This is a genomic window from Streptococcus sanguinis (genome assembly GCF_900475275.1).
In the GTDB taxonomy this organism is placed as follows: domain Bacteria; phylum Bacillota; class Bacilli; order Lactobacillales; family Streptococcaceae; genus Streptococcus; species Streptococcus sanguinis_N.
The window spans coordinates 288,358-403,700 of record NZ_LS483364.1 but is presented as its reverse complement, the minus strand read 5'-3'; the positions used below and the strand labels follow the sequence as shown (position 1 = coordinate 403,700).

The 115,343-nt window shown below is 41.5% G+C and carries 103 protein-coding genes, 1 tRNA gene and 4 pseudogenes (1 of these 108 running past the window's edge); 21 read left to right on the top strand and 87 right to left on the bottom strand.

Annotated elements, in window-relative coordinates; all coding sequences use genetic code 11:
* The 31 genes and pseudogenes from DQM55_RS02090 to DQM55_RS01945 all read right to left on the bottom strand — a co-directional run.
* Positions 1 to 1,000, bottom strand: partial view of a pneumococcal-type histidine triad protein gene (locus tag DQM55_RS02090; RefSeq protein WP_111675341.1) — the 5' portion only. 1,421 nt of this gene lie to the left of the window's left edge; only the first 1,000 of its 2,421 coding nucleotides appear in the window; it begins with the start codon at positions 998 to 1,000; its stop codon lies beyond the left edge, outside the window.
* A 319-nt stretch (positions 1,001 to 1,319) separates the two neighbouring features.
* Complete coding sequence (locus DQM55_RS02085) at positions 1,320 to 2,201, bottom strand: class II fructose-bisphosphate aldolase (RefSeq protein WP_002905307.1); 882 nt, start codon at positions 2,199 to 2,201, stop codon at positions 1,320 to 1,322.
* A 177-nt stretch (positions 2,202 to 2,378) separates the two neighbouring features.
* A tRNA-Leu gene (locus DQM55_RS02080) sits at positions 2,379 to 2,464 on the bottom strand.
* Positions 2,465 to 2,608: 144 nt separating this feature from the next.
* Positions 2,609 to 3,019, bottom strand: coding sequence for a GyrI-like domain-containing protein (locus DQM55_RS02075; RefSeq protein ID WP_111675340.1), 411 nt, complete (start codon positions 3,017 to 3,019; stop codon positions 2,609 to 2,611).
* 70 nt (positions 3,020 to 3,089) lie between these two features.
* Positions 3,090 to 4,703: a CTP synthase gene (locus DQM55_RS02070; protein WP_111675339.1), complete on the bottom strand. Its 1,614-nt coding sequence runs from the start codon at positions 4,701 to 4,703 to the stop codon at positions 3,090 to 3,092.
* A gap of 198 nt (positions 4,704 to 4,901) precedes the next feature.
* Positions 4,902 to 4,994 (bottom strand): annotated as a pseudogene (locus DQM55_RS11920) (B3/B4 domain-containing protein); the annotation flags it as partial.
* Between the two features lie 34 nt (positions 4,995 to 5,028).
* Positions 5,029 to 6,735 (bottom strand): FtsX-like permease family protein, encoded by a 1,707-nt coding sequence (locus DQM55_RS02065; protein WP_111675338.1) that lies wholly within the window; start codon positions 6,733 to 6,735, stop codon positions 5,029 to 5,031.
* 1 nt (position 6,736) lies between these two features.
* Positions 6,737 to 7,438: an ABC transporter ATP-binding protein gene (locus tag DQM55_RS02060; RefSeq protein WP_111675337.1), complete on the bottom strand. Its 702-nt coding sequence runs from the start codon at positions 7,436 to 7,438 to the stop codon at positions 6,737 to 6,739.
* 195 nt (positions 7,439 to 7,633) lie between these two features.
* On the bottom strand, positions 7,634 to 8,317 hold the full coding sequence (locus DQM55_RS02055) for a B3/B4 domain-containing protein (RefSeq protein WP_111675336.1): 684 nt from the start codon (positions 8,315 to 8,317) through the stop codon (positions 7,634 to 7,636).
* A gap of 120 nt (positions 8,318 to 8,437) precedes the next feature.
* Entirely contained in the window at positions 8,438 to 9,028 is a 591-nt protein-coding gene (gene rpoE / locus DQM55_RS02050) for a DNA-directed RNA polymerase subunit delta (RefSeq protein WP_111675335.1), read from the bottom strand.
* 184 nt (positions 9,029 to 9,212) lie between these two features.
* On the bottom strand, positions 9,213 to 10,496 hold the full coding sequence (tig, locus tag DQM55_RS02045) for a trigger factor (RefSeq protein WP_111675334.1): 1,284 nt from the start codon (positions 10,494 to 10,496) through the stop codon (positions 9,213 to 9,215).
* 79 nt (positions 10,497 to 10,575) lie between these two features.
* Entirely contained in the window at positions 10,576 to 11,139 is a 564-nt protein-coding gene (locus DQM55_RS02040; RefSeq protein WP_048774048.1) for a TIGR01440 family protein, read from the bottom strand.
* A 12-nt stretch (positions 11,140 to 11,151) separates the two neighbouring features.
* Positions 11,152 to 11,634, bottom strand: coding sequence for an ECF transporter S component (locus DQM55_RS02035; protein ID WP_111675333.1), 483 nt, complete (start codon positions 11,632 to 11,634; stop codon positions 11,152 to 11,154).
* Positions 11,615 to 12,385 carry a bifunctional hydroxymethylpyrimidine kinase/phosphomethylpyrimidine kinase gene (locus tag DQM55_RS02030; protein WP_111675332.1) on the bottom strand — a complete coding sequence of 257 codons (771 nt, stop codon included), beginning with the start codon at positions 12,383 to 12,385 and terminating at the stop codon, positions 11,615 to 11,617. The genes DQM55_RS02035 and DQM55_RS02030 overlap by 20 nt, the downstream gene beginning before the upstream one ends.
* Positions 12,375 to 13,124 carry a tRNA pseudouridine(38-40) synthase TruA gene (gene truA, locus DQM55_RS02025; protein WP_111675331.1) on the bottom strand — a complete coding sequence of 250 codons (750 nt, stop codon included), beginning with the start codon at positions 13,122 to 13,124 and terminating at the stop codon, positions 12,375 to 12,377. Before truA ends, DQM55_RS02030 begins: the two co-directional genes overlap by 11 nt.
* Before the next feature lie 257 nt (positions 13,125 to 13,381).
* Positions 13,382 to 19,114 (bottom strand): ZmpA/ZmpB/ZmpC family metallo-endopeptidase, encoded by a 5,733-nt coding sequence (locus DQM55_RS02020; RefSeq protein ID WP_111675330.1) that lies wholly within the window; start codon positions 19,112 to 19,114, stop codon positions 13,382 to 13,384.
* Between the two features lie 320 nt (positions 19,115 to 19,434).
* The gene (dnaJ, locus tag DQM55_RS02015; RefSeq protein ID WP_002905343.1) at positions 19,435 to 20,568 is read right to left on the bottom strand and encodes a molecular chaperone DnaJ; all 1,134 of its coding nucleotides are present in this window, start codon (positions 20,566 to 20,568) and stop codon (positions 19,435 to 19,437) included.
* A gap of 138 nt (positions 20,569 to 20,706) precedes the next feature.
* Positions 20,707 to 21,339 (bottom strand): DJ-1/PfpI family protein, encoded by a 633-nt coding sequence (locus DQM55_RS02010; RefSeq protein ID WP_111675329.1) that lies wholly within the window; start codon positions 21,337 to 21,339, stop codon positions 20,707 to 20,709.
* A gap of 227 nt (positions 21,340 to 21,566) precedes the next feature.
* Positions 21,567 to 23,396 carry a molecular chaperone DnaK gene (dnaK, locus tag DQM55_RS02005; protein ID WP_111675328.1) on the bottom strand — a complete coding sequence of 610 codons (1,830 nt, stop codon included), beginning with the start codon at positions 23,394 to 23,396 and terminating at the stop codon, positions 21,567 to 21,569.
* 253 nt (positions 23,397 to 23,649) lie between these two features.
* Positions 23,650 to 24,186 carry a nucleotide exchange factor GrpE gene (gene grpE / locus DQM55_RS02000; RefSeq protein ID WP_111675327.1) on the bottom strand — a complete coding sequence of 179 codons (537 nt, stop codon included), beginning with the start codon at positions 24,184 to 24,186 and terminating at the stop codon, positions 23,650 to 23,652.
* A 35-nt stretch (positions 24,187 to 24,221) separates the two neighbouring features.
* Positions 24,222 to 25,256 carry a heat-inducible transcriptional repressor HrcA gene (hrcA, locus tag DQM55_RS01995; RefSeq protein WP_011837494.1) on the bottom strand — a complete coding sequence of 345 codons (1,035 nt, stop codon included), beginning with the start codon at positions 25,254 to 25,256 and terminating at the stop codon, positions 24,222 to 24,224.
* Between the two features lie 163 nt (positions 25,257 to 25,419).
* On the bottom strand, positions 25,420 to 26,148 hold the full coding sequence (locus DQM55_RS01990; RefSeq protein ID WP_111675326.1) for an ABC transporter permease: 729 nt from the start codon (positions 26,146 to 26,148) through the stop codon (positions 25,420 to 25,422).
* Positions 26,141 to 26,980 carry an ABC transporter ATP-binding protein gene (locus DQM55_RS01985; protein ID WP_111675325.1) on the bottom strand — a complete coding sequence of 280 codons (840 nt, stop codon included), beginning with the start codon at positions 26,978 to 26,980 and terminating at the stop codon, positions 26,141 to 26,143. The genes DQM55_RS01990 and DQM55_RS01985 overlap by 8 nt, the downstream gene beginning before the upstream one ends.
* A 41-nt stretch (positions 26,981 to 27,021) precedes the next feature.
* Positions 27,022 to 27,594, bottom strand: a complete 573-nt coding sequence (locus DQM55_RS01980) for a DUF2812 domain-containing protein (protein ID WP_111675324.1) — start codon at positions 27,592 to 27,594, stop codon at positions 27,022 to 27,024.
* Positions 27,594 to 27,917, bottom strand: a complete 324-nt coding sequence (locus tag DQM55_RS01975) for a PadR family transcriptional regulator (protein WP_111675323.1) — start codon at positions 27,915 to 27,917, stop codon at positions 27,594 to 27,596. Before DQM55_RS01975 ends, DQM55_RS01980 begins: the two co-directional genes overlap by 1 nt.
* A 220-nt stretch (positions 27,918 to 28,137) precedes the next feature.
* Positions 28,138 to 28,926 carry a M15 family metallopeptidase gene (locus tag DQM55_RS01970; protein ID WP_111675322.1) on the bottom strand — a complete coding sequence of 263 codons (789 nt, stop codon included), beginning with the start codon at positions 28,924 to 28,926 and terminating at the stop codon, positions 28,138 to 28,140.
* Positions 28,913 to 29,611: a histidine phosphatase family protein gene (locus DQM55_RS01965; RefSeq protein WP_111675321.1), complete on the bottom strand. Its 699-nt coding sequence runs from the start codon at positions 29,609 to 29,611 to the stop codon at positions 28,913 to 28,915. The genes DQM55_RS01970 and DQM55_RS01965 overlap by 14 nt, the downstream gene beginning before the upstream one ends.
* Before the next feature lie 99 nt (positions 29,612 to 29,710).
* Complete coding sequence (locus tag DQM55_RS01960) at positions 29,711 to 30,412, bottom strand: histidine phosphatase family protein (protein WP_111675320.1); 702 nt, start codon at positions 30,410 to 30,412, stop codon at positions 29,711 to 29,713.
* 130 nt (positions 30,413 to 30,542) lie between these two features.
* A complete protein-coding gene (locus tag DQM55_RS01955) occupies positions 30,543 to 31,439 on the bottom strand; it encodes a hypothetical protein (protein WP_111675319.1) in 897 nt (298 codons plus the stop codon).
* A gap of 132 nt (positions 31,440 to 31,571) precedes the next feature.
* The gene (locus DQM55_RS01950) at positions 31,572 to 32,909 is read right to left on the bottom strand and encodes a PFL family protein (protein ID WP_002922299.1); all 1,338 of its coding nucleotides are present in this window, start codon (positions 32,907 to 32,909) and stop codon (positions 31,572 to 31,574) included.
* A 10-nt stretch (positions 32,910 to 32,919) separates the two neighbouring features.
* Complete coding sequence (locus tag DQM55_RS01945; protein WP_002893729.1) at positions 32,920 to 33,186, bottom strand: ACT domain-containing protein; 267 nt, start codon at positions 33,184 to 33,186, stop codon at positions 32,920 to 32,922.
* Positions 33,187 to 33,439: 253 nt separating this feature from the next.
* On the opposite strand from DQM55_RS01945, the gene DQM55_RS01940 reads away from it, so the two are divergent.
* Positions 33,440 to 36,547 carry an LPXTG-anchored zinc carboxypeptidase gene (locus DQM55_RS01940; RefSeq protein ID WP_111675318.1) on the top strand — a complete coding sequence of 1,036 codons (3,108 nt, stop codon included), beginning with the start codon at positions 33,440 to 33,442 and terminating at the stop codon, positions 36,545 to 36,547.
* A 58-nt stretch (positions 36,548 to 36,605) separates the two neighbouring features.
* Here the strand turns inward: DQM55_RS01940 and DQM55_RS01935 are convergent, their stop codons facing one another.
* Entirely contained in the window at positions 36,606 to 37,640 is a 1,035-nt protein-coding gene (locus DQM55_RS01935) for an NAD(P)H-dependent amine dehydrogenase family protein (RefSeq protein WP_111675317.1), read from the bottom strand.
* Between the two features lie 86 nt (positions 37,641 to 37,726).
* Here DQM55_RS01935 and DQM55_RS01930 point away from each other — a divergent pair, with 86 nt between their 5' ends.
* The gene (locus DQM55_RS01930; protein ID WP_111675316.1) at positions 37,727 to 38,563 is read left to right on the top strand and encodes a MerR family transcriptional regulator; all 837 of its coding nucleotides are present in this window, start codon (positions 37,727 to 37,729) and stop codon (positions 38,561 to 38,563) included.
* A 147-nt stretch (positions 38,564 to 38,710) separates the two neighbouring features.
* Here the strand turns inward: DQM55_RS01930 and DQM55_RS01925 are convergent, their stop codons facing one another.
* Positions 38,711 to 42,937: a GH32 C-terminal domain-containing protein gene (locus tag DQM55_RS01925; RefSeq protein WP_111675315.1), complete on the bottom strand. Its 4,227-nt coding sequence runs from the start codon at positions 42,935 to 42,937 to the stop codon at positions 38,711 to 38,713.
* A gap of 272 nt (positions 42,938 to 43,209) precedes the next feature.
* Positions 43,210 to 43,530, bottom strand: a pseudogene (locus tag DQM55_RS11800) (ATP-grasp domain-containing protein); the annotation flags it as partial.
* Between the two features lie 200 nt (positions 43,531 to 43,730).
* Here DQM55_RS11800 and DQM55_RS01915 point away from each other — a divergent pair.
* Together DQM55_RS01915 and DQM55_RS01910 are read left to right on the top strand one after the other, a co-directional pair.
* Positions 43,731 to 43,958 carry a hypothetical protein gene (locus DQM55_RS01915; protein WP_111675314.1) on the top strand — a complete coding sequence of 76 codons (228 nt, stop codon included), beginning with the start codon at positions 43,731 to 43,733 and terminating at the stop codon, positions 43,956 to 43,958.
* Entirely contained in the window at positions 43,958 to 45,094 is a 1,137-nt protein-coding gene (locus tag DQM55_RS01910; RefSeq protein ID WP_111675313.1) for a YcjF family protein, read from the top strand. The genes DQM55_RS01915 and DQM55_RS01910 overlap by 1 nt, the downstream gene beginning before the upstream one ends.
* 163 nt (positions 45,095 to 45,257) lie before the next feature.
* Here DQM55_RS01910 and DQM55_RS01905 read toward each other — a convergent pair whose 3' ends face one another.
* Together DQM55_RS01905 and DQM55_RS01900 are read right to left on the bottom strand one after the other, a co-directional pair.
* Positions 45,258 to 47,183, bottom strand: coding sequence for an AAA family ATPase (locus DQM55_RS01905; RefSeq protein ID WP_111675312.1), 1,926 nt, complete (start codon positions 47,181 to 47,183; stop codon positions 45,258 to 45,260).
* A 101-nt stretch (positions 47,184 to 47,284) separates the two neighbouring features.
* The gene (locus DQM55_RS01900; protein WP_111675311.1) at positions 47,285 to 47,611 is read right to left on the bottom strand and encodes a helix-turn-helix domain-containing protein; all 327 of its coding nucleotides are present in this window, start codon (positions 47,609 to 47,611) and stop codon (positions 47,285 to 47,287) included.
* Positions 47,612 to 48,462: 851 nt separating this feature from the next.
* Here DQM55_RS01900 and DQM55_RS11725 point away from each other — a divergent pair.
* Positions 48,463 to 48,867, top strand: a pseudogene (locus DQM55_RS11725) (tyrosine-type recombinase/integrase); the annotation flags it as partial.
* 415 nt (positions 48,868 to 49,282) lie between these two features.
* Here the strand turns inward: DQM55_RS11725 and DQM55_RS11795 are convergent.
* Positions 49,283 to 49,468: a FanG protein gene (locus DQM55_RS11795; protein ID WP_111675308.1), complete on the bottom strand. Its 186-nt coding sequence runs from the start codon at positions 49,466 to 49,468 to the stop codon at positions 49,283 to 49,285.
* Positions 49,469 to 49,496: 28 nt separating this feature from the next.
* On the opposite strand from DQM55_RS11795, the gene DQM55_RS01880 reads away from it, so the two are divergent.
* Entirely contained in the window at positions 49,497 to 50,111 is a 615-nt protein-coding gene (locus DQM55_RS01880; RefSeq protein ID WP_084972499.1) for a CadD family cadmium resistance transporter, read from the top strand.
* A gap of 11 nt (positions 50,112 to 50,122) precedes the next feature.
* A complete protein-coding gene (gene cadX / locus DQM55_RS01875) occupies positions 50,123 to 50,461 on the top strand; it encodes a Cd(II)/Zn(II)-sensing metalloregulatory transcriptional regulator CadX (RefSeq protein WP_000711085.1) in 339 nt (112 codons plus the stop codon).
* Between the two features lie 385 nt (positions 50,462 to 50,846).
* Here cadX and DQM55_RS01870 read toward each other — a convergent pair whose 3' ends face one another.
* Positions 50,847 to 52,064 carry an MvaI/BcnI family restriction endonuclease gene (locus DQM55_RS01870; RefSeq protein WP_111675306.1) on the bottom strand — a complete coding sequence of 406 codons (1,218 nt, stop codon included), beginning with the start codon at positions 52,062 to 52,064 and terminating at the stop codon, positions 50,847 to 50,849.
* 8 nt (positions 52,065 to 52,072) lie between these two features.
* Positions 52,073 to 52,537: a helix-turn-helix transcriptional regulator gene (locus DQM55_RS01865; RefSeq protein WP_111675305.1), complete on the bottom strand. Its 465-nt coding sequence runs from the start codon at positions 52,535 to 52,537 to the stop codon at positions 52,073 to 52,075.
* Positions 52,538 to 52,838: 301 nt separating this feature from the next.
* On the opposite strand from DQM55_RS01865, the gene DQM55_RS01860 reads away from it, so the two are divergent.
* Positions 52,839 to 54,386, top strand: a complete 1,548-nt coding sequence (locus tag DQM55_RS01860; protein ID WP_111675304.1) for a DNA cytosine methyltransferase — start codon at positions 52,839 to 52,841, stop codon at positions 54,384 to 54,386.
* Positions 54,387 to 55,078: 692 nt separating this feature from the next.
* On the opposite strand, the gene DQM55_RS01855 is transcribed toward DQM55_RS01860, so the two are convergent.
* Entirely contained in the window at positions 55,079 to 56,440 is a 1,362-nt protein-coding gene (locus DQM55_RS01855; protein WP_111675303.1) for a hypothetical protein, read from the bottom strand.
* Positions 56,441 to 56,690: 250 nt separating this feature from the next.
* On the opposite strand from DQM55_RS01855, the gene DQM55_RS01850 reads away from it, so the two are divergent.
* The 6 genes from DQM55_RS01850 to DQM55_RS01825 all read left to right on the top strand — a co-directional run bounded on the left by DQM55_RS01850 (position 56,691) and on the right by DQM55_RS01825 (position 60,962).
* Positions 56,691 to 57,005, top strand: a complete 315-nt coding sequence (locus tag DQM55_RS01850) for a hypothetical protein (protein WP_111675302.1) — start codon at positions 56,691 to 56,693, stop codon at positions 57,003 to 57,005.
* Positions 57,005 to 58,093: an AAA family ATPase gene (locus DQM55_RS01845; protein ID WP_111675301.1), complete on the top strand. Its 1,089-nt coding sequence runs from the start codon at positions 57,005 to 57,007 to the stop codon at positions 58,091 to 58,093. Before DQM55_RS01850 ends, DQM55_RS01845 begins: the two co-directional genes overlap by 1 nt.
* On the top strand, positions 58,093 to 58,734 hold the full coding sequence (locus DQM55_RS01840; RefSeq protein WP_172454701.1) for a hypothetical protein: 642 nt from the start codon (positions 58,093 to 58,095) through the stop codon (positions 58,732 to 58,734). The genes DQM55_RS01845 and DQM55_RS01840 overlap by 1 nt, the downstream gene beginning before the upstream one ends.
* 91 nt (positions 58,735 to 58,825) lie before the next feature.
* Positions 58,826 to 59,425, top strand: a complete 600-nt coding sequence (locus tag DQM55_RS01835; RefSeq protein ID WP_111675300.1) for a replication protein — start codon at positions 58,826 to 58,828, stop codon at positions 59,423 to 59,425.
* Positions 59,416 to 59,679, top strand: a complete 264-nt coding sequence (locus DQM55_RS01830) for a helix-turn-helix domain-containing protein (RefSeq protein WP_111675299.1) — start codon at positions 59,416 to 59,418, stop codon at positions 59,677 to 59,679. The genes DQM55_RS01835 and DQM55_RS01830 overlap by 10 nt, the downstream gene beginning before the upstream one ends.
* 65 nt (positions 59,680 to 59,744) lie before the next feature.
* Entirely contained in the window at positions 59,745 to 60,962 is a 1,218-nt protein-coding gene (locus DQM55_RS01825; protein ID WP_111675298.1) for a site-specific integrase, read from the top strand.
* A gap of 106 nt (positions 60,963 to 61,068) precedes the next feature.
* On the opposite strand, the gene rpsI is transcribed toward DQM55_RS01825, so the two are convergent.
* From rpsI to rlmB, 5 genes are all read right to left on the bottom strand, one after another.
* On the bottom strand, positions 61,069 to 61,461 hold the full coding sequence (rpsI, locus tag DQM55_RS01820; protein ID WP_002902303.1) for a 30S ribosomal protein S9: 393 nt from the start codon (positions 61,459 to 61,461) through the stop codon (positions 61,069 to 61,071).
* A gap of 19 nt (positions 61,462 to 61,480) precedes the next feature.
* Positions 61,481 to 61,927 (bottom strand): 50S ribosomal protein L13, encoded by a 447-nt coding sequence (gene rplM / locus DQM55_RS01815; protein ID WP_002893769.1) that lies wholly within the window; start codon positions 61,925 to 61,927, stop codon positions 61,481 to 61,483.
* Between the two features lie 180 nt (positions 61,928 to 62,107).
* Entirely contained in the window at positions 62,108 to 62,971 is an 864-nt protein-coding gene (locus DQM55_RS01810) for a DegV family protein (protein ID WP_111675297.1), read from the bottom strand.
* Positions 62,961 to 63,482, bottom strand: a complete 522-nt coding sequence (locus DQM55_RS01805) for an NYN domain-containing protein (protein WP_002902298.1) — start codon at positions 63,480 to 63,482, stop codon at positions 62,961 to 62,963. Before DQM55_RS01805 ends, DQM55_RS01810 begins: the two co-directional genes overlap by 11 nt.
* Positions 63,479 to 64,207, bottom strand: a complete 729-nt coding sequence (gene rlmB, locus DQM55_RS01800) for a 23S rRNA (guanosine(2251)-2'-O)-methyltransferase RlmB (RefSeq protein ID WP_111676908.1) — start codon at positions 64,205 to 64,207, stop codon at positions 63,479 to 63,481. Before rlmB ends, DQM55_RS01805 begins: the two co-directional genes overlap by 4 nt.
* A 152-nt stretch (positions 64,208 to 64,359) precedes the next feature.
* On the opposite strand from rlmB, the gene DQM55_RS01795 reads away from it, so the two are divergent.
* Positions 64,360 to 65,316 carry an aromatic acid exporter family protein gene (locus DQM55_RS01795; protein ID WP_111675296.1) on the top strand — a complete coding sequence of 319 codons (957 nt, stop codon included), beginning with the start codon at positions 64,360 to 64,362 and terminating at the stop codon, positions 65,314 to 65,316.
* 25 nt (positions 65,317 to 65,341) lie between these two features.
* Here DQM55_RS01795 and DQM55_RS01790 read toward each other — a convergent pair whose 3' ends face one another.
* The 8 genes from DQM55_RS01790 to pnp all read right to left on the bottom strand — a co-directional run bounded on the left by DQM55_RS01790 (position 65,342) and on the right by pnp (position 72,744).
* A complete protein-coding gene (locus DQM55_RS01790; protein WP_111675295.1) occupies positions 65,342 to 66,394 on the bottom strand; it encodes a DUF6287 domain-containing protein in 1,053 nt (350 codons plus the stop codon).
* A 136-nt stretch (positions 66,395 to 66,530) separates the two neighbouring features.
* Positions 66,531 to 66,923 carry a Mini-ribonuclease 3 gene (locus tag DQM55_RS01785; RefSeq protein ID WP_111675294.1) on the bottom strand — a complete coding sequence of 131 codons (393 nt, stop codon included), beginning with the start codon at positions 66,921 to 66,923 and terminating at the stop codon, positions 66,531 to 66,533.
* Positions 66,916 to 68,259: a cysteine--tRNA ligase gene (gene cysS, locus DQM55_RS01780; RefSeq protein WP_111675293.1), complete on the bottom strand. Its 1,344-nt coding sequence runs from the start codon at positions 68,257 to 68,259 to the stop codon at positions 66,916 to 66,918. Before cysS ends, DQM55_RS01785 begins: the two co-directional genes overlap by 8 nt.
* Before the next feature lie 17 nt (positions 68,260 to 68,276).
* Positions 68,277 to 68,798 (bottom strand): dihydrofolate reductase family protein, encoded by a 522-nt coding sequence (locus tag DQM55_RS01775; protein WP_000301974.1) that lies wholly within the window; start codon positions 68,796 to 68,798, stop codon positions 68,277 to 68,279.
* Positions 68,799 to 68,806: 8 nt separating this feature from the next.
* Complete coding sequence (locus tag DQM55_RS01770) at positions 68,807 to 69,571, bottom strand: nucleoside phosphorylase (RefSeq protein ID WP_111675292.1); 765 nt, start codon at positions 69,569 to 69,571, stop codon at positions 68,807 to 68,809.
* Positions 69,572 to 69,584: 13 nt separating this feature from the next.
* A complete protein-coding gene (locus DQM55_RS01765) occupies positions 69,585 to 69,803 on the bottom strand; it encodes a YdeI/OmpD-associated family protein (RefSeq protein WP_111675291.1) in 219 nt (72 codons plus the stop codon).
* A 30-nt stretch (positions 69,804 to 69,833) separates the two neighbouring features.
* Complete coding sequence (gene cysE, locus DQM55_RS01760; protein ID WP_002899011.1) at positions 69,834 to 70,451, bottom strand: serine O-acetyltransferase; 618 nt, start codon at positions 70,449 to 70,451, stop codon at positions 69,834 to 69,836.
* A gap of 91 nt (positions 70,452 to 70,542) precedes the next feature.
* Entirely contained in the window at positions 70,543 to 72,744 is a 2,202-nt protein-coding gene (pnp, locus tag DQM55_RS01755) for a polyribonucleotide nucleotidyltransferase (RefSeq protein WP_111675290.1), read from the bottom strand.
* A 409-nt stretch (positions 72,745 to 73,153) separates the two neighbouring features.
* Between pnp and DQM55_RS01750 the strand changes: the two genes are divergently transcribed.
* The 3 genes from DQM55_RS01750 to DQM55_RS01740 all read left to right on the top strand — a co-directional run bounded on the left by DQM55_RS01750 (position 73,154) and on the right by DQM55_RS01740 (position 77,148).
* The gene (locus tag DQM55_RS01750) at positions 73,154 to 74,515 is read left to right on the top strand and encodes an MFS transporter (protein ID WP_111675289.1); all 1,362 of its coding nucleotides are present in this window, start codon (positions 73,154 to 73,156) and stop codon (positions 74,513 to 74,515) included.
* A gap of 114 nt (positions 74,516 to 74,629) precedes the next feature.
* On the top strand, positions 74,630 to 76,426 hold the full coding sequence (gene pepF / locus DQM55_RS01745; RefSeq protein ID WP_111675288.1) for an oligoendopeptidase F: 1,797 nt from the start codon (positions 74,630 to 74,632) through the stop codon (positions 76,424 to 76,426).
* A 74-nt stretch (positions 76,427 to 76,500) separates the two neighbouring features.
* Positions 76,501 to 77,148, top strand: coding sequence for a hypothetical protein (locus DQM55_RS01740; protein WP_111675287.1), 648 nt, complete (start codon positions 76,501 to 76,503; stop codon positions 77,146 to 77,148).
* A 173-nt stretch (positions 77,149 to 77,321) separates the two neighbouring features.
* Here the strand turns inward: DQM55_RS01740 and DQM55_RS01735 are convergent.
* From DQM55_RS01735 to DQM55_RS01715, 5 genes and pseudogenes are all read right to left on the bottom strand, one after another.
* Positions 77,322 to 78,293, bottom strand: a pseudogene (locus tag DQM55_RS01735) (hypothetical protein).
* Positions 78,294 to 78,485: 192 nt separating this feature from the next.
* Positions 78,486 to 78,845, bottom strand: a complete 360-nt coding sequence (locus DQM55_RS11785) for a hypothetical protein (protein ID WP_111675286.1) — start codon at positions 78,843 to 78,845, stop codon at positions 78,486 to 78,488.
* Between the two features lie 208 nt (positions 78,846 to 79,053).
* A complete protein-coding gene (gene trxA / locus DQM55_RS01725; RefSeq protein WP_111675285.1) occupies positions 79,054 to 79,368 on the bottom strand; it encodes a thioredoxin in 315 nt (104 codons plus the stop codon).
* A gap of 18 nt (positions 79,369 to 79,386) precedes the next feature.
* Positions 79,387 to 79,608, bottom strand: a complete 222-nt coding sequence (locus tag DQM55_RS01720) for a DUF4649 family protein (RefSeq protein WP_002899027.1) — start codon at positions 79,606 to 79,608, stop codon at positions 79,387 to 79,389.
* A gap of 187 nt (positions 79,609 to 79,795) precedes the next feature.
* Positions 79,796 to 80,209, bottom strand: a complete 414-nt coding sequence (locus DQM55_RS01715; RefSeq protein WP_111675284.1) for a YjdF family protein — start codon at positions 80,207 to 80,209, stop codon at positions 79,796 to 79,798.
* A 287-nt stretch (positions 80,210 to 80,496) separates the two neighbouring features.
* On the opposite strand from DQM55_RS01715, the gene DQM55_RS01710 reads away from it, so the two are divergent.
* Positions 80,497 to 81,423, top strand: a complete 927-nt coding sequence (locus tag DQM55_RS01710) for an alpha/beta hydrolase family protein (RefSeq protein WP_111675283.1) — start codon at positions 80,497 to 80,499, stop codon at positions 81,421 to 81,423.
* 500 nt (positions 81,424 to 81,923) lie between these two features.
* On the opposite strand, the gene rpsO is transcribed toward DQM55_RS01710, so the two are convergent.
* The 8 genes from rpsO to DQM55_RS01670 all read right to left on the bottom strand — a co-directional run bounded on the left by rpsO (position 81,924) and on the right by DQM55_RS01670 (position 90,336).
* Positions 81,924 to 82,193, bottom strand: a complete 270-nt coding sequence (gene rpsO / locus DQM55_RS01705) for a 30S ribosomal protein S15 (protein WP_004193424.1) — start codon at positions 82,191 to 82,193, stop codon at positions 81,924 to 81,926.
* A 275-nt stretch (positions 82,194 to 82,468) separates the two neighbouring features.
* Positions 82,469 to 83,464, bottom strand: coding sequence for a hypothetical protein (locus tag DQM55_RS01700; protein ID WP_111675282.1), 996 nt, complete (start codon positions 83,462 to 83,464; stop codon positions 82,469 to 82,471).
* 320 nt (positions 83,465 to 83,784) lie between these two features.
* Positions 83,785 to 84,507, bottom strand: coding sequence for a transaldolase (locus DQM55_RS01695; protein ID WP_111675281.1), 723 nt, complete (start codon positions 84,505 to 84,507; stop codon positions 83,785 to 83,787).
* Between the two features lie 8 nt (positions 84,508 to 84,515).
* Positions 84,516 to 85,898, bottom strand: a complete 1,383-nt coding sequence (locus tag DQM55_RS01690) for a PTS ascorbate transporter subunit IIC (RefSeq protein ID WP_002926060.1) — start codon at positions 85,896 to 85,898, stop codon at positions 84,516 to 84,518.
* Positions 85,899 to 85,921: 23 nt separating this feature from the next.
* Positions 85,922 to 86,203 (bottom strand): PTS sugar transporter subunit IIB, encoded by a 282-nt coding sequence (locus DQM55_RS01685; RefSeq protein ID WP_032908242.1) that lies wholly within the window; start codon positions 86,201 to 86,203, stop codon positions 85,922 to 85,924.
* A complete protein-coding gene (locus tag DQM55_RS01680; RefSeq protein WP_231909444.1) occupies positions 86,196 to 88,247 on the bottom strand; it encodes a BglG family transcription antiterminator in 2,052 nt (683 codons plus the stop codon). Before DQM55_RS01680 ends, DQM55_RS01685 begins: the two co-directional genes overlap by 8 nt.
* Positions 88,248 to 88,426: 179 nt before the next feature.
* A complete protein-coding gene (locus tag DQM55_RS01675) occupies positions 88,427 to 89,155 on the bottom strand; it encodes a pseudouridine synthase (RefSeq protein ID WP_111675279.1) in 729 nt (242 codons plus the stop codon).
* Positions 89,156 to 89,166: 11 nt separating this feature from the next.
* Entirely contained in the window at positions 89,167 to 90,336 is a 1,170-nt protein-coding gene (locus DQM55_RS01670; protein WP_111675278.1) for an MFS transporter, read from the bottom strand.
* Between the two features lie 193 nt (positions 90,337 to 90,529).
* Between DQM55_RS01670 and def the strand changes: the two genes are divergently transcribed.
* Positions 90,530 to 91,162 (top strand): peptide deformylase, encoded by a 633-nt coding sequence (gene def / locus DQM55_RS01660; RefSeq protein ID WP_111675277.1) that lies wholly within the window; start codon positions 90,530 to 90,532, stop codon positions 91,160 to 91,162.
* 61 nt (positions 91,163 to 91,223) lie between these two features.
* On the opposite strand, the gene DQM55_RS01655 is transcribed toward def, so the two are convergent.
* From DQM55_RS01655 to DQM55_RS01615, 11 genes are all read right to left on the bottom strand, one after another.
* A complete protein-coding gene (locus tag DQM55_RS01655; protein WP_111675276.1) occupies positions 91,224 to 91,454 on the bottom strand; it encodes a GlsB/YeaQ/YmgE family stress response membrane protein in 231 nt (76 codons plus the stop codon).
* A 94-nt stretch (positions 91,455 to 91,548) separates the two neighbouring features.
* Complete coding sequence (locus tag DQM55_RS01650) at positions 91,549 to 92,790, bottom strand: aminopeptidase (RefSeq protein ID WP_111675275.1); 1,242 nt, start codon at positions 92,788 to 92,790, stop codon at positions 91,549 to 91,551.
* Positions 92,791 to 92,811: 21 nt separating this feature from the next.
* Positions 92,812 to 92,964 (bottom strand): hypothetical protein, encoded by a 153-nt coding sequence (locus tag DQM55_RS11720; RefSeq protein WP_172454700.1) that lies wholly within the window; start codon positions 92,962 to 92,964, stop codon positions 92,812 to 92,814.
* 87 nt (positions 92,965 to 93,051) lie between these two features.
* Entirely contained in the window at positions 93,052 to 93,330 is a 279-nt protein-coding gene (locus tag DQM55_RS01645) for a type II toxin-antitoxin system YafQ family toxin (protein ID WP_101771932.1), read from the bottom strand.
* Complete coding sequence (locus DQM55_RS01640) at positions 93,323 to 93,586, bottom strand: type II toxin-antitoxin system RelB/DinJ family antitoxin (protein WP_111675274.1); 264 nt, start codon at positions 93,584 to 93,586, stop codon at positions 93,323 to 93,325. The genes DQM55_RS01645 and DQM55_RS01640 overlap by 8 nt, the downstream gene beginning before the upstream one ends.
* Positions 93,587 to 93,685: 99 nt before the next feature.
* Positions 93,686 to 95,548, bottom strand: coding sequence for a DUF262 domain-containing protein (locus DQM55_RS01635; protein WP_111675273.1), 1,863 nt, complete (start codon positions 95,546 to 95,548; stop codon positions 93,686 to 93,688).
* On the bottom strand, positions 95,542 to 96,870 hold the full coding sequence (locus tag DQM55_RS01630) for a DUF262 domain-containing protein (protein WP_111675272.1): 1,329 nt from the start codon (positions 96,868 to 96,870) through the stop codon (positions 95,542 to 95,544). The genes DQM55_RS01635 and DQM55_RS01630 overlap by 7 nt, the downstream gene beginning before the upstream one ends.
* 40 nt (positions 96,871 to 96,910) lie before the next feature.
* A complete protein-coding gene (locus tag DQM55_RS11860) occupies positions 96,911 to 97,033 on the bottom strand; it encodes a hypothetical protein (protein ID WP_002893824.1) in 123 nt (40 codons plus the stop codon).
* Positions 97,034 to 97,119: 86 nt separating this feature from the next.
* Entirely contained in the window at positions 97,120 to 98,067 is a 948-nt protein-coding gene (locus DQM55_RS01625) for a helix-turn-helix transcriptional regulator (RefSeq protein WP_111675271.1), read from the bottom strand.
* A 37-nt stretch (positions 98,068 to 98,104) separates the two neighbouring features.
* On the bottom strand, positions 98,105 to 99,997 hold the full coding sequence (locus DQM55_RS01620) for an AAA family ATPase (RefSeq protein WP_111675270.1): 1,893 nt from the start codon (positions 99,995 to 99,997) through the stop codon (positions 98,105 to 98,107).
* Between the two features lie 75 nt (positions 99,998 to 100,072).
* On the bottom strand, positions 100,073 to 104,461 hold the full coding sequence (locus DQM55_RS01615; protein WP_111675269.1) for a PolC-type DNA polymerase III: 4,389 nt from the start codon (positions 104,459 to 104,461) through the stop codon (positions 100,073 to 100,075).
* 166 nt (positions 104,462 to 104,627) lie between these two features.
* Here DQM55_RS01615 and DQM55_RS01610 point away from each other — a divergent pair, with 166 nt between their 5' ends.
* Positions 104,628 to 105,170: a DUF1307 domain-containing protein gene (locus DQM55_RS01610; RefSeq protein ID WP_111675268.1), complete on the top strand. Its 543-nt coding sequence runs from the start codon at positions 104,628 to 104,630 to the stop codon at positions 105,168 to 105,170.
* Positions 105,171 to 105,225: 55 nt separating this feature from the next.
* Here the strand turns inward: DQM55_RS01610 and DQM55_RS01605 are convergent, their stop codons facing one another.
* The 10 genes from DQM55_RS01605 to DQM55_RS11715 all read right to left on the bottom strand — a co-directional run bounded on the left by DQM55_RS01605 (position 105,226) and on the right by DQM55_RS11715 (position 115,188).
* Positions 105,226 to 105,606 (bottom strand): PH domain-containing protein, encoded by a 381-nt coding sequence (locus tag DQM55_RS01605; protein ID WP_111676906.1) that lies wholly within the window; start codon positions 105,604 to 105,606, stop codon positions 105,226 to 105,228.
* Positions 105,607 to 105,696: 90 nt separating this feature from the next.
* Complete coding sequence (locus DQM55_RS01600; protein WP_111675267.1) at positions 105,697 to 107,547, bottom strand: proline--tRNA ligase; 1,851 nt, start codon at positions 107,545 to 107,547, stop codon at positions 105,697 to 105,699.
* Positions 107,548 to 107,612: 65 nt separating this feature from the next.
* Positions 107,613 to 108,869 (bottom strand): RIP metalloprotease RseP, encoded by a 1,257-nt coding sequence (rseP, locus tag DQM55_RS01595; protein WP_111675266.1) that lies wholly within the window; start codon positions 108,867 to 108,869, stop codon positions 107,613 to 107,615.
* A 226-nt stretch (positions 108,870 to 109,095) separates the two neighbouring features.
* Positions 109,096 to 109,899, bottom strand: coding sequence for a phosphatidate cytidylyltransferase (locus DQM55_RS01590; protein ID WP_111675265.1), 804 nt, complete (start codon positions 109,897 to 109,899; stop codon positions 109,096 to 109,098).
* Positions 109,900 to 109,917: 18 nt separating this feature from the next.
* The gene (locus DQM55_RS01585; protein WP_111675264.1) at positions 109,918 to 110,667 is read right to left on the bottom strand and encodes an isoprenyl transferase; all 750 of its coding nucleotides are present in this window, start codon (positions 110,665 to 110,667) and stop codon (positions 109,918 to 109,920) included.
* A gap of 229 nt (positions 110,668 to 110,896) precedes the next feature.
* Positions 110,897 to 111,232 (bottom strand): preprotein translocase subunit YajC, encoded by a 336-nt coding sequence (gene yajC, locus DQM55_RS01580; RefSeq protein WP_004193487.1) that lies wholly within the window; start codon positions 111,230 to 111,232, stop codon positions 110,897 to 110,899.
* Between the two features lie 177 nt (positions 111,233 to 111,409).
* Positions 111,410 to 113,386: a transketolase gene (tkt, locus tag DQM55_RS01575; protein ID WP_111675263.1), complete on the bottom strand. Its 1,977-nt coding sequence runs from the start codon at positions 113,384 to 113,386 to the stop codon at positions 111,410 to 111,412.
* A 462-nt stretch (positions 113,387 to 113,848) separates the two neighbouring features.
* Complete coding sequence (locus DQM55_RS01570) at positions 113,849 to 114,106, bottom strand: hypothetical protein (protein ID WP_002893837.1); 258 nt, start codon at positions 114,104 to 114,106, stop codon at positions 113,849 to 113,851.
* A 203-nt stretch (positions 114,107 to 114,309) separates the two neighbouring features.
* Positions 114,310 to 114,642 carry a CAAX protease gene (locus DQM55_RS11875; RefSeq protein ID WP_331813026.1) on the bottom strand — a complete coding sequence of 111 codons (333 nt, stop codon included), beginning with the start codon at positions 114,640 to 114,642 and terminating at the stop codon, positions 114,310 to 114,312.
* 69 nt (positions 114,643 to 114,711) lie between these two features.
* Complete coding sequence (locus DQM55_RS11715) at positions 114,712 to 115,188, bottom strand: CAAX amino terminal protease (protein WP_172454699.1); 477 nt, start codon at positions 115,186 to 115,188, stop codon at positions 114,712 to 114,714.
* Positions 115,189 to 115,343: the final 155 nt, after the last annotated feature.

Below are 115,343 nucleotides of genomic sequence, written 5' to 3'. Positions count from 1 at the left end.
CAAGCTTTTCTTCCAATGCTGACATTTGTGTATAAGGAATAAAGTGATAATGATTACCATGCGGCACTGCTACTCCATTTTGGGTTCGACTAGTAATTTGTGCTGGATCAAAGATCAAGCCATCTGATTCAACATGACGCTGACTAAGTGGAAGATTATAAAGTTGCTGAAGGAGACTCTTAACATCTTCTCCTTGACTCGGTTGATAGTTGTTTGAAATTTGAGTAAAAGTAGGTTGTGTCTGTATCCAGCCACCGTTTCCATTATTATACGAAGGGCTGACTACAGTACTAGCTACTTTTCCTCTACCTGATAGGTAAGCTTGAGCTGCAGCTAGCTCACTAGGCGACAAATCACTTTTTGGGATATAGTGAAAATGATCACCATGAGGTACAATATACGCTTCTCCCGTATCCTCAATAATGTCTGAAGCATTAAAAACATAGCCATCATCTGTTGTGTAACGGCCTTGAGCTCTAGCTGTTGCTACTTCATTGCTTATTTTCGTAACATTATGACCATGTTCCTGTTTTTGACGATTAATCTCTTCCTTACTGCGAATATTATCCGCACGAGCTATATCTTTCAGATAAACATAATATTGTCCATTAACCTTGATAACATATCCACCCTTGACTTCATTGACAATATCCTCAGTCCTAAGTTGATAGTTGGGATCTTTCATCAAAAGATCTTCGCTGAAAATAGCATCATATGGAACTTTCCCATTATAATAATGATAGTGATCGCCATGAGAAGTGACATAACCCTGATCAGTAATTTTGATAACAATCTGCTCCGCGTTAATCCCCTCTTTTTTGCTTACTTCGTCAGGCGTTAACTCCTCAGACTTTTCAACACCTTGCTTACCATCAATATAGCTAACTCGATTGGATTTTTTAATCGAACTGTTTGCCTGATAATAACCTAACTGATGAGCAAAAAGACCCACAGTAGCAATGACAACAATTCCTGTTAAGTATTTCTTATTTTTTTCCATTGAATATCACTTTCTTTTTTGATTACATAGAATTCGCTAAAACCTATCACAATTTACAATTAACTCATAATATACCCCCAAAGAAATCATCTAAATATTTTTTCTATAAAATATAGAAGAAACCCAATTTTTAACAACTTACTAAACTAATTAACTAGTTAATTAACTGGTTAATATTTTACTCCTCATCATCTAGTCTGTCAAGATTTTTTTATTAGATTGTAAGAAAAATATTATTTGTTCTTTATTTGTCCAATTGTCATAATACAAAAAAAGCTTATCCTTTCGGATAAACTTTTTTAAAAATATATCAAGCTTCCTATGCTTTACCTTCTGAACCGAATACGTCGATACGTTCTTCAACTGATGCTTGGATAGCTTTTACACCGTCAGCCAAGAATTTACGTGGGTCGAAGAGTTTCTTCTTGTCGTATTCTGCTTCGTTTGCTTCGTAGTCGCGAGCGAATGCACGAGTTGCGTTAGCGAATGCGATTTGGCATTCAGTGTTAACGTTAACTTTCGCAACACCAAGTTTAATAGCTGCTTGGATTTGGTCATCAGGAATACCTGAACCACCGTGCAATACGATTGGGAAACCTGGAAGAGCTTCTGTCAATTTCTTCAAGTGGTCAAGGTCAAGACCTTCCCAGTTTGCTGGGTATGGGCCGTGGATGTTACCGATACCTGCTGCCAAGAAGTCGATTCCAGTTTCAACCATTGCTTTAGCGTCTTCGATTGGAGCCAATTCACCTTTACCGATGATACCGTCTTCTTCACCACCGATAGTACCAACTTCAGCTTCTACTGAGATACCTTTAGCGTGTGCTTTTTCAACAACATCTTTAGCCAATTTAAGGTTTTCTTCTACTGGAAGGTGTGAACCATCAAACATGATAGAAGTGTAACCAACTTCGATACACTCAAGTGCATCTTCGTAGTGACCATGGTCCAAGTGAATCGCAACTGGTACAGTGATGCCCATTGATTCTACAAGGTTAGCGATCAAGTTACGAGCAACTTTGTAGCCACCCATGTATTTAGCAGCACCCATTGAAGTTTGGATAAGCACTGGTGCTTTCTTAGCTTCTGCCGCACGCAGGATAGCTTGAGTCCACTCAAGGTTGTTTGTGTTGAATCCACCAACTGCGTAACCATTGTCACGAGCTGCTTGGACAAATTTTTCTGCTGAAACGATTGCCATTCTTATCAGGCCTCCTCTTATTTTTTGTGGTTAAACCACTTACATTGTTTATTTTATCACTTTTCCACTAAAATTGCTAGTTTTTCCTGAAATTTTAAAGAATTGCAGGGAGACGCTTAGCCTTTTTAAGCGTCTCTAGTGTAAAAAGAAAAAGCTGACCGAAGTCAGCTTACTTGATGCGGAGAGAGGGACTTGAACCCTCACGACCTAAAGCGGTCACAGGATCCTTAGTCCTGCGCGTCTGCCAATTCCGCCATCCCCGCGATTGAGTACCTTACTAGTATAACAGGACAGCTAAGGCTTGTCAAGAAAATTCTTTAGTTTATTTCAAAAAATCAACTTTCTACTCAATCAGCAAATCTAGGAAATCTAAGCGAAAATGAAGCTAAGGCAGGAACACAGAAAACTCAGTGCTGCTGAGTCGCAATAAAGACAGCCACCGTTTGGTCGGGATCGTATTTTTCAAAGTCAATAGTGTAGTCTCGATGAAGCTCACCTGTTTCTTCTGCCTGCCAAATCCTCTGCCAAGCATGAAGAATCGCTTGAGGATCCTCCTTATCCGCTTCAAATACTTGATAGGTCTGCTCGGATGTATCAAAATCATAGACTTCCCCATCTGTCAAACGGCAGATAGAGAGACTGTAGTCTCCTTTGTAATCACTGGCATAGTCATGATAGACAGCATAGACCGGTTCCCCTTGGGAAAAAGCTTCTTTCACCGCTTCCTCTTGTTCCTGCCAGAGAGCTTGAATTTTTTCTACACAATACTCATCTTGAAAATTATTAGTACGAATACTAGCTAAAATGTTTAGAAACATCTTCTTTCCTCCTTTTGTTTTTCATTATAACATTTCTCTAAAAAAGTCGCTTAGGTCAGACAAAGCAAGTCTATCTATCCAAGCTCTTTTCTACCGCTGCTGTGACAAAGGCTGTATAAAGACCTTCAGGTCGGTTCGGTCGGCTAGAAAGCTCTGGGTGATACTGACAGGCCACGAAGAATTTATTTTCTGGGATTTCCACTATTTCGACCAAGCGATTGTCCGGTGAAACTCCGGAAAATACAAATCCGGCTGCCTCAAACTGCTTGCGGAAAGCATTGTTAAACTCATAGCGATGACGGTGACGGCGCTGCACGACTTCTTGATGGTCGTAAGCTGCTGCTGCCTTAGAGCTAGGCTTAAGTTTAGAAGGATAGAGCCCCAGTCTCAGCGTCCCACCCAAGTCTTCGACATCAATCTGATCACGCATGAGGTCAATAATCGGATACGGTGTGTCTGGATTGAGCTCCGCTGAGTTGGCATCTGCCAATCCTAGGACATGACGGGCGAATTCGACACAGGTTAACTGCATGCCCAAGCAAATCCCCAACATAGGCACATCCTGCTCACGCGCATAGCGGATTGCCTGAATCTTACCCTCAGTTCCTCTCTGACCAAAGCCACCCGGAACGATAATCCCATCCGCACTTCCAAGAAGCTCTGCGGCGTTTTCGGCAGTTACCTGATTCGCATCAATCCAGTCAAACTTAACCTCCGCATCATTGGCATAACCTGCATGCTTGAGCGCTTCAACAACTGAAATATAGGCATCTGGTAACTCGACATACTTGCCGACCAGAGCAATACGTACATGCTTTTCCAGACTCATCACTTTCTCTACCATGGCTGACCACTCTGTCATATCTGCCGCCGGCACATCCAGCTTCAGATGGTCACAGACGATTTGGTCCATCTTTTGCGCCTGCAAATTGAGAGGAATTTGGTAAAGATGCTCCACATCTAGCGACTCAATGACCGCCTCCGGCGCCACATCACAGAATTGAGCCAGTTTGTTTTTGATATTTTGTCCAGCTGGCTTCTCTGTCCGAATAACCAGCATATTAGGCTGAATCCCCAAACCGCGCAACTCTTTGACAGAATGCTGAGTCGGCTTGGTCTTCATTTCACCGGCTGCCTTGAGATAGGGCAGGAGGGTCGTATGGATATACATGACATTATCTGCACCGACATCCGCCTTCATCTGGCGCAAAGCTTCTAAAAAAGGAAGAGACTCGATGTCGCCCACTGTGCCACCGACCTCTGTGATAATCACATCCGAGTCCGTCGTCCGTGCTGCCCGCTTGATCTTGTCCTTGAGAGCATCTGTAATATGTGGAATGACTTGGACCGTCGCCCCCAGATACTCGCCTTTTCGCTCCTTGCGCAGGACTTCGCTATAGATTTTACCAGTGGTGACATTGGAGTATTTATTGAGATTGATGTCAATAAAACGCTCATAATGCCCCAGATCCAGATCCGTCTCAGCTCCATCATCTGTCACAAACACTTCCCCATGCTGGTAAGGACTCATGGTTCCGGGATCAATATTGATATAAGGGTCAAATTTCTGAATCGTAACTTTGAGACCTCGATTCTTTAAAAGGCGGCCCAAGCTAGCTGCCACAATCCCTTTCCCGATAGAAGAAACTACACCACCGGTGACAAAAATATATTTAGTTGACATACGTGCTCCTTTTCATAAAACAATTCGTTCCAGCAAGCATCACAGTTGCTGGAAACTTAGCCATAGGAGGATTTTCCATAATCTGTCCGAAAAAGAAAAATAGCTCCCTGGAAACAGGAAGCTCTGACCTCTAAAAGAGGTGCCCGAACAGTATGATATCGCAAACCTAAAAAATTGTCAAATGATTTCATTCGGTTTTCATCCATTTTCACTAATACTGATGACATGTGTTTCGAATTCTACATCAGGCATGCACTCTGCTAAATCGTGACGGATTTCTTTCAAGACTTCCGACTCCTTACCTTAAAAATCTTCATACTACTTCTCACCATTCTGATAAGAATTCTGCCTGCCGATTATCATCTCTGATTTTTTTAACCTTTTGAATAAATAAAAATCTAATAATAAAGTACAGGGCATTCAAGATGACAAACATATAAACAAAGGTAATCCAGTTGAGCTGGAATGGCATATAATCCCCTGTCTGAAGAGAAGTCATAATCTGGATATTCCTTGCAGCATAGATGGCCACAGGCAGAGTGAGCAAGAAAAGTAGATTGCTGATCACAATGTAGGGGTTAAGCAGGATACGATAAACCTCTCTCTCCTCATATCCTAGTAAATCAAACATCAATAGAGTCTTCATATTACCATTCAAACCGATAAACACTGCTAGGTAAATCAATAAACATCCCGTTATGACACCGATACTTTGGTTGATAATAGCGCTTGCTTTGTTGGAGGTCTGACTTCTTTGTACAGCTGATAATTTTTCCTCTAGGGAGCGAACTTTTCCTTCACCTTTTTCTTGAGGCTTATTGGTCAATCTACCATTAAAAATATCATTAGTCTCATCTACCATGGCGGATGCTTGGTCTTTGGGAATATATATTGTCTTTAAATCAGCATTCTCCGCAAATCCAGCGATCTTTATCTGATGTCGCTTTCCCTTTACTATTAACTCTAGAGTATCCCCAACTTTAAGACCATAATTCTCTCGCAACTCAGGATTTACAAAGACACCTTGTGTGGGATCTAGGATTTCTCCCTTACTGCCAATCAGCTGAAATAATTCATTTTGGCTTGTAAACGAAAGGGCCTGATAGGCTATAGTTTCGCCTTTTATCATTAGCTCAACATCGTATCTCAGATAGGTTACAGAATCTGAAGCTGGCTTAGCCTCCTCCTTTTGGTAGTTATCATAGCTGATTTCATAAGAATAGTGCCGGCCTTCCTTCTGAGATTCAAGGATTTTAGAGGAGCTAAAAGTCAGAGACAAGCTTAAGACAAACATGATACTAAACGTAACAATCGCAACCAACAAGAGACCTAAGGTGCTGAAATGATTTAGAGTTAGTTTAAATTTGAATTTATGCTTCATCGGCAGCTTTTGAATCAGCTTCTCCATTAAGCCGGGGCGGATGCTTTTTCCATCTGTCTGTTTCATCATTAAAGCCAAATCTGTCTTTCTCACTGTCAGTCCCGCCAGATAAGTAAGAGCTCCTAGGAAAAGACTTAGGAAGAGGGTTCCCGTCATAACCGACTGCAGAGAAAGTCCTTTACTCAACCCTTGAACGAGATAGGTCTGGCTATTAGCAGAAAGGAGAATATCAGAGCCCCAGAAGCCCAAGACTAAGCCAAGCAAAGAACTGATTAAGGATAACCCACTAATTAATAGCGCATAGCTTGCCAGCATACTGGAGAAGGAAAAGCCAAGGGACATCAGCTGGGCCAGCTGTACTTGATTTCTTTGGAGCGTCCCTCTGATGAATAAGGATAAAATGAGGGAGAAAATGGCTACCATGGCGACAGTAATGTTTCTGATTAAGAGTTGATTACTTTTCAAAGCTGTGAAATAATTAGCCTCATTGCCTGATAATTGCTCTCCACCTAAACGAAGTATATTGGCATCAATCGCAAAATGAACGAAGAAGAACATAAAGGAAGTGAAGATTATAATCAGAGATAGAATAGACACTATGGTCTTCTTAGCAAAAAAGTCTTTGGATAGATATTTAAACAGCAAATCCATATTAAATCTCCCAACTCATTTGATTCGGCGACAACTTCTCCATATTCATGTCGTCCCTAACAATACGACCATCTTCTAAGAGCAGTATTCGGTCAGCTGTTCTGGCAATTTCTCGATTATGTGTCGTAAAAAGGATACTGGTTCCGTAGGTTTGCTTGATAGCATGCAATAAAACAATAATGTTCTTACTATTTTCGCTGTCCAGAGCGCCTGTCGCCTCGTCACAGAATAAAACAGCCGGTTTCTTGATCACGGCTCTGGCAATGCAGACTCTCTGCTGCTCACCACCCGACAGCTGATGAGGGTATTTGTTCAAAAGCTTCTCAATTCCCAATAGCGAAGCCAATTCTTCTAGGTCTGCTGCTTCTGCGGCATACTTGCTGCCCAGCTGAATATTCTCCTCCACTGTCAGATTAGGAATTAACATATAGTGCTGAAAGACCAAACCAATGTCTTCTCTCCTAAACTTAGCCACTGCTGATTTACTCAGCTGACCTATCTCCTTTCCTTTGTATAAGACCTGTCCAGAACTTGGTTTCAATAGAGAAGATAGGATATTCAGCATCGTTGACTTTCCTGAGCCACTGTGACCCAAGATTGCTACAAACTGCCCCTGATCAATTTTTAGATCCGTATTCTGCAGAACATACTCATCCTCATATTTTTTGCTGATTGATTTAGCTTCTAGTAGTGTTTCTGTCATCGCACGCTCCTTTTCTTTGTTTATTATACCATTTTTTATTGAGTAATGTCTCCTATTTTCAGAAAAGCAAACTGTGCTCATTTCTCATTATTTCAACCACGACTCTGACAAAAGAAATCAAAAGCATGCAAAAAAGCTCCCTAAAAACAGGAAGCTGCTAGTCAGTGAAAATCAAAATTGGAAAGCCTATTCCAGTTAATTTTCCTCAATACTGATGACATGTGTTTCAAATTCTACATCAGGCATGCACTCTGCTAAATCATGTCGGATTCGTTCCAAGGCTTCCAGACGCATTTCGACAGAGGTATTGGCATTCCCCTGAATGATGAAAATGGCATCCTTGGTCTCCTCATCAAACTTATAATACTCGCTGTCACGGACATCCAGCCAAGCCAAAATGCCTTTGGCATCCCGATAGACATAGTCCGTCTTGGCAACATGCTTCTCCTTGGACAAAATAGGCAGAAAAACATCTTCCTTTTGGCTTACGGTGAATTCTATCTGACCTTCAATCTTATCAAAATCATGCCCACCAATAGCCAGTAGAGAATGTAGGGCTTCGACATTATAAATATCAATAATGCTATTAATACGAGGGAGCGAGCCTCGGTGCTGGATATTGCGAATCAGAGCAGGAACCGTCGGAGGATTTTTCTTGACACTGCGACCTACGCGCTGCAGTATCTCTATATAACCTTGAACCACTGGCGACTCAAGCACCTCATCCAAGTCGCAAGCCAGAGCCCAGTCTTCCATTTCCTTTTTCTTTTTTAGAAATGAAGGAGACAGTTCTGCATGCGGATTAACATTCTTGGCAATCCCGATAGCAACACTTTTTATGCCTAGTTCACCCAGACTCTTATCAATGACAAATTTCATAACAGCATACCTCCATCTTTTCTTTGTTAAATTTTATTAGTATTCTACACCTTCCGAACTCATATTTCAAGGAATATTAAAAGAAACAAGGGACGAAATCCCTTGTTTCTTTTGGTTGATTTATTCTTCCTCTTCAGTCTCCGTATCTTCATCAGAGTAGTCGTCATCTTCTTCGTTGAGTTCGACTTCTTCACCTAGATCATCCGGAGCGATTTCGTTGATTTCAGCATCGTAAGCTTCCACTTCATTCTTCTCATCGTCTGGATTTTCCTCATCGTATGAGAGAGCTGGATCTGCTTCGTAGCCGTCCTCATCTTCTGGATCGTCATCGCTGTAGTCAATGGCATCCTCGTCGCCATCCATAAAGGCATTGACGCGTTTCTTCTTACGTTTCTTAGGTGCGTCGTCCTCATCAGTCTCTTCCAAGGCGATGATCTCTTCATCCACTTCGTCGATGGCATACCATGAACGCAGGCCCCATTTATTATCTCCCAGCGGAATAAAGCTGCCGTCTACATTGAGTTCTGTGTAGAATAAAGGCAGAGAATCACGAATCTCACTGTTTGATTTTCCCAGATAGTTTTGAATTTCATTGACCAGATCATTAAAATACATCTCATGGTCGCGGCCGCGGGCTTCCAAAATGGCACGCGCCACTTCAATCATAGAAAGCTCACTTTTTTCCTGTCCAGCAAATACTTCTAATTCCAAAGTTGATCTCCTTTAAGATTAAGTAAAGGCTTGTCGCCCTCTTGCAATTTTTCGCTACTTTCTATTGTACGATAAATTTCTATTTTCGTCAAAAGAAAATCCAGGAAAAATCACGGAACAAGTACAAAAGAAACTAGTGCATTTATACACTAGTTTCAAATGATATCGTTTTGAATGATGAAGCTTATTTCACTTTCGCAGTGCTAGTAATCACTTCGACAGCTTTCTTGATAGCGATGTCGTGTTTCAGCATATCTTCTGACAGCAATTGACGAACACGTTCTACTTCCATGTTGTAGTCTGTAGCCAATGAAGTTACTTCTGCTTCGATTTCTTCTGCGCTAGCTTCAAAACCTTCTGCCTTAGCAACAGCTTCTACGACAAGGTTTGTCTTAGTGCGTGACTCAGCATCTGCTTCGTATTGCTTGTGCAAGTCTTCCTGAGTAGTGCCAGTGATTTGGAAGTACATGTCAGGTGAGATTCCTTGGCGTTGCATATTGCCTAAGAATTCATTAACAGCGCGGTGCACTTCTTCGTGGACCATTTCTGCTGGCAAGTCAACGATTTCCGCGTTTGCTACTGCTTGATCAATAGCTGCTGCTTCTACCGCATCCTTATAAGCTGTTTCCTTAGCTTCTGACAATTCTTTGCGGTACTTTTCTTTCAGCTCATCAAGCGTTTCCACTTCTTCGTCGATATCTTTTGCAAGTTCGTCGTCCAATGCTGGAACTTCTTTTTCTTTAACTTCGTGAATAGTTGTCACAAACTTAGCTTCCTTGCCTGCCAAGTCTTCTGCTTGGTAGTCTTCTGGGAAGGTTACGACAACGTCCACTGTTTCACCTGCACTGTGACCAACCAACTGCTCTTCAAATCCTGGGATGAATTGACCGCTGCCCAGTCCAAGTGAGAAGTTGTCACCCTTGCCGCCGTCAAATTCAACTCCGTCAACAGATCCAACAAAGTCAATCACAACTGTATCACCGTCAGCTGCTGGACCTTCTTTGAGAACCAACTCAGCCAAGTTGTTGCGCTCACGCTCAATGCGCTCATCTACTTCAGCGTCAGTCACTTCTTTAGTAGCTTCAACAGTTACTTCCAAGTCTTTGTAAGCACCCAGCTTAACTTCTGGCTTAGTGACTACTTCAGCTTTGATAACCCAGTCTTGACCTTTTTCCATAGACTCGACATCAAACTGAGGCTGAGCAACTACTTCGATACCCGCTTCTTTGACAGCCGCTTCGTATGCTTCTGGAAGAAGAGCGTTCAACGCATCTTGGTAGAGGGCTTCTTCACCAAAACGTTGGTTGAAGATAGCACGTGGAAGGCGACCTTTACGGAAACCTGGTACAGCAATATCTTTTTTTACTGAGTTAAATACACGGTCCAAGGCAGGCTTGATTTTCTCTTGACTGATGCTAAAAGTCAAAAGGCCGCGATTTGTTTCTTTGTTTTCAAATGATACAGACATTCTGTCATTTCTCCTTAAAATTTATTGAATACAACCCATTATAGCATAATTAGAGTTTTTTTCAAAATTATTTTTCCTTTTATCCCTTCCTGATTTTATCCTCTGTATAGGCCGCTCTGGCGCCGCCGATTAGCTTGGGACGGCTGGCTAAAGCCGTGACATGGGCAGCTCCCAATTCCTTGAGAATCGGTCGGATAGGAATCTGCACGTGCTTGACATGCATGCCGATAGCAGTATCGCCAATATCCAGCCCCGCCTGAGCGACAATAAACTCTACCTCAACAGGATCCTTCATGTATTGAAAAGCCGCTAGCTGACCGCTGCCTCCAGCATGAAGAGTAGGCAGAACATTGACAATTTCTAAATCTTTCTTATCCGCCAAGGCTCTTTCGACTACGAGGGCGCGATTGAGATGCTCACATCCCTGAACTGCTAGGAAGATACCTTTCTCTTCTAAGACATCCAATATGGTTTTGACAATGACCTGTCCGACTTCCAGACTGGAATCCTGACCGATATGTCCTCCGACAACCTCGCTGGAGGATAGACCCAGAACAAAAATATCTCCCTCAACCAAGGCAGCCTTGTCCAAAACATCTAGAACAATCTGACGAGTTTCCGCTCCAATCTTAGCTAAGTCCATGTCTCACCTCGTTTATTTCACTGCGACTGTCTTTTTCAAACCCTCTGGGAAGGCTTTGTAGAGGGCAAAACCGACTGCTAAACCAAAAGCATTCTGCATAAAATTACTTAAGATTTCGGCTAGGGCAGCCCCGACACCATTCATAATACTACCAAAGAGGGCATAGCCACCGACCATAGCTACTGCAGCCAAGACCAGCCCAAGGTAGCGTTTCTTGCCCTCAAAGCCAGCAAAGAACCCCTGAAGTCCGTGGCAAATCAGACTGAAAATCATCCACTGAGGATAGCCAGCAATCATATCAATCAAAAAGCCTGAAAGACCTCCGACAATAGCCGCTTCCTTGCGGCCAAAGTAGAAGGCTGCAAAATAAATCCCTGCATCCAACAAGGTCAAAAAGCCTGTCGGAGTTGGGATTTTTAAAAAATTCCCCAAAACCACAGATAGAGCTGTGATAAAAGCTAAGATAACTAATTTTTTAACTTGATGATTTCTCATACTGAACTACCCCATATTGATCTGAGCGCTGAATCGCTCGGTAAACAAAATCTTTAGACAATTGAACTGCTGCAAGTGGAGACTTGCCTAGAAGCAGCTGACTGGCAATGCTGGAAGCAAATGTGCAGCCTGCTCCGGTATTGTTGCTGGCCAGCACTGGCGATTCCATGACCTCAAAATCTCGGCCGTCATAGTAAACATCCACCGCCCGCTCCTTGCTTAAGCGATTGCCGCCCTTAATCACCACATGCTTGGTCCCTAAATCATAGAATTCCTTGGCTGCAGCCTGCATATTCTCCAGACTTTTGATTTCTTTTTGGGTCAATAGCTGAGCTTCTGCTAGATTTGGCGTAATGATGCTGACATGAGGGAAAAACTTGATGATTTCTTCTCTCAGAGCACTGACTTCCAAGTCATGATTTTCCTTGCAGACCAGAACAGGATCCAGGACTACTGGTATATCCGCATGCTGCTTGACAAAAGCCAATGCCTGCTCTGCTATTTCCAGATTGGGTAAAAGCCCTATCTTAATAGCAGAAAAAGGAACATCCTTGAGACTAGATAACTGCTGGGCAAAAACCTCTTCCTCAACTGGGATGACCTCAAATCCCTTATCGGTCATAGCCGTCAGACAAGTCACAGCTACAAACCCATGCAGACCATTGACTGTATAGGTAGTCAAATCAGCGTGCAGTCCGCCACCGCTGAAAATATCATTGCCTGAAAGGGCTAAAATCAACTTATTCTTCATAACGAATCTCCTTTAGATAAAGGCCGTTTGGACCAGCTGTTGGTCCTGCCAGATGGCGATCTTTCTCCGCTAAAATCCTCTGAATCTGCTCTACCGGCATTCGCTTGTTTCCAATCTTGAGCAGGGTGCCGACCATATTGCGGATCTGCTTGTAAAGAAAGCCATTGCCCGAAAAAGTAAAGACCAGAAAATTCCGCTCTGCATCATAGCAAACCTTGGCCTCGGTAATGGTCCGAACCTTGTCTTCCACACTGGTCCCCGAAGCCGTAAATCCTGTAAAATCATGCGCCCCCTCTAACTGAGCAATCGCCTCTTCTATCAGACTCAGCTCCAAAGGATAAGGATAATGCGTAGCATAATGGCGCATCATAGGATTTTTAGGCCGGCCAATGTCCACCAAAAATTCATAGGTTTTGCTGTGCTTATTGTAGCGAGAGTGAAAATCATCCGATACCCGCTCCACACTAATAAAATCAATATCTTCCGGCGTCTGGGTATCCAAGGCAAAACGCAATTTCTCTTCATCCCGTTCCTTCGGTAAATCAAAATGCAGTACCTGTCCCAGAGCATGGACACCGCTGTCGGTCCGACCTGCTCCATGAATCACCACAGGCTGGCCTTTATTGATACGGGTCAGGGTCTTTTCAATCTCTTCCTGAACACTTCTGGCATGGGGCTGTCGCTGAAAGCCAGCAAATCCATAACCATCATAGGAAATAATCGCTTTATATCGTGTCATGTGTTTATTTTAGCAGGAAAAAAAGCACCCAGCAAGACCCAAAAGCAATAACTGTACGGGGACAGATTTTTCTGAAAAATATCGTTTAAGAATCGGGGATTCTTTCTGTTCCGACTTGCCATTATACAACAAAACAACCCATCTGAATCAGACTGTCAGTGACGACACAAACAGAGTAAATTCAAATGGGTTATTGATTACATATTGCTAAAGGTCATTATTTGCAGCTACTCATGTAGGCAATTAAACACTTTTTCTTAGGAACCCCAAATGGAGTTTTCATCCATAAAGCTGTTGGTGTTCTTGAGCAACTGCGTAAAGACAGCGTACTTGAAGTCCTTGGTTGCCCGTTCATCGACACGAGACTTCTTCAGATCCTTGTCAACAGCTTCTGCAAAGCCAGCTTTCAACTCTTCATAAGTCGTATAGACTTTTCCGTTGACAGTCACCGGCTTAATACCTGAGCTTTGTGCTTTATCCACAACTTTTCTGAAGTAAGCTTTCTTGAAGGCTTCCATGGTTTCAAATTCGCCTTCAGAAATTTGCTTGATGATAAAGTTATCGCTCAAACCAGTCACACCTTGCTCATTGGCTGTCTTACGGTGTTTATTGGAAGCATAGCTTACAAAGCCTTTTTCATAGCCATAGTAACCCCAGATTCTGAAGGTATTATGCTTGAACATCAAGGCGCCTGGCGCTCCAGTATTGTTTTGGCCGCCGCCATAGATACCCGTCATAAAGTCGATAGCAATGTAACTAGAGTCATAGTCAGCAGGATTATAGGTTCGATTGTCAACCGCACGGTTAGACAGCAAGCCTTGGTCAACCAAGTCATCTACAGATGAGACAGACATATTCGCTTTCTCCTCAGCCGTCAACTCTCTTACGACGTCGTATTGGGTTCGAGGATCCACAACTTTCGGTTCAACCTTCTTGAACCATTTGGCTGCTGCTTCATTTCCTTTATCTACAACCGCTTGGCCTTCAAGGTAATCCAGCAGCATGAGGGTATCATTATATCCCTTCATGTAATGGTCGATGTCTGCTCGGTTCTTGAAGAGACTTGGCGAGCTATTGAAAATGAGGCTGCCATTATTTGGACGATCAAAGGCCATATTGAGACCCAAAGCACCCCAGCCCGGCTGATCAGGAACAGGTGACTGGAGCATACCTTGGGCATACCCTTCTGGTCCGATACCTTGTCGTCTGCCGTGACCGCCCAGATAAATATCTCTGTCATTGACGTGGGTGAGTTCGTGAGTGAAGACGGACACACCATATTCCGTCAAGAGGTCAAAGGCCTCGAAGTTCACACGGATTGAACCAGCAGCATGGGCACCGTAGCCATTTGACTTGTACCAGCCACCAGCTCTGCCGCCAACTAGGTTAAAGAACTCGCGGGATGGTGCATAAGGATTGCCCTTATTATCATTTCCGTTGACATCAATCCAGCCACGCCCTTCTACATCGAAACCATCCCATACAGCCGTTACATTTTCCTTGACCATTCTTGGCTTGATATTATCTGAGAGCAGTTTGTACCAAGTGTCTACGTGATTTCGATGCTGGGTCGCTACTTCCTTGATGCGCGCATTAAATCGTTCATCAGACCATGACCGGCGCTTGTCTCTGTTGACAAAGGCCATGGTGCTATAGTTTGACAGAATGGCTAAGCGCGTATTCTTCAAGGTTAGCAGAGGAAGGATATAGTTGCTGAAGTACTCTGAGTTGAGGTTGTCAAAGACGCGATACTTAGCCGTCTTAATCTCCTCGACTTCTGACTGGCGTTCTTCAAACTGAATAAATCCTCGGGTTGCATCCTTGAACCAAGAATCCATATCCGCAAAGTCAGTCAGCAGGCGTCGGTTGTAATCCAAGTAAGCCACCAAATCACTAGATTTGGACTCAGCCTTCAACTGGCGCGCAAACATATTGACATTGTCTGCCCCTTTCAGTTGATTTTCTGTCGAACGACCAATCTTAATCAAGCGATCCAGCAATGGCACTTTTTCACCATAGAAGTCTGGTTTGAAGAGCACCAGCTCCTTGAGGTTGTAGTCGCCAAACTTGAGATCGTAATAACGGTTGAGATAGGTCAGACCGAGCATGATAGCGGTCTTGTTCTCTTCGATTTTAGCTTTCAGAGCTTCGTTGGCTGCTGGATTGTCAGCATGGAACCTTGTCCATTCATTGGCCAGGAGCTTACCAAGCATATCCTGCAAGTTGGCTTTCACCTCAGCCAGAGATTCATCCAAGAAGAGGCGCTTCACTTTATTGACCTTATCATTATCATTAGGCAGACCAACAGAACGATAGACTTCATCACTGTATAGTTCAAAGCTCTTCAAGCGCTCAGTCAGCTGAGTCAGCAAGTCTTCTTTGACCGCCGTTGAGTGATTTGGAGTATAGACTGTACCAAGCTCTGCAATCTGATATTCCGGCAGAGCCGTCTGTTCAAATCGCGCTTGATTTTGAAGATTGTAGATAGTCTTGCTTCCGTCTGCAAAATGGACTAAGATCTTATCTGCATCCGTTCCTCCAGCAACAAACTGATTGCCCTTCAGGGCTTGAACCGCTAGAACTTTCTTGGTCAACAGGTCGCCCGCCTTACCAGCATCCACCAGCTTATTGGCCTCATGAATCAAGAATTCTTGATTGTAGAAAGGCATAAAGCGTTCTAGGTTTTGATAAAGCTGTTCATTTTCTGCCTTGTAACCTGGCTTATCTTGATAAGTACTTGTTCTCAGGATAGCAGCATTTAGCTTCTCAGTTGTCACTTCATTTGCGCTGGCTTGCTCAAGAGCCGTGATCTGATAGCTCTTGACTTTTTGCTCAGCTTCTGCTTCTGTCAAGCGACGGAACTTGGCATCTTTACCTGTCTTGGTCCCAGAGCTGTGTCCCTGAACACCAAAGAGGTTTTGGAGTTTTTGTCCCATCCAAGCATCGGTAATCTCATTATCTGAGCTAAAGAGCTCTTTACCGTTCACTACCGTTGCATAGCTGACTGTGTCATTGATGGTTCCATACGGCCAAATGGAAGCAGCGATACCAGCCGCATTTCTTGAGCCCGCATCCTCTAACTTACCTTTGGCAACTGATTGCATCAATCTGCCCCAGTTACCCCAGCCTGAACCTGAATAGTCAGTGAAGTTTTGAGCGACCAGCATACCTGCATTTTGACCACTTTTGACCCAAATATCGGCTTCGACATAAGCGCGTTTCACCAAGGACATAGCATTAGTTCCCGCGATACCGGCTGTAACAGAGTTTCCACCCTTGGACTTAATACGACCCTTAAAGGAAACATTTTCAACGCGAGATTGGCCTTCTATATTGTTAACCAGACCAGCAATATGGTCTCTTCCTTCCAAGTATCCTTGGACATTGACGTTTTCGATTACTCCTTTATTCTTCAAGCGAGCAGCAATTGTGGCAATTGTATCGCCCGCTTGCGAATCTGGATAAACCATATTGACTCGCTTAAAGTCAATATCCTTGACCGTTCCGCCAGTAATCGTATCAAATAGAGGATGCGCCAAGTCTAAAATGGCATGGCGCTCACCATTTTGCCCACCAATCAGCTGGCCTTTGAACTCACCTTGCAGGTAAGACTTGCTGTTGGCTGGTTTGTCAATCAGCTTAGCACTGATACTGCGGCCCAGAATAAAGGTTCCAGAAGGATCTTCCTTGATGCCGTCCAAAAGGTCTTGGAAGTCATAGTAGACATTTCCTTCACGCTTCTTGGCCTTTTCCAGATAGAAATCAAAGCTGTTTTGAAGACCAGTTGCGCTTCTTTGCAGCAAGTCTGGCAGCTGAGCCTGGATCTTAAAGACAGGCTGGTTATTAACGACCACTTCCTCGATAGAGGTAACCGGCAGGACAGTATCCTTGAACTGGTCTGATGTAAAGTGCAGGTAATATTGGTCCAGATTTGCTGGTTTTTCAGCCAAAGTAGGCATCAATTTTGTCTGACCATTCTCAACCTTCATCAAGGAGACATTAGTGATGGACTTGAGCTCCACCTTCTTCAGGTCAAGCTGGACTGTCTCTTGAGCTAATTCCTGACTTTCAGAACCATTTCCTAAGTCATAGGACAGAGTCGTCTCAATCTTATACGGTGTATAGTAGTCCAAACTACTGAAGCTAGCAGTCAACTGGCCGGCCGTCAAATTCTGCTCTGCTATCAGCTGCCCATCTTTCTTCAGACGAACTTGAGCACTACTAAAGGATTGATCTCTGTCCGTCAGCTGGTATTGAATCTGAACCGATTTCTGCAATTCATCCTTCTTAACCGCTGAAACAGTCAGATTTGGTGCTGCTTTAAGGGCCAATAAGTCAGCTAAAGCCTGCTTGAGTTGGTTGACACCCGCATCTACTTCATCTTGACTAGACGAAGTTTGATAAACTGTCGCAGCCATATTCTTAATTGCTTGCAGCTGCTGATAGGATTGATTAGTGTAAACTGTAGGATCTACAGCCGCTGCTAAAGCTAGCTGCTTGCTCAATTCTTCTTTATTGATGCGAGCCTTGCTACCCCGAGTGACCACTGTATCAACTGCTTCATGCAAGATTCTTTCAGTTGTTTGTGGCTCTGATATGCGATTACCATCCAAGACTTCATAGCTGGTAACAATTTCTTTTTGACCTGGAGTTCCATCAACAGTGGTCTCCTCATCAAGATACTTGCTATCATCTGTCTTGTTGACAACTTGAGGTTCAATCGTTTCTAGCTTGATGTCAGTATGCAGACTAGGCTGTTCTGGCTGAACTGTCGATTCGCCGTTAACGCCGCCTGTGTATTCTGGGAGGGCGGGCTCAACCGGAGCCGTGTCATCAACTGTAGCCACTGGAGCATCATAGACTGGATTGTCTGCTTGAACTGCCGATTCGCCGTTAACGCCGCCTGTATATTCTGGGAGGGCGGGCTCAACCAGAGCCACGTCACTAACTGTAGCTACTGGAGCATCATAGACTGGATTGTCTGCTTGAACTAGCGATTCGCCATTAACTCCGCCTGTGTATTCTGGGAGGGCGGGCTCAACCGGAGCCGTGTCTCCAACTGTACCAACTGGGGCAGTATAGACTGGAGTTTCCGCTTGAACTAGCGACTCACCGTTCACAGCGCCGCTGTACTCTGGCAAGGCAGGTTCTTGTAAACTTTCCCCTTTTGCCGTTTCTATAGGTGGATTTGACGGCTGAGGAGCTGGACTAGGATTTGGAGTTGAAGCTGGAGTTGGAAGATTCCCTATCTGGCCAGAATCACTTTCATCAGGATTCAGCTGATACAACACCCCTGCTTGAGCAGCTCGATCAATAGAATCAGAATCCTCTTTTGTAGCTTCTGACACTTCTGCTTGCGCTTGAGCCTCTTGACCAGCCGGCAGAGAGGTTGTCTTGGTCTCTGTCAAAGTACGCAAATCAGAAGCGGTAAAGTAACCGATATAGTTATAGCCTGCAATAGTCACATCCGCTTCAGAAACTGCTGACGAAACCGCAACTTGACGGTTATAGGAAAGTAATTCCCGATTTTCTAGCGCAAACGCTTGAGGAGACTGTAACACAGTTTGTCCCAAGCTACCTAGCAAAAGCACTCCTAGTAACTTACCAGATTTCTTTCGTGAGAAAACCAGGACAGCCAAAATAGCCGTTCCCGCAAATAAGCCGAGAAGCGGCTGACCGTTATTTCCTGTACTCGGCAAGACAGTTTGCCCATCTTGCTTCCGATAAATCAGGTAATAATTTTCCCCTGTTTGCAGATTTTCAGGCAGACCTTTCTTAATCAGACCTTTTTCCTGCTCTGTTAGCTCTTGCTCTTCAACATAAGTATAGTGAGCAGTCGCACCGCCTCCTACTTCATCCGCAGCAACAGTCGAGCTGGACAAAGAGCTCCCAAAAATCAGAGCTGCAATGGCAACTGAGCCCACACCTACAGACAATTTGCGAATCGAATATTTCTGAATTCGCTCCTGCACTTTTTCAAAACATTTCACTTTATAATTCCCCTTTTTCCTAAAATGTATAAAACTAATCTCCCATTATCTCTCTAGCCAACTCCCCAGCAGGCTAAAAAGATACGTTTTATACATATAGTATTATCATATATCTTTTAGGAAATTTTTACAATAGATTTTACTTAAAAAAACAATTAATTTTTGTAAAAGTAAATAGAGAAAATCTCTTTACGCTTTTTATTGTGAATTTCTTTTGATTAAAAGGCTGGTCAGAGCGGCTCTCTTCCTTGACTACATTTGCCAAATGTCCTTCTAGAAAACATAAAAAGAACAGCATTAGGCTGCTCCTTTTTATCTGTTTACAAATCTTCCAAGGCATCTTTCATTTTGTCAAAGAAGCCTTTTTTCTTAGGATTGACCGAGATATTGCCAGCTTCCGCAAATTCTTTGAGGGCTGCTTTTTGACGGTCGTTGAGGCCAGTCGGCGTCACAACATTGACAGTAACATACTGGTCACCCATGCTTCCACCACGCAGACTCGGTGCTCCCTTACCACGCAGACGGAAACGCTTGCCAGTCTGTGTTCCTTCTGGGATATTCAGCTCAACATCCCCGTGAACAGTTGGGATATCCACACTGTCACCAAGAGCCGCTTGGACAAAGTTGAGATTGAGCTTGTAGTAAATGGTAGAGCCATCTCGCTCAAACTTGTCACTCGGCTCAACTTGGACCACGACATAAAGATCGCCATAAGGGCCGCCATTAAAGCCCGCCTCGCCTTGACCAGACAGACGGACCTGCTGACCAGTTTCCACACCAGCTGGGATTTTCACCTTAACGCTGTGAGCCTGTTTTTCATGACCCGTTCCGTGACAGGTTTCACAAGGACTTTTGATTTCTTTTCCTCGGCCATGACAGACATCACAGGTCACTTGCCGACGCATCATGCCAAGCGGTGTCTGGGTATCAACATTGATAACACCTGAGCCATGGCAGCGACCACAGGTAACAGGGCTAGTTCCTGGCTTAGCACCAGACCCGTCACAGGTACGACAAGTCGCTTCGCGGTTATACTTGATTTCCTTCTCAGCTCCGAAAATCGCTTCTTCAAAGCGGAGATTTACACGATACTGAAGATCATCCCCTTGGCGCGGAGCATTAGGATTACGCGAAGCGCCACCACCAAAGAAGCTGGAGAAGATATCTTCAAAGCCGCCAAAGCCAGAGCCATCAAAGCCACCGAAGCCGCCTGCACCACCGCCAAAGCCACCATTAGCTCCCGCTGCACCGTATTGATCATAGGCTGCCCGCTTTTGCTCGTCGCTCAGCGTTTCATAAGCCTCTTGGACTTCTTTATATTTGTCCTCCGCCCCAGCTTCCTTATTAATGTCAGGGTGGTACTTTTTAGATAATTTCCGATAGGCTCTCTTGATCTCATCCTGAGAAGCATTCTTAGAGACACCTAGACGGTCATAATATTCTGTATTGTTCATATAAGATACCAAGACCGTAAAATTCGACTGAAAAATAGGAAATCAGGCGACGGAGCGATGCTCCAAGGCTAATTTCTCTTTTTTTCTGAGAATTTAGGTCGGGTTCAGTTCCTTTCTTTAAATTTTAGAAAATATTGATCAGAGGGTATTTTCAAATTCATGCTTCATCTCAGCAAACTCTTCATCGGATAAAGTGAATATCAAGTCCTCTTCCGAATACTGATTCTGTTCTTTAAAATAGTTGTCAGCATTATCTACCAAACCTAGACTAAGAAGCACTTTTCTCGTAAACGCTTGATGTGCAAAGCCAACAGCTGTAATGATGTTTTTATCTTGCAGAACAGCTTGAGCTTTGAAATTTTCCCGTGGAAGAAACTCAAAATAGTCAAAGAAGTTTTGCCAAATCCCACCCGTAAATTTCGTATCCTTCAATAAGCCTGCTTTCGCCAATAAAATGGGCGCTGAGGAAATAGCTGCAATCAAAATCTCTTGCTGCTTCAAACTTTTTAGGAAAGAAATCAATTTTTCATCATGCAAAGCAGGAGCAATATTTATCATCCCTGGCAAAATAACACAAGAATAGTCTTCGATAACTACTTCATCCAGTATTCTAGTAGGTTGACAAGGAAGCCCATCTTCCGTTCTTATAACATTTCTATCTGTACTAGCATAATCAACCTCAACACCAAAAGATAGAGCTAAAGTACTGGTCAGACCAACTACTTCATAAAGTGAGAAATTAGGATAAATTAAACAGAGCACTTTCTTCATGAGCGTCACCCTCTAGTTTAGCGAAAAACAGAGGCTGGGTTGCAACCTCTGGATTTCTTCCTATCATTACGACGTGAAATTTTCAAAACAATATTTTTCGAAAAATTTTTGATGCGGTAGCTGATTGGATTTTAGGTTCGTCTTTCAGACTCCCAAAAATCCTAATCATCCTCGCGGGGGTTCGACTACGAACTAAAAACTTTCAATTTTTAGTTCTGTCTCACCGCCTATTTCTCAGTAAACTCTCCGTCTACGACATCGTCGTCTGCTTTAGTTGAGCCTGCATTTTCAGCTCCTTCCGCTCCTGCTTGGGCTTGTTGAGCCGCAGCAGCTTGCTCATAGAGTTTCACTGCCAACGCTTGAGCTTTTTCATTGAGAGCTTCCAATTTCGCTTTCATGTCGTCCAAGTTATTGTCTTCTTGTGCTTTCTTAAGTTCATCAAGAGCAGCTTGGGCAGCGTCACGCTCTGTGTCGAAACCTTTACCTTCTGTTTCCTTGATAGTCTTTTCAGTCGCAAAGATAGCTTGGTCAACTTCGTTACGAAGATCAACTTCTTCCTTACGTTTCTTATCTGCTTCAGCGTTCGCTTCTGCATCCTTCATCATGCGGTCGATTTCTTCGTCAGTCAAGCCGCTGTTAGATTGGATAACAATGTGTTGTTCTTTTTGAGTTCCAAGATCTTTAGCCTTAACAGATACGATACCGTTCTTGTCGATGTCAAATGTTACTTCGATTTGAGGAATTCCGCGAGGAGCAGCTGGGATATCTGTCAATTGGAAACGTCCTAGAGTCTTGTTGTCAGCTGCCATTGGACGTTCACCTTGAAGAACATGGATATCAACGGCTGGTTGGTTGTCTGCTGCTGTAGAGAAGACTTGTGATTTAGAAGTTGGAATTGTTGTGTTACGGTCGATTAGCTTAGTGAAGACGCCACCCATTGTTTCGATACCAAGTGACAATGGTGTTACGTCAAGAAGGACAACATCCTTAACATCACCAGTGATAACACCACCTTGGATAGCAGCACCCATGGCAACTACTTCGTCAGGGTTTACTGATTTGTTTGGCTCTTTACCAGTTTCAGCTTTAACAGCTTCTACAACAGCTGGAATACGAGTTGAACCACCAACCAAGATTACTTCGTCGATTTCTGACAAGCTCAAGCCTGCGTCAGAAAGAGCACGGCGAACTGGTTCTTTAGTGCGCTCTACCAAGTCACGAGTCAAATCGTCGAATTTAGCACGAGTCAAAGTCATTTCCAAGTGGAGAGGTCCAGCGTCGCCAGCTGTGATAAACGGCAAGCTGATTTGAGTAGAAGTTACACCTGAAAGGTCTTTCTTAGCCTTTTCAGCTGCATCTTTCAAACGTTGAAGCGCCATCTTGTCATTTGACAAGTCGATGCCGTTCTCTTTCTTGAACTCAGCCACCATGTGGTCGATAATCTTTTGGTCAAAGTCGTCACCACCAAGTTTGTTGTCTCCTGCAGTTGCCAATACATCAAAGACACCATCACCCAACTCAAGGATTGAAACGTCAAAGGTACCGCCACCTAAGTCAAAGACCAAAATCTTTTCTTCTTTATCTTGTTTGTCAAGACCGTAAGCAAGGGCTGCTGCAGTTGGTTCGTTGACGATACGTTCTACTTCAAGACCAGCGATTTTACCAGCATCTTTAGTCGCTTGACGTTGTGCATCGTTAAAGTAAGCTGGCACTGTGATAACCGCTTTGGTTACTTTTTCACCAAGATATTCTTCTGCATAACCTTTCAAGTACTGCAGAATCATAGCTGAGATTTCTTGCGGAGTGTATTCTTTGCCGTTAGCAGCTACTTTTTCAGATGTTCCCATTTTTGATTTGATGGAAATGATTGTATCTGGATTTGTGACTGCTTGACGTTTTGCTGCATCACCAACGATGATTTCACCATTTTTGAATGACACTACAGATGGTGTTGTGCGATTTCCTTCTGGGTTTGCAATGATTTTGCTTTCAGTTCCTTCAAGAACTGCAACTGCTGAGTTTGTTGTACCTAAGTCAATACCAATAATTTTAGACATGTGTTTTTCTCCTTAAATTTTATATTCTATCTTCTTTTTGGTACTCTTCTTAGGTGGCGGCGCCGTCAGAGCTTGACTTTATCAATCTCTTTGACTAAACTTTGAGCCTAAGGTCTCAAAGTTTGCGCGAATAGCGCCACGGCGAAGAGTATCGTCTTTGGTTCGCTTCGCTCACTATTGCAAAGCTGAACGATTTCTTATCTTTCTTCATAGTTTATTGTCGTTTCGGACAAGATTTTTCAAGTTTTCTAGCCTAGTTATAGACCACTACCATTGCTGGGCGCAGGATACGATCATGAAGTTTGTAGCCTTTTTGGAAGACCCGCGCTATAGTGTCAGCTGGGTGCTCATCATCAGCTGGAACTGTTTGAATGGCCATGTGATAGTTATGGTCAAAAGTTCCGTCAGCTGGGATTTCTTCGATGCCCTCTTCTTTGAGAGCATGAATCAAACTTTCATGCACCATTTCCAGTCCTTTTTTGACATCATCTGTCAGACCTTCAACGGCAAGCGCGCGCTCCAGATTATCTATCGAAGGCAAAATAGCTTTTGCCAAGTCCTGACTGCGGTATCTTTGCAGCTGCTGGCGTTCTTCATTTGCTCGGCGCTGGATGTTCTGCATTTCTGCATGAGCACGGAGATATTTGTTTTCAAAATCTTCTGCTCGCTCATTAGCTAGTTCTAATTCTGATTTTTCAGGGCTTGCTGATTCAGCTTGCTCAGCTGCTTCTACAGCTTCCTCTTTTACTTCTACATCTTCTGGATGTTCTTCTTGTTTATGCTTTGCCACAAGGCACCTCCTTTTTAGGAATATTTATACTATAATTAATGGACTTCGTAGTGATTACTGCTAAGGTAACGATAGAAGTCGGTCAGTTTCATGGTCAGCACGCGGTTGACGACATTCATCTGACTGACCAGCCGTTGGTAGTCAAGATTGACAGGACCGACAACTGCCAGTACTCCAAATCCTCGATAAGGAATCAAGAATTTGCTAGAAATCAGTGTCAAATCAGCCAAACAGCTTTCTCTACTGTCTGCCACGCGCACGCTTTGCATCTGATCTTCAGCCAAACTATCGCGAATTTCAAATGCTACTTTCTGCGGGTCATCAAAAAACTGATAGGCCGTCAGATCTGAGAATTCCAAGAGCTGAACCTTGCCAGACAGAATCACATTTTCCTTGAAAATATCACCAAAGATATGCTCAAAGAGCTGGATGACATTGTCCGTCGTAGTGAAATAGCGCTGGATAATCTGCGGAATTTCCGTCCGAATCTTGTAATGGATGTCCAGCACTGTCTGTCCCAAGAACCGTTCCCTTACTAGGCCTTTAAGCCTATCCAGGTCTTCTTTTAAGAAGTTACGCGGAATCATAAACTGACTAGTGATGGTATTGGACTCATCCAGGGTGAAGACTGCCAGAGCCGTGTGCTGACTGAGCACAACAATATCAAAAGCTGTCAAACGCTGCCGACTGGGTTCTACATCCAGTGCAACAACCGTGCATCCACTGAGCTTGGTTAAAAGGTCCGCTGCCTGTTGAAGAATGTCCTCCAAGTTGAAAAACTCATGGTCAAAGGCTTTGATAACCTCATAAAGTTCATTCTCAGCGAGACGATCAAAGGACAGAGAATGCTTGACAAAGTACTGAAAACCAGCCACGCTCGGCTTACGGCCGCTGGACGTATGCGCCTTTTCCAGAAGTCCCTGCTTTTCCAAAGCCGCCATATCGTTTCGGATAGTGGCACTACTGGAATTGATGGAATCCTGCAGGGCTTTGGAGCCGACCGGCTCGTGAGTCTTGGTAAAGATATCAATAATCAAATTCAAAATCTCATTTTGACGCTCCGTGACCACGGCATCACCTCCAATCAAGATTCTGCTGTCGATTAGCACTCAGCCACTTCGAGTGCTAACTCATGATTCTATTATACACTCTTCTACTCCAAAGTCAAGACAAAAACTCAAAAAATTAGCACTCTTTTTACAAGAGTGCTAAAAATCAGTCTAGCGACCTAGATTAGTCGTCCAAAATTTGCAAACGGCGCATCAAATAGAAAGAAATTCCTGCAAAAAGGAGCAACCAAACTAGCAGAGCCAAAAATTCTCCGCTCCATAAATGGAAATGAGACCAATCTTTCATATAGCTAGTAAATAGGCCCATAAAGCTATAACGCAGCACCTTAAATAAATCCTCGCTCATATTTGAAAACATAGGAATAAATGCCGCCAAGAGCATGGCTGGGACACTAAGAGATTGTGCCATGACCTGATTTTTACAAAACAGACCAACCATTAAAAAGAAGAAAATTAAGACCAGCATGGTCAATAAGAGAACCAAACTATAGCTGAACAGATGATTAGAAAGCTTAGCTCCTACCAAAATTGGGGTAATGACGATATAAAAAATCCCAATAATTGCTGGCCAGATTAAAGCGGAGAGAATGTATTGACCCGCTGTCACACCAGCCAAGCGCAAACTTTGCAAATTATGTTTTTCTCTTTCCTCAGCTAGAATGATGATAATGGGTGTTCCAACTGACATGGCTAGAGAGAAAGGCAGAGAGATCGTAAGCAACATAATAGCTAGTTTATCCACTCCAATTTCCTTACCTGCTCCATTCAGAGAAAAAATAAATTTATAGAGAAAAATGAGTAAAATCGGCATAAAAACCTGTAATAGAATACTTTTATTAGCTAGCGTCACTTGACCTCTCAGCCAAATCATACCTTTTAATTTATTAGACATTTAAGGTACCTCCTGTCAACGTGATGAAAACATCTTCCAAAGTTGGTTCGCAGGAATGAATACTGATAACATTGGACAAATCCAAACCACCTTGCAGTTCATCAAAGGTAACTGTCTTCGTCGTCAAATCTACATATTCTAAACGAACCTTCTTATCCGTATTGTACTTTTGGATTATCTCATGCGGACTGCCTACCTCAACTAATTTCCCTTTACTGAGCAAGGCCAAGCGATCACACAAGAGGGTAGCTTCCTGCATATCATGAGTCGTCAGAAAAATAGTTGTCCCCTGCGCTTTTAGTTCCAGCAACAATTCGTGAATGGTGCGAGAAGTTGACGGATCCAAACCACTGGTTGGCTCATCCAAAAAAAGCAGTTTAGGTCGATTAATCAAGGCACGCACCAGTAACATGCGCTGCTTCATACCCGTAGATAGTTTTTCAGCCACCTTGTTGCGACTATCATAAAGCCCCACTTTTCGGAGAAGTTCATCGACTTCTGTCATATTAACACCAAAGAGCATAGCATAGGCCTTGAGATTTTTATAAAGTGACATCTTTTCATAAAAGCCACTGCCATCGCTGACAATACCAATCTGCTCCAGGACTTCTACCTTAAAATCCTCAACCGGAGCAGACAACACATGAGCTGTTCCAGCATCTGCAGACAACTGACCAGTCAAGATATTGATAGTCGTCGTTTTACCAGATCCAGACGGTCCTAGGAAGCCAAAAATTTCTCCCTCTTGGATGGAAAAATCGATTCCTGCCAAGGCTTCTTGTTCCTTGAATTTCTTTTTCAAGCCTTGCACTTCAATAATGGTCTTTTTCATTGTTTTCCTCGCTTTCACAACAGTATTTAACAAAACTGCAATCAATCTTTCAGTTCCTGCCTCATTTTCCAAAAACGCAAGGCAATATGGACCAGTTGACAGAACAGAATGAGCAATATAAGACAGTCTATTGCTAAGATTGATTTGAATAACAGACTTGCTTTCAAACTTTTCTGGGAAATATCTAGAATGAGATAAGTCGTGACACACAAAACCATGATGGCTGGCAAAAATCGCCATACAAGCAAACGCTTGACCATTTCTAGCTTAGACCATGCGTCATTATAGATTTCAAGATCGCTGTCTGCATCAAGCTGAGAAACTGGCTTGCGGAAATAAGAGAACTGATTAAAGTTTGTAATATGCTCCCAGCCACAATCCTCAAACAGTTGATAATAGGATTCTTGCTCCGCCTTCTTTATGGGGCGAAAATCCAATTGATAGGCCACTTCCTGAGGCGGACAGGCTTCAAATGTATAACGAACTGCAACAAGAAAGGGAGAATAACTTACTTTCTTCAATTTCCAGCCTTGACTGTGCATTTTTTTAAAATAAGCTGCTTCTCTGTCATAGTCTGCAATGGTAAAGATTTTATAGACAATTTTCTTTTCCATCAAACTTCCTCCTTACTATTGCGGTAAAGGCGCTCAATCCGCTGGATTTCCAAGCCCAAAATTTTCTGTCCAAGTTCTGTAATCTGGTAGAGCTTTCTCTTTTCTTCCTCACGAACAAAGGCAATCAGACCATCTTTTTCCATCTTTGCCAAGGTCCCGTACATGGTCCCCGGGCTGATAGATAGCTGTCCTTCTGTCAGCTCCTTGACTTTTTGAGTAATACTGTAGCCATGCCTTTCTTTCTGAAGACAGAAGAGGATATAAAAACCTGTCTCTGTCATTGGCACATAGACTCTCCTAAGCTTTTCTGTCAATCCACTCATCTTCTCATCTCACTTTCACCTCGATATATCGAACCTTGATATAAAAAATTATATCGCAGTCCGATATAGTTGTCAAGGATTTATAAATATTTTTTTACAAAAAGTAATTCATTTTTATCTATCAATACTTGCAGCTGATTTGATCAGAAGCTAAAAGGATTAGAGACCTGCATCCTGATAAATCAGCATAAAAAAAGCCAGGAAATCCTGACTTACTTGTTTATTTTCCTGCTGCCTTGAGCAGGGCGATATATTCTTCCAGAACCAGATTGTGCTTCTGCATATACTGGGCATTCTCCACACCGACATAGCGGTAATGCCAATTCTCAAAGTCAACTCCGGTAATATCACTCTTGCCATCCGGATAGCGAAGGACAAAACCATACTGGGGAGCTAGCTCCGCAATCTTGGCTGCCAATTCATCCTCCTGGCCTTCTGGAGCGCTCATATCAATAGCCAAGCCCGTTTGATGCTCACTGGCTCCTGGAAGCTGCACTTGCTTCAGCACGATGTTGACTGCTTCTTCATTCGACAAGCCTTTGGCAACTTCCCCAGCAACTTTTTCGTTATAGAGTTCTTCCTGCTCAGCTCGGCTGCGATAGCCAGAGATTAAAGTTTCTTCAGGAGCTATCGCTTGGGCTGCTGCTAGAAATTGCCGAGTATTTTCAGCAATGCGGCTATCGACCTGGACCTCTCCAATCTGAGTCAGTTCAGGTGTTTTTTCTTCTTGCTGGTTGTCTCGATTGACCAAAATCAAATTCCAATCAGTAGAAGAAACCTTGGGCAAATCAGACTGCGAGCTCTCTGAGCCAGAAGAGCCTTTCGTAGCAGAACTGCTAGATGAACCCGAAAACTGAATCTTTGCAAGCAGATCTTGTAACAAGGACGGACGGAAATAAATCACCGTCCCTCCAGCTACTAGACACAAGACGATTAACAATAAAAACGTTAACCCAATCTTCTTAGACTTCGATTTTCTCTTTTCTTTGCGATGTTTAGCGCGCTTCAACTTCTTCCTCCATTACTTTGGCACCGACCTCTCGATAAGACATGTCTCCGATGCAAGCTACTGTGAATTTACCATCTTCATAGTCTACAACCGTCACGCTGCCATTGTCCAAACCATGAGGCTGAGTTCGGTTGATTAGATAGACAAAGGTTCCGATGGTCATGCCGTGGCTGACTACAAGGGCATTGCCACCGCCAGCAGCTTCCAGTTCCTCAGCTATGGCTGAAAAGCCTTCCCAAATTCGGCCGCTAAGCTTTTCCCAATTTTCTGCCCAGCCTGCTGTATCGACTTCTACAAGACCTTCTGCCAACTCAGCATAGCTAAGCTGATGAACATGCTCAATATTGAAAACCCGGGGCATCACACCCATAAAGAGCTCTCCATCATAACCACCATCAAAACTGCCAAAGCACCATTCGCGAATTCGTTTGTCAAAGGTATAAGGAATCTGACCAGTCAAACCCAGCTCCTCTAGAATAATGCCCATGGTCTGAATAGTCCGGCCGCTGTCGCTGGAGCGGGCCAATTTGAAATCAAGCCCAGCTTCTCTCAAGCCAATGCCCAACTCATGAATGCCACGTTCCCCAACTTCAGTCAATGGGGTATCAGACCAGCCTTGAGCCCGGCCGATAGTATTAAACATGGTTTTGCCATGACGAACCAAGTATAATCTTGTTTTTGCCATTTCATTTCCTCCGTTGTTCTTTTCATATTATACCATTTTATGAAGAAATTGGCTCCATCTGGCTTTCAAAGCAAAAAGCAGGAATCTCAAAACTCCTGCTCATTCTTGATTTTCTCGGTCCAATGTGGCTGCGCCGATCTGACGGTAAGACACATCACCCAAGGCCTGGATGCTAAAGCGACCATCTTCATACTCCAGCACTGTGACACTGCCATTGTCGACATTAGGATTTTTCGTGATATTCTCATCAACCAGATAAGCCAAAGTACCAATGGTCATACTGTGGCTGACGACCAGAGCATTGCCGCCGCCTGAGGACTCCACCTCTCTAGCAATGGCTTCAAATCCTTCTAAAATCCGACCGCTTAGCTTGTCCCAAGGCTCAGCCCAACCTGCCGAATCCACTTCTACCAGGCCATTCGCCAAATCCGGCCAACTGAGTTCTTTGTAATTATCCGTCTTAAGAACTCGTGGGATAACGCCATGAAAGAGCTCACCACCATAAGCACCATCAAAACTGCCGAAACACCACTCCCGGATGCGCTTGTCATAGCGATAGGGAATCTGACCAGTCAGGCCCAGCTCCTCTAGGATAATCCCCATGGTCTGAATGGTCCGACCACTATCACTGGAAAAAGCCTTGACAAAAGGCAAACCAGACTCTCGCAATCCGATACCCAGCTCGCGAATACCGCGCTCCCCTTTAGCAGTCAGCGGGGTATCAGACCAACCTTGAGCCCGGCCGATAGTATTGAACATGGTCTTGCCATGACGGATAACATAGAGTCTTGTTTTTGACATACTTCACCTCTTTTATTTTTTCTTTGTTTATTATAGTATAGGCCTTCGTATTCTTTAGATAAAGAAGAGGGAGAACCCGGTTTCCCACTATGATAGACAGCAGCTCACCGTGAAATCAGCATCTAATCAACTATAGAGACTTAATATGAACTTTTACGGCACTGACACACCCAAGAATAATGTACAGATAATGGAGCCAATAATTAAGACCAAACTGTCCGGATAAAGCAGCTTTATTAATAGCGATAATGGCTTGCAAAATATTGCCTTCCCCTTGGTAAAAAGAATTGGCATAACCAATTTGAACAGCTACAAAGCTCATCGCTAAAGTAAAAAAGAAACTTGCCACAATTCCTAAAACAGAAATACCTTTGACAAACTTTTCATAGCAAGCAATGCTAAATAGCAGTGTAAAACCTGATATGAAGCCCATGGCCAAGGATGCACCTGTCAGAAAGAAGACAAGACATGCGCCAAGCAAGCTCGTCAAGAATGCTCCGAGAACACCCAGAAAATAATGTATTTTCTGCGGACTTTGATGAGGAAGGGAGCGCTTTGTCACCTTATCCTGTGAGATGGAAACCATCCGCTCATAGCTAGATGGCGTGAGAAAGAGCCAATCTCCTTTGATCTGATACAAGTCCACATCTCCGGTTTCACCGGTTTTTTCACAGGCGCTAACCAGCCCTTGCTCCTCAAAGTAGCGGGTGCAGTCCTCGATAGCCTCCTCCAAAATATCCGGCAGCAGATCTCGATCCTGATCAGCCAAAATCTGACAGGCCAAGTTATAGCCAGCTCTTTCAAAATCAATCAAAACCTCGGAATCGTTGATCAAAGCTTCCAAGGTATCTCGACCTATATAGCCCTGCTCACATCTGACTGAAAAGAAAATCGCAAATTCGTCGCCATCTGTTATGGTCTCTAGATAAAAAGCATAATCCCTTCTACGACCATATATAATGCCGCTCTCCTTATCAACATCCAAACCTAAATCAAGGGCCAGCTCAGCTAGCTCTCTTTTATTCATAACCTAAACAATCTCCTTATAATCCCCTACATTTCAAGCATCCAGCTAGATTCAATCCCGCAAACTCCTACTCGGAAACTGAATAACTGTCCTTTACGCTGCTTTCTTAAAAACTGTTTCAAATCTAGCTTTTTAGTTTTTAAAGCTGTGAATAGGCGCTGGAATCTGACCGCCCCGCGCGATAAAGGCAGCAGACGAAGCTTGATTGACCTTCATGACCGGAGCTGTTCCCAAGAGCCCGCCAAATTCAATCATATCGCCTTCCTTGCCTTTCGGAATAATCCGCACAGCTGTTGTCTTCTGATTGATAACTCCAATCGCCGCTTCATCCGCAATCATGGCTGCGATGGTTTCAGCTGGCGTCGCCTCTGGAATAGCAATCATATCCAAACCTACCGAGCAGATAGCTGTCATAGCTTCTAGCTTTTCTAGATTGAGCGAGCCGTTTTGCACAGCCGCAATCATGCCCTCGTCTTCTGACACAGGGATGAAAGCACCAGACAGTCCGCCAACCTGATTGCAGGCCATAACACCGCCTTTTTTAACTTGGTCATTGAGCAGGGCGAGTGCCGCTGTCGTGCCATGAGTACCGACTGTTTCCAAGCCCATTTCTTCCAAGACACGGGCCACTGAATCTCCGACTGCCGGTGTTGGAGCCAGACTCAAGTCAACAATCCCGAACTTGACACCCAGACGCTCGCTGGCCATCTGACCGACTAACTGACCAATACGGGTGATTTTGAAGGCCGTTTTCTTGACCGTTTCCGCGACCACGTCAAAACTCTCACCACGGACCTTTTCCAAGGCTCGCTTAACAACACCAGGCCCAGAAACTCCGACATTGATGACCACATCTGCTTCACCAACACCATGGAAGGCACCTGCCATAAAAGGATTGTCCTCTACTGCATTAGCAAAGACGACTAGCTTGGCCGCACCCATGTCAGAAAGCTGGGCTGTTTCCTTGATAATCCGCCCCATATCCGCAACTGCCGTCATATTGATGCCAGTCTTGGTTGAGCCGATATTGACAGAGGAGCAGACCTTATCCGTCTCAGCCAAAGCACGTGGAATAGAATTAATGAGGATTTCATCGCCTTTTTGATAGCCCTTTTGAACCAAGGCAGAGAAACCACCGATAAAATCAACACCGATTTCCTTGGCCGCCTTGTCTAAAGCCTTGGCCAGAGGCACATAGTCACTGCTGTCTGTCGCTGCCCCAATCAAAGAAATCGGAGTCACAGATACCCGCTTGTTGACGATAGGAATCCCAAGCTCTGCAGCAATTTCATCCCCAACTGCCACCAGGTCTTTCGCTTTGGTCGTGATTTTTTGGTAAATCTTCTCCGCCGCCCGATCAATATCTGTGTCGATACAGTCTAAGAGTGAAATGCCCATGGTGATGGTCCGAATATCAAAATTCTGCTCCTCAATCATGGCAATGGTTTCTGTTACTTGTCTAATATCCATCCTTCACTCCTTAGATATTGTACATGGCATCAAAAATAGCTGCGCTTTGAATGTTGATTTTGACATTGAGCTCTTGTCCGAAAGCTTCAAACTCATTGCGAAGGGCCGTAAAATCTTGCTTTTCATCACTTGATACCAAGGCCATCATGGTAAAATATTCCTCCAAAACGGTTTGGGAAATATCGTCAATATTCAGCCCCAGCTCCGCAATTTTAGTGGAAACTCCGGCTACAATCCCTGTTTTATCTTTTCCGACAACGGTAATAATTGCTTTCATGCTTGGCTCCAATCATTTTTAGTTTGTCTCATTGTAGCATAAATTCGAGGATTTTGTATACTATTTCAGAAAATAAAGGCAGAAGGTTCGGATATTGCAAATAGCACCTGGAACTAGGAAGACCCCTATGCTCAGCAATTCATCTGAGAGACCACTTTGGGTAACTTTGCATGTTTTTTCTATTTTTGTTTGAAAGCGCTTTCGATATTTGTTATACTAAATATAGAATATTTTACACAAAGGAGATTTCCTAATGAACGATTCATACAAGAAGCGTCTCTATACTCAGGCCTTGAGTTTATCAGCCGCTGTATTGATGGCTGTCTTAGCTCAGGGCAAGGCCGTAGCTGACCAGCAGAACAGCACTGAGTCACAGCCAGCCGCCAATCAGATAGAGGCTGTAACTCCTACGACAGAAGCTGCTCAAGCTGTTCCAAATCAGACAGGAGAAAAAGAACAGACTCCTGCTCCTGCAGCGGACAATCCAGCTGTCTCTGCAGCAGCTCAAACAAGAGCAGCTGCTTCTGAAGAAGCCAAGACACAGCTGGCTGACAGCACTGTCTATATGTCCGAGCCTGCAGAGCTCAAGGAAACCGTCCAAGGACAGGCTTCTCAGGCGGGTAAGCTGACTTGGACTCTGGACAATAAACCAATAGCCGATTGGAAAACTTGGAACATGGACAGCGGCACCTTTACCGGCCAACCCTTTGTCACAATTGAGGAAAAGGCTGACGGAAACGATCTTCATCTGAATCTGCAGTTTCAAAAGCTTTTCGGAGACGATCTCAGCCTGCGCTCTCCCCATAATATTCGCCGGACCTATCGAAACTTCATTGGCAGCCATGAACTGGTTGGTACGAGCCAGGACTTGAGCTTGACCATTCGCAAAAATATCGTCTTGCGTCCTTATGAAGACTTCCACAGCCATGAGGAGATGCTGGCATCCATCGAAAAGAGCAGACAGGATGCCAAGACCGATCGCTTGGTACAGATTGAGAATATTGGAAAGAGCGCTCAGGGGCGCGATATCAAGCTGGGTATCATCAGTTCTGACCAAAAGAGCATCGACGACTACCTCAGCACAACTAATCCGCAGGCCTTGACCAAACCAGCAGAAATGCTGGCAGCTCTCAAAAATGGCAACCTAGACTATAAACTGCCTGTGCTCATTAACAACACCCACGCTGATGAACAGCCTGCTATTGATATTATCACAGGTCTCTTTAAAACTTTTGCAACTAAAGACCAAGTCAGCTTCAAAACAACCGCTGCCGATGGTTCTGAAAAACTTGTCACTCTCAAAATCCAAGATTTACTAAAGAAGTTTATCTTCCTCTTTGACTTTACGGAAAACCCTGACGGCGATGTCCTCAACACTCGGGCTCTGGCCAATGGCCTTGACCCTAACCGAGATACTGGCTACCAAGCCAATCCTGAAACCCGCACCGTTGCTGGATTGATTAACAAATGGAACCCAATTGCCCTCTATGATATCCACGGATTTGTCAAGGAATTCCTGATTGAGCCGGCAACCCCGCCTCACGATCCTAACTTTGAATATGACCTTTTAGCTGACCTCATGCTGGACAATGCCCATCATATGGGACGGGCCGGCGTTGCCAACTCTGGCTACGACAAATACATCATTCCAAAACTGGACTGGGGAGACGGATGGGACGATTCCTTCTCCGGCTACACAGCGGTTTATTCTATGTACCATGGCATCCTGGGACATACCATCGAAATTCCGGAGGGCAATCAAGAGTCCTACAAGGCTGGATATTATGCAGTTTTAGGAGGCCTTGACTATCTAGCTCAGAACCCCGACAAGCTCATGGAGATGCGTCTCAACTTCTACCTGCGCGGTATTAATAAAGTCGAAGATCCTAAGGCAGAAAATGAACTCGTCGGACCAGATGGTCAGGTCGTTGGCCGGATTAAAAAAGGCCAGGAAAAATTCTTCCCAGACTACTATGTCATCCCAATGGGAGTGGACAAGGACAACGATACCCAAGAAGCCTTTAATATGATTGACTATTTCAAGCGCAACGGTGTCCTTGTCAAAGAACTCAAGGAAGACAGCGGCAACTATAAAAAAGGTGATTTGGTTGTCGATATGGCACAGGCCAAGCGCGGCTATGCCAACCATGTCCTCTACAAAGGCTCAAATGAATCCAAGTGGGCAGCTATGTATGCGGAATTAGTCGTTAATTTCCCTGATATGAAAGGCTTCAAAGCCCAGCCAGTCTTTGGCGACAAGCTCTTTGAAGGCAAGCTAGGAGAGGTGACAGCCCTCCGTGCTGCCCGGACCAGTCAGGTTGATCAGAAAGCGCCTTATTACGTCATTGCCAATACGTCTGAGAGCGCGGTCAAGGCCGTCAACAAAGCTCTTGCTGAAGGTAAGAAGGTCTACCTGACAGATGACGGCTACATCGTTGATACACCGACCTTTACCAGCCTCCTAGATCGTTATGCCATTTATGGTGATGCCCTTTATAAGATTCCACAAGGACCGACTCTGAAACCTCTCAAGGTCTACGCACCGCCGCATCAGTTTTACTGGGCAGGTGTGGACTCACCCGCTCACACTACTTTGGCTCTGAAAAATATGGGCTTTGAAATCGTTGACAGCCCAGAAGAAGCGGACGTCATCGTCCTTGAAAGCAACAACTATGACAAGTCTCTTGTCGGACTTAAGCCAACCATCGTCGTCGGAGGCTCTGCTATGCAGCGCTTGGAAAAACTAGGAATCTTAGATGGATTTGACGCTGAACGCTTCAAGAACGGCAGTGACTATGAAGGACTGATGAAAGCCATTATACAAGACCAAGACCCGCTGACCAGCGGCTACAAGAAGGATGGACTCTTTTACTCCAACTCTGGTAACTGGATTGCTAAGATTCCTGCCAACTTTAGGACTCTTGCCAGCATTGCTGGCAGTGACTTCTACATCGCTGGCTGGTGGCCTGGCAATGAACAACTGGCAAACAAAGTCGTAGCCATTGCCGGTACTTATAAAGAGCAGCCTCTCTTTGTCTATGCTGGTAATCCGACCAACCGGCTTCACCCTGTTCACTTCTACCGCTGGATCTCCAATGCTATCTTTGGCAGCCAGTTGGCCGAGCTGACAGATCTTCCAAGTCCTGCGGCACCTGACCCAACCTATCAAGCACCAAGTCAGACTGTCCTTGACTGGAAGCTTGCTACAGTGAATCCACCGGCTCAAACAGTAGTCCTGACCTACAAGAGTCAGACCCTTCCGCAGACCGGCAGTCAAGAAAAACCTACTAGCTTTGCTCTAGCTGGACTCCTAATCGCAGGGGCAGCTGGACTCTTACTTTTAAAGAAAAAGGAAGACTAATACTTAAAAACACACCTCCCAATTGATGCGGGAGGTGTATTTTTAGTTATAAGCTTTGTTATTTTTCCACATAGGTATGAAGCGGATAGGTCGGATAGGCCAACTCACGCGCCAACTCTGAGGTTACATAACCTGCCGGTGCATCTAACACAGAAGGGATTCGATTGACGATAGTGGCACAGGTCAAGGCTACAGTATCAGGCTTGCTGACTGAGAAGACTAGATTTGGTTCGCCAGTAATTTCCCAATCACACATATCGCCGTCATTTTCACGATAGACCTTGCCAATACACTCTACTTCCAACTCAATTCCCTGATGGGTATGAATGGTTGTCACAGCTGACATACCTGTTACTTGCCCCGCCGGAACTGTACGTCCCAGCGTTTCAGAATAAACATCTTCATCCAAAATGTAAGGAACGCTCTTTTGTGAAATATCCTGAATGGTCCAGTTCATCTTAGAGCAAATAGCTTCAGCAGCATTCCACATATAGGACGGCAGACTCTCAGCACTGGCAATTTCCTTTTCAAATCGCTCTGAATCGTAACCAGCACCATGCGCTTCTGCCAAAGCCAGACCATAATCTTCCACATTATAGCTGGCAATCCCTTTCACCTTTTGAATGCGATTAAGGCCAGACATAGCCAAGCAAGGCATATTAATCCAGTAAATATCCTGCATGCCTGAGCCCATTACTGTGACACCATATTCTTTGGCCAGCTTGTCCAAGCGGTTTGTTTCGGATGGCGACGTCGTCCAAGGGTAGATAGCTTCCTCACAGGTCGTGATGATATTAACTCCATGCTTGATGGCTGTTTCAAAAAAATTATACATTTCTGGCATATAGGAAGCAATGGTGACAATGGCAATGTCTGCGTCACACTCTCCAAAGACACGTTCAGCATTATCAGAAATCAGGACGCCAGTCTTATAGCCTAGCTCTGCAAAATCACCAACATCCTGTCCTACTACAGCAGGATTGTTATCAATAGCTCCGACAATTTCTACACCGTGATCCAGTAGGTACTTGAAAATCACTTTAGACATCTTGCCGCAGCCATACTGAACAGCACGAATTTTTGTATTTCTCATGGCAAACCCTCCACTAATTGTTATTATTTTCACAATTGTAGTATAATATCTCTAGTAACTAGAGAGTCAATAGAGGGTTTTAAAAAATGAAAAAAATTTTGCGTATCGGAGAGTTTTCCCAAATAAATCAGATTTCCATCCAAACTCTAAGATTCTATGACCAAATCGGTCTTTTAAAACCCTATAAAGTCGATCCAGAAACCAACTATCGCTACTACCACATCAATCAATCTTCTCTGGTTGACTCCATTCAGTACCTGCGTCAACTGAATTTTTCTCTAGAAGGCATCAAAGAAATCCTATCTGACAAAGACCATTTTCAACTGCACCAGCTTATCGAGGAACGCTATCAGCGCCTTCTAGAGGAAAAAGAGAATTTAGAAAAACAAATCCAAGAAATCGAAATCTTTCGGTCTGGTGCCCGTATCTATGGCGAAAAACAGAGCGAGCAAGAACTGGAAATCCTAACTTTTCCTGAACGGCAGCTGCTTACTTTTGAAATCGATCAAAATATTTATCAAATGAAAAGTGAGGAATACGAACTTGCTCTCCGCTACTTCAAGCAAGAAATCCTGCGTTACAGTCCTTTTTTCACTCATTTCAGCCGTGTTGGCTCCATTATGAAACAAGAAGATTTCCAAAAAGAAAGATGGATTTCCAAACAACTATGTCTCTTCCATCATACTCCCAATGAACTCCCTCACTTAAATCGAATGTTGCTGCCGGCAGGAAATTATGCTGTTGCTTACTGCTCTTCCTTTGCAAATGAACTTAAAGCTCTGCCGCATTTTCACCAAGCTCTGACCCAAGCTGGATATACTCCTGTGGGCGATTATATCTGCGAGGTCATTCATGAACAACCACAAATCCAGGAACAGCACCGCGATATGTTCATCCGGATGCAAGTTCAGATAGAGAATTAAAAAGCAAGCAGATGGATGTATCGGAATTCTTGACAGATACCGGAGCATGCTCAGCCAAAAACTAATCAATTCGCAAGCCATAATTATATCAAAAAAGGATGGGAAAACCCCATCCTTTTTATGTGCAAATAACCATTGCTTAGCACCTTAGTCTTCTTGCTTCTTTCTTCCAGCTAGAAGCCCCATTCCCAGAAAAGCTAAACCAGCCAGAGGCAGAAACTTATCTTCTTGAGTGCCAGTCTTAGGCAGAGCTGAATCTGAATTTGGCTGCAATCTTGGCGACGGAATAACTTTCCCTTCCTCACCTTGCTTCAGAGCTTGAGGCTGGGTCCTTGTCAAAGGCTGTTTAGCACTTTCAGCCACCACCTTGCTGCCAACTTCTACTAGTTCGTCAACTGCTAGAGAGAGCACTTCCTGACCGAGAACGCTTCTCTGACCGTTCAAGACTTCTACAAAGACTCGCTTTTGACCTTTTTGGCCGGCTACAAGTATCCGCCGCTCACCTCTTTCCAGTTCTGGATTTTCCTGTTCTCGAGTCTGATATGCAATTTCTTCCATTACGATTTCTAAGAAAGGCTTTTCTTCCACTAGGTCCTTTATCCCTTCTTCTGGAGTGACCTGATGACTTGGTTTCACAGCCAGAGCAGCAAGAGCTGTCTTCAGATCTTGCTCTGCTCTATCTAAATCTGCCTGCTCCGCTTTTTCATCTGCCAAGAGAGACTGGGCTAGAGTCAAGGCTGACTGGTAAGCCTGAACTGTCTCATCTGTGTAGAAGCTTGGATCTAGACTAGCCGTACTGTCTACCACTTTCTGCAGAGAAGCCTTATTAACTGCTGGGGCATGAAGATTGGTCACAAAGAAATTGCGCGCTTCCAAGTCCCCATCCCAAAGCCCCAGACCGACGTAGGCATCATTATAATAGGGCTCAACCGTATCAAATTGGTGGTTCAGGTATTCTACACCGTCCACAGATACACTGACACCATTTTTAGTTTTCACTAGCTTAACATGGTGGAACTGGCCGTCATTAAGATGCTTGCCATTCATGCTACTTTCTGCAATCGTCTCTCCCATAAAGCGGTAAAGTCGAATCTTATCATTATCGCCAAATTGAATAGAATAAGCATTGCGAGGATCAACATTTTCAGACGCATAGAAGATGTTAATCAAGCCTTTTTGATACTTGAGATCCACATCCAAGTTATACTCAGAGAAAGGAATCTTCTGACCTCCCATATAATAATCATTGGCGCTGGTATTCTGATTATAGAGACTTTCACCGTCGACATACCACTTACCGGAAACAGCTTTTAAGTCTGGAACATTGGTCTTAAAGTCATTACGACTGATATTGATGGTGAAGACCTTGGAAAGACTTGGATTTTCCTTAGAGGTTGCCGTTACCTTGACCACACCCCTTTGCAGAGCAGTCACTCGCAGCTTATTGCCATCTTCCGTGACAGAGACCAGGTCTGGCTGATCCACACTCCAGCTTACCGCTTGAGAGACACTTGCTGGCATGACATATGCTTTCAAATCCAAAGTATCGCCGACATAAATATTATTTGTCACAGGAGAAGCCTGCACTAGTTCCAGTGGTTTGGTCACTGCCTGCTTGTCTTCCCAGATGCCCTTCAGCGGATAAAGAGCAATGTCAGCCTTAGCAGCACCACCTTCTACAAAAACACTAGCCGCAAGGCTATTTGGCGCAGGGAAAATCTGATTGGCACCCGCTACAGTATATCCTTTGGCAAAGACTTCTAGGCTGGAGCGATCTACGTAGAGATGCAGATCTATGCTGCCATCCGCATTGCGCTTGACAGACTGACTATCCACCTGAGCAAATTTATTACTGAGAAGAATGCCGGACCGGCTGCGGTCAATAGAGAGAGTTTCCTTTTCTAAATCATAGGTAACTCTAGTCACTTCTCCATCTCCAACTCGCAGGTTAAAACCGATTTTCTTGGTCGTTTCACTCGGCCGGAAAGTAGAGACAATTTCATACTGATCACCGGAAAAATCTTTCAACAGCCCATTCTTCTCGCTAACTTCCACGTCTTTATACAACACAGCCTTGTCTTCCTGACGCAAAGACTGATAGGCTGCTATTGGCGTCTGAGTCAGCCGATAGCTGCCGTCTTGCTTGATAAGGCCTAGTTTGAGGTTAAGATTGAAGGTGCCGTTGAACTTCTGACCGACGGTATCGGCTACCAGATTGCAGTAGTCTTCCCATGTATTCATCCAGTTAGACTCGATAATGTCAGGTAGGGTTGGATTAGCCTTGCTGCCAAAGTCCTGAACGTAGTAAGTCATGGCCGCATAAGAGTCTTTACCAAAGTTCATAATCTGATCAGCCTGAGCAAACTCAGCATCTGGGACGAAGGTCCACTTGCCCTCCACCTGTCTAAAATCACCGACCTTATAGGAGCGCCCGCCACGAGACAGGACCCACTTAAGACTACCATCGTCTGCCAGTAGAGGATAGAGATCTGGGCACTCCGTGTGGAGATCCGCATAAGTTGACTCCACCTTCCAATTACGCAGATTATCAGAGGAATAAATTCTCAGCGGTCCGCCTGCAACGACCATAAACCATTTACCCTCCCAACGGAAGACCTTGGGGTCACGAAAATCCTGAGATTGCAGTGGATCATCCGTCCAGTCAGCTGCAATTTGATCAAGCTTCGTCCAAGTCCGGCCCTCATCTTTACTGTAGGCTAACTTAATGCGCTGACCGTTTCCATCGGCAGTAATCAGCGCGACTAAACCGCCCTGGTCATTGTCAAACAAACCAGAGGAATTGGTGGTATCTGCTACGATAGAGCCTGAGAACATAGCCCCATTAGCATCCGGATAAAAGGCAATCGGCTGTTCTTCCCAATGAATCAAATCCTTGCTGGTCGCATGGCCCCAGTGCATAGGTCCCCACTTTGTATCATCATAAAACTGATAGAAGAAATGATAGACTCCCTTGTAATAAACCAGCCCGTTGGGATCATTGGCCCAACCGTCCTTGACCGAATAGTGGTACTGACCGCGATAGAGCTCATTGTAGTATACCTCATCTGCCTGCCGACGATGGACATTAAGCCGGTAAGTCAGGCTGACCTCCTGCCCATCCGCATCGGTCACAGTGCTGGTCACAGTCAAATAGTTTGCCCCCATTGCCAGCGGGATATTCTTCAAATCACTATAGACCCTACCTGCAGCATCGGTCACGCTTACCTTGGCAGCAGGATTTTTCGCTACGACAGTCAAGTCTACACTCTCAGCATCATGCTTGACATACTGGATGGTAATAGGGGCAGTAAACTGACCTTTCTGTTCCACTTTCCCAACCGAAGAAGTCACCCTTATATCCTCCAACTTGGGATTAGACTGAGGAGTGATTTCTTTATAAAAGGTATTTTGAAAAAGCAGCTCACTGTTCCAGTTAAGTAAGCCAAAATAGCCTTCTGACAGATATGTATTCTGCCCCTTATCATCTCTCTGAAGCGTGTAATCTCCTGAGTTGGCCACTAGGATATCATTGACATAGTAGGATACCCAAGAGCCGATAGAAACAACCTTGAGCCGATATTTATTATCATCCGTTGGCTCAATATGTTTTTCATTGATAAACTGATAGTCACGCCCACCTTGCCAACGCCAAAACTTCACATTGTTGCTGCCACCATCAATATTAACTGCATAGCTGCTCTTGTCATCCGGATTATTATTACTGCGGAAAATGAGGGCTGCCGCCCCTTCCTTACTGAGGAAGGTTACATCCGTTGAGTAAACAAAATCCTTGCCCTGACTTTGAGAGTAAAGGAAACTATCACCTTTGCCTCTGGCATCACTATAAAGACCTTGTTCCCGGACTTCCCAAACTCCATTTTTGTCTCCCTTGGCTTCTGCCAAATTAGTATTGAAGCCTGACTGCTTATCTACAATCTCTGCGGCAGGGAGTTTTTCCGAAGCAACTTCCTTCGCTGCTGGCTGTTCGTCTTCTTCCTGTTTGGTCTCTTTAGCGTTTGCTGTGACTTGATTTTCCTTATCAGTCTTTTGGTTGGCTGACTCTACTGCTGCATCCAGATTACCTGCTTCCGTCGCTGCAGTTGCAGCAATCTCCCCAGCTACAAGGTTCTCTGTCTTATCAGCATTCCTTGTAGGAGCAGCTGTTTGCCCGCTCTCAGGCTCCGAGACAGCTGATGAAGCAGCCTGCAAGACCTGAGTAGGAGCTGGATTAGCCTTACCCTCATCTGCATAAACCACTCCACCGCCATCTAACAAGAAAGCTCCAAAAGCCAGCAGGGCACACCCAAAAACCCAACGCTTTCCGCTTTTTCTCATAAACCAATTTTTACACACTTTTTCCTGATGATTTTTCATGATACACCTCAATATTCTAAAAATAAAATCAGACTCCTCACAACCAAATCACTTCTACATAACGCACTCCTTTCAACTTTCTTTGTTCAAAATGAACACCTCATTTAGCACCTAACTCCTTTATAAAAAAGAAGCAATCTCAATAATCTAAATATAACAAATTTTTGTAAGCGCTTCACCTAACGTTTGTCACAAAAACAAAATGACAGATGTCATATTTTGGAAACGAAGTAAAAACAAAAAGCCTCCTAAACGGAAAGCTTTTGTTTGTTTTAAATTTGTTCTGGATAGGATGCTGCCAGCTCGTTCTTTAGATATTCTGCCAAGTGCTGATGAGCAAAAATTCCTGCTTTTTCTTCTGCTGTCGGATTATAGTTGGTATTGGTATTCACATCATAGACATAAATCTGACCCGACTCCGACTCTACCCACTCAATAGCTGCTACATCAATACCAGCCTTAGCTAGAAAGGTTTCATAAGCCTGTCTTTGACTAGCAGGCAGCGGCTCCGTGATTTGAAACTTATCCGATGTTTCCAACTGAGCAGGCTTTTGCCCAATCTGGCACCCATCTGCCGGACAAAGCTGAAAGCCACATAACTGCTTTTCTATCTTCAATATCTTTGCCCACTCTTCATTACACCTAATACATCTCTGCTAACATTACTTCAATTTCTATCAGAGAAGTTGTTCTAAAAGCTTTAAAACAAAGAGATAAACAAAATCATTAAATTGACTCTTTTAATTTCTTATATGATATAATTATTTAAAATATCATATTAGTGAGAAATATTATGTCAAAGACAAAAGGTAATAAAAAAAGAAATTCTTCTAAAGTAAAATATATCCTAGGAAGCGGAGCTTTAATTTTAGCTTCTACAGTGATTCTACCTAAAGTTTTGAAACAAACAACAAATTATTTATATAAAAAGCAAGTAAAAATAACTAATCATCGAAAAACTAGTTTTGATGGGAAGGACACGTTAGTTAAAAAATCTGACTATAACAAAGGTAGAAGATAATGCAAATCAATACAGATAATATTGCGCAGCAATGTCTCAACGCGATTAATGATAAAATTAATAATTTAAAAAGATTAAACATCATTGTAATTGGGAAATCAGGTGTCGGCAAAAGCACACTAATCAACAGTTTGTTTAGAGGTAATTTTGCTGATACTGGATTGGGTCGACCAGTAACTCAAGAAATTCGCAAAATTGAAAAAAACGGATATCCTTTGGCAATCTACGATACACCCGGCTTTGAATTGTCATATACCCAACAGGAGAGTGTCAAAGATGAAGTCATTAAACTAATTAACAACGGTTACTCTTCTAATGATATCAATGAGGTAATTCACTGCATTTGGTATTGTATTAATGTCGGTTCAAACCGTACTTTCGATAGTTCGGAAGTGGAATGGCTAAGAGAGTTTTCTGAGAAGAATAAAACGTCTAAGGTACCAATCATTGTTGTCCTTACTCAATCTGTACCTAAAAAGAAAGCACTAGAAATGAAAGCTCATGTTGAGCAGGAGAACTTAGATGTCTGTAAAGTTGTGCCTATTCTAGCTCAGGACATGGATTTTGATGAGGAATATGTCGCTAAAGCTTTTGGATTAGATACTCTGATTGATGTTATGTCTGAGGTCTTGCCAACTGAACTACAGGATACACTGCAAAATATCCAAAAAGTATCTCTGGAATCTAAAAAAAAACATGCTAGGGCAGTCATTGCAACTGCAGTAGCAGCAAGTTTTGGTGAAGGTTTCGCTCCGGTTCCATTCGCAGATGCCTTCATGCTTGTGCCGACTCAGATAAGCATGATTACTGGCATCACAGTAATATTTGGGCTTGATATAAATAAAACCTTTCTAACCGCCTTTGTATCCTCAACTTTAGGATCTGGGGGAGCAACATTCCTTGGAAAAACAATTGTTTCTAATATACTCAAATTTATTCCCGGAGTAGGAACGGCAGTTGGTGGAACAATTTCCGGAACTACTGCTGGATTAATTACAACAGCTTTGGGCGAGGCTTACCTATTTTTAATGGAACAAATATTTAAAGGAGAATTAAGCAAAGAAGCACTAGGTACTCCTGCCGGACAAAAACAAATGACAAAACTTTTTAGAGAACAATTATCTAAAAAAAGATAATACACCAAGATTTTGAATCTTGGTGTATTGTTTTAATCCAGTTTCAGATGAAATTACTACAGACTATCTAGCTCTGTGTGATATTAGAAAAACCTAAAACACTTTATTTAACCTTCCTTTTTGATTTAGTATATTGTGCAAAAAAGTGGACAATTGTCCACAACTAGTCAAAATATCTTTTTAGTTTATCTATCAATTCTTTACAACTTGTAGATAGTTCATCTTCGTTCAAATCTGATATGCTTCTAAACCCTTGTCCTCCAATTGCACTTCTAAAAGCTCTCACCAACTTTTTATTAAATCCATATTTTCTTACAGATTCAAAGTTGTCTCTCACATTGAACATATCGCAATCTAATAATTCGGTTTTTTTTCTTTTTTTAAGCAAAATATTAATATCATCTTTCTTATTTTTTAAAAACTCATTTACCGAATTCCAATATTCATCCTCATTAATTCCTTGTTTCAAATATCTATACTCAAATGTGTAGCATTCCAACATACAATACTCAGTTAGAAGTATTTTTGAGGATAGCTCCTCTTTGTTTATTGTCTTATCTTGCATAGTCAATTCTTTTACTACACTATTCTTTCTCTCTTCTGATTCCATACCATCTGAATCAATAATATATATGCTTTTTGCTCTAGAGCGTATTTGATCTAAGAAATCAAAACTAACAGCAGCTGAAAGTTTTGATACAGTCGTCATCGCTATAAATTTACTACTTTTTTCTTCTCCAAAAATTTTATTAATAAGACATTCATAGGCTCTCTTATCATCTGGACCTTCAACAAAAATAATATAATCTTTTCCTAACAAATAAGTAATATCATAGCCTAGTAGCTCAGTTACTTGTGACTTACTTTCAAGCTTTGAAACCTTGGTAACAGGAACTGCATTAGATGTTTCTTTCTTTCTTTCTACTTTATACAACGAATCTATTGAAAAACTTTTTATCGATACTGGTGAATGTGTTGTAACAATTACCTGATTTTTACTAGATAAATCATAAATAAAATTTTCCATTTGCTGTTCCAATTTCGGATACAAATATAATTCCGGTTCTTCTAATAAAAACAAGACTGGTTCATCATCTTCACTCTGTCTTTCTAACAAAGTTCGAAGTAAAGCCATCTTATACAAACTTCTTGTACCTGAACCAATAGATTGAAAATCAATAGAGTTTTGAACTCCTTCTATACAAAAATCTGTTTTGATGTTCAAATTTTTAAATAATTCGTTTGAAAATATCCACTTAACTTCAATTTCTTCATTATAGTATTTTTTAAAGTTAGTATTCAAACTTTCAGTTAAATCTTTAGCTTCTTCTTGAATTCTTTTTAGTAAATAATTATTAATTTGAGGGATTGATAATTTTGAAATAGGGGTATTATCCAATTTATCTTCACTTACTTTTTCACTCTTTTTATTTATCAACGGTAACAATAAGCTAAATAGTTCATTTGTGGTACTATCACTTTCTCCCTTACTCTCTTTTTCAAAGCCTCGCTCATCTCTTAAGTAAGCGTATGGAGGCAATATGATGTCAAAAATTCCTTTAATTACATCATTGGAAGATGTTATCTGTTTCTCTTGGTTCAAATTTGATTCATACAACCGAAGCAGTTTTTGTCCATCTGAATTAATTGTAAAACCAAAATACAAATTTTGAAGATTATAGGATGCATTAGAATCAAGTTTTGAAAGAAAAGATTTTTTAAAATCCCTTGTATATGATTTTGAAGTAGTATCTCTTTGCCGCTTACCCTTACAGTCCAATTTTATTTCTTCTAACCATGAATTTAGAATTAAATTTTCATCAGAATTATAGTTAATTAATCTTTGAAGAGAAAAATAATCAAGTTCTATACCCAAACCAATAAAAATTTTTTCTTCATTCTTCCCATATTTATTAAACCTGAAATCAGAAGACTGTATGTCTCTCTCTCCGAGACAAACAAGAAGTGCACACAATATTGAACTTTTTCCTGAACTATTTTCACCGATTAACCCTAATTGTTTTTTTATATTTGATAATCTGACATTTTTTATCGATCTAAAATTTTTTATTACTAACTTATTTATCATACTTTTCCATCACTCAAACAGTTTACAACTTTTATACTTTTTCTTTCCATCTAAATATTTTTATAATCTAGATATTATATCTCTACAACTAATCTACTTTTTTAATATTTTTTCCTCTCCTCCATAAACTCAATTAATTCTTTCTTGAAGATTTCTCTTTCTTCTTCAGTCATTCCTTTTGAGTTCATACGGAATAACAATTCAATATTATCTAGTTCATCTGATTTTTCTTCTGAGTTACCAACTAAATAATCAATTGATACATTTAATACCTGTGCAATCTTAACCAGATTTTCTTGTGTTGGTTTTTTAATTCCACGTTCCCATGAAGCATAAGCTGGTTGCGAAATTCCTAACTTGTCAGCAACATCTACCTGGGTTAAATATGCTTGTTTTCTTAGATTTTTTAAACGTTCCGAAAAATCCATCATGTTCCTCTTAAAAATTTTTAAAGAATTTTTCCAAAAATCCCTTGACAAATATAATTATTAGTTATATGTTTTAAATATAGCTGTTAGTTATACATTCGTTAAAAATAATAATGCCTAACATCCAGCATCATAATCTTTGAAAATTAAATAAAAAGTGCGTCTAATAACCAGAGCACTGATCATCAGAACGACACAAAAAACTTCGTACCTTTATTGTAAATGTTTTGATAAAAAAAGTCAAGTCCGTTTTATGGTTGAAGTGAAGATATAAAACATTCTTGTGGGCTTCCACGCATTTCGGACTTTCGCACTTTTCCGAATAGTAAAGTGAACTGGCTTCGCCAAAGGGCGTAAGAGAATCCCTTGGGTATGATCATGACTACCCAAAGAGATTGGCTGGGAAAGCGATGGTAATTGACACAAAGCACCTTGCTAAACGTTACCACCGTGAAGAAGGGATCCTTCAACCAAATAACTTTTCTTTACTGCTGTCTATCATTATTGATAGACCTACTCTCAAGCTACTAAGTTCTTTCCTTTTTTCACTTAGTAGCCTTTTTACTTTTACAACAAAGGAGAACTTTATGACAAACTTTTTTCGCACTACAATGTAAGCGACTCTATAAAAACTATATTTTCACCTATGATATCTTTTCCTCATCAGAACAACTTCAGGGGCAACTCTATCATCAAGCTCAAAAGGATTTGGATAAATTAGCCACTCAATCACAAATTACTGGAGTTTCTCATGGGGAAGTACAATTTAACACAAGGATGTTTAAACGAAAACTTTTTACTCATTACTACTCAAGAGTGAAACAAGTAGCTTAACTCTTTTTATTTTACACAAGGGAAACAAAAAAACTCTTTTTAAAGCACCAACTGAATTAATGGAGCTTCTAGCAAATTGGAAAGTTAAACAATAAGAAGAACTCAAACTTTTTGGACTGACGCAAACCCAAAAACAGTTTGTTTTTACATATAATGATCGGACTAATAACATTAATCTTCCTCTCCATATAGACTATCTGAACTATAGAATGAAATCAGTTAGACATAGATTAGCACCTGCATCTCCTCATAAATTGAGACACACAGGTGCCACACTAGCAAAACTAGCTGAAGTTTCGCTTGAGGAAATTTCTGAAGCACTAACCCATAGTGACAAGGAAATTACAAAGACCTATGTTAACACTAAAGATAAAGTTAATCAGACCGTAGGTGATATTGCATTTCGTTGCCTAAAAAATTGATGGGGTGAATATGGGGTGAACTCTTGATTTTTAGACAAAAAAAGACATCCAAGAGTAAATTCTTGAATGTCTGTAAACGTTGATAGTATCGTATTGATTAACGTTTTGAGAACTGGCTAGCTTTACGTGCTTTCTTAAGACCTGGTTGGAAACATTTTTATTTGAATAAGTTTCAATATCCGCTTAAAATCAATGTTTTCCTGAATTTTTAAAAACTAAAATTTGAACTAATTTCAATCAATTTCATCAAAATAAGGTAAACTTTTATTAAAAATAAAGAAAAATCGAACCAGAATATCAAAAGTTTACCTTATTTAGTTTTTACAGAAGTGAAGTAAGCATTCAATACGAATCAATACATAAGAAAAACGCTGATTTCAAGCGTTTTTTCTTTTTTCAATTTCAATACATTTCACTATATTTCAGTCCAAACTCTGCCTTTTTCGCTACCTTTTTTAGATAAATATATCATCTGGATATTGAAGTTAAGCCCTGCTATCATTTCGATGGCAGGGCTTTTTAATGTTTGGTACACTACCTTCTTATCTGTATTTTGATGGAGCTGAAGTTGACATCTACAAAGTTTAATGTTAGAATACATTCAAAAATATATTTGAATGAGGTATTTTATGATTCAAAATGTTGTTACTTCAATAATCCTGTATTCTGGGACAGCCGTAGACTTACTTATTATCCTAATGTTATTTTTTGCCAAAAGAAAAAGCAGAAAAGACATCATTAACATCTATTTAGGACAATTTCTAGGCTCTGTTAGTCTAATATTGCTAAGTTTACTTTTTGCATTTGTCTTAAATTATATTCCTAGTAAAGAGATTTTAGGTTTGCTCGGTTTGATTCCAATTTTCCTAGGACTCAAAGTTTTGCTTTTAGGAGATTCTGATGGAGAAGCTATTGCAAAAGATGGTTTGCGCAAAGATGATAAAAACCTGATTTTTCTAGTCGCTATGATTACTTTTGCAAGTTGTGGTGCTGACAATATTGGTGTTTTTGTCCCATATTTTATTACCTTAAATTTAGCGAATTTGATAGTGGCTTTACTTACTTTTCTAGTCATGATTTATCTCTTGGTTTTTTCTGCCCAAAAATTGGCACAAGTCCCTTCTGTTGGAGAAACTTTGGAAAAATATAGCAGATGGTTTATTGCCGTTGTTTATTTAGGATTAGGGATGTATATCCTGATTGAAAATAACAGCTTTGACATGCTAAGGACTGTGTTCGGCTAGGAGAAAAAATTATGAAAAAAGATAGTATATGCCAAGTGAATATTATAAATCAACAAAATGTTACAACCGCAACGAACTACCTTGAAAAGGAAAAAGTCCAAAAATCACTTCGTATTTTATCAAAGTTTACCGATAATAAACAGATAAATATCATCTTTTATCTCCTTGCTGTTGAAGAACTATGTGTCTGTGATATAGCCTGTTTACTAAATCTCAGTATGGCATCTGCCTCCCACCATCTTCGTAAACTAGCCAATCAAAACATCTTGGATACTAGAAGAGAGGGGAAAATTATATATTATTTTATAAAAGATGAGGAAATCAGAGATTTTTTTAATCAACTAGGATAACAACTATTTTTACTACTCTACCATTCACTCTACCTTTTATTATGTAGCATTCTAAAAACATTGATGTAGCAATGTTTCTAACAGCTAAAATAGAAATTATTTAATCTTTACAGAAGTGAAGTAAGCATTCAATACGAATCAATACATAAGAAAAGCGCTTATTTTAAGCGTTTTTTCTTTTTTCCAATTTCAATACATTTCCTATATTTCAGTTCAATCTCTACCTTTTTCTCTACCTTTTTTCGTCAGACATAATCAGATAAGTGGAATTAAAACTGGAAAATTTCCTACCTAATAAAAAATTTCCACACAGATATTATTGAATCAACTAAAGATGAGTTTTATTAACAAATAGACACCTCTCAATGAAAAGGTGTCTATTGTTTTATATCAATTCAATGACTTCTGAGCTACCGAAAAGTTGATTACGGTGTTTATTTTTTACTCGCCATGCATTTCCATGATTTTTCCCTTCATACTTCCCTTCTTTAGAAGTATAGCCGCGCCAATCATAAGTTACAACTCCCAATTTAATTAAGGATATAAATGTCATAAATTGAGGGGAACGAGTCAACTCTGCTTCTGTGTATTTAAACTCAGCAATGTCACCGTTCATCTTGCTTTCCGCTTTTACCCAAAGCGTGGCAGGATGTTTTAAGTGTAGTTCTTTTTCTAAATCTTCAAAATACCAATAAGCCACCCTTTGAGAGGTATCATTTTCATGTCTACGAATTTCTACAGTTCTATCGCTTTCATTTACATCCAAATAAAAATTTTGATTATTTTGAGGTGACATCTCAGACCCGATGGTGATATATAAACTATTCATGCCGGGATGCTTGTCAGATTCATATCCATACAACCTCGCAAACGCTGAAACCCGATTACGATCATTAGATTCAAATTCTGCTACAGGCGTACCTTCAAACTTTGGACGTAATGTAAATAAAGTATCAAGTGTTTTTGAAGTCTTAGACTTTAGTTCAATCAAATCTTCAAAGTCTGCTTTTTGGCTATTATTAGTCTTAATTCCTAGTAAATTCTCAAGTGTGTCACCAGCATCTTTAGGAGAAATTTTCCCTATTCCTTTAGAATTAGGGTGATAACCCTTAGAAGCAATCTCTTTTACCTTAGGAATTAATCTAGAAAGTGCTTCTTTAATTTTATCCTGTCCGAAAATTTTGGATAAATCTTCATCTGACAAGATCCCCCTAGAGACATTAATATTAATAACCCGTCTGCTACTTGGATCTACAGATATGTACATCAAGTCGCCAGAATGGAAACTTCTTTTAAATTGGCGCCCATAAATCCAAAATCTTTCATCTCCTCGAGCATTAGCACGATAGCATGACATCTTTGTTTCAAATTTTTCTTCACCAATATACAGCATTACATCCAACTTTTTCTTCTCACCATTTTGGAGTGATTGATAGTCCATTAAGCCATACTTTTTAAGAACATCCTGAACGAATACGTTGGCATCTATTATGCTTTTAGATAGCATTGTATCCGTTAGACGAATAACTGTATATTCTCTTTCATTATATTTGTGGATTTGTTCAATAAATTGTAGTTCGTCTTGATAAGGTTCAAAAAGCATATTAATACCTATCTAAACATTTCAGATATAGAAATATTTAGTCCTTCCGAAATTTTTAATAATGTTTCTACCCGAGGATTTCTTGTTTTAAAATTTAACAAGTCACTTATTGTTGATTCACTCAATCCAGTTGTTATTTTTAAAGAATAACGTGGATTGTTTTTAATTTCGAGTTGGACTCTATTCACAAAATTTCTTAAGTAATAATCTGTTCCCAGAGTATTAACTAAGTCATTATTAAACATATAATGTCCATAATAGTTTTCTGTTTTTCTATCAAATATTGAAGGAAAATCAATGCCTAATGCTTTGCAAACAGCTACAACGAGATCCAATCTCGTTTTACTATTATTATGATAGGAGAACAACTTCTGAATTGAGTTTCTTGAATAACCTGTTTTTTCAGCCAATTCTTTATGAGTAAATTGCTTAATCGTTTTAATGCGATTAAGATTTTCAATAGCTATTTTCATTTTTAAACCTCGGGTGATTTATATAGCTATTTTACCTTTAAAATAGATTTATGAATTCGGATAAGTTGTCTTTCCTAAGGGTTTTTAATTCGGATAAGTTGTCTTTCCTAAGGGTTTTTAATTCGGATATATTTTCTTTTTTAACTGGTTATATTCAACAAGTTAAAAAATATCTGCAATTAATAATCTAAATAATTGTATTTTTTGCGAATAAATAAGTATAGAAATTACTCAATAGTTTATCCTGGACTTGAATAATTATTTCTGATATAATATTAGAAAGAAAGCGAGAAATTTAAAAATGCCATATGCAATTGATTTATTCTGTGGTGCTGGAGGTTTTAGTGAAGGAATCTTACAGGCTGGATTCGATATACTTTTTTCTAGCGATAGAAGCCCTATGGTGCAAGAAACCTACGTTAATAGACACCAACAACTTGGTCTTGAAGAAGGAGTTGATACCCACTTTGAACTAGCAGATATCAAAGAATTAACTTCTGAACGTATTTTTGAAGTGATAAATAACTTAAGGTACGGAAATATTTTTAAACCCGGCGATATAGATGTCATTTTCGGAGGACCACCTTGTCAAGGATTTAGTCGCCTTGGGAAACGAGATGCTAGCGATCCCAGAAATATGCTTTTCCATGAATACTTACGAATTATTCGGGATGTGCGCCCGAGATATGTCGTCATGGAAAATGTGACCGGTATTCTAGACATGCTTATGCTTGATTTTCCAAGCGTGGTTAGAGATGAATCATATTTGGGACAAAGACTAGTAAAGGAAATTCTTAGAGAAGAATTACAAGAACTGGGTTATGTTTTGCTTGATGTTCAAGTACTAAATTCTGCTAATTTTGGAGTTCCTCAACAAAGAAATCGTGTAGTCTTTTTAGCATACAGAAATGATGTTAATCCTCTTGAATATCCTGAACCAGATGTACTACCCGAAGTAACAGTAAGAGAAGCTTTAACTGGTTTATATAATATAAACCAGAATGATTTATCTGAATATGCCCAAAATAGGATACAAGGGGAGACACCTACAGTAGCAGGAGAAAATATACCACGAGAACAAATTACAAACATGGAAGAATCCAGACATGATATACTTGTTTCTCAAAGATTTTCTTTGTATCAACCTGGAGAAAACACCCGTGCTGTAATTAACCGACTTAAAGCAGAAGGTATAAATCTCCGTGATACTCGCCAAGAATTATTTAATGAAAGTCTATTTCAAGTAAACTTATCTATTAATTCTAAAGTTATACACGAAACACTCATAGAACTTAACCTATTCGATAATAAGTTCCTGACCAGCCGTTGGTTGCATTTCACCAATCGTCAATTGGCTACATTATCTAGTCTAAAAAATAATGAACAAGAATTTACCATTGTTCTTAAATCACTTGCTAGTAGGCTAAATACTACTCTAAATCAGGCTAGCACTTTCTGGGAAACCGTACAGCCATTGCTAAATAGAGAATACGATGCAGATACTTTCCATCGCTTACTTATGAGTGGAGAAATTACTGACAAAATTGGAGAGGCGATTCTAACAAGAAAATCAATTCGTACCAGACTTAATCCCAATTCTGTATCTCCAACTATAGTCACTTTACCCGATGACTTTATTCATCCCTATTTTGATAGAGTGCTAACTGTACGAGAAATGGCTAGACTACAATCGTTTGATGATAGTTTTGAGTTCTTAGGCAAGAGGACAACAGGTGGGGATAAACGATCTCAAGAAACACCTCAATTCACCCAAGTAGGGAATGCTGTTCCTCCTTTACTAGCTAGAGCAGTTGCACTAAAAGTTAGAGAAGCAATCGAGGCTAATTAATTCACTTTGAAATATAAAAAGACTAGCAAATTTAGAATTTGAACTAGTCTTTTTATTATGAGGGAAAATTTCGGATTTATAAAATGTGAAAATGAACTCATTGTATGTTCTGATAATCTTGCATACTCGTCTGACCAGACTACAACAAAATGTTATAATTTAGATCAACTATTTTCAAGTAATAAAATACACTTGATTAAGAAGATAATTATGTTTATGTCTAAATTTTTAATCTCTACCTTTTTCTCTACCTTTTTTTCATAAACAGTTATAAAGTTTGTCAGAATAATCTTTGTAAGTGTGTAAGTTAATTTTTACAGAAGCGGGATAGTGGTTCATTACGTTTCCGTAGAAACGAAAAAACTTGATTTAAGATGATTCTTAAATTTTAAAATTTCAATGTATTTCAATAAAAATCAGCCGAATGACTACATTTTTTGTGAAATGAATTAGATGTTCGGATATATAGAAAAAGCTCTAGTCATGTTTTCTAGAGCATTTTTGTGTTGTAAAATTGGGTCAAATACTGGTTTTAAATAATCTTATATCTAAGACCAATTATATACACATAAAATAATTAATACTGCTATTATATTACGAACTACTATTTTAGTGAAAATATATGCTACTATATTTAATTAAATTAGGAAGGTATATATATCATTAAAGTAAATATTTTTACTAAAGATAAATTAATAAAGTTGTGGTTTCTCAATGTAACAAATACCTGGCTCTTTTAAAATTTTGCACTTACATAGATTGTATTGCAATTTTAATTCTTCATGAATTTCAATTGTAGCTTCTAGCTTGTCATCACAATGTCTACAAAATAAAACTGCAAAGGCATAATAATCTGAAACATTTTTATTTAACAATTCTTCATCAATTAAATTGGAAAATCGACAGTTAGAACACTGGATAAGAAAAGGTGAAGTGAATCTAGGTTCATACTCATCACTCTCATCTTCTCCCTTAGTAAATAGCTCAATATTATTTTCTTTAAGTCTTTCTAATACCTTCTTATCCTCTTTGTCAATCTCCATTTGAATATTTTCTAATGCATCAGAAAATATCAACACTTCATTTCCAAATCTATACCTCAAATCAAATAATTTTTGGTTTGGATTTTCTATATAATTAGATTTACTTTTATCGAATTCAATATTATACAAATCTTTTAACAAGCTTCGTACTATTTGCCCATAGGATACATCTGAGATAGTACTATATTTACAGTTAAGATAACCTCGTTCATAAATGAATTCAAAATACTGACTTATCAGTGTATCGGTATTAAGTAATAGCTTTTTATCCTTAAAGAATTTTGCCGTTATATTTTCAAAATTATTTATAACTCCAAATTGATTGTAGAGTTGTAAATTTATTTTATCCAATAATCTGATAGTTGAATTCCAGAAAATTTCTGCAAAGGCAGAGTCCATTAGTAATTTTTTCCTATTAGATTGCTTACTAATAGCTATCTCTTGATAGATTTTATAGGACTTAGTAGGGGATTCACAATTTAAATAATCCAACCAAGAGGATTCGCTAGGTTCATGGCTTGTTTCTATAAATTGGTAGCTCTCTTTTTTAGAGATATATTTTGAAAATGGAATATAATCTACAAATGTATCAATAATTTTTTCATAATGTGAATCCATTATAAAGGCATCTTCCAGCATTTTATTAAAAAAGAATAAAAATTTATTATCAGCGATATACAAAAATTCTTCTTTATTTATTCCTCTGACTTTTTTAAATCCAAAAAATAATTCAATTGAATCCTTCGACATATTCTCACTAATAAGCTTTAATTGCGTATCTGTTAATATTTTAGAATCGTTTTTATATCTGCTAAAAACCTGTGACGAACTATTTTTAGAATTACCATAGTAGGGTTCCCAGAGCCCCATCTTATCTTCCGCTCTATCTAATTCTGCATTATATAACAATTCGTAGCTATAAAGTTCATTTTCTTTGATATAAGAAAATATATCATTCCGCAGTTGTTCATTCAAAAATTCTGACGAAGTTGAAAAGAAATGACGGTCCATAATTTCTCCTTATATATTTTTATTTTTAAAAAAACAAAATTAATATAATGAAAAACAGAAAAGATCGATTTTTTTTAATAATATTATATACTTTTATTCTAAGATAATCAAAAAATAGTCTATTTCATATAACTTCTTTTTGCTGTAAACTATCATTGTAAACATATAGCTTCTCGTTGCTATCTCTTAAGTATCATAGCGAGAGTGATACTTATCAATAATTTCTAAATTAGAATATGAGGTAACTCTTATGAAAACACGTAATCGCAAAGGTGGATATTCAACTAACACTGCTAATGAATACATTGACAACAAACAAGGCATTTATTGCCTAAGTACAGAACTAGAAGCACAAATTAAGTTTGATGATGGTCTACCAACTGGTGAAATCATTGCTTATAAAGCTTGGTTCTCACAAAAAGGGCTTCCGCCTTTTCGAGTCAAATTTGAATCTGAAGTAGTTCTACCATCTTACATGTCATTAGTACAATTTGATAATCTTCAGGCCTGCGAAGTTGGCTTTAACGTCTACTTCAAAGCTGACAATGTCAAGGAGGTCAAATAATGGTATCTAAAACAACAGATACCGTCTTGCAATCATACTTGCTCCAGAGCCTTAATATGGCTCTTGGAGCCTTGATGCAAGGCGAAACAAGTTATACAAACAGTTTTAACATCGCCATTCAAGAAAACGGTTTCATCTTTATCCCACGCCTTCCCTGTGCCTATATTTTAGATAATGAGCTCTATAATAAAATTTTCTTGATTGCTAACGCATCCCTATACCCACATTATACATTATTGAAGCAAAATGCCACATATTTCGTCCCTCTGAAAACGGATGATATTCATGTTCAGCGAGGACTCTTCTTTCCGTGGAGGGTGGGAATTTCAAAACGATTAGTCATTCCTGACCTTGATAGCTACACAACAAGTTTACCAAAAAATCAAATTCCAATTATGGAAAATTTCACTCTCAATCTTGATAAGGTCAATCATATAGCAATCTGTGGAAATAGTGGTTCGGGTAAATCTTACACTCTCACCTATTTACTGAGTGTACTCAAACATCAATCTGATTTAATTATAGTAGACCCAAAATTTGACACACCTAGTCGTTGGGCTCGTGAACATCAAATTGCAGTGCTTCACCCCGTTGAAAATCGCTCTAAGTCCGACTTTGTATCAGAAATCAATGAGAAATTAAGTCAATGTCTAGAACTGATTCACAAACGTCAAGCAATCCTATACGAGAATCCACGTCATGAGTTCAGCCATATGACAATTGTGATTGATGAAGTTCTTGCATTATCTGAAGGAGTCAATAAGACGATTAAAGAATCGTTTTTCTCACTCTTGACTTCTATCTCACTTCTCGGGCGTGCTACTAAGCTTCATTTGTTGCTCATTGCACAAAGATTCGAGCACACTACGATTCCCATTTCTGTTCGTGAACAACTTAATGTCCTCATCCAGATCGGCAACATTAACAAGAAGACAACACAATTTCTATTCCCTGACCTCGACCCAGAAGGTATTGTTATCCCTATTGGGCATGGAACAGGTCTGATTCAAGTGATTGATAACGAACATCCTTATCAAGTGCTTCCACTACTATGCCCAACATATTACACAAAGAAAGGAATTCTATAATGATGAAAAAATCTTACTTCATGAGGACACTCAACCTCAATATCAATCTAATTCTAGTTTCATTTCTAGCAGGATTTATAGGATGGTCTCTGGATTTTCTATCAAATCAGTTTAAACTAAATCCTCTCAGTTTTTTTGACCTCTCCCAGTTCAATGGCTATTTAGATTTAGGAAGCAAATATTCTTATACAGCAATGTCCTTCCTTCTACTTACACTAGTTGTTTCTGTAATATTTGAAATTCTGAATCGATTTCGATTTGATAATTTATTAAACTATTTTAAGTCCGTATACTTTACATTCAAACTTCGTCAGTTTCTAACGCAACGTGAAAAATCAGAAAAAATAACAACGATTGACAATCAGAATATAACTACCTTCAATCCCATAAATAGTAGTTTTAATCAGTGTGCAAATAAGAGTGTCGTAGACATACGAAAAGATGATGTGACGGTTTTTGTCAAAGTCCCTAGAGATCAGCAGGGGCAAAAAATTTTAGCTGACATGACCTCTCAACTGAAAGAAGAAGTTTCAAGTCAGCATCCTGACTATTACTTTTCAGCACCTAATCGGATTCGTAATAAACTATGGTTAGTTGGTAAAAAACGACAAAAAGGGGCTATGGCTTGCGTTAAGCAGTAGCCAGATAGCCCCTTCTAGCATTTTCCAAGATAATTGGGGCTACTACGACCCCCAATTATCCTGTAATCAGTAATCAGAAAGATATATCAATATGACAAAAGAACAACGATCTAGCAAGTGGACATTCCTTTTTTACAAAGAAAGTGCCCCTGCTGACTACCTTGAAGTTCTTGAAGAACTACACATCCCCTTCGTCCTGAGTCCTTGGCACGATAAGGATATTAATCGACAAACTGGGGAACTGAAAAAATCTCACAAACACGGAGCTTTCTTCTTTGATTCTCTCAAAAGTTATAAACAAGTTTCTGAGCTAATCAAGGACAAGTTGAATGGCCCTGCTCATGTAGAAATCGTACAATCACCCAAAGGACTTTTTGACTACTTCATTCATGCCGAAAATAAGGAGAAATCTCAATATGATATAGATGATATTGAAGTTGGATGTGGTTTTAATCTCGATAAATTTCTTGTAGAAAATAACTCAGATAATTTCATCCATGAAGTTGTGGATATTATTGAGCAGAATGACTTCACAGAGTTTGAAGAACTCGTCTGGTATGCACGAGCTAATCACACACCACTTCTTGGACTTATCATTGAGCGTACCTACTTTTTTGCTAAGTATTTGGATTCACGTCGATGCAATCCAATGAGAAACCAAGATAAGAAGGAGGATAATAAATGCAAGTGATTCTTCCTGATGAACAGATTCATCAGATTCAACTATTGCTATCAAACCTTATCCAAAAAGAAATTGAACAACAAATAGAAAAAAATACTTTAAGTTGTCCCTATTTGAACAAACAACAGACTTGTGACTATTTGGGAATTTCCAACAATACTCTTGATTCATGGATTCAAAGGGGTCTTCCATCAATCAAAATTGGAAAAACAATTCGATTCCACAAGGATGCTATTGACCGCTGGCTAAACGGTAACAACTAGAAAAATCAAGATTTTTATTTTATAATGGTCATGATATTTTCTGGTTCGATACAAAGGAGAATATCATGACTATCAGTAAGACAAAAAACGGAACTTACCGCTTAAAAGTCTACATACCAATAGAAGCACGAATGCCTCTTGGCATCGTTAATAATAACTATTATGATAAAAGGTTTAAAACAAGAAAGGAGGCACGACAAGCAGAGATAGACTTACTTACGAAGCTAAACCAAATTGAAGATAATGTCTTTTCGGGGCTAGAAAAAGAAGATATTCTTTTCTCAGACTTCTATAATAATATTTGGTGGGAATCCTACAAAGCAGGACAAACTACATCTACTTCAAAGCCACCAAGCAGGTCAACAATTGTTAATACCAAAACATGTTTTAAAAAGCATATATTACCACTTCTTGGCAACTATACGATTCAATTTTTAAACCAAAATAAACAGGTTATTCTAAATTTGATGACGGCAAAAGCCAACGAATATGCCAACTTCAAAACTTTACGAAGTTACGTTATTTCTATTTTTGATTGGGCAGAAGAACTTGAGTATATTGAAGCAAATAGAGTTGCAAAAACTTTAAGACGAATTAAGGCTGTCAAAAAAATTCAACTTGCAGAATCAAAACGTGATGAAGATTTATATTTAACTCATGAGCAACTCCAAGAATGGTTCTCAGCCTTTAAAGATGATTTAGAGAACGATAAAATATCACTCAAAGATTACGTCCTTTTCTATCTCACTTTTTTCCTTGGAGATAGAAAATCAGAAACATATGCTCTCCAGTGGAAACATATCGACTTTTCAAAATCTCAGATTCAGTTAATTCAGGCTTTAGATAGATATGGACAAGTAAAATCTACCAAAGGAAATAAAAAAACTATCTTTTCTATTTCTAGCGACTTGCTTCAACTTCTAACCTTATGGAAAAAACAACAAAAATATGAACTAGCAAAGTTTGGTATCATCACTAATCCAGAACAATTCATCTTCACTTATATAGATACCAGAGGGAATATCAATAAACCTTTACACTCTGACTATCTCAATAATAAAATGAAAACTATCAGAAAGCGACACCCAGAGCTTACACACGCTACACCACATAAACTACGTCATACGGGAGCAACACTCGCTAAACAGGCAGGAATGAGCTTAGAAGCCATTTCCGAAGCTCTAACACATAGCGACACAGGTACAACACAGATTTATGTCAATACTTCTAATGTAGTCCCTATGGCAGTCGGTGAATTTGCCTTAAAGTCTCTAAAACAATAAGGTTAAAATAAGGTAAACTTTGAGGTGAACTTTTTCAAAAAACATAAGAAAAGCACCCATGAGGTAAACTCTTGAGTGCTTTGAAACGTTGATATAATCGTATTGATTAACGTTTTGAGAATTGTGATGCTTTACGAGCCTTCTTAAGACCTGGTTTCTTACGTTCTACCATACGGGCATCACGAGTAAGAAGGCCTGCGCGTTTCAATGAATCGCGGAAGTCTGGGTCTACTTGAAGAAGGGCACGAGCGATACCGTGACGGATAGCGCCTGATTGACCAGCGTAGCCACCACCATCAACGTTTACGAAAACGTCGTATTGACCAACAGTTGAAGTAACTGCGAATGGTTGGTTGATAACCAAGCGAAGGTCAGCGTGTGGGATGTACTCTTCAACATCTTTTTTGTTTACAGTGATTTTACCAGTTCCTGGAACAAGGCGAACGCGTGCAACAGCGTTTTTACGACGTCCAGTACCTGCATATTGTGCTTGTGACATAGCTTATTTGTTCCTTTCCTTAGATAAGTCCTGAAATATCAAGAACTTCTGGTTGTTGTGCAGCGTGAGTGTGCTCAGCGCCTACAAATACTTTCAGCTTCATACCTTGAGCGCGACCAAGAGTATTGTGCGGAAGCATACCTTTAACAGATTTTTCGATCAAACGAACAGCGTTCTTAGAGCGAAGCTCACCTGCTGAGATTTGTTTCAATCCACCTGGGTACATAGAGTGAGTGTAGTAAATCTTATCAGTCGCTTTTTTACCAGTCAATTTTACTTTTTCAGCGTTGATAACGATTACGAAGTCACCTGTATCAGTGTGTGGTGTAAAGGTTGGTTTGTTTTTTCCGCGAAGTACGCTTGCTACAACAGCAGAAAGGCGTCCAAGAGGGACATCAGTAGCGTCCACTACATACCATTTGCGTTCAACTTCACCTGGCTTAGCCATGTATGTTGTTTTGTTCATGATTTCTCCTATGAATATCGTTTTTGTTTACAGGGCGGATGTTCCGGTCCGCGAGTTATTTGAAAGGTTCCGGGGCCTTACAAATGGGGTAAACAATACCGCCTACTATCATATCAAAAATAGTAGGCAAAAGCAATAGATTTGAAGCAATTATTTATGAAATAGCGATTTCATGTTTTCTTAGTCTTGAATGACTTGGGCGATACTAAAGAGTCCCAAAGTTCCAGGACCGGTATGGGTAGAAATGACAGGTCCCAGAGGCATAAGGAGAACTTCCTCCACTTGGTCGCTTTCCAGCAGCTGGGCTTTTAGACTCTCAGCAACCTCTTTGGCACCTGCATAGGCGATGACCACTCGCGGGTCAGCAACTCCTTCCAGAGTCATGCGGACCACTTCGGCCTGCGCTTTCTTCTTACCACGAACCTTAGCGACCGAGTCCAGAGTCCCATCTCCCTTGACAGCGATAATCGGCTTGATATTGACCAAGCTCCCCATAAGCGCAGCAGTTTTGGAAATCCGACCGCCCCGCATGAGGTGATTGAGGTCATCAACCAGAAAATATGTCTTGACCTTAGGCACCAAGCTCTCAATCAAGTCCGCTGTCTGCTCCAAGGTCTGGCCTGCCGCTCTAGCCTCTGCCGCCTTCATGACTAAAAGTCCTTCCCCCATAGAAGCTGCTTTGGTATCAATGATGCGAATCAGTGCATCTGGAAAATCTTCCAAGACTATCTCCCGTGCCATGACTGCGCTCTGATAAGTACCAGATAGGGCTGAAGCAAAGGCTACATAGAGAACTGGTGTCCCTTCCTTAGCATAGCTACGAAAGACATCTTCAAACTGGCCGACATTGATCTGGCTGGTAGTCGGCTTGCTGCCAGACTCCATCTTGTCCAGAAGTTCTTGGCTGGTCAGCTTGTCCGCACCAACTGTCTCATAAGTTTGACCATCCAGCTGAATGGTCAGGCCTAGGACCTGCACGTCATTTTCCTGGGTCCAGTTTTCTGGCAGGTCTGCTGTTGAATCGGTTAAAATTTTAAAGGTCATCTTTTTTCTCCATCATTTTTTGTAAATCGCGCAAAGATTGGCTGTCCATCGGTCGCAAGGGTGGTCTTTGCAGGTTGATTTGCCCGCTCAGCTTATTGAGGTCTGATTTGGTAACAGCCACTCGCTTCTCTAGCTCTCTAGCAGACACTCTCAAAGCTCCTTGGGCGAAGACAGTCCACTGCTCATTGAGATCGCTGGTCGCAACCGACACCTGATTTTTGGGTGTATTGAGCTCAGCTGCCAAGCGCTCGATATAGTCATCCGCCGTTTCCTCCTCTTCAGTGAAAACGACCGTTACATTAAACTCCTCGTAGGTCTGCCGAACTCCCGGCATATACTGGGCATCAAAGACGCAGATAACTTCCAGTCCTTCAAAGCTGGCATAATTGCTGAGCTTCTGGAGCAGAATCGTTCGCGCTGCATCTAGCTCTCCGCGGTTAAAGTAAGGACGAGTCTCCCGCCAAAAGGCCGTCATATTGTAGCCGTCCACCAGTAAGATTTTTCTTTTCATAGGCGATTGCGAAAGACTTCATACATGAGAATAGCAGCTGCGACACTGGCATTGAGGCTCTGAACATGCCCATTCATGGGAATGGAAATCATCTCGTCCACCTGTTTTTTAATATTGCTGGAGATTCCCTTACCTTCGTTGCCGATGATGAGGGCCAGCTTGCCTGCTGTATTCCACTTATGAGAAGGCGTCCCCTGCATATCCGTACCGAAAATCCAGAAACCAACTTCCTTGAGCTTGTCCAGAGTCTGGCTGAGATTGGTCACACGGGCAATGGGAATATGCTCAATAGCACCCGTTGAGGTCTTGGCTACGACTGGTGTCACACCGACTGCCCTGTGCTTGGGAATGATGACTCCAGCTACATTGGTCGCGTCAGCCGTCCGCAAGATAGAGCCCAGATTATGCGGGTCAGTCAGCCCGTCCAAAATCAGCAAGAGAGGATTGTCTTCTTGCTCTGCTTTTTTCAACAGCACCTCGAAGTCAGTATAGGCGAACTCCGCCACCCGCAGAACAACTCCCTGGTGAACTGCTCCGTCAGTCATCTCCTGCAAGGTCTTCTTAGGCGTCCATGAGATGGAGACCTTTTTTTCCGCTGCTAAATCTTTGATTTTATCGACCTTTTTACCACGCAGATCGTCTTGAATGTAGAGTTTATTTCCAGTGTTAGCCGCGAGAGCCTCTGTCACCGCATGCACACCGTAGACAATATCGTTTTTTTCCATAGGACTAGTATAACACAAAGGCGAAAAAATGGCGGCAGGATTTACTCGGGCGAGACAGAATTCTGCTCTGATAAAAAGCAATCAGCAGCCCCCAAGATTCCCCGCTAGTCGTGCTATAATAGAAAGAAGTCTAAAAAAGGAAACTCTTACTCATGTCTCTCCTCCAACGCACCATTAAGCTAGTACTAGCTACCTGTCTCGCTGCTTGGCTGGCTGACTTTTTAGGTCTGACCTACTCAACTTCAGCTGGAATTATTGCTATCCTCAGCGTCTCTGATACCCGCCGCAGCACTGCTAAGCTAGCTGGTAATCGCTTTTTATCTACCCTGCTGGCTCTGGCTATCGGAAGCCTGTCTTTTCACTTTCTAGGTTTTCATCTCGGAGCATTGGCCATCTATATCGCGATCTATGTGCCTCTGGCCTTTCGCCTTGGCTGGGAAATTGGTATTACCCCTAGTACTGTCCTCGTCACCCATCTGCTCTTAGAAAAATCCACCTCCTGGTCTCTGCTTGGAAATGAGCTAGCTCTATTTCTTATTGGAACCGGCTTTGCTCTGCTAGCCAATCTCTATATGCCCTCGCGCCAGCAAGAGATTGACAGCTACCATGAGCAAGTGGAGGAACAGCTGAAAAAGATTTTGCTGCGCTTTGAATATTTCTTAAAATCTGGAGACGGCCGAAATGATGCAGCTCTGATCAAAGAGCTGGATAAGATTCTGCAGCAGGCCTTGCAGCTGGTCTATCTGGACCACTCCAACCACCTCTTTCATCAGACCAATTACCATATCCACTATTTTGAAATGCGGCAGGCCCAAAACCGAATCCTGCAAGACATGGCTAGCAATATCAACAACTGCCATCTAGCAGCCAGTGAAAGCTTGATTTTAGCCCGCCTCTTCTCCCAGACCGCTAAGCAACTGAGCCAAGAAAATCCCGCCCGAGACCTCTTGGACGAGATTGACAACTATTTGACCGTATTTCGCCAGCGACCACTCCCTAAAACCCGCCAGGAATTTGAAACACGCGCCATGCTCCTGCAGCTCCTGCGAGACTTAGAAACCTTTATTAGGATTAAGGTGGAATTTTACGAGAATTATAAAGAAGACTAGCTGCCATGGAGGACAGCTAGTCTTTTTAGTCTATTTTGTAATAAAAGGAATTTGGATCTGTATTGGTTCCCAGTCCTTGACCAGCCCAAATCCGATCTCGATCATGATCTGATGCATCTTTATATGTTTCTCCTGCATTAGTGATAGTGTAGTCTTTTCCTTTAGGTATAAAAGCTATTACATAACCACCTGCACCTTGCGTAGGGAGGACTCCAATACTAACAAAACCATACATATCTTTGGCACCATATTCACTCAAATGCTGAGTTTCACTCACCAAACCATTGGCATCAAACACCAATGTATTTCCAGTACCACTTTTCCAAGTTCCTGCAATGCTAGAGTAGTCTCCATTTTTGATAGCTTCCTCATTCATAGAAGATGTTGAACTTTCCGTATTCGTTTCCGTTTTACCCAAGGCTTTCCAATCCAGAATGGATAAATCTAGAAAAGCAGGCAATTGTCCAAGTGAGTCTTGACTTGCTCCCTCTGCCACTTTTTCCAGTGCATTGCCTTTTTGATTGAAATTGTAATGAATATATTGAGCCTCAGTAGCTGAAGAAGCTCCTCTATAAAGGAATGATCCATCTTCCAAAGGAGCCAAAATCATCCGCTCTCCAATCATATCTAACTGGTTCTCTTTGTTTGTCAATCGAAGTGGTTTTTGGTCATCAATAGTATAAATATCCAGAAGATCATACTTCACATCAGCATTCACGCGCCCCATAGCAACAATCAACTCTTCTATTCCGTTTTTATCTAGGTCATAATAACTATAGAAGACTCCGCTATAAACTTGTGGATGAATATTTGCTTGAGAAACAATCCAATTAATCTCTTGGTGTTGTTGATTAGCTTTCGGATTCTGAATCGCCTGAGCATACATATTCAAAATAGAATCATAAAGTTTTATATCAGTTTTTTCAACCTTTTTGCTAGAAGAAGATTTGCTAGAGGAACTGCTAGTCTTGCTACTAGAAACCCTACTAGAAGAAGATTCTGTTTGCTTCTTATTACTGCAAGCACAGAGCAAAAGCAAAGATAAAGTCGCTACCGACAGAGTAAAGTATTTTTTCACAGTTTTTCTCCTATAAATGCTTTCTACTTTGTATATTATAGCAAATACATACACTAAAGAAAAGAGCTGCCGCAGCAACTCTGTTTTAGATATGTTCAATTTATCTAGCTTGTAAACGGAGCTAGAAAATCTTTTTTTATTTGCTTTCCTCCACCCGTTTGATACACCAGTCAATCAGCTCTTCCAGTCGCTCAATTGCTTCGGTCATATGCAGGTAGCCCATGACTGCCTCAAAGCCGGTAGACATACGGTAGGTGACGATGTCCGTATTCTTAGCCTTGGTATGGCTGTTGGCATTGCGGCCACGCTTGTAGATATCCTCTTCCTTTTCCGTCAGAATCCCTTCTTCCAGCATGAGAGAGATGAGATTAGCCTGAGCCTTGGCAGAAACATACTTAGTCGCTTCCCTGTGCAGCTGATTAGGCTTGGTCAGCCCCTGAAAAATCAGGTGACGCCGGATATACATGGAGTAGACAGCATCTCCCTCAAAGGCGAGAGCAATACCGTTAATCAGGTTGACATCAGTCACGTGTCCACCTCACTCCATCCTTAGTATCCAAAAGCTTGATACCCTGAGCGGCCAATTCATCTCGAATACGGTCTGCTGTCGCAAAATCTCGATTAGCCCGCGCTTCTTGGCGTTCCTCAATCAAGCGCTCAATGTCCGCGTCCAAAACTTCTTCTACGAAGACGATACCAAAAACTTCTAAGAGCTTTGCAAAGGCTGCCTTAACTTCAGCGGTGTAGTTACCAGAGTTGATCCACTTAGCCAGCTCGAAGACAACCGTGATACCATTAGCCGCATTAAAATCTTCGTCCATTGCAGCTGTGAACTTGTCCAGAAAGGCCTGAAGCTGAGCAGAGTCTGCCTGACCAGTGAAAGGCTGCTCATAGGTATTCTTCAAATACTTGAGATTAGTCGCTGCATCATGAACAGCTTTTTCTGTGAAATTAATCGGCTTGCGGTAATGCTGGGTAGCAAAGAAGAAACGCAGTACCTGACCGTCAATGGTCTTGAGGGCATCGTGAACAGTGATAAAATTGCCTAGAGATTTGGACATCTTGACGTCATCAATGTTGACAAAGCCATTGTGCATCCAGTAGTTGGAAAAAGTCTGACCAGTCTTGGCCTCTGACTGGGCGATTTCATTGGTATGGTGAGGAAACTCTAGGTCTGCCCCACCACCGTGGATATCAATAGTATCACCCAAGATCTCCGTCGACATGACCGAACACTCGATGTGCCAGCCCGGACGACCTGCTCCCCAAGGACTTTCCCAGGAAATCTCGCCCGGCTTGGCCGCCTTCCAGAGAGCAAAGTCCACTGGATTTTCCTTACGAGCAGTCTCCTCATCTGTCCGACCAGAAGCACCTAACTCCAAGTCTGCCAAGGTTTTATTGGCTAATTTGGCATAATCACGAGACTTTTCGACGCGGAAGTAGACATCACCCTCTGACTCATAGGCGTAGCCCTTGTCCACCAAAGTCTGCACGAAGTCAATGATTGCCTCCATAAAGTCAATCACACGCGGATGCTGAGTAGCCGGCTTGACACCTAAGGCCGTCACATCCTCACGAAAAGCCGCGATATACTTGTCCGCCACTTCTTTTGGTGTGATGCCTTCTTCCTTGGCGCGATGGATAATCTTATCATCTACATCTGTAAAATTGGAAATATAATTGACCTCAAATCCCCGATACTCAAAATAGCGACGAACTGTGTCAAAAGCTACTGTTGAGCGGGCATTGCCGACATGGATATAGTTATAAACCGTCGGACCGCAGACATACATGCGAACCTTGCCCTCTTCAATGGGCACAAATTCACGTAGGCTGCGGGTCATGGTGTCGTAAATTTTAATCATGCGGTCCACTCCCTTCTCTATTTCTGACTTTTTCGGCTGAAAACCAGCTCTGCAAAAGGGCCAAATTGTCTGAGGCTATCCAGTTGGTAAAAGCGCTGCCCTTCCTCTTGGGTAAAGAGGGGAACCCCCTTTCCTAGGATAAGGGGTGCTATCTGAATAATGAGGTGGTCGAAAAGATCCGCATCCAAGAGCGGTCCTACCAAGGAATTACCACCAATCACAAAGACATTTTTGCCTTTGTCAATCTGGTGAACAAAGTCCACCACATCCCCAGCTACTGGCTGGTAATTGCTGACAGGCAGGTGCCTATCATGCGTAAAGACATAGTTTTCCGTAGCTTGATAAAAACTTTCTACATCTTGCAAATCTTGGATTTCCTCAAAAGTCCGCTTGCCCATGATGGTGATATCCATTTGCCTGTAAAAGTCATCATAGCCTGTATCCTCTACAGAACCAAGCTGATGCAGCCAGTCTATCCTGTGCTGGCTGTCTGCCAAGTAGCCATCCATGGTGATACAGCCGTAAAAATATACTGCCATTCTTGTAGTTACCTTTCTAGTTCCTTTGCTATTGTCAAAGCGATAGTGAAAAAAGTCATGGCATCAGCTGTCCGCTCTTCATGGCGGGCATCCCAGATTCGGTTATGATGATCCACATAGTCAGCTGTGTAGAAGAACTGATAGACCTTGGTCTTGCGAAATTGACTCCAAGCCATGATAGCCGAAGCTTCCATGTCCACCACTTGGGCACCGGCAGCCAAGCGACGCTTGACCTTATCAGGTGTTTCTCGATAAAAGGCATCAGTCGTCCAAGACTTGGTGCGGATATGCTCAATATCGTGCTTGTCAAAGATGGCTTCCAGCTCGATCAGCAGAGACTCGTCATAGGCGACTTCGTCACCCGGTGGGGCATAGTGATAGCTAGTCCCTTCATCTCGCAAAGCAGCAGCCGGCAAGATAATCTTATCCGCCTCAATTGAGCGATCCAAAACGCCACAGGAACCTAGAATGATGAAATTCTTGAAGCCTCTGGCCGCCAACTCCTCCAGCTGGCCGACTATCATGGGAGCCCCAATCGGAGCCAACATAACTGCTAGCTTGCTAGTTCCTTGGTCATAAATATACCATGGATGCTGTCCGTTGATGCTTTTCAAATAGCCTCCCGGATAGACTTCCTCTGACTCGACCAAACGTTTCAGAATTTCGCCATTAAAAGACAGGATGATGGTTTCGCATACCTCCCCCTTGTCAATAATCTGCCTATCTGTTGGCTCAATGACTGCTGCTACATCTTCAAATTCCTCTAATAGCATAAGTTCTCTTTCTTTAAGGCTTCAGCAAATACACCTTCATCTTTTCTATGCGGCGCAGTTTGGTCTCATCTTTTTTGGCTTCACCGATATAGCGAGCCCATTCACGCTGGTGGCTAGGCGGTAGTTTGGTAAAGGACTCCTTGGCAGGACCGTCCAAACCTTCTTTCAGTTCAAGGACTACCTGGTTCAAAATAGCATCTGATAAATCTGACATGTCGGTTCCTCCTGTCATATTTTGCTTCGATAGCTTTGCTAACCTTTTCTAAAGACTTGACGAATGGTGGCTAGCTTCACGGGCATGCTCTAGCTTGTCTAGATAGTATTCCCGTTTCTCCTCTACCTCATGAATGGTTGGCTCGTCTTTCTCACCATGAACACGGACAATCTTGGCTGGTACGCCAACCACTGTCACATCACTTGGAACATCAGCCACGACAACTGCACCGGCTCCGACCTTGGCTTTTTCACCAATCTCAATTGGTCCGATGACTTGAGCATGGGCAGAGACCAAGGCACCCCGACGCACGGTCGGATGCCGTTTGCCTGTATCCTTGCCCGTACCGCCCAGGGTCACACCGTGGTAAAGCATGGCACCCTTCTCCACAATGGCCGTTTCTCCAATCACCAGGCCACTGCCATGGTCAATGAAGACACCTGACTCAATCTGAGCGCCAGGATGAATCTCAATCTGGGTCCAGAAACGCCAGAATTGACTGTGCATGCGCGCTAACAGCTTGAAGCCGTGCCGCCACAAAAAATGCGAGAGGCGGTGGGCCGCCAAAGCTTTGATGCCTGGATAGGTTAGCAAGACTTCCAGCGACGTTCGTGCCGCCGGGTCATTTTCTTTTACAATATCAATGGATTCCTTCCACCAACCCATGCTAGCCTCCTTCCTTCTCTAAACAAGGAGAGACGAGAACTAGGCTCGCCTCTGCCGATTTTTGATGAGGTCTACAGGGATAAGCGACCTCTTATTCTTCTGTTTTAGGACTTTCTTGATGGTCTTTGTGACCTTTGTGCTCCTTGTGTGGATGATGTCCCTTGTCATGATGATGTTTTGGCTTATCAGACTTTGGTGGACGCGGCAGCAATACTTTCATGGAAGCATCTACCCGACCTTTGGCATCAATCTTGATAACCTTGACATCCACTTCATCACCGATTTGTACAACATCCTCAACATTGTTAGTCCGAGTCCAAGCTAACTCTGAGATGTGAACCAGTGCATCTGTCTTGTCAAAGAGATTGACAAAGGCACCGAATTTCTCAATCCGAACAACCTTGGCATGGTAAACTTCGTCCACTTTTGCTTCGCGGACCAAGCCAGCAATGATTTCCTTAGCACGATTGATGGCATCTTGGTCGCTAGAGTAGATGGATACATTGCCCTCTTCATCAATGTCAATCTTAACACCGGTCTCAGCGATGATCTTATCGATGGTTTCTCCACCTTTACCGATGACAATCTTAATCTTGTCCACATCAATCTTGATGGTGTCGATTTTCGGAGCGGTCGGAGCCAATTCAAGACGTGGAGCCGGAATCGTCGCTTCAATCAAATCTAGGATTTCAAAACGGGCTTTCTTAGCCTGAGCAAGAGCTTCTGTTAAGATTTCTGCTGTAATTCCTTCAATCTTGATATCCATCTGCAGGGCGGTAATCCCTTCACGAGTACCAGCTACCTTAAAGTCCATGTCGCCAAAGTGGTCTTCCAAACCTTGAATATCGGTCAGAACTGTATAGTTGTTGCCATCTGAAATCAAGCCCATAGCAATTCCGGCAACCGGTGCCTTAATCGGCACACCACCGGCCATCAGAGCCAAAGTGCCCGCACAGATAGAGGCCTGTGAAGAAGAACCGTTTGACTCCAAGACTTCCGCTACTAGACGGATAGCGTAAGGAAACTCTTCCAAGCTAGGCAAGACTTGCTCCAAGGCACGTTCCCCAAGAGCACCATGTCCGATTTCACGACGGCCAGGAGCCCCATAACGACCTGTCTCACCAACAGAGTATTGCGGGAAATTATAGTGATGCATGAAACGTTTCTTGTATTCTGGATCCAAGCCGTCCACGATTTGCGTTTCGCCCATTGGTGCCAGAGTCAGAACAGACAAGGCTTGGGTTTGCCCACGAGTAAAGAGACCAGAACCATGCACGCGCGGCAGGTAATCCACTTCCGCATCCAGCGGACGGATTTCATCAACCTTACGACCATCAGGACGGACCTTATCTTCGGTAATCAAACGCCGCACTTCTGCATGCTCCATTTGCTCCAAGATTTCAGCCACATCACGCATGATACGGTCGAATTCTTCGTGGTCCGCGTATTTATCTTCATAAACTACTGTGACTTGGTCTTTGACAGCCTGAGTTGCGGCTTCACGCGCCAGCTTTTCTTCTACCTGAACAGCCTTTTGCAAGTCGCTGTTGTAGACTGCGACAATCTCTGCCTGCAACTCTTCATCAACATGCAGCAGTTCCACTTCCGCTTTTTCCTTGCCGACTGCCACAACGATTTCTTCTTGGAAGGCAATCAATTCTTTGACCGCTTCGTGCCCTTTGAGAAGAGCTTCCAGCATGATATCTTCAGAAAGTTCCTTGGCTCCAGACTCTACCATGTTGATAGCCTCTTTGGTACCAGCCACTGTCAGTTCCAAAAGTGAAACTTCTTTTTGTTCCTTGCTAGGATTGATGATAAATTCACCATCTACATAGCCGACCTGAACTCCTGCGATAGGGCCATTAAAAGGAATATCTGAGATAGAAAGAGCCAAAGAGCTACCGAACATAGCAGCCATTTGAGGCGAAGCATCTTCGTCATAAGAAAGAACTGTATTGATAACCTGAACTTCATTGCGGAAACCTTCCGCAAACATAGGGCGAATCGGACGGTCAATCAAGCGTGCTGTCAAAGTCGCATCTGTTGACGGACGGCCTTCGCGCTTGTTAAAGCCGCCAGGATATTTCCCAGCCGCATACATTTTTTCCTCATAGTTGACCTGCAATGGGAAAAAGTCACCAGTAGCCATCTTTTTGGACATGGTTGCCGCAGTTAAAACGGTACTTTCTCCATATCGAACAACGGCGCTGCCATTTGCCTGCTTTGCAACCTGTCCGGTTTCAACTACCAGCTCACGGCCTGCAAAAATAGTTTTAAAAACTTGTTTTGTCATAAAGACTCCTTGCCGAGCACATGCTCAAATTTTTTCATACGCCTTGGCTACAAAGATCAAGATATTAAGACTTTAATCAACTCATAGGACATGTTCAGTTAGCACTGTGATTTTAAAATTATGGCCTTAATAGCTTATTATATCCTCATCTTTGTATCAAGCACGTACAGACCTTATTTTACCACAATTTCAGGCAAAAGAAAAAGGCTGGAAATGGCTTTTTTCTTAAAAAGTACTGAAAATCTATTTTTCTTTTCTATAGCTGATTATAGTTGACTATCGGAGTTCGTTTTTTCCCTTTCGATTCGTCAAATAAGATGGCGGTATAGCCACTATTCACTTTTCAAAGAGGATTTCTTGCTTTATAATAAAGACAGTGACTCATTTCAAACATGTAAAGGAGACAATCGTGCCAGATCATCAAACAGTTGAAAAGAAAGATTTTTTCTCGCTCCTTGCGACAGCCTTAGTTTGCTTTGCAGGCATCTTATCTGAAACCAGTATGAATGTAACCTTCCCGCATCTAAGTAAGGTCTTTGGGTTAGGATTGGGAACGCTACAATGGATTACGACAGGGTATTTACTAGCAGTGGCCATTACGATTACTTTAGGAGCTACCTTAGCCCACAATTGGAAAGAGAGAACCATCCTCTTTACCTCTTTGGCCAACTTTTGCTTAGGCACACTGATTGCCATGTTGGCTCCAAGCTTTCCTATCTTGATGGTAGGGAGAATCCTACAAGGAGGAGCTACCGGATTAGCCATTCCTCTGCTCTTTAACTTAATTGTTGAGCGTGTTCCTAAGCAAAAAATCGGAACCTACATGGGCTTGTCTGGGATGGTGGTCAGCCTAGCACCAGCAATTGGGCCGACTTACGGTGGTTTTATGATTAGTCGTTTTGACTGGCATATGATTTATACCTTTATTCTTCCTGTCCCAATCATTTCCTTTATTCTTGGCTTTTTCTTTTTAAGAAATTCCGAAAAGTCTAGGAAACGCGCCTTTGATCTCCTCTCATTTCTCCTCTTAGCAAGCTCACTCGTCTTTGCCATTGTAGCTATCTCTAGCTTAGAAGAAGGACATATCGATTGGCTCTATCTTGTTCTCTGCATAGTGCCACTAGCCTGCTTTATCTATCGGAGCTTGAAGATTGATCATCCATTCTTAGATATTCGGATTTTAAAGCAACCAACAGTCTTATTGGCTATTTTACCCTTCTTCATTTTTCAGTTTATCAACCTATCGGCTAATTTTCTGATTCCCAACTTCTTGGTCATAGAAAAAGACATTTCAACCGCTCAGGCAGGCTTTGCATTACTTCCAGGAACCATGCTTGGAGCCTTCCTCTCTCCTGTCTTTGGCAAACTCTATGATAGAAATGGTCCTAAACCAACCCTTTTTACAGGAAATTCACTTCTTTTCCTGGCTGTACTCTTACTCCTTATCTTTACAAAAGAACTCACCTTAACAGCTGTTATTGCGATTTATATTTGCTTTACCTTGGGGCGAAACATGGCCTTTAATAACACACTTGCCCTAGCAACGACTCAAGTTGATAAAGGAAAGACTGCAGATACGACTGCACTCTTTCAACTGGCCCAGACCTTTGCGGGTGCTATAGGTACTGCAGTAACGGCCGTCATCGCTAATCAAGCTCCCAATATGACAAAAGGAACTCAAAACGTCTTCACCCTTTTATTGGGCCTGGTTATCTTCGTATTCTTGTCTTATCTACTGCTTTTTAAAAGGATTGCAGCAAAGAAACTTTGACTTTTATCCTCAAGTGAAAAACATCTAAAAAATACTGACTTATCCTTCTCCCCCAAAGACATTTTGGGGGATTTTTTGCTATACTATTTCTATATACGACAAAAGGAGTAGACTATGGAACAAAAACATCGTTCTGAATTCCCGGAAAATGAACTCTGGGACCTAACAGCCCTTTACCAAGACCAAGAGGACTTCCTGCGAGCCATCGAAAAGGCCAGAGAGGACATCCAGAAATTCGTCCGTGATTATCAAGGCAAACTTAGCACTTTCGAAGATTTTGAACGGGCATTTGCTGAGTTAGAGCAGATTTATATCCAAATCAGCCACATCGGCAACTACGGTTTTATGCCACAGACCACTGACTATGGCGACGAGAGCTTTGCGCAGATTGCCCAAGCAGCCATGGAGTTTGAGACCGAGGCCAATGTCGCACTCAGCTTCTTTGACGACGCTCTGGTCGGTGCAGACGAGGCTGTCTTGGAGAAACTAGGCCAAGAGCCCCATTTGACCTCAGCCATTCGCCAGGCTAAAATCAAAAAAGCCCACTATCTAGGAGCAGATGTCGAAAAAGCCTTGACTAATCTAGGTGAGGTATTTTACAGTCCACAGGATATTTACACCAAGATGCGGGCTGGCGACTTTGCCATGGCTGACTTCGAAGTAGACGGTAAAGTTTACAAAAACAGCTTTGTCACCTATGAGAATTTCTATCAAAACCATGAAAATGCAGAAATCCGCGAAAAAGCTTTCCGCTCTTTCTCAGAAGGTCTTCGTCAGCATCAAAATACTGCCGCTGCTGCCTATCTAGCTCAGGTCAAGTCTGAAAAATTGCTGGCTGACATGAAAGGCTACGACTCTGTCTTTGACTACTTACTGGCAGAGCAAGAAGTTGATCGCTCTATGTTTGACCGGCAAATTGACTTGATTATGAGCGAATTTGCCCCAGTAGCTCAGAAATACCTCAAGCATGTCGCTAAGGTAAACGGACTTGAAAAAATGACCTTTGCCGACTGGAAACTGGACTTGGACAGCGAGCTCAATCCCGAAGTCAGCATTGATGACGCCTATGACCTCGTCATGAAGTCAGTCGAGCCACTCGGACAAGAGTATTGTCAAGAAGTTGCCCGCTACAAGGAAGAACGCTGGGTCGACTTTGCGGCCAATGCTGGAAAGGATTCTGGAGGCTATGCTGCGGATCCTTATCGGGTTCACCCTTATGTCCTCATGAGCTGGACTGGCCGCATGAGCGATGTCTATACTTTGATTCACGAAATCGGCCACTCCGGTCAGTTTATCTTCTCTGACAATCACCAAAGCTATTTCAACGCCCACATGTCCACCTACTATGTGGAAGCACCGTCTACCTTTAATGAGCTCCTGCTCAGTGATTATCTGGAGCACCAATTTGATAATCCTCGCCAAAAACGCTTTGCCCTGGCTCACCGTCTGACGGATACTTACTTCCACAACTTCATCACCCACTTGCTGGAAGCTGCCTTCCAACGCAAGGTCTATACTTTTATTGAAGAAGGCGGAACTTTCGGCGCAAGCAAACTCAACGCTATCATGAAAGAAGTCTTGACGGACTTCTGGGGCGATGCCGTTGAAATCGACGACGATGCTGCCTTAACTTGGATGCGCCAAGCCCACTACTACATGGGGCTGTACAGCTACACTTACTCCGCAGGATTGGTTATCTCTACCGCCGGCTACCTACATCTGAAAAATGACGAAAATGGTGCCCGTGACTGGCTTGAGCTACTCAAATCTGGCGGCAGCAAGACTCCGCTTGAGTCAGCTATGATTATTGGAGCAGATATTTCGACGGATAAACCACTCCGCGACACCATCCAGTTCTTGTCCGACACCGTTGATCAGATTATTGCTTACAGTAACGAGTTGGGGGAGTAGATACTTATTCCGTGAGGAATTCGTTGGTGAATATGTTAGACTAGTTAGTAAAAATCTATCAATGAGGAGATAACATGAAAAATAAGCCCCTACTAGTGGCTGTTGCAGTCTTGTCTTTAGTTAGTCTTGTTGCTTGTAGCAGTTCAAGGAAAGAGTCCAGTAAGTCATCATCTTCGGAATCTAGTTCCACTAGTGTTGTGAAAGAGACTACAGAATCGAGTAGTAAGGTAAAGGAAAAAATATCAGATAGTGATCAGAGTTCTGAAAAAACTAAACGAATCGGTTCAGCAGATTATGGATATGTCAGTATCCCGAGTGGCTGGAAAAAATATGAATATGTAGAAGGTGGAGATAACATCCAATACATAGATCAGAGTGGTACTAATGCTATTATTTTAAATGCCGCCAATAGAGAAAAAGCAAATGTAGATGAAGGAGAGGAATTTAGTGCTGAGATGATGGCTCAAAGATTTGAAAGTGCCATGAACGGAAAAAATAAAGTTGTTAAGGTTTCAAGATCTTCTGTTACTGTTGGAGGAAACGAAGCAATTCAAGTAAATATGAGCCTTAAATCAGGCAATTATACTATTCTCTGGACATTCCAAAAGGATGATAAGGTGTATATGATTTCGTGTGTTTGCGATGAAAAAACAATAGCTCAATTGACAACTTATGTCAAAGATACTTGGAGCTTTGATGGAACAGGTGCCGTGACGGATTAATGAAGAGTGTTAGGTAGTGAACCGCACCCCAAAAGTTAGATTTTTCCTGTCTAACTTTTGGGGTGCGGTACAAAACAGGTGCTTTTTTCATGCAATTTAGGAAGTTTTATCTACTCAATGTCCAACTAGTAGGAGATAAGAGTGCGCAGATAGCGAGGAGCTCTTACTAAAGGTTATTCAAATTTCTTTTTATTCGCTTCATTCGCTGGTGTCATATTGATTTGTAAAAGATTGGCAATATTTTCTTTGTCTATTGTAGCTTTTCCCTTACTATCTACCTTAATGGCAAGGTAATGGGTACTATTATCAAGATAATCCATCCCCTGTAAATCCACATAGTTATCTGCTTTAAAATCAAGAGCAGCTAATTGATAGACAAATCGAATATTCAATCCTTTGGCATAGTTGGTTTCGACAACCTTATTGTGTTCATCTACCATTCCTTGGAAGAATTATTTATAGTTATCATGATAAGAAGCCTTCACTTCATATTGATAAGTATCTACTGATGGAGCCTTGAATTGCAAATAAACCATGTCGCCATCTACCTTATAATCCTCAAGAGTATAGGCCCCAGCTTTTCCCAATGCATTGGTATTCACCTTGAAAAACATTGGTGCATACACCTTGATAGGGTAACTTTCTCCTTTGTATTTAAAGACCGTATCATTTGAAAAAGTTGAATAGCGTTCAGATAAGATAGGGATTAAAACCTCATTCCAAATTTTATTAAAAAATTCTTCTTGATTGCTTGTCCCTGTAGCTTTCAAAACCAAATCGAAGTTTTCTTGATTGACAAAGACAGCATCCACCAATTTAAGGGCCGCTTGAACCTTAGGGTCAGAAATTTCTTTTTTCTTCTTTTCAAGATTATCAGCTGCCTGTTTAACGCCATCTAAAGTTGTAGTGATTTCCTTGCCACTATTTGTTTCAACGTATGTTTTCTCATAGGAAACAGGGCCGACTTTTGCATTCCAGTCAAATGACGCAGCAGGGCCAGTTACATCCGTATTATGATAGGTTGAAGTCTCAGTGTTTTTTGGAGCTTCTGAATTATTTCTTCTAGTATTTGAGCGATTAAACGAACATCCAACTAATAAAGCTACTATAGCTACAAGGAAATAAAATCTAAATATCTTTCTCATGATATGCTCCTTTTCCAATTTATTTTAATGCCTACTATCTATTATATCATGATAACTTTTTTTGACGTGCCCGGAACAACAAGATTTTGATTTTCTGGTTTCTTTATCATATTTCTTACAGCAAATTGTTGAGACAATAAAGAATAAACAAAATCAGCTTGAAGATTTGCTTCAAGCTGATTTTTAAACAGTTTAATAAAAATAAAGAGACCCAAAAAAGCGGAGATAAAGTAAAATATAGGCACTAAAACAAGCGATAAATATAAACCATCTTGTCCAGTACTGTGATTTAGTATAACTCTTCATTCGCAACAGCCCGATGAAAAACCAGATCAGACTCCAAAACACTAGGCCTAATATCTGAGGGGCAAAATACGAAATTAAAAGCAAAACAGGGATCAACAAAGCCAATACTAATAAGATTCTTTTTTGTGTGATCTGCTCTCTAGGAATCATCCACCCTACAAAAAAACACAAAACTGCTGGGGCAACAAATGGTGTAAAAATCATAAAAACAAATAAAAGATGTTTTAGCAACTCAATAATAATCATCACCTCATTCCCATTATGTTTTAAATAATGCAGCTCTATAGCGCGATCCCGTTGGAAAAAATTTACCTCAACTTATTATACCTTAAAATATGCATTTTCAAACAAAAATTTTAAATTGACTCATTATTGTTATAATCGAAATAAAAAAGACCGCTCCAAACAAGAGCAGTCTCATTTTAAAACAGGCCTATATAACCGTCATCTTACTTTATGCCAACTCAGCCATAATGGCTTTAATCTGCTGGGCAGTATGAACACCCGCCACCTGCTTGACGACTTGACCGTCTTTTTTAAAGAGCAAGGTCGGGATAGACATGATGCCAAAAGTGCGTGCTGTAGCTGGATTTTCATCCACATCCATCTTGACAATCTTGAGCTCATCTTCAGAAAGTTCCTCTGAGAGCTTGTCAAGGATTGGCCCCTGCATCCGACAAGGTCCGCACCAAGTGGCCCAAAAGTCAATGAGCACTAATCCATCTTTTGTTTCTTGCTCAAATGTTGCATCTGTGATTACTTTTACCATTATTTTTCTCCTTTATTCTTAGTCAAACTTTGTCAAATCCTGCTTCATCAGGAAAAAGAAGACGTCCCCATAAGTGCCCTGGTAGTTCAAATCATGACCTTTATAAGTCAGTTTTTTAACTGGGTAATAATCTGCCACTCCAATCAAGCAGGCCTGCTGGGACTGCTCAAACTCCTGATAAGACTCAAAGGTCATCTTCCGCTCCTGCTTGACAGCATCCAAATATGTGATTTCAATCATAACTTCTCCTTTTCAAAACTACTCTTGTAATTTTTATTTTATGATTATATTGTAATCTCTTTTGTTACATCTGTCAAATAAAACGACTTGGAGAAATCAATTCACTTTTTAAGCCACTCACTGATTGCCTGACAAACAAAAAGCCTCCCTACGGAAGACTTTCCCATATAAATAAGAAAAACCAGGCTCAATGCCCCTTGTGCTTTTCCAATCGTTTTTGCTGTTTGAGTTCGAATTTCCTTTGCTTAGCCAGTTCTTTCTGCTGCTTACGCTTGACTCGATCGATTTTCTTTTGCTCTTCTAATTGCAGACTCAGCGCTTCCTGAGACTTTGAAGAACGTGAAGCCATCTGCTCTTTTTTAGCCTGTCTCTGCAGGCGTTTAGGACTGACCGACTTAGTCCTCTCCTTCACTCTGATGCTAGGACTAAACTGCAACCGATGATAATAACGGTTTAGAAAATCCAACAATTCCTGCGTGCTAGGCTCTGCACCAAAGGTGACTCGGCAAACTCTATAAGATTGAGCATGTTCCTGCTCGAAAAGACCATGCCAAAATCCCTCTTCAAAATAAACTGTCAGCGTCATTGAAATCTTATCCATGACAGCACCTCCTTTAAAAAATCCCTAAGAATGGACAACCAAGGAGGAAGGTTACTGACAAAAAATGGTTTTTGCGTCTGGACTACCAACCAGAACTGTGTTTTTATCTTAGTAGCTATAGTCTAGCAAGATTTTCTAAAAAATTCAAGATTATCAGAATCTCGCTTAGATAAGTGAATTGGATTTTCTTGTATGAAAGGCAGAAAAATCAAAAAACAAGAAAGCTCTCTTCTTGTAAAATACATTCATTTCCGCTATAATACTACAAATACTGAAAGGAGAGAACTATGAAGTATATTTGGACTTTCTTAGCAGTCTTGATCTTGACAGGACTGGCTCTGTTCTTCTGGCACTCCCAGACCAAACTGAACTCTACTCCTCCTAAGCTAGAAACCACACAAACAGCTTCTAGTGAGAAAAGCGAAAATCAACCGACTCCGACAGAGGACATTGTGTCCGAGGAATACAGCGTTTCATACGCTGACAAGCAGCTCTACGGAAAGATTACTGCTCCTTCTGACTACAAGAGTAAAAAATTGCCGACTATTGTTATCGCACATGGATTGAACAATACCCTTGAGCAATATGAAATGTACAGTCAGCTGCTGGCAAAGCAAGGTTATCTGGTTTACAGCTTTGATTTCTACGGCGGCAGCCGCCAATCGAAAAGCGGTGGACAGGATATGCTGAATATGTCGGTCAAGACCGAACTCACAGACTTGACTCAAGTCATGGAAAAGCTGAGTTCCGAGACCTTTGTAGATAAAAGCAAAATGAGCTTATTCGGTGCTAGCCAAGGCGGTGTCGTTGCCAGTCTCTATACTGCTGCTTATCCAGACCGCGTACACAAACTCCTGCTTATCTTTCCAGCTTTCGTTCTTTTCGATGATGCCAAAGAGACCTATCGTGAGCTAGGGAGTCCTGACTTCGACCAACTTCCTGATAGCCTGACACACCACAATACTACTCTGGGCAAGATTTATCTAATCGATGCCTTAGACATTGACATCCAAGCCGAACAGACCAAAATCACAGCTCCGACCCTTATTATCCATGGTACCGATGACGCAGTCGTGCCCTATCAGTATGCTGTCGAAGCAAGTCAGACCATTCCAAATGCAGAGCTGGTCACAGTAGAAGGTGGAGAGCATCGTATTGACGAAAGATTTGCTATCACTGCCGCTCCTGCAATCCAAAAATTCTTGAAAGAGTAAAGCCGCTGATAGAAAAAGTTCTTCTAAAATCATAGAAGAGCTTTTTGTTTGGAAACATTAGAAGAATTAGACCAGGAAATGATATTTGAATATCTTGAAATATACTAAGAGGAGCGATGAATAAAAATGCCTCCAAAACCAGAGAGCTAACTTGAGCTCAGGCTAAAATCCTAGTGAAAAAGAAAAACTACTCTTTAGTGGAGTAGTTTCAACTTTGTGTATTCAATTGAACATGGCTTAAGCGAGTTAACAAAACAAAAAAGCCCTCTGAAATCAGAGAACTAATTTGAGCTCGGACTAAAATTCTCGTGAAAAAGATGAAACTCCTTGTGTTCATCGAACACGATGTCGTTTCCCTATTTTCATACGGATTTTTGACGCCCTTAGCATCATGATTCTTGCTGGATAAAACGTTTATAAACTAGGCGACGAGGCGAAGATTGTACTAATGGTACATCGAGGCGAAGTCAACGAAGTATAGAAACGTTTTAGACGCAAGATTAGCGACGAAGTCCAAGAGAGTTGATCAACTCACGGTAACGGTTAACGTCGTTCTTACGAAGGTAAGCCAAGAGGTTACGACGGCGACCGATTTTCTTCATCAAACCACGGTAAGTAGCGTGGTCTTTTTTGTGTTGTTTGATGTGGTCGTTGAGGTGGTTGATTTCCCAAGTTAGGACAGCAACTTGTACCTCTACTGAACCAGTGTCACCTTCGTGACGTGCGTATTGTGCAATGATTTCATTTTTTTTCTCTTTTGAGATTGCCATGATATACTCCTTTTCTTTACGCTTCATCCGAGTGACAGGTTTGGCATGGCCTGCAACCAAGAAGAAGTTATTTGTCATTACGACATTCTTATTCTACCAAGAAGGACTACCTTTGTCAAATGATTCTACTCTATCTTCTTCCCATCTAAATTGTAATTTTTGCTAGATGGCCAAGCATAGGTGGCTATTCCCCAGCAAGCAAATAAAGAGATAATCCGCTCAGGATAGTCATAAAAAACCAGCCTCCTAGGACTGGTTAAAAAACTTTAGTTCATCTATCTTTCTAAACTTGCTCTGATTGTACCACCAGTATCAAGAATAAGTATTTTCTTACCATTTTGAACTACTACGAAATAATTGTTAGAATTGATATCAATGTAGATATCCTTATTACTTTGGACTTGATAGCCTTCTTCACTGACTGATTCTTTAATCATGGCAATCTTTTCCCCAACTTCTTTTTCACTCAGTTTCTCTTCTGGATTATCAGAAATCAATTTCGTATATTCTACAAAGGGATAGAGCCCCAATCTACTCGAATCACTAGAATTATATTCTTCATCACGATCGGATTCTATATTTACAATTCCAACATCAGAAATACTTACGTTCTTTGAATTTTCACTATTTTTATAACGAATTTTCCACTCACCAACAAATGCCTTAGGATACTGAACTTTATAAAATCGAAGACGCTTGATATACTGTGAGTCATTTGAACTATTGATACCTGAACGACTATCATAAATAATCATACTGCCATCATTTTGCAGAAGGTGGTAAATCTTGTTTTCGTCAATATAAGCAGAAAAGATAGCCTTGGTATTGAGTTTGAAATGCTTATCAAAATCAGCTAAGGTCTTAATTTTTGGATTGTTTTCTGCCTTAATAAATTTTTCAAAATCAGCCTTAGCTTTGTCTCCTTCAGCTAATTTTTCAATATCTTTTTTACCATTAAATAGCTTTTTCTTATCATTCAGTTCATAAACAAAAGAAATAGAGTCAGCTGGATTAATCCATACGCCATCAAGATCCGAAATCTTCGGTCCCATTCCAAATAGTACAAACACCAAAATTCCTAAGACTGTAACAGCGATTGAAATCCCCACTATAAGGTTACGGCGCTTGTTCTTAGCTTGAAGCATCGTTGTTGCTTTAGGAATTTCTTGAGTTACAAACTGCCCACTTGTCTTTGCCGCTTGAAACTCTTGAGCTGTTGGTTTTCGATGATAAGTAGCTTCAAACTGCGCAACCCACTCATTCTGATTCATAACATCCTCCTCTATAATGATTTTAACAGTGAATTCTCATTGCTAGCAAACTAACTATTTACTATCTTGAAATTTATTATACCATATATAATAACTAGTAAAACATTCACTAGTGAAAAAATTTATAACTTGGGCTAGCATTTGGTAGATTATAACCATATGAGATGCAAAAAAATAACTGTGAAGTACTATGTTATTTACAATTCAACCCCAAAGATTTCTAAAGAAAGTATCTCTGCCTCGGTCAAGGAAACAAATTAAAACCCCAGCACTACTTCATTAAGAACTGGGGTTTAAGGTTAGGATTTTAAAATATTTAATCAGTCATCTAAGATTTTAAAACCAAGACTAGTACTATCTTTCAAAAACATCTGAACTGTTTCTAGGGAATATTCTGTCAAATCTTTACCATTTAACGATAATTTTTGAATCAAATCTGAGGTACAGGTAATAATATCAACCCCTAACTCATCCGCTTGATAAATATTATAGGTTTCGCGCGGACTAGCCCACAACAACTCTACTCCGTCTTTTTGACGACAAATAGACAGTGCTTCTTTCATAATCGGCACAGGATCCACACCCGTATCTGCGATACGTCCAGCAAAAACTGACACTATCCCTGGAGTACCTGCCTTCAAAGCTCCAACTACCTCGCGAACTTGTTCAAGAGTGAAAATAGCTGTAGCATTGATTTTAACACCTTTTGCTGCTAGACGTTTCATTAAATCAACAGTTGATTCCCCTTTAGAATTTGTCACAGGTATTTTTACATAAACATTCTCTCCCAGTGAGGCTATTTTTTCTGCTTCTTTTTCCATTGTTTCAATGTCATCAGCAAACACTTCAAAAGAAACGTGAAATTCCTTAATATCCTTTAATACTTCTTTAGCGAATCCTATATAGCTGGTGATACCTGCTTTCTTCATTAAGCTAGGATTAGTGGTAAATCCCGATACCAAACCAGAATTTAGATCCTTTAGCATAGTTTCCAAAACTGCGCCATCTGAATAAACTTTAATAGATAATTTTCGTGCCATCATTCGCCCTCTTATTCTTCTTCGTCGCAAACATTATTCAGTGCTGTATCTGATCTGCTGAGGAAATTTGGTAAAAGCAATATAACAGCTAGAACTGCTACTATCACATAAATACCAACTTGACCAACAGAATCTCCTACACGACCTAACAAAATACCAAATACACCAAAGTCAAAATCACCAAAGGTCGTATTTGCAAAACCTAGTTCACCTAATACTGGCAAAACTGCTGCAGGTAAAAAGGCTAAGAATAGACCGTTTACAAAAGAACCTAAAACAGCTCCCTTGCGTCCTCCAGTTGCATTACCATAGATTCCCGCTGTTGCACCACAGAAAAAGTGAGGAACCATACCGGGAATAATCAGCACACCACCTATTGCTCCCAGAATGAACATGCCAATCAGTCCACCTAAAAAGCTAAAGGCAAAACCAATAATAACTGCTGTAGGCGCATAAGGGAAGAATACAGCACAGTCCACAGCTGGTACAGCATTCGGAATAAGCTTAGTAGCGATACCTTGAAAAGCAGGAATCAAATCAGCAAGTATCATCCGTACCCCTGCATATACAATAGCGACACCAACCGCAAAAGTTAGACCGCTGACGATAGCAAATATAAAAGGATTCTTACCAGCTGCTAACTCTTCAACTGTTTTAGGACTACGAATCAGACAAGCAATTGTTGCTATCAGATAAAAGATAACCATGACAATACCTGTTGATATAGTAGTATTGCGAAGAAAACTCCATTTTTCTGAAATTTTTAACTCCTCTGTACTGGTGCTGCCTTTTCCTACCTTAGATCCAATCCAGGCTGAGAGATAGTAACCCAGACTGCCAAAATGTCCCATTGCAATCTCGTCTCCGTCCGTTACCTGAAGAGTATATTTCTGTCCAATAGCTGGAGAAATAGCTGACCAAGCACCTAATATAAATCCTCCTACTGCAATCATGGCAGCTCCTTTAAAGCCAATTGCTCCTAAAACGGCTGACAATAAACAAGCCATAAAGAAACTATGATGCCCTGTTAAAAAGATGTATTTAAAGCGAGTAAAACGAGCAAATAATAAATTTAGCAATAAGCCAACAATGAGAATTGTCATCGTCTCAACACCCAGTATTTTCTGAGCAACTGATGTTACAGCTTCATTATTGGGAACAACACCTGTAATACCAAACCCTTTTTCAATCAAACTAGCTAAAGGAGATAAATTATTTTGAATAACTCCTGCTCCAGCGGCTAACATTAAATACCCTAGAATCGGCCCTAGTGTTCCAGTCAAAACTTTATGACTTGGAGTTCGAAGAGCTACTAAACCAACAAAAGCTATCAGTCCCATTAAAAAGGCTGGTTCACTTAAGATATTTTGAAACAGCGTGAGTATACCATTCATGGCTGAACCTCCATTCTTTCTTCTTATTGATTTCTCATTTCTTCTAATACAGGAACAAGGTCTGCTTCGATTTTTTTGCGATTTGTATAGCTCTTAACTATACAAACCTTTGTTCCCTCAGGAAAGATATCTTGAAATTCTTTCACTGTCACATATAGGTCCGCTCCCTTCCCGACCGCTGCATTAGAATCACAAGATTCCGCTTCTACTTCTATTCCTAAATCTTTGGCAATGGCTTCTACTTTCATCCGAAGAAGTAAGCTGCTGCCAATACCATTTCCACAAACTGTGACAATTTTAATCATCTTTTTCTCCATTCTTTATTGTTTCGGTAATGATTTCCATTATTTCATCTGGATTTTCTGCTGCAATTAACTGTTCTATGGACTCATCGTCATCTAAAATCATAGCAAGCTCTTGTAAAGCTTTCAAATGCGCAGTTGAATCAATGGCGGCAAGTACAAAAATCAACTGAACTTGTTTTTCCTCATCTCCTTTTACATCAAAATCAACTGGCTCTGCCACCTGCAGCAAGCTCATTCCTACCTTGTTTACCCCCAAATCAGGAGCAGCGTGAGGAACAGCGACTTTCGGTGCTAGTACAATATAGGCTCCTAACTTCTCCACAGAAGCAATCATTCCTTCAATATAAGACTGCTCAATATAATTTTCCCTCAGCAAAGGTGCAGCTGCCAAAGAAATAGCTTCTTTCCAATCCTTGACCTGATTAGTCTGTTGAATAAATTCTTTTTTTAATAATTCTGTCAAACCATATCCTCCTCTCGTCTGACCTTGTTGCCAGCCTATCAAGTAATTCGATAGTTCTCTCATTAGCTCAGGATAGTGATGAATCGTTGTATGTCGCTCTATAATTTCTATCAACCCGTCTAAGGAAATTCCTTGAGTTTCAATCCAAGAAAATTGACTGATGACTCTGCGTTTTAACATGGTCTTTTCAACAGCCTTCATAACAGGCTGCAGTATATAGACTGGTCTTTCTGATTCAAACGGAACTGTTGAAAAAGCAAGGTCATATTCTTCAATGTCTATCTTTTTAGCTTCATCAAGCTGGTGAACAGGCTTAAACATCATATTTGGAAAAAGATGCTTTAATTCCGCCTGAAGAATCAGGGAAGAACTCACTCCATTTGGACAGATACTCAAAGCCCTTAAAGTTTGTATACTATCTTTCTTATACTCTCCCTCTAAATATCCACCAAAATGAATCGTGAAGTAAGCTACCTCATCATCACTTAATAGTTTGCCTACGTATTCTTCTAAAGGAATAAGACTTCGTTTTACCAAATAGTAGAGTGAGCCAAAATCTGCTTTAATCTGTTCTTTCAATGGATTTATTAAAGGAATATCAAATAACAGGCGATAATACGCTGGATAAAGATGCGAGTATAAATTTTGACGAAATTGAGGAGATTGAGAAAAATCTGCTCCTGTATGAGCTTTGACCTGTTCTATTATATCTTCCATCAACTCAAATACCCTTTGGTCAGAAAAAACTTGAAGATTTCCTTCTGTACAACCTAGCAAGCGAGAAAAGATAAAATTCTTTTTGCCTGCCAACTCTGGGTAAGTTTGTAATAGTTCTTCACATAAATCAAACAAAGAATTTGTATATATCTCTCCTAAGACAATATCATCGTCAGGACATATTTTTAAACTCCCCGCTTTTAAAATAGCGATAAGACAGCTTACTTCTTTCGTTTTTTCAGACAAAAAATGAATGTTATACTTTTTTCCGAGTAAAACGAGTCTGTCTGCAACTTCCCCATCATTAAGCTCTAGACCACAATCTTCAAGCAAATATCGAAGTACCCAGCGCCCACTCGCTATTGACAAAAGCTCACTCAATGTCTTCTCTAATAGATAAATGAGCTTTTTTGTTTTTCCTGCTAAAAAATATCCCTGTTTACGAGTATAAGACAGTTCTATCTGATAAGAAAGTAAATGTTGCTTAAGCCTTTTTATATCCGACAGGACTGAATTTCTGCTCATCTGCAATAGATTCTGTAAATGCTGATTGGATACAAAGTGCTGAGCCAACAGAATGTAAAGCACAATCATTTCTAAGCGCTCTTCATGAAAAAGATAGTCACCTGTATGATGAGATATCTTTTCAAAAAGGCTATTCAAGGATACTGCCGGAGTTCTAATTCGTCCTCCTTTCACCTCAATAACTGGAAAATGAAAAGATTCTAAAACATCGTTAATTTTTTCAATTTGCAGAATAAGATATTTACGATTAATTTTTAGAAGTTTTTCCATTTCCTCAAGAGAAGAATCTGAATATTTGGATAAAAGCTGAAATTTTTCAATGAGCTCATTTGATAACACTTCTAGCCCTCCTATATTATTAGTATAAACAAAATAGTTAGCGTTTTCAATCAAAATTCAGTCCAATTGTCATCAGGAAATTATCAAAAGAATTGTGCCTAAGATATATAGTAATTTTTGAATACATCCCAAAAACGGCGTAAATTAAAACCCAGCACCTATTCATTAGGTGCTGGATTTTAAAGCTCGACTTTAAAAATTGTTAAACGTTCTAATTCATCAATAGTCAATCTCCGCCATTCTCCAAGAGCCAATGCAGGATCCAACTGTAGGGGCCCCATCGTGAGGCGCTGAAGATCCGTGACTTCTTTTCCGCAGGCAGCCACCATGCGCTTGACCTGGTGGAATTTACCTTCCGCTAGGGTAATTTCTACGAGAGAAGTCTCTTTTGCCTCATCCAGCTCTAAAATCTTGAGCTGAGCTGGCTGACAGGTGAAGTCTTTCAGTTCTATTCCTGCAGCAAATCGCTCTACATCTGCTTGCTCCATCAGGCCAGCCACTTGAGCTCGGTAGATTTTTTCTACGTGCTTTTTGGGTGACAACATGGCATGGGCTAGCTTGCCATTATTGGTCAGAAGGAGCAGGCCGTGGGTATCAATATCCAAGCGGCCGACAGGAAAGACTTCTTTCTGACGGGCAGTCTCATCCAGCAAGTCCAGAACCGTCTGATGACGGTCATCCTCTGTCGCCGAAATGACTCCCTGCGGCTTGTTGAGAAGGTAGTAGACGAATTTCTCATAAGTCAGCCTTTGGCCAGAAACGACAATGTCATCTGCTGCCTCATCAATCTGGGTCTTAGGTGATTTCTCTGCTCTGCCATTGACCAAAACCAGCCCTTTCTTTAGAAGCTGCTTGACCTGAGCACGTGAGCCCAGACCATTTTCTGCTAAAAATTTATCCAGACGCATCGTATAACCTCCTAACTTCCTGAAGCCATGCCGCTCTTTTCTTTGCTAAATCTTAGAACAAAGAGCGAGGTCAGAATCATAGCCATACCCAAAACGCTGAAGATAAAGGCTGGAGCATTGGAGAAGCTCCCGATGAAACTGAGGACAAATGTAGTGGCCGTTGCTCCGATACTGCAGCCTAAAATCACGATAGAAGTGGCTTGATTGAGTAGGTGGGCGGAAATGCGCTCGGATAGGGTGTAAAAAATGGTCGTCAGACCGACACTATAGACAAAGCCGGCGCTAATAGTAGCAAAGCTGAGTGACAAGAGATTTGGTGAGAAGCCAATAATAATCTGAGTCAGGCCAAAAACCAGACCAGAAAGCATCAGCAGTTTATCTCTAAAAAGACGGGTCAAACTGGCAAAGCTGATGCCCGCTGCAATCCCAATCAACTGCATCAAGGAAAGAATCATGCCTGCAGTTTGGGGTGTCCCCATGCCAGACTTCTCTACAATCCCCGGCACCCGCACATTGATGGCGATATAGGTCAGCACAATAACCCCCGCCACAAAGGCAAAAGCTAGACTTAACTGCCAATCCTGCTGGCTTAGCTTAGGAGTCGATTCAGACTGTTCTTGCTGCTTTTCAGAGACCTTGTCATAAGGGACAAAAAGCAGATAAAACGCTAAAACCACCAGTCCAAAGGTATAGACGAGAAAGGCAGCCTGCCAGCCGAGAGGAAGAAGTAGACTGACGCCAAAAGTCAAGAAAGCTGTCCCGACTACTTCTGCTGATCCCCTCAGTCCTAAAAGCCGAACGCGTTCCTGTCCCTTGTAGCGCTCGCTAACAATCGAGATAGCCTTGGCATTGAGCAGACCGATTCCCATCCCAAAGACAATCCGAGAGGCAAACATAAGCCAGTAAGACTGACTAAGTAGAGGAAGAAGCCCGCAAAGTGAAAAAATCAGAAGCCCACTCACAATCATCTGACGCTCTGTCAGGTATTTCTCAATGACTCTATTAAACAGCAACATCAGCATAATCCCAGCCGAAGGCAAGGAAACCAGAAGTTCTACCCAACTTTCTGGAATCTCCTTATAAAAAGCAAACATGGCCGACTGGGCACTGGAAATCGAAAAAGCCGTCGTCAGAATCAAAGAAAGCGAGAGGATACTCACCTTTTCCATCAATTTTTTCATTCTATTTTCCTTTAAAATTCACACTACCTCTATCATACAGTTTTTTGGGCCAAGACGCAATTTCTTTGTCAGGAATATTATGGGTCGCTGTGGCTTCATTTAAAATCAGGCACTACCAGCCAGTCAAAACCGCTCCCGCCTTTATTTCTTGGAGGTTTTATGTTATGATGAAGGATAGAAAAAGGAGAGAATCATGTCTGTGAGTGAAAAAACATCTGTTATTGAACGATTAACCAAACCAGCCCATTTAATTGATATGAAGGATATTATCCGCGAGGGCAATCCAACCCTGCGCGCTATCGCTGAGGAAGTCAGCTTCCCTCTATCAGACCAGGAAATCATTCTGGGCGAGAAGATGATGCAATTTCTCAAGCATTCCCAGGACCCAGTCATGGCAGAAAAAATGGGGCTGCGAGGCGGTGTTGGTCTAGCTGCTCCCCAGCTGGATATTTCCAAACGGCTCATCGCTGTTTTAGTTCCCAACCCTGAGGACGAAGAGGGAAATCCGCCTAAGGAAGCTTATAGCCTGCAAACACTGATGTACAATCCTAAGATTGTAGCCCATTCCGTTCAGGATGCGGCTTTAGCTGATGGTGAAGGCTGCCTATCAGTCGATCGAGAAGTACCGGGCTACGTAGTTCGGCATGCGCGAGTCACCGTGGATTACTTTGACAAGGACGGTCAAAAGCATCGTATCAAGCTCAAGGGCTATAACGCCATTGTTGTTCAGCATGAAATCGACCATATCAACGGCATCATGTTCTATGACCGCATCAATGAAAAAGACCCATTTGCAGTCAAAGACGGCATGTTGGTGATTGAGTAAATAACTTGCATATCATTATCGAAAATACCTAGATAGAAACTATCTAGGTATTTTTTCTATTCTAACTATCCCGTCTCCAGAAAATAGCCAAGAGGATAACCGCTCCTAGCACTGATGGAACAATAGCTGTATCAGCAAGCATTGGTCCCCAGTTGCCAAAAAGAAACTGACCGACCAAGGAACCAAACCAACCCAAGAGGATCTTTCCGATACAGCCCATGCGCTCCCCGCGGCTGGTAATAGCCCCGGCGATAAGGCCGATGATAAAACCGACAAACATACTACCAATCATATATTCCCCTTCTTTCTATATTTCTAGCAAGGCTTCTCAAGAAGCAAGTGGAAGCTGTCATTATGGAATGCGCCATTTAAGGCAGCTTGAAATCTTAGAGTGCCCAGTCTCCATTGCGGAAGATTGGCACACGGCTGCCGTCTTCTCGAATACCGTCAATATCCATCTGATTTGAGCCAATCATAAAGTCCACATGGACATCCGAGCGGTTGAGACCCGCTGCTTCTAGCTCTTCTTCAGAGAAATTCTCTCCGCCGACCACACTGGTCGCATAAGCTGCACCAATAGCCAAGTGGTTAGAGGCATTTTCATCAAAGAGAGTATTGAAGAAAGTAATGCCTGACTGAGAAATCGGACTTGGATCTGGTACCAAGGCACACTCACCTAAAGCACGCGCACCAGCATTTTCAAAGACAAGATCCTTCATAACTTGATCGCCCTTTTCAGCAGTAATGTCCACAATCTGGCCATCCTTGAAGGTCACCTTGATGCCTTCGATGATGTTGCCATTGTAGCTGAGAGGCTTGGTGCTAGTCACATAACCTTCAGCTCGGCGGAAGTCCGGTGCTGTAAAGACCTCTTCTGTCGGCATGTTGGCAATGAAATACTCGCCCTGAGCATTTAGACTGCCAGCTGACTCCCAGTGATGGTTCTTGGGCAAGCCCAATGTCAAGTCAGTTCCAGGAGCTGTGTAGTGCAGAGCTGTGAATTGCTCCTCGTTTAAAACCTTAGCTTTTGAGCTGAGTTTTTCTTCATGCGCCTGCCAAGCGGCTACTGGATCATTCTCATAGACACGGCAGGTTTTGAAAATCTGATCCCAAAGCAAGTCTACCGCTTCCTCATCACTGGCTGCGTTTGGAAAGACCTTCTTAGCCCAGTCTGTACCGGCTGCTGCAGCGACTGTCCAGCTGACTTTATTGGATTGGGTTGCAATCCGCATCGGCTTCATGGCTATCCCCATAGCCTTAGCAGAAGCCGATAATTTCTCGGCATCCACGCCATTTAAAGCTCCTGGGTCAGATGAACGAACGCCCAAGCGGCTGGCTTTCTTTTCGAGGAGATAGTTCATCTCAGCCACCTTATAGTCTGGAACATTGTCCAAGCGCTCCATCGGTGCATGGAGGAATTTCTCCCGCGTAGTCAAATCATCCGCCCACTGGACGATGACCTCGTGAGCACCCAGAGCATAGGCTTCCTTGACAATCAAGTGAGCCAGCTCACGCTGCTCCACATCAATATTGAGCGCCACCGTGTGACCCGGCTGCACATTGATACCATTGGCAACCAATAGTTTAGCGTATTTTTCTAAGTTTTCTTTAAAATTTGGCAGAACCATGCTGCTTCTCCTTTTCTTTTGTTAATTCTCTTTAAACAGGGACAGTAGGCTAACCTCTGCTACCGTACCGCAAATCAAAGCGGTCATTTTCAAAATCGTATCTGAATCAAGATCCAACTGGTAATCAAACACCTTTTGCACTGGCTTATCTTCGGCATTTATTCTAAGTTTCATGAGAGAGTCCTTTCTAAATCATAATTCTAAGGTATGAACTCTTACTTGTACTAGCGTCTTCAGAATCCTCAATTATCTTTTAATAGATTAAAATAAATCACTATGACTGCCTGTCCTAAGCAAGTTTAAAATCAATTCTTCCTTATCCACTTTATAAACCAAGAGCCAATCTGGCTGGATATGGCATTCTCGCACTCCTTTAAAGTGCTTGGATGCTGTCAGTTGATGATCTCGATATTTGGCAGGAAGTTCCTTTTCCTGAATCAAAAACTCTAAGACTTCTTCTAACAATTCTGCCTTAAGTCCACGCTTCATAGCCAACTTAAAATCTTTTTTAAACTGTTTATGATAACGAATCTTAAGCACGTAAATTCTCCATCAAGTCTGAGACACTCACAAAAGACTGACTCATATTCCTATTTTGATCTAAATCCCCCAATACTTCCATCAGCTTCCGACTTTCATCCAGTCTGACATCAAAGGGTAGCCCTTGGTACTGAATAGCCTGACGAAGAAAAATATTGATAGCCGTTGTCATATCCATGCCCAAGCTGTTGAAAACCTGTTGAGCCTGCTCCTTGACCTCGCTGTCCAAGCGGATACTCATACTAGTCTTTGACATACTCTCACCTTCTTTCTATAGACTATTTTAACAAAAAAGAAAGCCAATGTAAATCTATTAGATATACATTAGCCTCTTAAATTATCTAGATCTGACAACTTACTTTTTATTTTCTATAAATTTGCTTACCATAGGCATAATCTCATTTTCCAACCCTAGAACCTGATCTGATTTCCATTCAGTCTTTTCCGTTATGGCAGCCATTATTTGTAGTTTTAAGCTCTGACGCTTGAAGATATCTTCTCTCTTCCATTGTGTTAGTTTAGACTCTGGATAGGAATTACCAAACTTAGAATTCTGACTATCTGTAATGATACAAAGATTGCCAAAGGAATGCAAAAATTCAGCAGGTAATTGGCTTTCTCCATCATGCCCATTTGGATTCTGAGGGAACCAATGCTCTATGGAACGACGATATGCAAATTTGAAATTATCAAATTTAATATCCTTGTACTCTTTCTCTAATTCGGCACGATTTTTCCATAAAACATAATCCACAAAGTTAAATGCATAAACAGGAATATCCCCGTATTTCTTTATACTTCCATCCTCAGCAAACAATCTTTCTTCAGCATATCTCACTGCCATTTTTTCAAGAAAATCTTTAAACTGAGCACCAAATTCTTGATCATTTAACTCTTCAATATGGTTAAAGAGGAATTGCAAAATCTCATATAACCAACGACTATCACGATTAGCAGTAAAGGTCACAGCAAACATAGATTGGAGGAGAATGATGTTTTTGTTTAAATTGTCAAAAGTATTTTTTTGAAAATTAATTCGAACATATTTCCATCCACCATTTTCATTTCGTTGATATGTCTCATACTGACCACATTTGATTTGCCATTCGGTTTCATTTTCTAATTGGGCATTTTTTACGATAAGCGTATCAAATATATGCTTTATAGTCAGAAGTAGTTGTCCAAATTGTTGGACCCATTCTCTATCTCGTCGTTCAATTTCAAAAATTTTCAATAATTTTTTATCATCAAATGTAGTTTCATTACTTCCTTCCATGATGAAAAACACTTGAAACAAAAACGTTGGAAAATCAATTACAGTAGTATAGTTTGAAATATCTGACTCTTTACTTACTGCTCTCCCCCTCTCAGATTTGTCCTCAGAAATAGCCTCTAGTAAACTTTTTGTCTCTACCTTATCAACTCCTATCTTATCAAATACTTCTTGCAATTTGAAATTAGCATATTCTCTCCCAAAAATTTTCTCCCCCTCTTCATCAGGATTATTTGGTCTACTTCGAATTTGAAAAGCTTTTAATACCGGCTTATCAAATTCTGAGCAGGCATCCCAAATTCTTGCGAATTTTTGCGCCATTTCTTGATCTTCACCAAACTTATCCATCATTTGCGCCTTAAGAATTTCATGGGCCTCTAGTTGTTCTCCTCGAGAGTTGAAACGTTCGAAATAGAGATTCAAATCTAAATCATTAGGAAGAAGACTGCGAAAAATAATGACTTTATCAAAAAGATAATTAAAGAAAGATTGAGATTCAAATTGCCGCTCCTCTAGTACTTTTTTCAATGCGTCATAAGCATGTCTGTAACCTCTAGTCAGCTCATTTTCATCATTCTCAGAAATTTTTTGCTTGGTGAATAACTTTTGAATATTCTCATTTGACTTCTTCCTAGCTGGGAAAGTAAGATTGACAGCATTCAATCGATTAAAACCAAACTCATGTTTCAAAGCTAAGGCAATCAAATTAAGGGCTGTTGTCCGCTGTTGCCCATCTATGATTTTGAAAATACCATTCTCTTCATTAACGACTAATGTTCCAATATAGTAGTTTTCTCTTTTTTCTTGAAAAGCATCTGCTACATCGTTCAATAATTGCTCTATTTCATCATAAGTCCAGGCGAAATTTCTCTGATAAAGAGGAATAGCATAGCTATCTTCATTTAACAAACGATTAACTGATAAGCTTATATGTGTTTCTACCATTTCTCTTTTTCCTCCTCTATAATCTGCTCCACAGTATAATTTTCAAATAATTCTCGATCTATCTTGACCATGAAATCATTTGGAGTTACAGCATGGGCTAAAAGTTGGAATAGTTTTTGAACCTCTTTTTGTCTAAACCTTCCACCAGCAGCATATTTTCCTACCGTTGCATCATATATAGCTCGAGATTTAACACGGGGGTAATAAGACCAAATAAACAAAGTCTCTACTATTTCCTTTGATAGCTCTTCTTTTCCAAATCTCTCTGCAAAAAGCAAACAAATATTTAGGAACATATTGTGGCACTTGAGATAGCGTCCCTTTGAGCTATTGTAAATTTTCAACATACCTTCTGGGTAAGTTAAATTTTCTTCTTCCCTCTCAGGCTCATCAGAACCCCCTAACTTTTCATTTAAAAAAACTTTATAATCTTTAATAGTATGATGGGCAGATTCGATATATTCAAAAAATTTACTTCCATCAATAATAGGCATGGTAATTGACATAGGAAGATTTTCAATGTGGCGATACAATTCCAGATATGGAAAGTTCTGATTTAAATCAACACCTTTAAAATCATCGATAAAATCCTCTGTAAAACGCAGACAAGAACCATAAAGCTTGTTTGTTAGTCCTGTCTCTCCCCGAGACCAACGTCTCATGCGAAAGAGATGTTTGTCAAATAAGTCTTTGAGGCTTAAATCTTTATCCTCCACAAACTGTTCCCACTTTTCAACAATCTTTTCATCTTCTGAATCTTGCTTACGAAGATGATAAGCTTTGAGTAAATCGTGAGGTTCTAGAGATTTTCCACGATTATTTTGTGAATCAAACAGCTGAAAGGCCTCTGATAATCGTTCCTGTGGCATAGTAATCACCGAGACAGAACAATTTTCAAGTAGAAAACTACACACCTGTTCAGCTTCTTTCTCGCCTACAAGTTGGATTAAATTCTTCCATTCATTAAAATTTTCGTAAGCATTATAGCAAGATAGTTCTCCAAAGTCAGCTTCAAGTAAATTTCTTGCTCCTTTAAATTCTTTATCTCTACCTAAAGCATAAAGAAATAGCGAAATGGAAAGCAATCGTTGCTGGCCATCTACAATATCTAGGCATCCATCATTCTCATGCAAGATAACAGAGCCAACTTGATATTCCTTTTTTCCCATAGCATCTCGTAAATCATAAAAAAGATTTCGGACATGCTTTCTGTTCCATTTATAAGGTCTTTGATAACTTGGTATTGTTAGCCTATCCCATTTCAATATTTCTGATATTTTTTTACTTTCAAACCCTATTTCTTTTTCATTGACATCCATCATTATCTCCTAAAAATCTTATCAGCATAGAATCTTTGGTCCATTAATGCTTTGGAATAATAGTAGCATTAGGAATTGCTTTTGCAACGTTTTCTGCTGCTATTTTATCAAAAAATGGTCCTGCGATTTGATTACCAAACCTATCAACTACAATCCATTCAATCATTTTTGTCTCCTTTATTTCTTAATATATAAATTCTACACCTTTCGGTGGACATTTTATGTCCACTCAAGTTCAAATATCAAAAATATTTATTGATAGTAGCCTAAAATTTCTTTCATCGTCTTCCGAATATCATCAACTAAAGACTGTGGCGACAAAATTCTCACTGCTTCTCCTTGACTGAGTAGCCAACGTTTAAGACCAGGTGTATATTGACTTTCAAATTTAAACCGTGTCCATCCTTCGTCGGCAGATAAACACTGTGCATTAGGAAATTGGTCTAAGACAATAGTCGGATCATAACAGAATTCCAATTCAACTGTTATCTTTCTTCCTAAAAAAGCGTCTACTCGCTGATTACGAATATCTCCATCCCTGAATTTTCTGCCATAGGAGATGTTGGGTTTAGATTCCTTTGTGGACTTCCAAGTCTGGATTCTGTCCAAACGCAAGGTCATATAATGCTCATTCTTAAGATTGTAAGCAACAATATAAAAATAATGAATATCATAATACAGAGAAACTGGAAAAATTAAATGTTCTTTTTTATCTTGATAGGGACTCTTGTAGACAATTTCTAGCACCTTCTCCTTGCGAATCATTTCTGACCATTCCCAAATCTTTTGAATACGATTTTGCTCGTCTGTAATCGGAGCATAGTTCAGTCTTTCGCTGTTGATAATCATTTCTATTTCTTTTTGTTCCTCTTTTGAAACAAGCCCCAACAAACTTTTTAACAAGTCCTCATTTTCTACTTTATTTAAAGCTCTATTTTCTAATAAAATCTTAGAAATTATTAAAATATCTTTTTTATTAAAAAGTGATTTTCCTTTTAAATATCTTGTATGATATTTTGAATCGTATGCCAACTCAGCTGCAATCATGGGCTGAGTCATTAAAAAATCACCTAATAAAGAGAAATCTCTCTGAATCGTTTTTGCACTAACCTCAAACTCATCACTTAATTGATTTTTTGATAGATGAGCTCCTGATTGCAAACGTAACAAAATGGATAAAATACGTTCTTGATCGTTCATAAAACCTCCTCTTTCCCTATATTATAACATGAATATTCTATATATCTGTCCTGAATCCTATTATTTTTAAGTTATTTTCTTTTTTCTCTAAATCGTGTATTGCTTTTTCAAAATCTATGTAAGACAAATAGCTCAACTCTGCATCAGTTAGATCTGATACTATCTCTTCTTTCATCAGTCGCTCCGCCTGAATATATAAAACTAACTCAAATAGTTTTCTGACATAACGAGCATTACCAAAACTTTCTGAGCAAAGACATTTTTCAAAATGAGTCAGGAGGATAGTTTTGCATTTCTTATCAATTAGATAACCTTGTTGAGCAGCCACTAGAATCAGTATGTCATACAGCTCATACTTGCTATAATTTTCAAAATGAATTTTTCTACTAATTCTAGAAGCTAAACCTGGATTGATGTTTAAAAATTCCTCCATCATTTCTGTATAACCAGCGAAAATCACAATGACATCATTTCTATTATTTTCCATTTCCTGAATAATTGTAGGAATAGCTTCATTAGCAAAATCACGCTCACCTTGTGGAATTAGACTATAGGCCTCATCAATAAACAAAATACCGCCTTTTGCATTATCAAATAATCTTTTAACCTTTGGAGCTGTTTGGCCAACATATTCACCAATTAAATCTGAGCGACCTACTTCAATCAAAACGTTTGATTTAATAATACCATGTTCATAAAAAATTTTTGTCAACAATCTAGCAACGATTGTTTTTCCAGTGCCAGATGCTCCAGAAAACATAAAGTGCATAGACGGCCGAACGAGTGAAGATTTTATTTCATGCCTTCTTTGAGATATAGAAAAATAAGCTAAAATTCTATGAATCAGATTTTTAACAGTAGATAAGCCAACCAAACGGTCTAGCTCCTTCAAAGTATTAGAATTTGTGGCTAATGGATTGTTGCAACCTTTCATACAAAACAGATCCGACGGCAAAGAAATACTTTGTTTCCCATTACTCAAATTACTTTCTATTACATTATATTCAATAATCTTTTGAGCAAAATAACAACTATCGTAACTATTTGTAAGACAATTGTGATTTGAAAGTAGTTTTATTAGATCTTCTTCTAAATGATAACCATAATCCCCTAAGCGAAACTTTATAATATTAACAAGTTCGTTATATGAGTAGGGAGGAAAATTTAATTCATAAACGACATGAAATATAGGAAGAAATTCTCTAGATATTTCATAAGCTATACTATCTGACTCTGCCAAAAAAATATATACTCTTCCTCCCCCTGTTTCTAAAATATTATTTTTAAATTCCTCTTTTTTTCTAGGATGCATAGTTGAATAGTCCTTTATTATCACTAAACGCTGTTCTGAATCAAATTTAGTTGAAAATCCATCTTTCAAAATAGTCTTAGACTTGACATTTAACAATTTCATCAAATATTTTATAGCAAATTTTTTACCAGTTCCTAAAGAACCTTTGAAAATTAAAAACTGATTTTCAACAAGCACTTTTTCTTTTTGATTATTTAAAAACTTTTTTAGTTTTAAAACATACTCTTGAAATTCATTCAAACCTATAATATTTAAGCCATCCCATTCTAAATCAGTAATAGCAAAGCCATCAGAATTTGAAAACTCTCTTTCATCTGAATGAAGAAAAAGCTGACCTATTTGAGCTGAATACTTGTTCCCCACCTCCTTTAAATATTCGCTTTTACTAATAGATTTAACTTTAAAATCAGTGTATTCCTCATCATTAACCCCCAAAGTTTTTAGCTTATCAAACAAATCCTCTTTGGTATGTTCTGTTACTCCAACAACGTAAAGACATGTTTGACTTTTGAAACAATAAAACAATTGATTTTCTTGTATAAAATTCTCATCTACTTCTTTAATATTTTTATTCATTTTGCTAAATTCTATTTGATAAAAAAACATTTCTTCCCCCATCTACTATTTACTAAAATAAATATAGCAAAAAAGATGGACAAAATTCGTCCATCTTTTAACTTTTTTTGAATTATTTTAGAAAAACTCATCAAACAAACTCAACTGGTTATCCTCAGGCATATTGCCTAAGATTCCCATGTCGTCCATTTTTTCGACTAGGGTGCTTGAGAGGCCGCCCCGTTTGCGGAGCTCTGTCTTGGAAAGGAATTCGCCTTCTTCCCGCGCCCTGACCACTTGGCGGGCAACATTGTCACCCAGACCGTCCATAGCAGAGAATGGTGGGATAAGGGTATCCCCTTCGATGAGAAACTCAGTCGCGTGGCTCTTGTAGAGATCCAGCTTCCCGAATTTGAAGCCCCGCTCCAGCATTTCATTGACGATTTCCAGAGTTGTATAAAGGTCAATTTCTACATTGGAGGCTTCGTTGTTCTTACGTTTCTCAGCGATTTCGTTCATCCGACGCTTGACGGCATCAAGTCCACCACTCATGGTCTTGATGTCAAAGGCCTTAGCCCGGATGGAGAAATAAGCACAGTAGTAATAAATCGGATGATGCACCTTGAAATAGGCCACCCGCAGGGCCATCATAACATAGGCTGCCGCATGGGCCTTGGGGAACATGTACTTGATCTTTCCACAGGACTCAATGTACCACTCTGGCACATTGTTTTCCTTCATGGCTGCGATGTAGCCGTTACGCTCTTCTTCAGAAATCTTCAGCCAAAGGCCCTTCCGCACGCGCTCCATAATCGTAAAGGCCATCTTCGGATCCAACCCCTTGTGCATGAGGTAAACCATGATGTCGTCCCGACAACCGATAACGGTGGACAGGTCCGCAATCCCTTGCTTAATCAAGTCTTGAGCATTGCCTAGCCAAACATCCGTACCATGAGAGAGACCAGATAGCTGTAAGAGCTCCGCAAAGGTCGTCGGATGGGTCTCATCAACCATGCCCCGTACAAAATTGGTTCCAAACTCCGGAATTCCCAGCATACCAGTCGGCGTGCCGATTTGCTCCTGAGTCACACCCAGAATATCTGTCCCAGAAAAGAGGGCCATGACGCCGGCATCATCCATAGGAATGTCATTTGGATCAATGCCAGACAAGTCCTGAAGCTTCCGAATCATAGTCGGATCATCGTGTCCCAGAACGTCTAGCTTGAGTACATTTTCATCGATATCGTGGAAGTTAAAGTGGGTGGTCTGCCACTCGGCCGTCACATCGTCAGCTGGATATTGGACCGGTGTAAAGTCATAAACATCCATGTAGTTAGGGATAACAACGATTCCGCCCGGGTGTTGTCCAGTTGTCCGCTTGACTCCGGCCGCTCCCTGCGCCAGACGCTCAACTTCGGCGTCTCGGTAGAACTTCCCGTAGTCGCGCTCGTAACCCTTGACAAATCCATAGGCAGTCTTAGCAGCCACCGTACCAACCGTTCCTGCACGAAAGGCATATTCCTCACCAAAGATATCCCGTACGTCCAAGTGGGCGCTAGGCTGATCTTCTCCCGAGAAGTTCAAATCAATATCGGGTACCTTGTCCCCGTCAAATCCAAGGAAGGTCTCAAATGGAATATCCTGACCGTTCTTGCTCAGCTTGTGGCCGCACTCTGGACAGTCCTTATCCGGCATATCAAAGCCTGAACCATAGGAGCCATCTGTGATAAACTCGCTGTATTGGCATTTTCCACAGACATAGTGGGGCGACAGAGGATTAACCTCGGTAATCCCAATCATGGTCGCGACAAAGCTGGATCCGACAGACCCCCGCGAACCTACCAGATAGCCCCGCTCGTTGGAGCGTTGTACCAGCATCTGCGAAGCCAGGTAAATTACGGCAAAGCCATTCCCCAAGATGGAGGTCAGCTCTTTTTCAATTCGCAAGTCCACGATATCCGGTAGCGGATTGCCATAAATCTCAAAAGCCTTTTGATAGGTCAGCTCGGCAACCGTCTCCTCAGCCTTGTCAATGAAAGGCGTATAGAGATCGCCTTTGACTACCTCGACCGGCTCAAAGGTCTCCGCCAGCTGATTCGGATTGGTGATGACCAGCTTCTTAGCCAAGTCCTCGCCTAGAAAGGCAAATTCGTCCAGCATCTCATTGGTGGTCCGGAAGTGAGCCTTAGGAAGCGGTGCCGGCCGAGCATTTTCACCGTGACCAATAGTCCGGTTAATCATGGCTCCCTGACCCAGACTCCGGACGATAATTTCACGATAGATTTCTTCTTCCGGCTCGATATAGTGGACGTTCCCCGTCGCAAGAACAGGCTTGCCCAAACGATCTCCGACCTCAATCAGATTGCGAATAATGGTCTGCAGTTCTTCCTGGTCCTTGATCTGCTCCTTGGCAATCAGTGGCTCATAGATAGCCGGCGGCATAACCTCGATAAAGTCATAATACTTGGCTACTTCGACAGCCGCATCCACCCCCTGAGAGACAACGGCGTCATAGACTTCGCCTTCTGAGCAGGCTGAGCCTAAAATCAAACCTTCACGATGGGCATCCAGCACGGTCCGTGGAATCCGTGGGACACCTTCGAAATACTTGGTATTGGACAGACTGACTAACTTGAAAATATTCTTGAGCCCCGTTTGATTTTTCACATAAATAGTCGCATGCTTGACCCGAGCCTTCTTGTAAGAATTCTCATCGACCAGATCCGTATTCAAATCCTTGAGATTTGTCACACCATGCTTTTCAGCCACATCCTTGATAAAGATAAAGAGGAGACGACCCGTCGCTTCCGCGTCATAGTTGGCCATGTGGTGGTGCTCCAGAGCAATCTGGAAACGCTTGGTCAAAGGCCCCAGACCATGGCGCTTGTACTCCGGATAGAGGTTGCGGGCAAATTCCAGCGTGTCAATAACTGGCTGAGTGATTTTCGGCAAGCCATGCCGCTCATAGTTGACATTCATAAAACCCACGTCAAAGGTGGCATTATGGGCAACGAGGACACTGTCCTGGCAAAATTCCTGAAACTCTTTCAGAACTTGCTCTAGCGGTTTGGCATTGCGGACATGCTCATCTGTAATCCCGGTCAAGTCCGTCGTAAAGGCCGACAGAGGATGCCCAGGATTGATAAACTCATCAAACTCAGCGACGATATTACCCTTGTGCATCTTGCTGGCAGCGACCTGAATCAAGTCATTGTAAACCGCTGAAAGCCCTGTTGTTTCCACGTCAAAGACCACATAGGTCGCATCGCTCAGCTCCATGTCCACTTCATTGTAGACGATGGGCACCCGGTCTTCGACAATATTAGCCTCCATACCGTAAATCAGCTGAATACCAGCTTTCTTAGCAGCTTTGTAGCCATGGGGAAAGCTCTGCACATTGCCATGGTCGGTAATGGCGACAGCCTTGTGGCCCCACTTGGCGGCCGTTGCCACGATTTCCTCCACCTCAGGCAAGGCATCCATAGTAGACATATTGGTATGGGCGTGAAACTCAACCCGCTTCTGGCCCTCAGGCATCAAATCCTTGCGCTCATAGTGGGTAACTTCCTGCACATCCTGTACATTCATGGTCAGGTCACGAGTGAAGTTGTTCATCTCGACATTTCCGCGCACGCGCAGCCAGGCACCTTTCTTAATCATGTCAAACTTCTTGGCTTCTTCTTCGTTTTTCATCCATTTCTGCAAGGAAAAGCTGGAAGTGTAATCTGTCATTTTGAAATTGAGCAGGACTCGACCGGTCCGAGTAACTTTCTGCTCCAGATCAAAGACCATTCCCTCGAAGACCAGACGGTTTTCCTCAGTCTGAACTTCAATCATAGGGGTAATCTCTGCCTTGTCCAGCTTTGGTTTAGCCGCAGCCTTGCGAGCTTGGAAGTCATAGGCTGGCTTTTCCTCCGGCGGCGGTGCCATCTGCTGGAGGGATTCCATGGCTTTGAGCGCTTCTTCATTGGCCGCCTGGACAATCTTGTCATTCTCCGCTTGGAAATTCTCCGCTTGCTGCTGGGTCAGCTCATCGCTGTGCTGAACCAGACAGGTCAGCTGAGGAAAGCCGTACTTGACCAGCTGCTGGCTGAGATTGGGCAGGTGATTCTTGCGAAAATGCTCCGTATCAATGGTCGAAGCCCCCTCAATCAGCAGCTTGTCCCCATCCAAATGAACCCGCAAATCCTGATACAGGCTTTTAAAGCCATGACTGGCACATGGACCTTCCTCAAAGGCCAGCTGGTAATAAGCCTGCAAGAGCTCATCCGATACCTGAGGAGCCTGACAGTGAATTTCAAAAACAGCCTGATTACCCGTCTTAGAAAACTCTTGAGCTAAGCGCTTCTGCAATTCCCGAAAAATCTCAATGGGCAGAATATTCGCAAAAGAAAAATGAAACTCCCAGACCCGACTGACCTTGTGGACCAGAACCTTCTCAATTTCAGCATTCAAAAAGGCCTCTGAATTTCTCATTTCCAGTGGCATATCTAGCTGATTCATTAAAATTTCAAACTTGTTTGACATGACATTTCCTCGTACAGTAGTGACCCTATTTTACCATAAATCAGCACTTTTTTCGACAGAAAAAGAGTAGGGCAAAGCGCGACTCCTACACAATTGTCAATGCATTCTTCTTGACACTAAGTTATGATATAATAGAACAGAACATTTATCAAAAGGAGTCTTAATTGTGAAGAAAATTCTATTAGCCAGCGCTTGTCTGCTGACCCTGACTGCCTGCAGTATGCCTAATCAGCATAAGCAAGAAAACAAACCCAAGCAAAATCAGAATCAAAGCAAAACCAAAGAAGAAAAGACAAAGACGAAAACTTTTTCTAATAAAATCGATGAGTATTATACTAATTCAGTTAAACTTTTCTATACTAAAGACAAGATCCTATCTTTCCAGCTTATTTCCAGCCAGGCCATCCCTGAAGAAAATCAAAAAATGAGCGTCGAAGAACTAACAAAAATCTATAGAGAAGATCTTAAGAAAAGTCCCATGATTGAAGATCAAGAAAAGCTAAAAGGGCTTGAAATTCACGTTGAGATTTCCGAAGACAAGAAAAAAGCTATAGCCATTTTTGACTTTGACCTCAGCAAAATAGATCAAGAACAACTGATTCAGTCAGCAGGTGACTCTGAAAGCAGTCAAACTTTCTTCAAAAAACTCCAAGATAAACCAGATGTTGTCTTTGATTTTTTGAAGGGGCAAGGACTTAAAGAAGAATAAAAAAGCCTTCTGAGTGATTTAACTTTACAGTTAATGCTCAGAAGGCTTTTTTTGTCTATCTTAACACTGCTTCTGCCAAGGCTTTTTGGATGGCGATGACGCTGCGATCGCTGGTAAATTGCAGGACTTCTGCTGGCTCTTGAGCGCTGGAAACCCAGATTTTCAGCTCAGCATCTAAGTCAAAATGGCCGGCTGTTTCCACTGAGAAGCGACTGATAGAGCGATATGGAAAGGACTTATAAGAAGTCTTTTTGCCAGTCATTCCCTGCTTGTCGACCAAGATTAAACGCTTATCTGTAAAGACAATCAAGTCGCGAATGAGGCTAAAAGCCAGTTCCACATTCTCTTTTGTTGTCAGAATATCCTCTAATTGTCTTTCTGTTTTTTCAATATCTTTCTGAGAGGCATTGCCTAATAAACCGCTGAATAATCCCATCATTCGGTCCTCCAATCTATTTTTTCCTACTATAGCATTTTCACCTCCAATAAGCAAAAGAAAACTGCCAGATAAAACTGGCAGTTGCTTTTATTTTGTCAAAATAGACAAGGTTTCTAGCAAATTATCAGCGTGGACTTCAATGGTATCGCCAGTAGCTTTAATCTTGACTTCGACAATGCCTTCTGCAGCTTTCTTACCAACTGTCACACGGATTGGAAGGCCAATCAAATCGCTGTCGCTGAACTTAACACCAGCGCGCTCATTGCGATCATCCACCAAGACCTCATAACCGGCACTCAGCAAGTTAGCCTCGATTTGGTCAGTTAGAGTCAGGGCTTCCTCGTCCTTGACATTGACCGGAATCAGGTGCACATCAAATGGTGCCAGCTCTTTCGGGAAGTTAATGCCCCAAGCATAGCGGAATTCTCCCTTAGGAGTTTTATTAACAAAGAGACGAGCGTGCTGCTCCATAACAGCGGACAGGAGACGGCTGACACCGATACCGTAGCAACCCATAATCAGCGGTACTGCTCGGCCATTTTCGTCCAAGACATTAGCGTTCATGCTGTCAGAGTAGCGAGTTCCCAGCTTGAAGATGTGTCCAATCTCAATCCCTCGAGCAAACTTGAGGATGCCTTGACCGTCTGGCGAAATCTCACCTTCACGAACTTCACGGATATCCACATACTCAGCGGTAAAGTCACGGCCTGGATTGACACCGGTCAAGTGGTAACCATCTTCGTTAGCGCCAACCACAGCGTTAGCCAGGTCTTGCACCTTACGATCAGCGATGATTCTCACGCCTTCTGGCAGATTGACTGGCCCTAGTGAGCCAAAACCTGCTCCCAAGAGCTGACGGACTTCATCCTCACTCGCCACATCAAAGAAATCCGCCGCTAAATGATTTTTCAGCTTGACTTCATTAAGCTGGTCATTGCCGACCAAAAGTGCTACGACAGGAGCTTCGTCAGCCATGTAAACCAAGGTCTTGATTGTCTGGCTTTCATCCAGCCCAAGGAAAGCAGCAACTTCGTCAATGGTCTTGCAGTCAGGCGTTGAGACACGGGCTACTTCTTCATCAGTCACGACACGTCCTGCCGGCTTGTATTCATCCGTCGCCATTTCAAGGTTGGCAGCATAGCTGGACTCACTGGAATAAGCAATGGTATCCTCACCAGATACCATCCAGCTGGTCAATTCTGTCCGAATAGCTTCCTGAACATCCTCAGGAATTTCATCAAAGCTAGCTACAGACTTGTCCAAAACCACCCAACGGTTCACATCCGTCCGGTCTGGCGTAATGGCCATGAATTCTTGGCTGTCCTTACCCCCCATGGCGCCGCCATCACCGATAATGGCTTTGAAATCCAGCTCGCTGCGGGTAAAGATTTTCTCATAGGCAGACTTGTATTCATCATAGGCCACATCCAAGCTGTCATAGTTAGCGTGAAAACTGTAGGCATCTTTCATGATAAACTCACGCGTCCGCAAGAGCCCGTTACGAGGACGCTTTTCATCACGGTATTTAGGCTGAATCTGATAGAGATTGAGTGGCAGCTGTTTATAGGATTTAACCGAATCACGAACGATAGCTGTAAAGGTTTCCTCATGGGTTGGCCCTAAGATAAAGTCTGATTTCTCACGATTTTTCAGCTTATAGAGGTCTTCACCATAGGTCTCATAACGGCCAGACTCGCGCCAAAGGTCTGCACTGAGCAGGGCTGGCGCCAGCATCTCCACTGCACCAATCTTGTCAAACTCTTCCCGCATGATTCTTTTTGCTTTTTCAATCACGCGATTGGCCAGCGGCAGATAAGAATAGACCCCAGCTGAAACCTGACGGACATAGCCAGCCCGCAGCATCAGAGCGTGACTGATAACTTGAGCATCGCTAGGCATCTCACGCAGGGTTGGAATTAACATTTTACTTTGTTTCATAAAAACAAAACTCCTTGACTTTCATTGAATAATTTCTTTTTCATGGCTCTATGAGCTTCGGACTCTTAGAAGAATAATTTCATAATATCGTTCCAGGTAACGGCAATCATCAGGACGACCATAATAGCCACTCCAGACAGAGTGATATAGGTCTCCGTTTCTCTTCTCAGCGGTTTTCTGCGGATAGCCTCCAGAATATTGAGGACGATTTTTCCGCCGTCCAAGGCTGGAATAGGAATCAGGTTGAAAATACCGATATTGAGCGACAGCATGGCCAAAAGGCTGAGGACTGCTGGCAAGCCTTGCTCTGCTGCCTGGCTGCTGAAATTGTAAATAGCGACCGGACCGCCCAGCTTATTGATATTGAAGTTGAAGATGATATCTTTCAGAGCTGACAAAATGCGAACCGTGGTAGACCAAGCTGCAGTAAAGCCGCCAATGACCTTGTCCCAGAAGCCTGTCTTGACCGTTGGGGATACCCCTAGCAGATAACGATTGCCGTCTTTTTTTGGCTGTACGGTAATCTCTTTCGTTTCGCTGCCGCGCTTGTAGGTAACTGACAAGGTCGGCGCTTCCTTGCTCTTGCCTGTGATTTTCGCCAGAGCACTGGTTAGATCCGCCCAGTTGCTAATCTTATAGTCATTAATCTTAAGGATTTGGTCGTTATTTTGAACCCCAGCAGCTGCTATAGCACTGCCATCCATAACTTGGAAATGATTGCTGTTTTCATCGCGAACGCCGCCCTGAACAAAGGCCAGCAGCATAAATACCAACACGCTCAGGATGAAGTTATTCATAGGCCCAGCAAAGTTGGTGATGAGGCGACCCCAGATACTAGCATTCTGATACTGAACATCCAGCGGTGCAATCCGCACCTCAGTGCCGTCTTCTTCAACAATCGTTGCATCATGATCTACTGCATAAGTCTTGAGCTCGTCAAGGACCAGACCTGTGATTTCTAGCTTTTCCTCAAAGTCAAAGCCAGTCACATTCATGGGCAGAGCTGTCTGGTCAACCTTTTTGCCAGAGAGATTGATGCGAACCACCTTGCCCTCTGCATCCAAGGTCAGACTAGCCGGTGTCCCCACCTTAATGTCAGTGGAGTCTTCCCCCCAGCCGGCCATACGCACATAGCCCCCCAAGGGTAAAATCCGAATCGTATAGGCCGTCCCGTCCTTACCAATATGGGAGAAAATCTTAGGTCCCATACCGATAGCGAACTCTCTGACCAAAATACCGGACTTCTTTGCAAAGTAGAAGTGTCCGAACTCATGGACCACCACAATGATCCCAAAAATAATAATAAAGGTTATAAACTGCATGGACTTCTATATTTTACCTTTCCTAGAAATCTTATTTTTTCTTTAAATCAAAGAAGGAGCAGAAAACGGCCAAATACCGAGCTTCCCGCCCCTGCATAGCTGACACTCTTGAAAATAGGTTAGAAGCTCAATTCAAAATTTTGAGCTCTAATTCCTAGTTTCTTCTCAGATTGTGCGGTCTTTGGACAAACGTACCGTCCCTTGCTTTCAGCCATGCACGACTGTCTTAGAACAAGCCGAAGAAATGCATCAGCGGAAAGACGAAGAGAAGGCTGTCAAAACGATCCAAGACACCGCCGTGGCCAGGAATGAATTTACCAGAATCCTTGACCCCGAAATGACGCTTGACTGAGCTTTCGACCAAATCACCCAGCTGGCCTGCAATACTAAAGAGCACTGCCAGAATTAAAAAGACAAAGGCATTGTAAGGTGCGTACACTTGCGGTCGAACCAACATAAAGATTCCAGTCACTAGAACGGCTGATAGAATACCGCCCAGGCTTCCTTCAATAGTCTTATTAGGAGAAACTCTCGGCGCCAGCTTTCTTTTACCAAAACGCACCCCAACCAGATAAGCTCCACTGTCAGTAGCCCAGACGATAAAGAGAGCTAGCAGGACCTTGTCAATATTCATCAAGCGGGCATCAATCAAAGCGTTAAAGCCAAGACCGACATAAAAACTAGCTGCAATCGGATAGGCAGCATCTTCAAAGGTGTAATTGGAACCTAGGACAGTCGAAATCAGCAGAAGGAAGACGACCAAGCCATAGGCCACGACATTGCCATCCACAGGCAGAAACTTCAGATAGTTCTCCAGGGGCAGGGTTAGGACAAAGGCTGCCAGCATGGCTAAGACGCCTTCGATGGTCGCTGTCGGAAGACCTTTCATTTGGAGAAATTCATGCACTGCTAGCATGGCTAGCAGCCCCACAAAAATCTGAAAGATGACGCCTCCTGTCAATACCAGAGGAATAAAAATAGCAAGAGCGATTCCTCCAAAGATTAGACGTTTTTGTAAATTTTTACTCATACTCTTTTGCTTTCTCCCTTAAACACCGCCAAAGCGTCGATTCCGACGTCTGTATTCTGCAATTGCAGCCTTCAAAGCCTTCTCATCAAAGTCAGGCCAGAGAATATCCGTAAAATACAGCTCACTGTAGGCTGACTGCCAAGGCAGAAAATTGCTGAGACGCAGCTCTCCACTGGTCCGAATCACCAGATCTGGATCGCGCAGCATCTTGGGCAAATTGCTGGTATAGAGGTAGTTGCCAATGACTTCCTCAGTAATGTCACCGGGACTGAGTTTAGCATCCAGAACATCCTGAGCAATCAGTTTAACCGCCTGATTGATCTCATATCGGCCACCGTAGTTTAGGGCAAAATTGAGAATCAAACCTGTATTGAGCTTGGTCAGGCTTTCAGCCTTTTCCAAAGCTTCAAATGTCGCCTTAGGAAGCTTAGCCGTATCACCAATCATCTGGATTTTTACATTGTTCTTGTGCAGCTCCGGCACATAGCGGTCGTAAAATTCAACCGGCAGATTCATGATAAAGGAAACTTCCTTTTCCGGCCGAGACCAATTTTCCGTTGAAAAGGCATAGACAGTCAAGACCTGAACACCCATTTCCTTGGCAGCAATCGTCACCTTTTGCAGTGTTTCCATGCCAGCCTTATGACCGAACACGCGCGGCTGCATCCTTTTTTTGGCCCAGCGGCCGTTGCCGTCCATAATGACAGCAATGTGTTTGGGAACATTCAGCGGCGCGTTCAGCTTTTCTTTTTTCTTAAAACTAAACATACTTTTTATCCTATTTAAAGTTTTGTCAGTTCATTATATCATAAATCCTTGGAATGTGGGCAATTCATCCGCTTTTTCAAACCCGAGGATATAAAATAAGGACAAAATGTCAACCAGAGAATCCAAACTCACCCAGCCTGTCCAAACTGCGAGGCGAATAAGCTTGAAACCAGACACCTTCTAAACGTATGAGTCAAAACAAAAAACAGCCCGCAAGCTGTTTATTTCTTTACTCTTCAATCGCTGATTCTTCCTCGGGAAGGTCAACGCTTCCTTCACCGCCAGCAGCAGCAGGAATGCCCTCAGCCAATGGCAGTACAGTTTTAATAGCTGTCAGTTCAAAGGTCAGGTAAACACCGTCCACATCCAGAACAACTGTTTTCTTATCTGTGTCCACTTCATCTATCGTTCCATACAAACCGCCGATGGTAATAACTTCATAACCCTTTTGCAGCTTGTTAAGACTTTCCATACGCTGCTGAGCCTGTTTCTTTTGAGCACGCATTTGGAAATAGGTCATCCCTACCAGTACAACCGCAAATACAATAAGCATAATTGGATTCATATCTTTTCTCCTTCGAATGTCATATATGAACTACTATAGCAGATTTCCCTTATTTTTACAAGATGATTCTGACTTTTCAGGCAAAGTCCGTCTCAAGTCGGATGAAGCATGACTGGCCTAACCACATTTTTTAAAAAGCAAAAATCAGGATGACTAACACCCTGATTTTATGTCTTTTTATTTAAGATTTTTAACAACTTCTGCTACATGTTCAACTGTAAAGCCGTATTCTTCCAGCACCTTGCCTGCTGGAGCAGATGCACCGAACTGGTCGATTCCGATAACTGCACCGTCCAGACCGACATACTTATACCAAGGCTGGCTAGCTGCCATCTCGATCGCTACACGGCGACGAACTGCATTTGGCAGAATTTCTTCTTTGTAGGCTGCATCTTGAGCATCAAAAAGCTCTGTTGATGGCACGCTGACCACACGAATTTTAGCGCCTTCTTCTGCAAGTGCTTTAGCAGTTGCAACAGCTAAATTAACCTCAGAACCAGAAGCCAGCAAGATCGTGTCAAAATCTGCTCCTGTTTCGTAAACGACATAAGCTCCTTTAGCTACCTTGTCAAAGTTTGTGCCTTCTTCGACTGTCAGATTTTGACGGGTCAAGACCAGAGCAGTCGGAGTGGATTGACTCTTAAGGGCCAGATACCAAGCTGCCTGAGTTTCACGCGCATCTGCTGGGCGGAAAACAGTCAGGTTTGGAATAGCACGCAGACCAGCCAAATGCTCAATCGGCTCGTGAGTCGGTCCATCTTCACCAACTGCAATAGAGTCATGCGTGAAAACATAAGTCACTGGTAAGCCTTGAAGGGCAGACAAACGGACAGCTGCCTTGACATAGTCTGAGAAGACGAAGAAGGTACCACCGTAAACGCGAAGTCCACCATGAAGCGCCATACCGTTGAGAATTGTTCCCATAGCAAACTCGCGCACACCAAATTGGATATTGCGGTTGAGACGGTGGGCATCATCTTGAAGGCCATCCTCCTTGATATAGGTCATATTAGAATGAGCCAAGTCAGCAGAACCGCCAAGGAAAGTTGGAAGCACCTTAGCTGCTGCATTGAGGGCATCCTGACTGGAATTACGAGTCGCTTGAGAGAAGCCATTTTCAAGTACTGGGAAGTCTTCTGGTTTGATTTCGACTGGATCCTGACCAGCGATGATAGCTGTTACTTCTGCTGCCAATTCTGGATGGGCTTGCTTGTAGTCCTCTACTAGCTGTTTCCAAGCATCGTAAGCCGCTGCACCACGCTCTGCCACATTTTGACGGTAGTCAGCATAGACTTCCTCAGGAATCTCAAATGGCGCATAGTCCCAGCCCAAGGCTTTACGAGTAGCTTCCGCTTCTTCTGTTCCCAGAGGCGCACCGTGCACTGCATTCGTTCCTTGCTTGTTTGGAGAACCGTAACCGATAACAGTCTTAACTTCAATCAAAGATGGTTTGCCGGAAGCTTTAGCTTCATTGATGGCTGCATCAATCGCTGCAAGGTCTGTTCCGTCTTCTACTAAGGCAGTATGCCATCCATAGGCTTCATAGCGAGCGCGAACATCTTCTGTAAAGGAATCCTTAGTCTCTCCATCTAGGTTGATATCATTTGAATCATAGAGAACAACCAGCTTGTCCAGCTTTTGCAGGCCAGCATAAGAAGCAGCTTCAGCTGAAACACCCTCCATCAAATCACCGTCACCACAGATGACATAAGTGTAATGGTCGAAAATTGGATAGCCTTCACGATTATACTTGGCAGCCAAGAAACGCTCTGCCTGAGCAAATCCAGTAGCTGTAGAAATACCCTGTCCCAGTGGGCCAGTAGTAGCATCAACACCAGCTGTGTGGCCAAACTCTGGGTGACCTGGTGTCTTAGAACCCCATTGGCGGAAGTTTTTGATTTCATCCATGCTGACATCTTTAAAGCCAGACAGATGAAGCAAGGCATAAAGCAACATAGAGCCATGTCCTGCAGATAGGACGAAGCGATCGCGGTTAATCCAGTTTGGCTCTTCTGGATTGATACGAAGTTGTTTAGTAAACAAGTCATAGGCCATCGGTGCAGCACCCATGACTACGCCAGGGTGACCTGACTTAGACTTTTCAATCGCGTCAATCCCTAAAAAGCGAATGGCATTAACTGATAATTGTGACATTGGATTCTCCTTATTTTTACTAAAATCTGTCCTGACATCAGAACAGGATAAACAATAGTCGTAGAAACGATAAAAATTGTCTCATATCTATTATAAGAAAATTATCCCTATATCGCAAGATAGGGATAATCTCATCTTTTTTATAGATTTATTATAAATTTTGAAAGCGGCAACAAAAGGACCAAGAATTACACAGGTGACTGTTCACTCTTGGACTGTCAAAAAAATCTGCCCATAAGGACAGAAAAAAGTAAGAAAGTGAGCATTGCTGCTCTTAAGTTCAATTGAGCTTCAAACTTGTTCCATTAAGTTTTAGCGGAACCTAGACTTCGCTTGCGCTCAGTCTGCATCAATGCCTCTAAATTCGACTGCGCCCACGGCTTGTCTCATTAAGAGGCATAGAAAAACCCAGCTATCCAAATGGTTAGCTGGGTTAGTGTTGAGCTACATCATAGTTTTAGACTATCCTGCGGCCTTTTGATGAATAGTGATGCCATATTTTTCATGGTTTTCTTCATACCAATTAATTAAGGCCATCGCAGTTTGATAAGTAATGTTCTTAATTTTGCTGGTCCCTTTAGTTAAGGTCAGGATACTCATCTTGCTGATGTTTGCATCCGTCGCAATTCGATAACTAGTTAAGGTTCCATTAACTAACAACTGAACAACAGCCTCGACTTTCCTATAGTCAGGCATAGTTGTAATATCCAACTTTTTCATAATTAAATCCTCTCCTAAAATTTAATTTACTAATCCATTATACACTTTTTTCTGACATTTACATATATAAAAACTTGAAAATGTACAAAAAAATTAGAACATAACTCGTTGAAATGTCAACTTTTTTCATTTTTACAGACTTTTGATAGCTTTACCTCTATTAAATAAAAAAAGAATCAACATTATCGTCTTTTGTTACTCTGTTAGCTCGACTTTCCATACTCCTGTTTTTTTCTCCATTTCCGTATAGCTAGGCCGACGAGTAGATAAAGAGTAGTTGGAATCATCCCCACTGAAAGCGAGAAGAGGAAAGCCTGATTTTTTTCTACCGAGACAAATCCTAGTAACAGTAAAGGATTTATAACCGCATCCTCTATAGTGTGCATAATTACTAGCGGCCATACTGACTTAGTAATTCTAAAAATCTCTGTATACATAACTGTCCAGCATGCAACAGTTATCATTCCGATAAGGAAGAATGTAAGTCTTCTAACCGGCAAGGTATTTTGAATTTCTCTCTCAGACAGAAACTTCATAATGTAAGGCAGATGCCAAATCCACCAGATAAAGCCAACAAGTAGATATAGTTTTAAATCGGATAATTTTTATTTGATTAATTGATTAGTAAGATTTGCCCTCCAAACAGATTCTTCAAAAATATTTTTTATGAATTGAGTTCCGACCTGTGTTAGCAAGATTCCAAGATAGGACGTGAACTCAACCTTCACATCTGTCACTCTGATGCCTTGTGTCATCAGTCCCAAGAATATCACTATTATCGTAACAAGAGGGTAGACTAAAAAACTAATCAGATATAATTTTTTGTTATTCTTAAAATTAATGGAAAAACCTGCCTCTTTCCAGCCGTCTCCGCCAAAGCTTCGAAGAAAGATGGTACAGATTAACGGAGTTACCAGCCAAATCAGCATCCCTAAAGAGCCGCTTCCTATCTCTGTTCCGATATTTTCGTAATGAGCTTGGCCAGTTACTTTATCAACAACATAACCAATCCTGCCACATAGGCTGCTGAGAATGGCGAAGATAATGACATTGCGTTTAAGTGTAGTTATGGACTGTTTCATAGCAGTCTGCTTTCGTCAAAAATTATTCATCTCTCTTATTTGAGAGAAGCTAGGTTGATTCGAGTCATCTACTGCTTCGGCAATATCAAGGAGAATTTAGTTGAGATTTTGGAATAAACGCTAATTTATTTCCAGAAAGGAGAGTTATTTGAAAT

Coding starts and splice junctions, on each gene's coding strand:
- DQM55_RS02085 (WP_002905307.1), bottom strand. CDS start 2,201: ATGGCAATCGTTTCAGCAGAAAAATTTGTCCAAGCAGCTCGTGACAAT.
- DQM55_RS02075 (WP_111675340.1), bottom strand. CDS start 3,019: ATGTTTCTAAACATTTTAGCTAGTATTCGTACTAATAATTTTCAAGAT.
- DQM55_RS02070 (WP_111675339.1), bottom strand. CDS start 4,703: ATGTCAACTAAATATATTTTTGTCACCGGTGGTGTAGTTTCTTCTATC.
- DQM55_RS02065 (WP_111675338.1), bottom strand. CDS start 6,735: ATGGATTTGCTGTTTAAATATCTATCCAAAGACTTTTTTGCTAAGAAG.
- DQM55_RS02060 (WP_111675337.1), bottom strand. CDS start 7,438: ATGACAGAAACACTACTAGAAGCTAAATCAATCAGCAAAAAATATGAG.
- DQM55_RS02055 (WP_111675336.1), bottom strand. CDS start 8,317: ATGAAATTTGTCATTGATAAGAGTCTGGGTGAACTAGGCATAAAAAGT.
- tig (WP_111675334.1), bottom strand. CDS start 10,496: ATGTCTGTATCATTTGAAAACAAAGAAACAAATCGCGGCCTTTTGACT.
- DQM55_RS02040 (WP_048774048.1), bottom strand. CDS start 11,139: ATGGACTTAGCTAAGATTGGAGCGGAAACTCGTCAGATTGTTCTAGAT.
- DQM55_RS02035 (WP_111675333.1), bottom strand. CDS start 11,634: ATGAGAAATCATCAAGTTAAAAAATTAGTTATCTTAGCTTTTATCACA.
- DQM55_RS02030 (WP_111675332.1), bottom strand. CDS start 12,385: ATGAAGAATAAGTTGATTTTAGCCCTTTCAGGCAATGATATTTTCAGC.
- truA (WP_111675331.1), bottom strand. CDS start 13,124: ATGACACGATATAAAGCGATTATTTCCTATGATGGTTATGGATTTGCT.
- dnaJ (WP_002905343.1), bottom strand. CDS start 20,568: ATGAACAATACAGAATATTATGACCGTCTAGGTGTCTCTAAGAATGCT.
- DQM55_RS02010 (WP_111675329.1), bottom strand. CDS start 21,339: ATGAAGAAAGTGCTCTGTTTAATTTATCCTAATTTCTCACTTTATGAA.
- dnaK (WP_111675328.1), bottom strand. CDS start 23,396: ATGTCTAAAATTATTGGTATTGACTTAGGTACAACAAACTCAGCAGTT.
- DQM55_RS01990 (WP_111675326.1), bottom strand. CDS start 26,148: ATGTCTAATAAATTAAAAGGTATGATTTGGCTGAGAGGTCAAGTGACG.
- DQM55_RS01985 (WP_111675325.1), bottom strand. CDS start 26,980: ATGAAAAAGACCATTATTGAAGTGCAAGGCTTGAAAAAGAAATTCAAG.
- DQM55_RS01980 (WP_111675324.1), bottom strand. CDS start 27,594: ATGGAAAAGAAAATTGTCTATAAAATCTTTACCATTGCAGACTATGAC.
- DQM55_RS01975 (WP_111675323.1), bottom strand. CDS start 27,917: ATGAGTGGATTGACAGAAAAGCTTAGGAGAGTCTATGTGCCAATGACA.
- DQM55_RS01965 (WP_111675321.1), bottom strand. CDS start 29,611: ATGGCAAAAACAAGATTATACTTGGTTCGTCATGGCAAAACCATGTTT.
- DQM55_RS01960 (WP_111675320.1), bottom strand. CDS start 30,412: ATGTCAAAAACAAGACTCTATGTTATCCGTCATGGCAAGACCATGTTC.
- DQM55_RS01955 (WP_111675319.1), bottom strand. CDS start 31,439: ATGAATAAAAGAGAGCTAGCTGAGCTGGCCCTTGATTTAGGTTTGGAT.
- DQM55_RS01950 (WP_002922299.1), bottom strand. CDS start 32,909: ATGGATATTAGACAAGTAACAGAAACCATTGCCATGATTGAGGAGCAG.
- DQM55_RS01945 (WP_002893729.1), bottom strand. CDS start 33,186: ATGAAAGCAATTATTACCGTTGTCGGAAAAGATAAAACAGGGATTGTA.
- DQM55_RS01940 (WP_111675318.1), top strand. CDS start 33,440: ATGAACGATTCATACAAGAAGCGTCTCTATACTCAGGCCTTGAGTTTA.
- DQM55_RS01935 (WP_111675317.1), bottom strand. CDS start 37,640: ATGAGAAATACAAAAATTCGTGCTGTTCAGTATGGCTGCGGCAAGATG.
- DQM55_RS01930 (WP_111675316.1), top strand. CDS start 37,727: ATGAAAAAAATTTTGCGTATCGGAGAGTTTTCCCAAATAAATCAGATT.
- DQM55_RS01925 (WP_111675315.1), bottom strand. CDS start 42,937: ATGAAAAATCATCAGGAAAAAGTGTGTAAAAATTGGTTTATGAGAAAA.
- DQM55_RS01915 (WP_111675314.1), top strand. CDS start 43,731: ATGTCAAAGACAAAAGGTAATAAAAAAAGAAATTCTTCTAAAGTAAAA.
- DQM55_RS01910 (WP_111675313.1), top strand. CDS start 43,958: ATGCAAATCAATACAGATAATATTGCGCAGCAATGTCTCAACGCGATT.
- DQM55_RS01905 (WP_111675312.1), bottom strand. CDS start 47,183: ATGATAAATAAGTTAGTAATAAAAAATTTTAGATCGATAAAAAATGTC.
- DQM55_RS01900 (WP_111675311.1), bottom strand. CDS start 47,611: ATGGATTTTTCGGAACGTTTAAAAAATCTAAGAAAACAAGCATATTTA.
- DQM55_RS11795 (WP_111675308.1), bottom strand. CDS start 49,468: ATGTATTCTAACATTAAACTTTGTAGATGTCAACTTCAGCTCCATCAA.
- DQM55_RS01880 (WP_084972499.1), top strand. CDS start 49,497: ATGATTCAAAATGTTGTTACTTCAATAATCCTGTATTCTGGGACAGCC.
- cadX (WP_000711085.1), top strand. CDS start 50,123: ATGAAAAAAGATAGTATATGCCAAGTGAATATTATAAATCAACAAAAT.
- DQM55_RS01870 (WP_111675306.1), bottom strand. CDS start 52,064: ATGCTTTTTGAACCTTATCAAGACGAACTACAATTTATTGAACAAATC.
- DQM55_RS01865 (WP_111675305.1), bottom strand. CDS start 52,537: ATGAAAATAGCTATTGAAAATCTTAATCGCATTAAAACGATTAAGCAA.
- DQM55_RS01860 (WP_111675304.1), top strand. CDS start 52,839: ATGCCATATGCAATTGATTTATTCTGTGGTGCTGGAGGTTTTAGTGAA.
- DQM55_RS01855 (WP_111675303.1), bottom strand. CDS start 56,440: ATGGACCGTCATTTCTTTTCAACTTCGTCAGAATTTTTGAATGAACAA.
- DQM55_RS01850 (WP_111675302.1), top strand. CDS start 56,691: ATGAAAACACGTAATCGCAAAGGTGGATATTCAACTAACACTGCTAAT.
- DQM55_RS01845 (WP_111675301.1), top strand. CDS start 57,005: ATGGTATCTAAAACAACAGATACCGTCTTGCAATCATACTTGCTCCAG.
- DQM55_RS01840 (WP_172454701.1), top strand. CDS start 58,093: ATGATGAAAAAATCTTACTTCATGAGGACACTCAACCTCAATATCAAT.
- DQM55_RS01835 (WP_111675300.1), top strand. CDS start 58,826: ATGACAAAAGAACAACGATCTAGCAAGTGGACATTCCTTTTTTACAAA.
- DQM55_RS01830 (WP_111675299.1), top strand. CDS start 59,416: ATGCAAGTGATTCTTCCTGATGAACAGATTCATCAGATTCAACTATTG.
- DQM55_RS01825 (WP_111675298.1), top strand. CDS start 59,745: ATGACTATCAGTAAGACAAAAAACGGAACTTACCGCTTAAAAGTCTAC.
- rpsI (WP_002902303.1), bottom strand. CDS start 61,461: ATGTCACAAGCACAATATGCAGGTACTGGACGTCGTAAAAACGCTGTT.
- rplM (WP_002893769.1), bottom strand. CDS start 61,927: ATGAACAAAACAACATACATGGCTAAGCCAGGTGAAGTTGAACGCAAA.
- DQM55_RS01810 (WP_111675297.1), bottom strand. CDS start 62,971: ATGACCTTTAAAATTTTAACCGATTCAACAGCAGACCTGCCAGAAAAC.
- DQM55_RS01805 (WP_002902298.1), bottom strand. CDS start 63,482: ATGAAAAGAAAAATCTTACTGGTGGACGGCTACAATATGACGGCCTTT.
- rlmB (WP_111676908.1), bottom strand. CDS start 64,207: ATGGAAAAAAACGATATTGTCTACGGTGTGCATGCGGTGACAGAGGCT.
- DQM55_RS01795 (WP_111675296.1), top strand. CDS start 64,360: ATGTCTCTCCTCCAACGCACCATTAAGCTAGTACTAGCTACCTGTCTC.
- cysS (WP_111675293.1), bottom strand. CDS start 68,259: ATGATTAAAATTTACGACACCATGACCCGCAGCCTACGTGAATTTGTG.
- DQM55_RS01775 (WP_000301974.1), bottom strand. CDS start 68,798: ATGGCAGTATATTTTTACGGCTGTATCACCATGGATGGCTACTTGGCA.
- DQM55_RS01770 (WP_111675292.1), bottom strand. CDS start 69,571: ATGCTATTAGAGGAATTTGAAGATGTAGCAGCAGTCATTGAGCCAACA.
- DQM55_RS01765 (WP_111675291.1), bottom strand. CDS start 69,803: ATGACAGGAGGAACCGACATGTCAGATTTATCAGATGCTATTTTGAAC.
- cysE (WP_002899011.1), bottom strand. CDS start 70,451: ATGGGTTGGTGGAAGGAATCCATTGATATTGTAAAAGAAAATGACCCG.
- pnp (WP_111675290.1), bottom strand. CDS start 72,744: ATGACAAAACAAGTTTTTAAAACTATTTTTGCAGGCCGTGAGCTGGTA.
- pepF (WP_111675288.1), top strand. CDS start 74,630: ATGGAACAAAAACATCGTTCTGAATTCCCGGAAAATGAACTCTGGGAC.
- DQM55_RS01740 (WP_111675287.1), top strand. CDS start 76,501: ATGAAAAATAAGCCCCTACTAGTGGCTGTTGCAGTCTTGTCTTTAGTT.
- DQM55_RS11785 (WP_111675286.1), bottom strand. CDS start 78,845: ATGATTATTATTGAGTTGCTAAAACATCTTTTATTTGTTTTTATGATT.
- trxA (WP_111675285.1), bottom strand. CDS start 79,368: ATGGTAAAAGTAATCACAGATGCAACATTTGAGCAAGAAACAAAAGAT.
- DQM55_RS01720 (WP_002899027.1), bottom strand. CDS start 79,608: ATGATTGAAATCACATATTTGGATGCTGTCAAGCAGGAGCGGAAGATG.
- DQM55_RS01715 (WP_111675284.1), bottom strand. CDS start 80,209: ATGGATAAGATTTCAATGACGCTGACAGTTTATTTTGAAGAGGGATTT.
- DQM55_RS01710 (WP_111675283.1), top strand. CDS start 80,497: ATGAAGTATATTTGGACTTTCTTAGCAGTCTTGATCTTGACAGGACTG.
- rpsO (WP_004193424.1), bottom strand. CDS start 82,193: ATGGCAATCTCAAAAGAGAAAAAAAATGAAATCATTGCACAATACGCA.
- DQM55_RS01700 (WP_111675282.1), bottom strand. CDS start 83,464: ATGAATCAGAATGAGTGGGTTGCGCAGTTTGAAGCTACTTATCATCGA.
- DQM55_RS01695 (WP_111675281.1), bottom strand. CDS start 84,507: ATGATGGCACGAAAATTATCTATTAAAGTTTATTCAGATGGCGCAGTT.
- DQM55_RS01690 (WP_002926060.1), bottom strand. CDS start 85,898: ATGAATGGTATACTCACGCTGTTTCAAAATATCTTAAGTGAACCAGCC.
- DQM55_RS01685 (WP_032908242.1), bottom strand. CDS start 86,203: ATGATTAAAATTGTCACAGTTTGTGGAAATGGTATTGGCAGCAGCTTA.
- DQM55_RS01675 (WP_111675279.1), bottom strand. CDS start 89,155: ATGCGTCTGGATAAATTTTTAGCAGAAAATGGTCTGGGCTCACGTGCT.
- DQM55_RS01670 (WP_111675278.1), bottom strand. CDS start 90,336: ATGAAAAAATTGATGGAAAAGGTGAGTATCCTCTCGCTTTCTTTGATT.
- def (WP_111675277.1), top strand. CDS start 90,530: ATGTCTGTGAGTGAAAAAACATCTGTTATTGAACGATTAACCAAACCA.
- DQM55_RS01655 (WP_111675276.1), bottom strand. CDS start 91,454: ATGATTGGTAGTATGTTTGTCGGTTTTATCATCGGCCTTATCGCCGGG.
- DQM55_RS01650 (WP_111675275.1), bottom strand. CDS start 92,790: ATGGTTCTGCCAAATTTTAAAGAAAACTTAGAAAAATACGCTAAACTA.
- DQM55_RS11720 (WP_172454700.1), bottom strand. CDS start 92,964: ATGAAACTTAGAATAAATGCCGAAGATAAGCCAGTGCAAAAGGTGTTT.
- DQM55_RS01640 (WP_111675274.1), bottom strand. CDS start 93,586: ATGTCAAAGACTAGTATGAGTATCCGCTTGGACAGCGAGGTCAAGGAG.
- DQM55_RS01635 (WP_111675273.1), bottom strand. CDS start 95,548: ATGGTAGAAACACATATAAGCTTATCAGTTAATCGTTTGTTAAATGAA.
- DQM55_RS01630 (WP_111675272.1), bottom strand. CDS start 96,870: ATGATGGATGTCAATGAAAAAGAAATAGGGTTTGAAAGTAAAAAAATA.
- DQM55_RS11860 (WP_002893824.1), bottom strand. CDS start 97,033: ATGATTGAATGGATTGTAGTTGATAGGTTTGGTAATCAAATCGCAGGA.
- DQM55_RS01625 (WP_111675271.1), bottom strand. CDS start 98,067: ATGAACGATCAAGAACGTATTTTATCCATTTTGTTACGTTTGCAATCA.
- DQM55_RS01620 (WP_111675270.1), bottom strand. CDS start 99,997: ATGGGGGAAGAAATGTTTTTTTATCAAATAGAATTTAGCAAAATGAAT.
- DQM55_RS01615 (WP_111675269.1), bottom strand. CDS start 104,461: ATGTCAAACAAGTTTGAAATTTTAATGAATCAGCTAGATATGCCACTG.
- DQM55_RS01605 (WP_111676906.1), bottom strand. CDS start 105,606: ATGGGATTATTCAGCGGTTTATTAGGCAATGCCTCTCAGAAAGATATT.
- DQM55_RS01600 (WP_111675267.1), bottom strand. CDS start 107,547: ATGAAACAAAGTAAAATGTTAATTCCAACCCTGCGTGAGATGCCTAGC.
- rseP (WP_111675266.1), bottom strand. CDS start 108,869: ATGCAGTTTATAACCTTTATTATTATTTTTGGGATCATTGTGGTGGTC.
- DQM55_RS01590 (WP_111675265.1), bottom strand. CDS start 109,899: ATGAGTAAAAATTTACAAAAACGTCTAATCTTTGGAGGAATCGCTCTT.
- DQM55_RS01585 (WP_111675264.1), bottom strand. CDS start 110,667: ATGTTTAGTTTTAAGAAAAAAGAAAAGCTGAACGCGCCGCTGAATGTT.
- yajC (WP_004193487.1), bottom strand. CDS start 111,232: ATGAATCCAATTATGCTTATTGTATTTGCGGTTGTACTGGTAGGGATG.
- tkt (WP_111675263.1), bottom strand. CDS start 113,386: ATGTCACAATTATCAGTTAATGCCATTCGCTTTTTAGGGATTGACGCG.
- DQM55_RS01570 (WP_002893837.1), bottom strand. CDS start 114,106: ATGAAAAAGTTGGATATTACAACTATGCCTGACTATAGGAAAGTCGAG.
- DQM55_RS11875 (WP_331813026.1), bottom strand. CDS start 114,642: ATGAAGTTTCTGTCTGAGAGAGAAATTCAAAATACCTTGCCGGTTAGA.
- DQM55_RS11715 (WP_172454699.1), bottom strand. CDS start 115,188: ATGAAACAGTCCATAACTACACTTAAACGCAATGTCATTATCTTCGCC.